Source organism: Vibrio sp. 10N.261.54.E10, from assembly GCF_002877735.2.
Classification (GTDB): Bacteria; Pseudomonadota; Gammaproteobacteria; order Enterobacterales; family Vibrionaceae; genus Vibrio; species Vibrio crassostreae_C.
The window spans coordinates 1,383,661-1,499,003 of sequence record NZ_MCXE02000002.1; the positions used below are offsets into that span (position 1 = coordinate 1,383,661).

Annotated in this window: 98 protein-coding genes and 5 pseudogenes (1 of these 103 running past the window's edge); 37 read left to right on the forward strand and 66 right to left on the reverse strand. The window is 44.9% G+C overall.

From position 1 onward, the window contains the following. The 11 genes from traC to BCU07_RS17480 all read right to left on the reverse strand — a co-directional run. Positions 1-413, reverse strand: partial view of a type IV secretion system protein TraC gene (traC, locus tag BCU07_RS17430; RefSeq protein WP_016800272.1) — the start only. The gene continues 2,131 nt to the left of window position 1, outside the view; only the first 413 of its 2,544 coding nucleotides appear in the window; its start codon is at positions 411-413; its stop codon lies off the left edge, out of view. A gap of 4 nt (positions 414-417) precedes the next feature. Next, positions 418-798, reverse strand: coding sequence for a type IV conjugative transfer system lipoprotein TraV (gene traV / locus BCU07_RS17435; RefSeq protein WP_016800273.1), 381 nt, complete (start codon positions 796-798; stop codon positions 418-420). 11 nt (positions 799-809) lie between these two features. Beyond that, complete coding sequence (locus tag BCU07_RS17440) at positions 810-2,222, reverse strand: TraB/VirB10 family protein (RefSeq protein WP_017061841.1); 1,413 nt, start codon at positions 2,220-2,222, stop codon at positions 810-812. Continuing rightward, positions 2,219-2,944 carry a type-F conjugative transfer system secretin TraK gene (traK, locus tag BCU07_RS17445; protein WP_016800276.1) on the reverse strand — a complete coding sequence of 242 codons (726 nt, stop codon included), beginning with the start codon at positions 2,942-2,944 and terminating at the stop codon, positions 2,219-2,221. The genes BCU07_RS17440 and traK overlap by 4 nt, the downstream gene beginning before the upstream one ends. Continuing rightward, positions 2,941-3,501, reverse strand: a complete 561-nt coding sequence (gene traE / locus BCU07_RS17450) for a type IV conjugative transfer system protein TraE (RefSeq protein ID WP_016800277.1) — start codon at positions 3,499-3,501, stop codon at positions 2,941-2,943. Before traE ends, traK begins: the two co-directional genes overlap by 4 nt. Continuing rightward, positions 3,501-3,806 (reverse strand): type IV conjugative transfer system protein TraL, encoded by a 306-nt coding sequence (gene traL / locus BCU07_RS17455; RefSeq protein ID WP_016800278.1) that lies wholly within the window; start codon positions 3,804-3,806, stop codon positions 3,501-3,503. The genes traE and traL overlap by 1 nt, the downstream gene beginning before the upstream one ends. Before the next feature lie 41 nt (positions 3,807-3,847). After that, positions 3,848-4,150 (reverse strand): type IV conjugative transfer system pilin TraA, encoded by a 303-nt coding sequence (locus BCU07_RS17460; RefSeq protein WP_102428342.1) that lies wholly within the window; start codon positions 4,148-4,150, stop codon positions 3,848-3,850. A gap of 174 nt (positions 4,151-4,324) precedes the next feature. Beyond that, positions 4,325-4,696 carry a hypothetical protein gene (locus BCU07_RS17465; protein ID WP_017061840.1) on the reverse strand — a complete coding sequence of 124 codons (372 nt, stop codon included), beginning with the start codon at positions 4,694-4,696 and terminating at the stop codon, positions 4,325-4,327. A gap of 716 nt (positions 4,697-5,412) precedes the next feature. Then, positions 5,413-6,987, reverse strand: coding sequence for an EAL domain-containing protein (locus BCU07_RS17470; RefSeq protein WP_102428341.1), 1,575 nt, complete (start codon positions 6,985-6,987; stop codon positions 5,413-5,415). Between the two features lie 178 nt (positions 6,988-7,165). Beyond that, on the reverse strand, positions 7,166-8,032 hold the full coding sequence (locus BCU07_RS17475; protein WP_241910051.1) for a hypothetical protein: 867 nt from the start codon (positions 8,030-8,032) through the stop codon (positions 7,166-7,168). 38 nt (positions 8,033-8,070) lie between these two features. Continuing rightward, positions 8,071-8,445, reverse strand: a complete 375-nt coding sequence (locus BCU07_RS17480) for a hypothetical protein (protein WP_241910050.1) — start codon at positions 8,443-8,445, stop codon at positions 8,071-8,073. A gap of 522 nt (positions 8,446-8,967) precedes the next feature. Here BCU07_RS17480 and BCU07_RS17485 point away from each other — a divergent pair. Together BCU07_RS17485 and BCU07_RS17490 are read left to right on the forward strand one after the other, a co-directional pair. Then, complete coding sequence (locus BCU07_RS17485) at positions 8,968-9,675, forward strand: KilA-N domain-containing protein (RefSeq protein ID WP_102428340.1); 708 nt, start codon at positions 8,968-8,970, stop codon at positions 9,673-9,675. 280 nt (positions 9,676-9,955) lie between these two features. Next, a pseudogene (locus BCU07_RS17490) lies at positions 9,956-10,090 on the forward strand (L-threonine 3-dehydrogenase); the annotation flags it as partial. 128 nt (positions 10,091-10,218) lie between these two features. On the opposite strand, the gene BCU07_RS17495 reads toward BCU07_RS17490, so the two are convergent. The 3 genes from BCU07_RS17495 to BCU07_RS17505 all read right to left on the reverse strand — a co-directional run bounded on the left by BCU07_RS17495 (position 10,219) and on the right by BCU07_RS17505 (position 14,523). Then, on the reverse strand, positions 10,219-11,445 hold the full coding sequence (locus tag BCU07_RS17495; protein WP_102428339.1) for a DUF819 domain-containing protein: 1,227 nt from the start codon (positions 11,443-11,445) through the stop codon (positions 10,219-10,221). 538 nt (positions 11,446-11,983) lie between these two features. Beyond that, a complete protein-coding gene (locus BCU07_RS17500) occupies positions 11,984-13,906 on the reverse strand; it encodes a monovalent cation:proton antiporter-2 (CPA2) family protein (protein ID WP_102428338.1) in 1,923 nt (640 codons plus the stop codon). Continuing rightward, positions 13,906-14,523: an NAD(P)H-dependent oxidoreductase gene (locus BCU07_RS17505; RefSeq protein WP_102428337.1), complete on the reverse strand. Its 618-nt coding sequence runs from the start codon at positions 14,521-14,523 to the stop codon at positions 13,906-13,908. The genes BCU07_RS17500 and BCU07_RS17505 overlap by 1 nt, the downstream gene beginning before the upstream one ends. Before the next feature lie 303 nt (positions 14,524-14,826). Here BCU07_RS17505 and BCU07_RS17510 point away from each other — a divergent pair, with 303 nt between their 5' ends. Then, the gene (locus BCU07_RS17510) at positions 14,827-15,903 is read left to right on the forward strand and encodes a threonine aldolase family protein (RefSeq protein WP_102332921.1); all 1,077 of its coding nucleotides are present in this window, start codon (positions 14,827-14,829) and stop codon (positions 15,901-15,903) included. A 102-nt stretch (positions 15,904-16,005) separates the two neighbouring features. On the opposite strand, the gene BCU07_RS17515 is transcribed toward BCU07_RS17510, so the two are convergent. After that, positions 16,006-16,131: a hypothetical protein gene (locus BCU07_RS17515; RefSeq protein ID WP_017060906.1), complete on the reverse strand. Its 126-nt coding sequence runs from the start codon at positions 16,129-16,131 to the stop codon at positions 16,006-16,008. A 247-nt stretch (positions 16,132-16,378) separates the two neighbouring features. On the opposite strand from BCU07_RS17515, the gene BCU07_RS17520 reads away from it, so the two are divergent. Further along, positions 16,379-16,813, forward strand: coding sequence for a YccF domain-containing protein (locus tag BCU07_RS17520; protein WP_004730224.1), 435 nt, complete (start codon positions 16,379-16,381; stop codon positions 16,811-16,813). Between the two features lie 104 nt (positions 16,814-16,917). Here the strand turns inward: BCU07_RS17520 and BCU07_RS17525 are convergent, their stop codons facing one another. The 3 genes from BCU07_RS17525 to BCU07_RS17535 form a co-directional block, all read right to left on the reverse strand. Continuing rightward, a complete protein-coding gene (locus BCU07_RS17525) occupies positions 16,918-17,841 on the reverse strand; it encodes a hypothetical protein (protein WP_029235256.1) in 924 nt (307 codons plus the stop codon). 195 nt (positions 17,842-18,036) lie between these two features. Further along, positions 18,037-19,185 carry an L-threonine dehydrogenase gene (yiaY, locus tag BCU07_RS17530; RefSeq protein WP_102428336.1) on the reverse strand — a complete coding sequence of 383 codons (1,149 nt, stop codon included), beginning with the start codon at positions 19,183-19,185 and terminating at the stop codon, positions 18,037-18,039. A gap of 260 nt (positions 19,186-19,445) precedes the next feature. Continuing rightward, on the reverse strand, positions 19,446-19,598 hold the full coding sequence (locus BCU07_RS17535; RefSeq protein ID WP_017060903.1) for a hypothetical protein: 153 nt from the start codon (positions 19,596-19,598) through the stop codon (positions 19,446-19,448). A 213-nt stretch (positions 19,599-19,811) separates the two neighbouring features. Here BCU07_RS17535 and yjjG point away from each other — a divergent pair, with 213 nt between their 5' ends. Together yjjG and yddG are read left to right on the forward strand one after the other, a co-directional pair. Next, positions 19,812-20,486, forward strand: coding sequence for a pyrimidine 5'-nucleotidase (gene yjjG, locus BCU07_RS17540; RefSeq protein WP_017060902.1), 675 nt, complete (start codon positions 19,812-19,814; stop codon positions 20,484-20,486). 194 nt (positions 20,487-20,680) lie between these two features. Next, positions 20,681-21,613: an aromatic amino acid DMT transporter YddG gene (gene yddG, locus BCU07_RS17545; protein WP_017060901.1), complete on the forward strand. Its 933-nt coding sequence runs from the start codon at positions 20,681-20,683 to the stop codon at positions 21,611-21,613. Positions 21,614-21,663: 50 nt separating this feature from the next. Here yddG and BCU07_RS17550 read toward each other — a convergent pair whose 3' ends face one another. Next, the gene (locus BCU07_RS17550) at positions 21,664-22,560 is read right to left on the reverse strand and encodes a cation diffusion facilitator family transporter (protein WP_102428335.1); all 897 of its coding nucleotides are present in this window, start codon (positions 22,558-22,560) and stop codon (positions 21,664-21,666) included. A gap of 287 nt (positions 22,561-22,847) precedes the next feature. On the opposite strand from BCU07_RS17550, the gene BCU07_RS17555 reads away from it, so the two are divergent. Beyond that, positions 22,848-23,198, forward strand: coding sequence for a hypothetical protein (locus BCU07_RS17555; RefSeq protein ID WP_081230662.1), 351 nt, complete (start codon positions 22,848-22,850; stop codon positions 23,196-23,198). A gap of 57 nt (positions 23,199-23,255) precedes the next feature. On the opposite strand, the gene BCU07_RS17560 is transcribed toward BCU07_RS17555, so the two are convergent. Next, a complete protein-coding gene (locus BCU07_RS17560; protein WP_102428334.1) occupies positions 23,256-24,134 on the reverse strand; it encodes a LysR family transcriptional regulator in 879 nt (292 codons plus the stop codon). 161 nt (positions 24,135-24,295) lie between these two features. Here BCU07_RS17560 and BCU07_RS17565 point away from each other — a divergent pair, with 161 nt between their 5' ends. The 3 genes from BCU07_RS17565 (at position 24,296) to BCU07_RS17575 (ending at position 27,765) form a co-directional block, all read left to right on the forward strand. Continuing rightward, the gene (locus tag BCU07_RS17565; RefSeq protein ID WP_102428333.1) at positions 24,296-24,895 is read left to right on the forward strand and encodes a class I SAM-dependent DNA methyltransferase; all 600 of its coding nucleotides are present in this window, start codon (positions 24,296-24,298) and stop codon (positions 24,893-24,895) included. A gap of 346 nt (positions 24,896-25,241) precedes the next feature. Continuing rightward, positions 25,242-26,807 carry a YjjI family glycine radical enzyme gene (locus BCU07_RS17570; RefSeq protein ID WP_102332917.1) on the forward strand — a complete coding sequence of 522 codons (1,566 nt, stop codon included), beginning with the start codon at positions 25,242-25,244 and terminating at the stop codon, positions 26,805-26,807. Between the two features lie 43 nt (positions 26,808-26,850). Continuing rightward, positions 26,851-27,765: a YjjW family glycine radical enzyme activase gene (locus BCU07_RS17575; RefSeq protein WP_017060896.1), complete on the forward strand. Its 915-nt coding sequence runs from the start codon at positions 26,851-26,853 to the stop codon at positions 27,763-27,765. Between the two features lie 75 nt (positions 27,766-27,840). Here BCU07_RS17575 and BCU07_RS17580 read toward each other — a convergent pair whose 3' ends face one another. The 5 genes from BCU07_RS17580 to yccS all read right to left on the reverse strand — a co-directional run bounded on the left by BCU07_RS17580 (position 27,841) and on the right by yccS (position 33,392). After that, positions 27,841-28,752: a LysR family transcriptional regulator gene (locus tag BCU07_RS17580; RefSeq protein ID WP_102332915.1), complete on the reverse strand. Its 912-nt coding sequence runs from the start codon at positions 28,750-28,752 to the stop codon at positions 27,841-27,843. Between the two features lie 75 nt (positions 28,753-28,827). Beyond that, positions 28,828-30,087, reverse strand: a complete 1,260-nt coding sequence (locus BCU07_RS17585) for a hydroxymethylglutaryl-CoA reductase (RefSeq protein WP_029235858.1) — start codon at positions 30,085-30,087, stop codon at positions 28,828-28,830. A gap of 161 nt (positions 30,088-30,248) precedes the next feature. After that, complete coding sequence (locus BCU07_RS17590) at positions 30,249-30,569, reverse strand: hypothetical protein (protein WP_102332914.1); 321 nt, start codon at positions 30,567-30,569, stop codon at positions 30,249-30,251. Positions 30,570-30,690: 121 nt separating this feature from the next. Then, complete coding sequence (locus BCU07_RS17595) at positions 30,691-30,876, reverse strand: hypothetical protein (protein WP_017064780.1); 186 nt, start codon at positions 30,874-30,876, stop codon at positions 30,691-30,693. 332 nt (positions 30,877-31,208) lie between these two features. Next, positions 31,209-33,392, reverse strand: a complete 2,184-nt coding sequence (gene yccS / locus BCU07_RS17600; protein ID WP_102332913.1) for a YccS family putative transporter — start codon at positions 33,390-33,392, stop codon at positions 31,209-31,211. 177 nt (positions 33,393-33,569) lie between these two features. On the opposite strand from yccS, the gene helD reads away from it, so the two are divergent. Next, entirely contained in the window at positions 33,570-35,645 is a 2,076-nt protein-coding gene (gene helD / locus BCU07_RS17605; protein WP_017067022.1) for a DNA helicase IV, read from the forward strand. Positions 35,646-35,732: 87 nt separating this feature from the next. After that, the gene (locus tag BCU07_RS17610) at positions 35,733-36,083 is read left to right on the forward strand and encodes a VOC family protein (protein WP_017060889.1); all 351 of its coding nucleotides are present in this window, start codon (positions 35,733-35,735) and stop codon (positions 36,081-36,083) included. A 117-nt stretch (positions 36,084-36,200) separates the two neighbouring features. Here the strand turns inward: BCU07_RS17610 and BCU07_RS17615 are convergent, their stop codons facing one another. Together BCU07_RS17615 and torT are read right to left on the reverse strand one after the other, a co-directional pair. After that, positions 36,201-36,656 (reverse strand): methylglyoxal synthase, encoded by a 456-nt coding sequence (locus BCU07_RS17615; RefSeq protein WP_017064778.1) that lies wholly within the window; start codon positions 36,654-36,656, stop codon positions 36,201-36,203. 60 nt (positions 36,657-36,716) lie between these two features. After that, a complete protein-coding gene (gene torT / locus BCU07_RS17620) occupies positions 36,717-37,664 on the reverse strand; it encodes a TMAO reductase system periplasmic protein TorT (RefSeq protein WP_240698627.1) in 948 nt (315 codons plus the stop codon). Here torT and BCU07_RS17625 point away from each other — a divergent pair. Next, positions 37,609-37,773 (forward strand): hypothetical protein, encoded by a 165-nt coding sequence (locus tag BCU07_RS17625; RefSeq protein ID WP_017060886.1) that lies wholly within the window; start codon positions 37,609-37,611, stop codon positions 37,771-37,773. The two genes, torT and BCU07_RS17625, sit on opposite strands and share 56 nt — an antisense overlap. A gap of 64 nt (positions 37,774-37,837) precedes the next feature. Further along, on the forward strand, positions 37,838-40,843 hold the full coding sequence (gene torS / locus BCU07_RS17630; RefSeq protein WP_017060885.1) for a TMAO reductase system sensor histidine kinase/response regulator TorS: 3,006 nt from the start codon (positions 37,838-37,840) through the stop codon (positions 40,841-40,843). Between the two features lie 135 nt (positions 40,844-40,978). Here torS and BCU07_RS17635 read toward each other — a convergent pair whose 3' ends face one another. The 3 genes from BCU07_RS17635 to BCU07_RS17645 are packed head-to-tail and all read right to left on the reverse strand — an operon-like array spanning position 40,979 to position 45,019. Next, entirely contained in the window at positions 40,979-42,559 is a 1,581-nt protein-coding gene (locus BCU07_RS17635) for a hydantoinase/oxoprolinase family protein (protein ID WP_102428332.1), read from the reverse strand. A gap of 4 nt (positions 42,560-42,563) precedes the next feature. After that, entirely contained in the window at positions 42,564-43,688 is a 1,125-nt protein-coding gene (locus BCU07_RS17640) for a DUF917 domain-containing protein (protein WP_017085484.1), read from the reverse strand. 5 nt (positions 43,689-43,693) lie between these two features. Further along, entirely contained in the window at positions 43,694-45,019 is a 1,326-nt protein-coding gene (locus BCU07_RS17645; protein WP_102428331.1) for a cytosine permease, read from the reverse strand. Positions 45,020-45,112: 93 nt separating this feature from the next. Here BCU07_RS17645 and BCU07_RS17650 point away from each other — a divergent pair, with 93 nt between their 5' ends. Then, on the forward strand, positions 45,113-46,051 hold the full coding sequence (locus BCU07_RS17650; protein WP_102428330.1) for a LysR family transcriptional regulator: 939 nt from the start codon (positions 45,113-45,115) through the stop codon (positions 46,049-46,051). Positions 46,052-46,152: 101 nt separating this feature from the next. On the opposite strand, the gene BCU07_RS17655 is transcribed toward BCU07_RS17650, so the two are convergent. From BCU07_RS17655 to BCU07_RS17665, 3 genes are all read right to left on the reverse strand, one after another. Further along, positions 46,153-48,507, reverse strand: coding sequence for a fatty acid cis/trans isomerase (locus BCU07_RS17655; protein WP_102428329.1), 2,355 nt, complete (start codon positions 48,505-48,507; stop codon positions 46,153-46,155). 229 nt (positions 48,508-48,736) lie between these two features. Next, positions 48,737-50,401, reverse strand: a complete 1,665-nt coding sequence (locus BCU07_RS17660; RefSeq protein ID WP_102428328.1) for a VRR-NUC domain-containing protein — start codon at positions 50,399-50,401, stop codon at positions 48,737-48,739. Positions 50,402-50,458: 57 nt separating this feature from the next. Next, entirely contained in the window at positions 50,459-51,697 is a 1,239-nt protein-coding gene (locus BCU07_RS17665; RefSeq protein WP_017067032.1) for an OFA family MFS transporter, read from the reverse strand. A 594-nt stretch (positions 51,698-52,291) separates the two neighbouring features. Here BCU07_RS17665 and BCU07_RS17670 point away from each other — a divergent pair. Next, positions 52,292-52,672, forward strand: coding sequence for a hypothetical protein (locus BCU07_RS17670; protein WP_017064770.1), 381 nt, complete (start codon positions 52,292-52,294; stop codon positions 52,670-52,672). A gap of 180 nt (positions 52,673-52,852) precedes the next feature. On the opposite strand, the gene BCU07_RS17675 is transcribed toward BCU07_RS17670, so the two are convergent. Next, positions 52,853-53,197, reverse strand: a complete 345-nt coding sequence (locus BCU07_RS17675; protein WP_017060876.1) for a YajD family HNH nuclease — start codon at positions 53,195-53,197, stop codon at positions 52,853-52,855. 284 nt (positions 53,198-53,481) lie between these two features. Between BCU07_RS17675 and yghU the strand changes: the two genes are divergently transcribed. Together yghU and BCU07_RS17685 are read left to right on the forward strand one after the other, a co-directional pair. Next, on the forward strand, positions 53,482-54,339 hold the full coding sequence (yghU, locus tag BCU07_RS17680; RefSeq protein WP_102428327.1) for a glutathione-dependent disulfide-bond oxidoreductase: 858 nt from the start codon (positions 53,482-53,484) through the stop codon (positions 54,337-54,339). A gap of 176 nt (positions 54,340-54,515) precedes the next feature. After that, positions 54,516-54,839 carry a DOPA 4,5-dioxygenase family protein gene (locus tag BCU07_RS17685; RefSeq protein ID WP_017079771.1) on the forward strand — a complete coding sequence of 108 codons (324 nt, stop codon included), beginning with the start codon at positions 54,516-54,518 and terminating at the stop codon, positions 54,837-54,839. Between the two features lie 165 nt (positions 54,840-55,004). Here the strand turns inward: BCU07_RS17685 and fruA are convergent, their stop codons facing one another. Genes fruA through fruB form a run of 3 tightly spaced genes read right to left on the reverse strand, consistent with a single transcriptional unit; the run spans position 55,005 to position 58,901 of the window. Then, positions 55,005-56,765 carry a PTS fructose transporter subunit IIBC gene (fruA, locus tag BCU07_RS17690; RefSeq protein ID WP_102428326.1) on the reverse strand — a complete coding sequence of 587 codons (1,761 nt, stop codon included), beginning with the start codon at positions 56,763-56,765 and terminating at the stop codon, positions 55,005-55,007. A gap of 15 nt (positions 56,766-56,780) precedes the next feature. Next, positions 56,781-57,758, reverse strand: a complete 978-nt coding sequence (gene pfkB, locus BCU07_RS17695) for a 1-phosphofructokinase (protein WP_017060871.1) — start codon at positions 57,756-57,758, stop codon at positions 56,781-56,783. A 9-nt stretch (positions 57,759-57,767) separates the two neighbouring features. Further along, complete coding sequence (gene fruB / locus BCU07_RS17700) at positions 57,768-58,901, reverse strand: fused PTS fructose transporter subunit IIA/HPr protein (RefSeq protein ID WP_017067036.1); 1,134 nt, start codon at positions 58,899-58,901, stop codon at positions 57,768-57,770. A gap of 385 nt (positions 58,902-59,286) precedes the next feature. Between fruB and cra the strand changes: the two genes are divergently transcribed. After that, positions 59,287-60,291 (forward strand): catabolite repressor/activator, encoded by a 1,005-nt coding sequence (gene cra, locus BCU07_RS17705; protein ID WP_102428344.1) that lies wholly within the window; start codon positions 59,287-59,289, stop codon positions 60,289-60,291. 84 nt (positions 60,292-60,375) lie between these two features. Here cra and BCU07_RS17710 read toward each other — a convergent pair whose 3' ends face one another. The 4 genes from BCU07_RS17710 to nirB all read right to left on the reverse strand — a co-directional run bounded on the left by BCU07_RS17710 (position 60,376) and on the right by nirB (position 66,933). Then, a complete protein-coding gene (locus tag BCU07_RS17710; RefSeq protein WP_102428325.1) occupies positions 60,376-62,166 on the reverse strand; it encodes a bifunctional protein-serine/threonine kinase/phosphatase in 1,791 nt (596 codons plus the stop codon). 168 nt (positions 62,167-62,334) lie between these two features. After that, complete coding sequence (locus BCU07_RS17715) at positions 62,335-63,804, reverse strand: NarK family nitrate/nitrite MFS transporter (RefSeq protein WP_017060867.1); 1,470 nt, start codon at positions 63,802-63,804, stop codon at positions 62,335-62,337. A gap of 143 nt (positions 63,805-63,947) precedes the next feature. Continuing rightward, entirely contained in the window at positions 63,948-64,292 is a 345-nt protein-coding gene (gene nirD, locus BCU07_RS17720; protein WP_012600889.1) for a nitrite reductase small subunit NirD, read from the reverse strand. A 58-nt stretch (positions 64,293-64,350) separates the two neighbouring features. Continuing rightward, entirely contained in the window at positions 64,351-66,933 is a 2,583-nt protein-coding gene (gene nirB, locus BCU07_RS17725) for a nitrite reductase large subunit NirB (protein WP_102428324.1), read from the reverse strand. 472 nt (positions 66,934-67,405) lie between these two features. Between nirB and BCU07_RS17730 the strand changes: the two genes are divergently transcribed. Further along, complete coding sequence (locus tag BCU07_RS17730; RefSeq protein WP_102428322.1) at positions 67,406-70,003, forward strand: molybdopterin oxidoreductase family protein; 2,598 nt, start codon at positions 67,406-67,408, stop codon at positions 70,001-70,003. 331 nt (positions 70,004-70,334) lie between these two features. After that, complete coding sequence (locus tag BCU07_RS17735) at positions 70,335-71,165, forward strand: hypothetical protein (protein WP_102428321.1); 831 nt, start codon at positions 70,335-70,337, stop codon at positions 71,163-71,165. 123 nt (positions 71,166-71,288) lie between these two features. Here the strand turns inward: BCU07_RS17735 and BCU07_RS17740 are convergent, their stop codons facing one another. The 4 genes from BCU07_RS17740 to BCU07_RS17755 form a co-directional block, all read right to left on the reverse strand. Beyond that, positions 71,289-71,579, reverse strand: a complete 291-nt coding sequence (locus BCU07_RS17740) for a type II toxin-antitoxin system RelE family toxin (RefSeq protein WP_053407936.1) — start codon at positions 71,577-71,579, stop codon at positions 71,289-71,291. Continuing rightward, the gene (locus BCU07_RS17745) at positions 71,569-71,817 is read right to left on the reverse strand and encodes a type II toxin-antitoxin system Phd/YefM family antitoxin (protein WP_004730320.1); all 249 of its coding nucleotides are present in this window, start codon (positions 71,815-71,817) and stop codon (positions 71,569-71,571) included. Before BCU07_RS17745 ends, BCU07_RS17740 begins: the two co-directional genes overlap by 11 nt. A 788-nt stretch (positions 71,818-72,605) precedes the next feature. Next, positions 72,606-73,004, reverse strand: coding sequence for a hypothetical protein (locus BCU07_RS17750; RefSeq protein WP_017064752.1), 399 nt, complete (start codon positions 73,002-73,004; stop codon positions 72,606-72,608). Positions 73,005-73,100: 96 nt separating this feature from the next. Beyond that, positions 73,101-74,672 (reverse strand): EAL domain-containing protein, encoded by a 1,572-nt coding sequence (locus BCU07_RS17755; protein WP_102428320.1) that lies wholly within the window; start codon positions 74,670-74,672, stop codon positions 73,101-73,103. A gap of 363 nt (positions 74,673-75,035) precedes the next feature. Between BCU07_RS17755 and BCU07_RS17760 the strand changes: the two genes are divergently transcribed. After that, entirely contained in the window at positions 75,036-75,446 is a 411-nt protein-coding gene (locus BCU07_RS17760) for a lysozyme inhibitor LprI family protein (protein WP_017067713.1), read from the forward strand. A gap of 174 nt (positions 75,447-75,620) precedes the next feature. Further along, positions 75,621-76,412, forward strand: a complete 792-nt coding sequence (locus tag BCU07_RS17765) for a carbon-nitrogen hydrolase family protein (RefSeq protein WP_102428319.1) — start codon at positions 75,621-75,623, stop codon at positions 76,410-76,412. An 86-nt stretch (positions 76,413-76,498) separates the two neighbouring features. Here the strand turns inward: BCU07_RS17765 and BCU07_RS17770 are convergent, their stop codons facing one another. The 8 genes from BCU07_RS17770 to BCU07_RS17805 all read right to left on the reverse strand — a co-directional run bounded on the left by BCU07_RS17770 (position 76,499) and on the right by BCU07_RS17805 (position 86,018). After that, entirely contained in the window at positions 76,499-78,958 is a 2,460-nt protein-coding gene (locus tag BCU07_RS17770; protein WP_102428318.1) for a CHASE3 domain-containing protein, read from the reverse strand. Positions 78,959-79,177: 219 nt separating this feature from the next. Continuing rightward, a complete protein-coding gene (locus BCU07_RS17775; RefSeq protein ID WP_048613455.1) occupies positions 79,178-80,179 on the reverse strand; it encodes a substrate-binding domain-containing protein in 1,002 nt (333 codons plus the stop codon). A 152-nt stretch (positions 80,180-80,331) separates the two neighbouring features. Further along, positions 80,332-81,276: a ribokinase gene (rbsK, locus tag BCU07_RS17780; protein ID WP_102428317.1), complete on the reverse strand. Its 945-nt coding sequence runs from the start codon at positions 81,274-81,276 to the stop codon at positions 80,332-80,334. Between the two features lie 191 nt (positions 81,277-81,467). Next, a complete protein-coding gene (gene rbsB / locus BCU07_RS17785; RefSeq protein WP_017060856.1) occupies positions 81,468-82,346 on the reverse strand; it encodes a ribose ABC transporter substrate-binding protein RbsB in 879 nt (292 codons plus the stop codon). A 149-nt stretch (positions 82,347-82,495) separates the two neighbouring features. Then, positions 82,496-83,482, reverse strand: coding sequence for a ribose ABC transporter permease (rbsC, locus tag BCU07_RS17790; RefSeq protein ID WP_017060855.1), 987 nt, complete (start codon positions 83,480-83,482; stop codon positions 82,496-82,498). Further along, positions 83,479-84,984: a ribose ABC transporter ATP-binding protein RbsA gene (gene rbsA, locus BCU07_RS17795; protein WP_009844906.1), complete on the reverse strand. Its 1,506-nt coding sequence runs from the start codon at positions 84,982-84,984 to the stop codon at positions 83,479-83,481. Before rbsA ends, rbsC begins: the two co-directional genes overlap by 4 nt. 99 nt (positions 84,985-85,083) lie before the next feature. Beyond that, positions 85,084-85,503, reverse strand: a complete 420-nt coding sequence (rbsD, locus tag BCU07_RS17800; protein WP_017060853.1) for a D-ribose pyranase — start codon at positions 85,501-85,503, stop codon at positions 85,084-85,086. A gap of 200 nt (positions 85,504-85,703) precedes the next feature. Next, complete coding sequence (locus BCU07_RS17805; protein WP_017060852.1) at positions 85,704-86,018, reverse strand: winged helix-turn-helix domain-containing protein; 315 nt, start codon at positions 86,016-86,018, stop codon at positions 85,704-85,706. A 94-nt stretch (positions 86,019-86,112) separates the two neighbouring features. Between BCU07_RS17805 and BCU07_RS17810 the strand changes: the two are divergent. Then, positions 86,113-86,616: pseudogene (locus BCU07_RS17810) on the forward strand (outer membrane beta-barrel protein); the annotation flags it as partial. Between the two features lie 115 nt (positions 86,617-86,731). On the opposite strand, the gene BCU07_RS17815 reads toward BCU07_RS17810, so the two are convergent. Continuing rightward, positions 86,732-87,775 carry an endonuclease/exonuclease/phosphatase family protein gene (locus BCU07_RS17815; RefSeq protein WP_102428316.1) on the reverse strand — a complete coding sequence of 348 codons (1,044 nt, stop codon included), beginning with the start codon at positions 87,773-87,775 and terminating at the stop codon, positions 86,732-86,734. A gap of 412 nt (positions 87,776-88,187) precedes the next feature. Here BCU07_RS17815 and BCU07_RS17820 point away from each other — a divergent pair, with 412 nt between their 5' ends. From BCU07_RS17820 to BCU07_RS17840, 5 genes are all read left to right on the forward strand, one after another. Next, the gene (locus BCU07_RS17820; RefSeq protein WP_102332890.1) at positions 88,188-90,083 is read left to right on the forward strand and encodes an extracellular solute-binding protein; all 1,896 of its coding nucleotides are present in this window, start codon (positions 88,188-88,190) and stop codon (positions 90,081-90,083) included. 12 nt (positions 90,084-90,095) lie between these two features. Further along, positions 90,096-91,184, forward strand: coding sequence for a microcin C ABC transporter permease YejB (locus BCU07_RS17825; protein ID WP_004730359.1), 1,089 nt, complete (start codon positions 90,096-90,098; stop codon positions 91,182-91,184). Between the two features lie 31 nt (positions 91,185-91,215). Beyond that, positions 91,216-92,238 carry an ABC transporter permease gene (locus BCU07_RS17830; RefSeq protein WP_017060847.1) on the forward strand — a complete coding sequence of 341 codons (1,023 nt, stop codon included), beginning with the start codon at positions 91,216-91,218 and terminating at the stop codon, positions 92,236-92,238. Positions 92,239-92,247: 9 nt separating this feature from the next. Next, on the forward strand, positions 92,248-93,870 hold the full coding sequence (gene yejF / locus BCU07_RS17835; protein WP_102428315.1) for a microcin C ABC transporter ATP-binding protein YejF: 1,623 nt from the start codon (positions 92,248-92,250) through the stop codon (positions 93,868-93,870). A gap of 117 nt (positions 93,871-93,987) precedes the next feature. Further along, the gene (locus tag BCU07_RS17840; protein WP_102428314.1) at positions 93,988-94,524 is read left to right on the forward strand and encodes an RNA-binding S4 domain-containing protein; all 537 of its coding nucleotides are present in this window, start codon (positions 93,988-93,990) and stop codon (positions 94,522-94,524) included. A gap of 136 nt (positions 94,525-94,660) precedes the next feature. Here the strand turns inward: BCU07_RS17840 and BCU07_RS17845 are convergent. Continuing rightward, positions 94,661-95,541 (reverse strand): annotated as a pseudogene (locus BCU07_RS17845) (LysR family transcriptional regulator). A gap of 106 nt (positions 95,542-95,647) precedes the next feature. Here BCU07_RS17845 and BCU07_RS17850 point away from each other — a divergent pair. Next, positions 95,648-96,610 (forward strand): annotated as a pseudogene (locus BCU07_RS17850) (nitrilase family protein). A gap of 158 nt (positions 96,611-96,768) precedes the next feature. Here the strand turns inward: BCU07_RS17850 and BCU07_RS17855 are convergent. From BCU07_RS17855 to BCU07_RS17900, 10 genes are all read right to left on the reverse strand, one after another. Further along, positions 96,769-97,212 carry a F0F1 ATP synthase subunit epsilon gene (locus BCU07_RS17855; RefSeq protein WP_004730391.1) on the reverse strand — a complete coding sequence of 148 codons (444 nt, stop codon included), beginning with the start codon at positions 97,210-97,212 and terminating at the stop codon, positions 96,769-96,771. 14 nt (positions 97,213-97,226) lie between these two features. Beyond that, the gene (gene atpD, locus BCU07_RS17860) at positions 97,227-98,612 is read right to left on the reverse strand and encodes a F0F1 ATP synthase subunit beta (protein WP_017060843.1); all 1,386 of its coding nucleotides are present in this window, start codon (positions 98,610-98,612) and stop codon (positions 97,227-97,229) included. A gap of 44 nt (positions 98,613-98,656) precedes the next feature. Continuing rightward, positions 98,657-99,526 carry a F0F1 ATP synthase subunit gamma gene (gene atpG / locus BCU07_RS17865; RefSeq protein WP_017064727.1) on the reverse strand — a complete coding sequence of 290 codons (870 nt, stop codon included), beginning with the start codon at positions 99,524-99,526 and terminating at the stop codon, positions 98,657-98,659. Positions 99,527-99,572: 46 nt separating this feature from the next. Further along, entirely contained in the window at positions 99,573-101,114 is a 1,542-nt protein-coding gene (atpA, locus tag BCU07_RS17870; protein WP_102332884.1) for a F0F1 ATP synthase subunit alpha, read from the reverse strand. Between the two features lie 9 nt (positions 101,115-101,123). Next, the gene (locus BCU07_RS17875) at positions 101,124-101,675 is read right to left on the reverse strand and encodes a F0F1 ATP synthase subunit delta (protein WP_102428313.1); all 552 of its coding nucleotides are present in this window, start codon (positions 101,673-101,675) and stop codon (positions 101,124-101,126) included. 11 nt (positions 101,676-101,686) lie between these two features. After that, complete coding sequence (locus BCU07_RS17880) at positions 101,687-102,157, reverse strand: F0F1 ATP synthase subunit B (RefSeq protein WP_017060839.1); 471 nt, start codon at positions 102,155-102,157, stop codon at positions 101,687-101,689. Between the two features lie 54 nt (positions 102,158-102,211). After that, complete coding sequence (gene atpE / locus BCU07_RS17885) at positions 102,212-102,448, reverse strand: F0F1 ATP synthase subunit C (protein WP_004730405.1); 237 nt, start codon at positions 102,446-102,448, stop codon at positions 102,212-102,214. A 47-nt stretch (positions 102,449-102,495) separates the two neighbouring features. Continuing rightward, the gene (gene atpB, locus BCU07_RS17890; RefSeq protein ID WP_102332883.1) at positions 102,496-103,266 is read right to left on the reverse strand and encodes a F0F1 ATP synthase subunit A; all 771 of its coding nucleotides are present in this window, start codon (positions 103,264-103,266) and stop codon (positions 102,496-102,498) included. A 1-nt stretch (position 103,267) separates the two neighbouring features. Further along, the gene (locus tag BCU07_RS17895) at positions 103,268-103,669 is read right to left on the reverse strand and encodes a hypothetical protein (RefSeq protein ID WP_017060837.1); all 402 of its coding nucleotides are present in this window, start codon (positions 103,667-103,669) and stop codon (positions 103,268-103,270) included. Between the two features lie 715 nt (positions 103,670-104,384). Next, positions 104,385-105,269 (reverse strand): LysR family transcriptional regulator, encoded by an 885-nt coding sequence (locus tag BCU07_RS17900; protein ID WP_017060836.1) that lies wholly within the window; start codon positions 105,267-105,269, stop codon positions 104,385-104,387. 157 nt (positions 105,270-105,426) lie between these two features. On the opposite strand from BCU07_RS17900, the gene BCU07_RS17905 reads away from it, so the two are divergent. The 7 genes and pseudogenes from BCU07_RS17905 to BCU07_RS17935 all read left to right on the forward strand — a co-directional run bounded on the left by BCU07_RS17905 (position 105,427) and on the right by BCU07_RS17935 (position 114,965). Beyond that, on the forward strand, positions 105,427-105,825 hold the full coding sequence (locus tag BCU07_RS17905) for a RidA family protein (RefSeq protein ID WP_017060835.1): 399 nt from the start codon (positions 105,427-105,429) through the stop codon (positions 105,823-105,825). Positions 105,826-106,012: 187 nt separating this feature from the next. Then, the gene (locus BCU07_RS17910) at positions 106,013-107,473 is read left to right on the forward strand and encodes an aldehyde dehydrogenase family protein (protein ID WP_017060834.1); all 1,461 of its coding nucleotides are present in this window, start codon (positions 106,013-106,015) and stop codon (positions 107,471-107,473) included. A 210-nt stretch (positions 107,474-107,683) separates the two neighbouring features. Next, positions 107,684-108,679, forward strand: coding sequence for a membrane dipeptidase (locus BCU07_RS17915; RefSeq protein ID WP_017060833.1), 996 nt, complete (start codon positions 107,684-107,686; stop codon positions 108,677-108,679). A 230-nt stretch (positions 108,680-108,909) separates the two neighbouring features. After that, entirely contained in the window at positions 108,910-110,505 is a 1,596-nt protein-coding gene (locus BCU07_RS17920) for a BCCT family transporter (RefSeq protein ID WP_048660322.1), read from the forward strand. A gap of 223 nt (positions 110,506-110,728) precedes the next feature. Beyond that, positions 110,729-112,542 (forward strand): annotated as a pseudogene (locus BCU07_RS17925) (hypothetical protein). Beyond that, complete coding sequence (locus tag BCU07_RS17930) at positions 112,539-113,276, forward strand: DUF3726 domain-containing protein (protein ID WP_102428311.1); 738 nt, start codon at positions 112,539-112,541, stop codon at positions 113,274-113,276. The pseudogene BCU07_RS17925 and the gene BCU07_RS17930 overlap by 4 nt, the downstream one beginning before the upstream one ends. A 396-nt stretch (positions 113,277-113,672) precedes the next feature. Beyond that, positions 113,673-114,965, forward strand: coding sequence for an alpha/beta fold hydrolase (locus BCU07_RS17935; RefSeq protein WP_017064721.1), 1,293 nt, complete (start codon positions 113,673-113,675; stop codon positions 114,963-114,965). 171 nt (positions 114,966-115,136) lie between these two features. On the opposite strand, the gene BCU07_RS17940 is transcribed toward BCU07_RS17935, so the two are convergent. Then, entirely contained in the window at positions 115,137-115,319 is a 183-nt protein-coding gene (locus BCU07_RS17940; RefSeq protein WP_004730424.1) for a hypothetical protein, read from the reverse strand. Positions 115,320-115,343 lie beyond the last annotated feature (24 nt).

Sequence of the window (115,343 nt, forward strand, 5' to 3'; positions counted from 1 at the left end):
TAATCTTTGATGTCAAAGTAATGCTTCTGACGATGAAAAAAGCCGTGGTGAGCCGCAAAGTTGGCGTAATCGGCTTCTTGTTTTGCTAATTCACTGCAAATACCCGCACGAGCGGATTTCAAGGCGGTATTTTGCTCAATCAAATGACTCACGTGGTTGTGGCCCATCATGGAAAAATGGTAATCCCATTTATGGCCAGGCGGTAAATCCATGATGAGACGGTTAAATGCCTCCACCATGTCGTCATTCGCCCCCGTTAAGACGCTCAATTTGAATCCAAATCCTACGCCCTTTTTGTTATGAAAGAGGCTGTGCTGCGCATCAAAAGTGCGGTAAGGCAGTTCAGAATGAAGGTGGTTATATTCACGTTTGGCTTCTTGATAAAAACCCTTTAAATCTTTTGAGACGCCCATGGCGTTAATCCTTCTTGATAGCCTGAACAGGGCGACCTGTCCAGGTAGACTCGTCTAACACAATGTAAATATCCATTGTGTCGAGGTAAGTGGTGGTGTCATCCGAAGTAAAGGGAAAAATCACCACCTTCCTAACCGTGTCTTGGGTTCGAATAGGATGGCCTTCACGGGTGCGTCTTGGCAGTAAGGCAAAAGGGTGGGAAGCCAGGACGTTAGCCTCGGCGACTTGTTGTGTTGTTGGGTGTGTCGAGATGTTGCGAATGTCATCCATGCTGGCGCAGCCGGGTATACCGCCGATTTTTTGGCAACTAAATTCATCTTGAAAGCCCGCAGAGCAACCTGCTAGTAGGCTAATAAGCAGCGCTGTGAAAAGTTTGATAGTCATAAAAGCCGACCTTAATTTAATTGTTGGTTAACTTCTGCCGCGAGAGGGTTGAGTGTGATGGTTTCTAAAAGGGTGTCTGGTTTTGCTTGCTCTTGCTCTTTTGTCTGATGATCAACATAGCGTTTGATCGCTTCCTCATCATCCAGAGGGAACCCTTTCGTAAAGACGATATTCACGATGCCCCCTGGATTGATTTCGATGAAGGGGTGATATAACTCGGCTAAGGCAATGTAGTAATCCGAAAGCTTACTCCCCACGTCCGAGGTGGCATTGCCCAATAAACTTAATCCCACATCCTTGCTGTTGAGGCTCGACGTTGAGCCAAGCGCTGAGGTTGAGGTGGTGCTGGCCAAGCCCGCCCCGGTCTCACCCAGTCCTGTTAAGATGCCTGAGATCCCCGCCATTTGGACGATTTTGCCGTTACGTAAAATCGAGGTGCCACGGATGCCATTGCGCCCAAAGTTAAAGACGGTGCCTTGAACGGGGATATCTAAAATTCGACCGTCCCGAATGCAGCTGAGGGTGTGAGTGCGCGCCACGCCGCGATTGGAAGAAAGGTCACCGTACACGCTCCCAATGATGGTGCAGTCTTTGAGGTGGCTCTTTTCTCCATTGGGCAACACGCCTTCATGCACGGTTTGAAACACGATGGGGGCGGTATCACTTTGGCCGAACGCCCCGGCATTGGCATCGGCGCCACCGGTGATTTTGGCGGTCACAAAGGTGCCTGACGGGACGTAATTGTCGACGGTTCGTTGGTACGCTGACTCTGAGGAGGCTGTCCAAAAAAAATCAAACGAGTCAAACGCTTGCCCTTGGTCATCAAACGAGGCCTTATCGGCTTTGCTGTATTGAAAGCTCTCTTTTTGCAGATCATTGGTGGCGTAAGAGGGCAAAGGTTTGGGAGGAAGTGGGCGCGAGCCAAACGGCGCAGGCTCTCCCATGACGGTGAGGTGACCGGCTTCCTTTGAGGATAGCGATTGGGTTGATGGCAAGGCGATGGTGCGCTGCGCTTCTTGATGTTGGCGTAATTCCTCGCGTAAGATCTCGTTCTCTTTCTTCATTTGCGAAATCGTATTTTCGTTGCTCGTCATCAAACGATCGACGTCTCGATTGAGGTTTTCCATCTTCTCTTTGACGTCTTCAATGTCTTGACCTTGTAAGGTCAAGGCTGAGCGGTTGTCTTTGTCGGTAAAATCATCAGTAATGATTTCCCCAAAATTGGGGGCTGACTCAACGACTTCTTTCGCAGTATCTAGCGAGGTTCGAGGTTGTTTAAAGGCTTTAAACGCAAAAAAAACTGCGACTAAGAGCGCAACGGCTAACAGGCTGAGTATTTGGTTGCGCTGCTTACTTTGGTCATTGGCGAGCACTCCATCCTCTAAGTCTGACTCTCTAAAAAGCCACTGTTTCAATCGTTTCATTCGCGACCTCCTGTGATGATGTACAGATGTGTAGATTCACCTGGGGGTAAGGTATAACGGTCAAGTGAGGCGCTCCGACTGGCGTAACTGTAAAATTGCGCTTCGGTCAGAGTGACGGTGTCATTGGATTGGTTTTTAACTTGATAAATAAGCCCTGAGAAGGGGCGGCCTACAAAAAGGGTCTGCGGAATAATGGCCAGTGGCGACGTGTCTTTGGGGAGGGTTTCGGGATCAATCGGATGGACACGAAACCCTGGGATAGGCGTCTTTGAACGCTGCCAATGTATCATTTGTTTGGTGAGTTGCCCCAAGGCCAAAGGGTATTCGAGATCTTTTTCAAAGACACTTTTCTCTGCAGTAGAGCGAAGCGGAATAAACTCATTCACCACCGCAGGGACGGCTTTAGGGTTGATAAAAAGCGAGAAATTTTGACCTTTCTCTGTGGTGACGTGCGCGGTAAAAGGCAAGGCGATGTTGAGTTTGACGGTAATAGAGCCCGATTGGTCTCGTTGATTGGCTTTAGCGAGACAAAACCCTCTAGGGCAATGAAGGTTTAATATCTTGTCGTCTTTCACTACTAAACGGTTGGTGTTGACCGAGGATAAGGGCAACACAATGGTATCATTTTGCTCAAAATAGTAGGTCTTTGCGTCAATCGTATGGGCGTGGCTCATGATGGGTAACAACAAACCAAAAAAAGCATAAATCAAGCGTATTTTCATAACGGTATCTCTTGGGCGATGGTGTGAAGTTCAATCAAGCCACTTGAGTAATCGGCTTGGAGTAGATACGTCACGGGCTCAGGGTCAAGTGTGCGCCCCGCGATGGTTTTGTTGAGCGTGCCTTTGACCCGTATTTTCATTTCATTCAGGTTGATAGACAGCGTGTCAACTTCAAAAAAACTGGTGACGTCGTTCTCGATGATAAATTCGGCTTCTCGCATCAACTTGTCTTGTAAGCCGCTCCAGTATTTAGGCGGCACGTAGGTAATGAGTAAGTTGAATTGACGTTTAACGTTAGAGGGCGTGACATTAAATTTTAGGTGTATCCACCAATCGGCCATCATAGAAAGATACGCTTCATCAACCGCATCGCTTGAGATCGTAAACGCTCGGTCGATATGAGGTGGCACGAAGGTGCGCTTTTCCGCTTGGTTTTGGCTTAATAAAGCAAAACTCAACCCAGCGGTTCCTAAGGCGGTGATCAACACCACCGCGGTGAGGACGTAATTGATAAAGCGAGCCGCTTTAAGCGCCTCGCCGTTATGTTCATTGAGCATCAGTAAATCCAATATTTTTTTGTGGCGGGGGGCGTGCGTTTAAAAATGGTTTTATTCGCTGTGTCATCCCCATACCAGTGGATGAAGTGAATGATGAATTTGGGGCCGTGTCGGACTTTTAAGCTGCGAATGGTGAGGAAAAAGCCGATACACACGGCGACCGCGACCAACCGATTGATGTTGAACAACATCAAAAACAACAAGATAGAAGGGAGTATTTCATCGATTGGAAATCCGACTATTTTGACGTCGGTTTGTAAGTAGTTTGGAAAAGCGAAGAGGGTTTGTTTGTCTTGATGATCCATGGTGAAATAGGGCGAATAGTTTCGCGCTCTCCTTATGTGGTTTATAAGCCTACAAACCCTTTACCAACTTCCCAGAACACCACGCCAACGAAAAAGCCGATGATGCCACCCACCCAGTTCTTTTGCATGATGCCCACGATGATGCCGCCAATCAGGCCTGCCACCAGAATGTAGAACTCGCCAGAAGACCCCGTCCCTACCGTGTTGGTCACGGTATCTTTACCACTGGCAAAAAGGTCATCGGCGTAAGCGGGTGACGCACAGGTAAAGTAGACGGCCAGTAGCGTACAAAAGTGACGCCAATACGTAAGAGGAAGGTTGAAGCGTGAGGTTTTATCTTTCATGTGGTTACCTTTAAATGTAAATAAAAGAGGCACGACATCGCACCGCTTTTATCAAAAGGGGTGTCGTGCATCTGGTGGGTTGAAAAATGGACGTTGTTAGTTCCCCATATTTTGGGGAATGCTTTGGGCCGCATGAGTGAAGGTGTTGCCGTTGAGCCCCATGGTTCTTCTCGATTACATTAAAGGCAACAAGGAAGCGTTTACAGACTTCAAACCGCGATTGCGACAGACGTGTTGTTTCCAATTTTGAGGGGTCATGATCGTGTTCTTGAGTTTACGATAATGTTTTTTGCGAGCATTTTTTGATGGTGGTGGTGTGAGTTGACGGACTGATTGGGTGTGTTTTTGAACCGAAACGAAATGAACGCCCTTCCAATAGAAAGGAAAGGGGAGGCGGTCAGTAAAAGGCAACAAAGCAGCAAATGCCATGTATTCACGCCCGACCGAGCCCAGTTCTTTGAAGCTGACAAAATCCCCTTGTTTAACAAAGCGGTCCAATAAATTCCCCGCCTCATTTTTACGACAATATCCGTATACAATTTGCATTATTCAAACTCCTTTTAAGGACATTGTTTTGCTCTTTTAAAAGAACAAAACAATGGGCTCTCTCTCAAGAGCCGTGCTACAAACTGGCTTGTGCATTCTTGTAGTAGAATGCGCACACCCAAAGGATGTGGTGTCTGGTATTCCCAAGTAACTCTGTTGAACCACTCAACCAGCGTGCTTAATTGAGTAGAAAAACAGCCTTGGACGTCGCCCCAGGTAAGGCTCCTGAACTTTTTAGGCATATTACGCAGGCCTGCGCCCATCTGCGGCGCTTTTTGCAATAGTGAAGGCAGCCACTCTTACGGTGATGCGGGTGTTGGTATGCAGATGGAATAAAAAGCCGACGAATGTGTTTTTCGACTTTGATCTCAAAGACTGCGATATCAACGTAGTCAGTATGAATCAACATCAATGGGGATGACAATGTTTGAAAGCATCAGCAACGCACAAGGGACTTGGTTTTCGACCTATCGTGAAAGAACGAGCCAAAAGGGTTTTCTGACGTACATGTTCTGATGTGTAAGGCGGGAACGGTTCGTTATCCCACAAGGGGAACTTGGTGGACCACTTTAAGTAAGTGATGCCACAAATGAGCAAAGAGTGTGGTTATCTTCTTTACTCCCGACGTGTTCGTTTTATGGACTCAGTTAGGCTAAACCACGAGTATTAGCAAGAGCATCTTTTCGTTGTTGACTAAGGTAAGCTCCGTGATGTTTTTAGCAGAGCGCCTCACTAACCCGCTCGTGAGTATAACCATAATCTAAAGCCCAGCGATGGAGATCTTCAATCGACATAGGTTTAGCGTAATAGTAACCTTGATGTTGAAAGACGCCTCTTAATAAAAGCCCGTTAGCTTCAAGCTTATTTTCAACCCCTTCCGCTACTAGATTCATTTCTAACTGCTTAGCCATTTTAATATACCCATCGAGAACAGCGGATTTTCCTTCATCAATGGAGCGTGTAAACATTTTGTCTATTTTGATAGTGTCAATATCGAAATAATGCAAATAGGAGTTTCCGCCATAACCGGTACCTGCATCATCAAGGCTTATTTTAAGTCCTAATGTTTTGAGTAAGGCGAGGCGCTGACTGGCAAACGCCAAATTTTCAATCGGTTGGCGTTCTGTCAATTCAAGCGTCAGTTTTGAGTAGTCGTGCTGAAACCGCTTTAAATAGTGGTAAAAATCGTCATTTTGTAGGTGCAGAGGAGTGATGTTGACACTGCAATAAAACTCAGCGTTTTGAATCATCAAAGACGATAAGTCGCGGTAAATGGTTGTAATGAGATTTTCTGTTGTTGGAATGATATCCCCACTTTGCTCTAGATAATGGATGAACTTGCTTGGTTCTATGACGCGGCCATCAGAGGGAAGCCATCGGAGTAAAGCTTCGACACCGAGCATTTTACCTGTTTGTGCGTCTACAATGGGTTGATAATAGGGGAAAAACTGGGCGTCTCGAACCGCTTTTTGAAGAGCAATTTCTTTTTTTGCGTGCCAATAGGAAACACATAACCAAAGAATGGTGAGTGAAATCATAAAGAGTAAAGTGGTGACAGGCCACAAGTTTTGCTTAAACTTCGAAAGCACTCGTGAGGCAGAGACGGAGGATTCAAAGGTAAGAGGAAGATAGTTTGAAGCAACTGAGTTCGAGTACAGGCGATCAGCATTGGGCAAACTGCCTATTTCAAGGATAGTGTAATTTTCTTTTGGTAAAGATAAACGAATAGAGCGTTGATGGTCTAAATCATTTTCAAGAAAAAGGTATTCCGTGCGTAATGGAAAGAGGAAGCCATATTGTCCATTCGAACCGTATAAATAGGGGGGATGTTTTGGGGTTGTGGAGAGAGAATAAATCGCTAAACGCCACATTTCCCCTTTTAATTGTGTACTGAGTAAGTTCTTAAAATTACGTTGTTCAAATTGCTCAACGCCGAAAGGAGAGCAATAGGTATAAGGTTTCTGCTTATCAAGATTAACGATGGGTATCGACATAAGTAGATGCGACACATAAAGCTTCTCTAACTGCTCTATAGTGTCAGTGGAGCATTCACCGCTAGCGACGCTGGCTTCAGAAAGAATGGGTTTTTCAAGCCCATATTTAATCGCAACAGAAACGATTTGATCGAGGTAGTCGACGTCATGCTTAATTTCATTATGAACTTGATAAAGACTGGTTGCTAATGAAGCCAATAAGCTAAACAACAGGGCCAATAACATAACACCAGTCTTATAGACCCATTGAGGGTGGGGACTGAATAAGCGGTCTAACCAAGGGTGTCTGGAGCGCATACTTAACTCTTTATAATTATAAATCCAACGAATTGTGTTGAGCTGTGAAATGTTATTATGCGGTTTAATTAACGTTAATTTCTATAAAACCTTTTAATCTGAAAGGGTAAGATCATAAAAGTGGAAAGCCGATCACTCTTTGTTAGGAAGTTTCAATTTTTAGGTTCTAAATCAAGCCTTAAAGAAAACACTGACCGTAATCTTGGGCCGCATTAAACATATGGCTTAAATGTAAGGCTTTCTTTGTTAAAGGGTCATATTTATGACAAGCAAAACAGCCCCTATCTTCTTTAGGATGCACTAAAGCAAACCATTGAGGGTTTTGGACATAGGTCTCCATTGTACTGTTTGATAATAACTTCGAACCCCCTATTTCATTTTTCCAAGAGGGAGGCACCTCTCCTTTATTTAAATCACTCTCGTTTGAGACTGTCCAAGATGTGCCCACAAGGAAGTAGTTAGACCAAACAGATTTACGTGATTGGTAATAATCTGACATTGCCTCGTTAAGCGCTTTTATATCTTTAGCTACTTCAGTTTTCGTTAAAACACCAACCCCATAGGGTGTTTCTCTACAGACTTGAGTAGGTTTACCAGGGAAGTAAGTATTCACTTTCTGAAAGGACATTGGGTTGAAAAATGTCCATTTACCTGATTTTTCAAAATTTGATAGGTTAGGAACATCAGCACAATCAGGAGCGTTTTCCTTGTGTTCAAATGTGGTCCAAATGAATTCAGGATGATTCCTTGTTTTTCGCACTACATGAATCCCGACCAAGCCCATTAGAACATTACTCCTTACTGCCCCGTCGATCTCAACATCTCTATGAATAGTGAAAAATTTTTCAGGGGTGTCGTTATTAGATATTAATTTCCATGAGGTTTTTACTTCAGTGGAGCCTGGGGATATTTCAAACGGTGTTTTCCCCCTATCAATATTGGCTACACATTGGCTATTGTTTAATCCGTGTTTGACGATGTCATCGTAGAATTTTTTATTGACACTTTGTTGATAGAAGACCGGATTGCCTTCTTGATCGTTCAATGGGAAATTAGAGCCGGCTTGAAGGATCTCACTTTGTACTAATCCTTGATCACCTTTATTGTCCCAACTATCGGGTATCTCTTTAAATATTCTGTCTTTCGCATCATATTCAAGAATAAATCCGGTGTCTTGTCACTGGTATAATAAGCAAAAGATTGCCATGCAAACTGCATAAAACTGCAATTAGTACCGGATTTACTAGTTTCTGTAGGCTCTTGAGGTAAGGAAGGGTAATCAATCCAAGAGGGGTCCCCAGTACAGCCGGAGGCTTCTAACTCTAACGATTTTTTATTACTAATCTTACTTTCGTAAGAGTCATTCGATTGTAAAGCTTCCCCTCTAATTTCTGTGGAATAACAATGTATTGGGGAGAGGAAAAACGAAGAAACTGTGATTTTCTTTAAATTATCCATGATAACCATTCTCATTCGCATTTATTTGAGTGGCCAAGCTACAATAGTTACAAATAAAACGAATCTAAATTAGTTAATAATTTAAGTGTGACTCTGGAACGGTGTGTTTTCTCTGGAATTTTTTTTGTCTCAATCCTGTCTACGTTCATGGGTGAGGCAAGCTGATTGTAAGAACCGTACTCTACACAATATGCAACGTTATTAAACGTTTGACACCGATCTCCCACATCGTTAATCTGTTACGGCACTGGCAAAATCCAGTGTCGGGATTGGACCCCCGTTTGAATTTCTCGGCACATAAGTGCCAGCATATTGCTGGCTTTTTTATGTGTGGCTTCAGCGCATCTAAATATAGGCAATTCGTTCAGGGATTGTACTAGCAATATTATGGTGGGCTGGGCGAGGCAGCTTTATGCTGGCCGTGTTCCGAGAGAGCGGTAGGTCCAACCTTGTTCAGTTCACCACCCATTGATTGGACCCTCTGAGTGGTGAAGGAATCTAATTTCTCTCTCGGAGGTCACCATGACCAATCTAACTATTCTTTCTAAAGACATCCACACACTCGATAATTTGTACTCGTTAAATGATTTGCATAAAGCAAGTGGTGGACATTCAAAACACAAGCCAGTTCAGTTTCTTCGCAACCATCAAACTCAAGAGTTGATTAATGAAATTGAACAAAGTGCTAATTCGCACTTTGCTGTAAACACCAAACGTGGCGGTAGTAATGCGGGGACTTGGGTATGCAAAGAATTGGTCTACTCATACGCAATGTGGGTTAGCCCCAAGTTCCATCTAAATGTCATTCGTGCGTTCGACAGTATGCCCACAGCTCCAGCTCTTCCAGCTCCAACCGTTCCGCAAGACCTCTCCTTAAACGACTTAATCTTTGAATTGGCCAAGGCGAAAAACGTAACAAGCCAAAATGTTCATGTGTACTACAATGCCGTATTCAACACCAATACTTGGTTCCAAGAGCATGGATTCGAACATGCGCTGGCAAAAAGAATACTAAAACAAGACTTGGCAAATGAGCTGCGCAGTCAAACTCCTGAACTACAATTGCTCAAGCAACAAGCTAGAGAGAGTGGTTTAGCATTAGTGGATGAAAGTGAATATCAAAGCTTCCAAGGCCGAATGCAAATGCAGCAAAAGCAAATCGAGAAATTGATAGATGATGTAATGGCGTTAAGTCGAAATCATAGTTCGCTAACAAGACATGTTTTGTGATAAGTATTACTAATATTTAGTAGCTCAATGGGAGAGTGAGGAGCTACTTGAAATCTACTATAACTAGACTTGATGAAATTTGTCATCCTTTCTTTCAATCTCCTGAGAAGCTACAAGAACATTTAGGACTGATAGCTAAAAGTAAAGGTGGAAGAAAATTAGGCTTGTTGGCATTGTTCTTGTCTTAGAGAGAAAAATGTGTCGCCATTCTGTCGCCATAAGTAATGTTATTTTTTTGTAAATTATTGTTTTTAAGATACTTTTATTCTCGTTGGATATAATGGCTTCACTAATCCAATCAGGCCTAGATCTAACACCAATCATTACTCACCACTACAAAGTGGACGACTTCCAGAAAGGCTTCGACATGATGCGCTCTGGTATGTCAGGTAAAGTAATTCTTGATTGGGAATAAGCTTTAGCTGAGTAACAAGATATTAGAAAGGCGACAGTTTTTACTGTCGCCTTTTTTACATCTCGGAACTCAAGAAAATGGGCGATATGATCAAGGTTCAGTTGCCCATTTTTTACAGCAATGAGTTGTTAACCCAATGCAGCAGCCTGCATGATTAGGCCACAGATGTAAGCGCCGTATGTACCGAGTGCGTAACCAAGTACAGCCATTAGAATACCTACTGGAGCTAATGCTGGGTGGAACGCTGCCGCTACGATAGGAGCCGATGCAGCACCGCCGACGTTAGCTTGGCTACCTACTGCCATGAAGAACAGTGGTGCACGGATTAGCTTTGCCATCACAATCATGATAATCGCGTGGATGGTTAACCAAGTGATACCGATGAAGAAGTAGCCTGGGTTATCCAAGATAGCTGTGATATCCATCTGCATACCAATAGTGGCAACTAGGATGTAGATGAATGCAGAGCCCACTTTAGATGCGCCACTGTGCTCAAGGCTGCGTGTTGATTTGAAGCATGAAGCAATGAGTGCAAACGTAGTCACCATTACGATTAACCAGAAGAATCCAGAAGTCAGGCTGTATTGCGCCAGTTCAGGAGCATTAGTTGAGATCCATGGTGCGATAATGTCGCTAAAGAAGTGTGCTAAGCCCGTAAGGCCAAACGCAATCGCAGTGATCTTCATGAGATCGGTTGTGGTTGTTGGGCGAGCGTTCTCTTCTTGGTATTTAGAAACTGTCTCTTTTAGCTCTTCGATAGATGATGTGTCTGCTTTTAACCATGCATCAATCTTCTTCTGGCGACCAGCCATGATAAGTAACACTGCCATCCAAATGTTCGCACAGATAACATCAACCGTAATCATTGCAGAGAAGAGTTGGTCATCAACCTCGAACACTTCTTTCATTGCTGCTTGGTTCGCACCGCCGCCAATCCAAGAACCAGCCACAGTTGTAAGGCCACGCCATACATCGCCAGATACTAGGTCAGGGTTAACTTGGTCGATAATCAGAATTGCCAAAGGGCCACCAATGATGATGCCGACAGTACCCGTTAGGAACATGATGACGGCTTTTGAGCCAAGACCGAAGATTTTGCGTAGATCAGCTGAGATGATCAGTAGAACGAGTGCGCTTGGTAATAGGTAACGACTTGCAACAAAGTACAGCTTTGAGTTTGATGCGTCGATGATGCCTAGGCTGTTCAATAGAGAAGGAACAAAGTAACAGAGCAATAGACCCGGAACGAACGAGTAGAATTTTTTCAGTGCGCTATTTTGGCTACTTTCCGTGATAAAAACACCGCCAAGAATAACAGCTAACATGCCCATTATTACAGCATCATTAGTAATCATTATTATATCTCCTTTAAGGTGAGCGCAAAGGTCTCACTTTTTTGAATTGCAGGACTATACCGATAAGCACGATTCGTTACAAATTGTAACGATAGACATACTTTGAAATATTTATGTTAATTTTTACGAGTAGAATTTGTAAGTGTGACGTCTCATTTATTTGGGTGGTGAATGCTTATGTGGCCGGTTGTAAGCTGGAGTTCGATATATGCAATGTAACTCAAACCATAGAAAATGGACGTTATGCATTAGCTATAGATTGAGTTGGTTAAACTTTCCGCACAATAGCCATTCGACTTGTATGGTTTATATGTCGAGGAATGTTTCAACAATGTAAAAATTGAATTCATTTTTACAGAGCGATGAGAAATTAAAAATAATGGCTAGATCACATAAATCCTAAAGATCGCCGAGTTTAGCACGCTCTACCTAGTTAGCCGGTGCCCTGTTCGAGCTGTAGGTAAAGGTATGGGCAAAGAAAAAGCGGCATGAGAGCCGCTTTATGAATTGGTATAGAGAATGGTTAGCTAGAACTTGCTTAGGACTCCTCTTCCTCAAAGCCGTCTGCATAACCTTTTGGCGGTGGTGTCCAGCCACGTTCGGAGCGAGAATGCTTGTCTGAACGGTCTTTTTTCATGTCTTCCTTCATCGCTTCTTCCAGGTGAATGAAGATCTGTCGGTAGTTATTGTCGTAGCGTGGATTTTCTTCGGCTTCAGACCAAGCTTGATAAAGCTTTTCAGATTTACGACTTTCGACACGTTGATACGTTGATTTTTGCTGTTCAACAAAAAATGGATGATGCCCAAGAGAACGCAAGGCTTGTGCGCCCATCTCAAGTGCTGAATGGTACGTTTCTGATTCCACAAAATCGGCGCCGGCTTCTCTTAAGCGATAGCTATGACCACGGTCAAATGCACGCGCCAAGATTTTAACTTTTGGATACGTGTGTTTTACGTACTTCACTAATTCGACGCTAGAATCTTGATTATCGATAGCAACAACAAGCATCGCGGCTTCTTCGATACCCGCGGTATGCAACAAGTCGTGACGAGTAGCATCACCAAAGTAAGATTTAATATTGATGGAGCGTAATAAGTCCACTTGGTTTGCTTGATGATCCAATACTACGGTATTGACGTCATTTGATACCAACAAGCGGTTTACGATCTGACCAAATCGGCCGATGCCTGCAATGATAACGGTACCTTTCTCTTCTATTTTGTCTTCTTCTCGATCGTTCGATTTTTGCTCGTAACGGGGCAGAATGACTTTATCAAACAGAATGAACAGACCAGGAGTTAAGAACATAGAGAGGGCAACAACCAGTGATAGTGTTTGAACAATATCCGCAGGTAATACATGGTTCTGTGCTGAGAAGCTGAGTAGTACAAAACCAAATTCCCCCGCTTGAGCCAAGCTCAATGTAAATAGCCAGCGGTCGCTGTTTTTGATTCTGAAGATTAAAGCCAGTGTAAACAACACCAAGGCTTTCAGCGCCATCACGCCAAGAGTTAAGCCAATGATGAGTGCGAAATCGTTAAATAGAACGCCAAAGTTGATACCTGCGCCTACCGTGATAAAGAACAATCCAAGCAATAACCCTTTAAACGGGTCGATGTTAGATTCCAGTTCGTGCCTGAACTCACTGTTGGCAAGTACCACACCTGCTAAGAAAGTACCTAGGGCAGGCGACAAACCAACAAGGCTCATTAGCGCGGCAATACCAATCACCAACATCAGTGCAGTTGCAGTGAAGATCTCGCGTAAGCCAGAGCTCGCAACAAAACGAAACAGTGGCCGACTTAGATAATGTCCACCGACGACCACAATCGCAATTGAAGCCGTAATAACAAGTCCGTATGCCCAACTTGGCAAACCTGCAACTAAACTGAGTTCATCATGGTGTGCAGCGGTTTGGGCGGCACTTTCTGCCAAAGCAACCAATTCAGGAAGAGCCAACAAAGGGATGAACGCCAGCATTGGGATAACGGCAATATCTTGGAACAAAAGTACCGAGAAAGCGTTTTTACCGCCTTCCGTTTTAGACAGGCCTTTCTCATTGAACGTTTGTAGAACAATGGCTGTCGATGAAAGCGCAAAGATCAAACCGATAGTTAAAGCAATCGTCCAAGGTTGACCAAAGAACTGTGCAATTCCCATCACGATAGCGGTCGTACCACCAACTTGAAGGCCACCAAGCCCCATCAATCGGTTTCTCATCGCCCATAGCATCTTAGGTTCAAGTTCAAGCCCGACTAAGAACAGCATCATCACTACACCGAACTCGGCAAAGTGCTGGATCGTTTTGGTCTCTTCACCTACCAGACCAATGATTGGGCCAATCACAACACCAGCAATGAGGTAACCCAATACAGAACCAAGGCCAAGTCTTTTGGCAATAGGCACGGCAATAACTGCTGCGACTAAGTAGATAAATGCTTGTAGAAAATATCCCGTCATTATTTAACCTCTGCCATTAGTTCTTCTACGTAGTGGTTGAGTTTTTCTGCTTTGCTGGCTTTCTTGATATTGATCTTGCCAGCAACTAACGCCTCTAACAGCACTTTATAGCTATCGACATGCTCTTGAATGCGGTTTTCTTCCAAAGCGGTACGCGAGCCAAATAACGCAAAGGGCGCGAGATAGTTCATCCCGCACAGAGAAGCGGTTTGTTCGATTGGGTGAAGCAGTTCTCGAATCGTGAAATGGTTGTAACCATCACTTTGGTAGGCATCTTTTTTACCTCCTGCAGTAATGCTACATAACAATTTCTTACCCTGTAGTTCATTGCCTTCGGCGCCGTAGGCGAAGCCGTATTCAAGAACAAGGTCTTGCCACTCTTTAAGAATTGCCGGTGTGGAGTACCAATACAAAGGGAACTGAAAAATGATGATGTCATGGTCTAACAGGCGTTTCTGTTCACGGTCGATGTTGATTTTAAATGTCGGATACTCGGCATAGAGATCGACACAGGTAACACCGTCAACGCGTTTGGCTTGTTCAAATAAGGGTTTGTTTGCTTCAGAACGATGTTGAGAAGGGTGAGCGAATAGCAGCAAGACTCGATTTTTCGACATATAGCCCTCTTTGTCCATTAACGAATAATATTTATTGGAATTATAGATATACAATAATAGAAGAATGGTTGAACAACAACGAATTAGCCCATACTTATCTATCTAGATGCGTGTGTTTTTAGGTACTTAATTATATAAAACATCCGTCAATTTGAGTATTTCTGGCACAAGCCGCCGATGACTGAGTAAAACTAATTATTCACGAATAGTAAAAGCGAATATGGGCATTTTATGTCACCGTTGGTGGGTAACGTAAATAATCCCATAACCCTACATAGAACGATAATGAATAAAGGAAAAACTATGAGCATGGACTTGCGTCAACAATGTGATTTGTTGCTTTCCGGTCACCTAGAACCGACTCCAGCACAAACATTCGCTCAGATGGCTGAATGGTGTGAGACACACAATGTGAGCCATGATAGCTACGGCGATGGTGAGTTTATCGAGAGCTTCGAAAACAAAGTCGCGGAACTGCTAGGTTATGAAGCGGCTGTATTTGTGATTACTGGCACCATGAATCAACCAACAGCATTAGAAATTGCGTGCCAAGAGAAAAGAAACCCACTAGTAGCGATGCATGAATCGAGTCATATTATGCGTCATGAACGCCAAGGGTATCAGCTCCAAAACCGATTCAACGTACTTCCCGTTGGCAACGTATTTCGCACTTGGAATGTTGATGACTTAAAGGCGTGGCCTGATGAGATTGCAGCCGCTCTATATGAATTACCCATGCGTGAAATCGGCGGCCAATTACCAGAATGGGATGAGCTTGAAGCGATCAAGCAGTACTGCAAAGAACAATCAATTCACCTTCATATGGATGGTGCGCGTTTGTGGGAATGCGGCGCCTATTACCAAAAGTCATACAGCGAGATTGCTCAGGGCTTCGATAGTGCTTATGTTTCGCTGTACAAAGGTCTCAATGGCCTTGGTGGTTCGTTATTGTTGGGCGATAAAGCCTTTGTAGCGAAAGCATCTGCGTGGATGAAGCGCCAAGGTGGCAATGTTTATCACCGAACGCCTTATGTGGTTTCAGCAGCAATGCAGTTTGATGAGCGATTAGAGTTGATGCCATCACTGTTTGAGCGAACAAAACAGATCTACCAAATCTTATTAGACTATCCTCAGTTCACTGTTAATCCGCAGCAACCGCAGGTCAACATGCTTCACCTATATTTACCCGTGAGCTATGAAGACGGCATTATTGTGAGAGATAACATAGCGAAGAAACACAAGATTTGGATAGGAAACCCAGCGATAAGCGAGTTGCCAAACCAATGTAAGATTGAATGGTATGTAGGGGATAACCTACTAAATTTGCCTGATCATGAGCTGATAGACATTCTAGATTTTATTAGCGAAGAGCTGATTTGATTAACGAAGAGCTGGCTGAAGAAGAACTGATCTAATTGGAACTGAAATGGATACAGGAAAGGGTTCTTATATCCATTTATATAGCTAGGATGTCCGGCTCTGTTACATATACTGGTTGATGTACACATCAACTAAGAACATGAACACTGGAACAGTGCTGAGAAGTCCGAAGAAGACGATTGGCACCCAGTTTTTCATTTTCTTTTTAGGTTGCTCAGTGTTATTCATAAATTCGGCCTTAAATTCGTTGTTGAGTCTGTTTAGCTTTTTGGTACTAAAAATCTAAGTGTATGGTATCAAATAAATGGGTTTAGCCCTATGTAGATTTAGAGAACCGTGGTGTATATCAATCACATAAAATGTAAGTGATTCATAAACGGTTCATAAAGGTTCAACAATAATGAACCTATTACAACAATCATTGCCTTACTCGGCATATTAAATAAATAGCATTCAAAGATTTGGAGAATACAGAATGAAAACAATAGGAAACATCATTTGGTTTCTGTTCGGTGGCGTATTTATGGGACTAGCTTGGTGGTTCTTCGGACTGCTCGCATTCCTAACCATCGTTGGTATTCCATGGGGTAGAGCATGTTTTGTTATGGGTAACTTCTCATTCTTCCCATTTGGTCAGGAAGCGATTTCGCGTGATGAGCTAACCAATGAAATGGACATCGGCACGAGCCCGCTAGGTGTGATTGGTAACGTTATTTGGTTCTTATTTGCGGGGATCTGGTTGGCGATTGGTCACATCATGTCAGCAGTAGCGTGTTTCATTACTATTATAGGTATTCCGTTTGCGATTCAGCACCTTAAGCTCGCGGTTATCTCATTGGCGCCAATCGGTAAAACCGTTGTCGACAAGCGTGAAGCAGAAGCGGCACGAGTAAGAAACTACAAGGGTTAAGACTACAGTTTAAGCCTTATATAGAACTGAAAAAGCACATCACATGATGTGCTTTTTTGTGCCTCGTTTTCTATCTAACGATGCCCCAATCTCACAAACACTCACTAGACATTGTTGAACAAGACTTCAAGCCTAAGGGTGATGTTGGCTTCTTCGGTGTGTTTCTCATGAGGTTCTCGTTCCCATTGATAACGAGGGATGAGTTCGTAGAACAGCCACTCTTTCCATACGTTTTGTCGGTAGGTAACCGAAACCTGAGCGTATTCGTAATGATTATGAGGCTCATCCGTTGCATTAATCGTGGCGCTATATTGAAGTGCTTGGTCTTGGGCAAGGTAGTGATACAAGGTTAGCCCTGTACCATAGTTCCAACCTTTAAGGTCGTCGTTATATCCTGCAAAGCTTGACCATCGAGCCAAGAAATCATCACTTAAAGAAAGATCAAAGTCGATGTCGGTGATCTCACCAGTCTCTTGTTTTTCTTGATATACACGTTGGGTCAGCCTGAATACTGCATCTGTGGTGAGCGGGTAGGTAAAACGATAGCGAGCCTCTATTCTTGGGCGTAATGTCGCTTTGATATTGAAACTACTGTAACCCTTGGCATAGGCGTCATAACGAAGGCCAAGTGCATTCTCTAACTCTTCAGAATCTTGTGGGAAGAAGTCTAAGAATTCTTCATCGCCAACAGACTCGTAGATTAGCTTAAGCCTTTTGCTGACAAAGGGTAAATGCAGGCGTGCGTTGAGCTTGGTGGAATAATCCACGTCACCGCCCTCAGAATAGATGAAATCATTATACCAACGTACAGAGGTTCCGGCTCTGGCGTCCTCGGTAATACGGTCATCCACAAAGAAGTTATCGAACCATATTGCGGGCTGACAAAACTTGCTGTTTAGGTAGTGGTAAGCTTTTTCGACGCGCGTGTCTTCTAACGGTTGGCTGTGACACTCATCCTGTTCCTCCGCGAAGGCAGAGTGGGAAACGAGCGATGCTAATAATGAGGAGTTAACTATCCAACGACTCAATGGAACCTGTTTGTCATTCTATGTATCAATAGTTTGACTATAACTAAGCAGTTATGACAATGCGACTTTTAAAGAGATTTATCTTAATCAGTGGCTATTCAAAACAGAGACTTGAATAACATATGGCAGGTAAAGAAAACGGGCTCAGTAGGTGAGCCCGTTTGTCGATAAGTTTATAAGTGACTTAATGGCAGATTACATTGCCGCTTCGAAAATCGCAGAGATTTCTTCGTGGGTCGCTTGTTTAGGATTAGTAAAACCACATGCGTCTTTCAGTGCGTTGTCAGACAGAGTAGGGATATCTTCTAGCTTCGCACCAAGTTGCGCGATACCTGTTGGGATGTTCACGTCATTTGCTAGTTGAACAATTGCTTCGATCGCAGCTTCTGCACCTTGCTCTGGTGACATACCTTCAACGTTAACGCCCATTGCTTTTGCAACATCACGTAGACGCTCAGGACAAACTTGCGCGTTGTAGCGTTGAACGTGTGGTAGCAAGATAGCATTACACACACCGTGTGGAAGATCGTAGAAGCCGCCTAGCTGATGCGCCATCGCATGAACATAACCTAGTGACGCGTTGTTGAACGCCATACCCGCCATGAACTGTGCGTAAGCCATTTGCTCACGAGCTTCAATGTCTTCGCCGTGCGTAACCGCTGTTCTTAGGTGTGCTTGCACAAGCTCGATTGCTTTGATTGCTACAGCGTCGGTAATTGGCGTTGCTGCGATTGAAACGTAAGCTTCGATTGCGTGCGTTAACGCATCCATACCAGTTGCAGCAGTTAATGATGCAGGTTTAGCAAGCATCAACTCAGGATCGTTTACTGAAATAAGCGGTGTTGTGTGCTTGTCAACGATCGCCATTTTAATGTGACGTTCCTCATCAGTGATGATGCAGAAGCGTGTCATTTCTGATGCTGTACCAGCCGTAGTGTTGATAGCGATAAGAGGCATCATTGGCTTTTCAGATTGGTCTACGCCTTCGTAGTCTGCAATCTTGCCGCCGTTAGAAGCAACCAGAGCAATGCCTTTTGCACAGTCGTGTGGAGAACCGCCACCTAGAGAAACAACGAAATCACAATCGTTGTCAGTCAGCAATTCAAGACCATCGTTAACGTTCGTGATGGTTGGGTTTGGTTGAGTGCCATCGAATACAACTGCGTCTACGCCTCGCTGGCTAAGAAGGTCTTGTACCTGCTTAACTACACCAATTTGATTCAAGATCTTATCAGTTACGATCAGACCTTTTTTAAAGCCTTGAGACTGAATACTATCAGCAGCATCCTTCAGACAGCCAGTACCCATGAAGTTGATTGTAGGGATGTAAAATGCAGTAGACATTGGAAAACTCCGTTAATTATGATTTTTAATTTCCTACATGTTGTCGGCATTCAAGTGGTCGACCATTGATCTGGAACAACTTTGAATTCGAACTACCACTTTGTGGCTAGTCGTTGTGATAGGGCTCATATAGCAATCGTTTTCATGGTTTTTGGCTGTGTTGATTGTCAGTAATAGATCGCGATAAATCGACTAAATTAGAGACAGTATGGAGCTCTATAACAATGAAAAATAAGGTTTTTCATTGAAAACTCTTCTAGTTAGGCTGGTGTCGACGTTTTATCTGAGTCATCGCTGCATTCAATTTCAGGTTCTTGTGACTCTTCAGAATCAAGCGTGTCTTCTGACTCCTCGTCATAGTATTTGACAAGAAAAGGGGTAAGCATGACAGACGATGGTAAAAAGTGCTTCATAGTACCTCCCGGTACCTAAGTGTATTTATTGTATGGTATTGGTTTAATATGTGGCAAAATTTGCGATACATCATGACTTGTGGCTTGTTTTCTATAAATTATTAGAACTATATTCAGGCTCACAAAATTGGTAGTAGAATGAACATCTGGTCTTTGAGCCAATGAACAACTAAAGATAAACGCAGCTCAACAGCGTGATTAATAGGAAATAAAATGAAGTACGACTGGATATTCTTTGATGCAGATGAAACCTTGTTCCATTTTGATGCTTATCAGGGAATGAAGCTGATGTTTTCTCGTTTTGGTGTGGACTTCAACGAACAGGATTATTCCTTTTATCAAGAAGTTAACCTACCACTATGGGTAGACTATCAAGATGGTCGCATTACGGCTGATCAACTGAAACACACGCGCTTCGAAAGCTGGGCTGAGAAATTAGAGACAACAACCGCTGCTTTAAACAGTGCATTCTTAACAGCGATGGCGGATATCTGCTCTTTATTACCGGGTGCACAAGAGTTGATGGAGTCTTTAAAAGGCAAAGTGAACATGGGCATCATCACTAACGGTTTTACAGAGCTGCAGTCAATTCGTTTAGAGCGTACAGGAATGACGGATTACTTTGAGCACGTGATAATTTCTGAAGAGGTTGGGGTAGCCAAACCGGATGCACAAATTTTTGAATATGCCCATAAGCTGATCGGGTTACCATCTAAGCAACGAGTATTGATGGTCGGAGATAACCCACATTCCGATATTCTAGGCGGATTAGATTTTGGTATTGAAACCTGTTGGTTAAATAGTCAAGAAAAGGCAACGCCAGCCGGAATTAACCCTCATTATCAGGTTAAGTCTCTGGCTGACCTGCAAGCTCTTTTACTAGCATAATTGCTAATTGCTAATTGCTAATTGCTAATTGCTAATTGCTTTTAGATTTTTGAGTGAATGATTGATAGCCGAGTACAGTTATGTGCTCGGCTACTTATTTTTACTTACTGCAACTTATCGATAGTGGCGTTTAAGCCTACCTTTGCTTTAAGCTCGCTTTGATTACCCCATTACAATAAAAATAAGGAAGAGGCGTGCTGAAATCTCATCGCCATAGCTGCTACGGCATTGCTGCCATTTTACTTTGGAGCTGCTTAATCGCGCTGTCTCGTAGCGTATCAGAACAACTGGGCCCAATTGGTGGCGCCGCCAGTCTTTATACAGTGAGCTCACTGTTGTTGGTCTGTGTTATGGGGTTACCTAAGCTGTCGCGGTTTTCTAAGTCATACCTGTTGATTGGTGGTGCTCTGTTCGTTTGTTATGAGATCTTCTTAGCTCTGGCTTTAGGGATGGCAAACAACCGACATCAAGCCTTGGAAATGGCCGTTATCAACTACTTATGGCCTGCATTGACGGTGTTGTTCGCGGTATTGCTCAGCGATAAAAAGATTAACTGGTTGGTTTACCCAAGTATTTTCTTAGCCTTCTTTGGTGTGGCTTGGAGTATCAGTGGCGATCAGGGGCTTTCTGTTGATCAAATCGCTGCCAATATTGCCACCAACCCTAAAACCTATTCAATGGCGTTTTTCGGCGCGATTATTTGGGCGGTCTACTGTAATTACACTCAGAAAGTGGCGAAAGGACAGAATGCGATCGTGCTGTTCTTTATCGCAACGGCAATCACCTTGTGGATCAAATACGCATTGAGTAACGAAACCGGCATGGTGATGACAACCAGTGCTGCGATTGACTTAGTGTTGGCAGGCGTGTGTATGGGCGCAGGTTACGCGCTTTGGAATACAGCGATACTTGGCGGCAATATGGTCTTCCTAGCGACCATGTCTTATTTCACGCCTATTTTTGCGACCTTACTGTCTTCTATGATTTTGGGTTTGTCACTGAGCATGACGTTTTGGCAAGGCGTTTGTATGGTGACGATTGGCTCTTTAGCTTGCTGGTGGGTAACCAGAGACAAAAAGCCGACGGTTACGGCGTCGGCTTCTAAAAAGGTTCAATCAGAGTCTTAGTTAACCAGAGGTTGATGGGTTAATTCTTGTTTTTTTTTAACTCTCGATTCTTAACTCGCGATATTGAGATTCAATTGGAGCTCATAAGGCATCTTCGATAAGCGTCGCTTAAGTTGGCGGCGCGTACGTTCAATATCATCAACCGCAATTGCATCTTGGTCATTGGTATGAATATCAACGTTGATTCTTAGCTCAGGACCAACCTTAGTCACGCCCATTAGCTCTAAATCTTGATCCGCTTCTTTGTCTACCGCGACAACGTTCTTATCTACCGCATCACAAATATCTTTGTTTGCCGACATCATAAGCAGTTCGCGCATCGCCTCACGTAACATGTCGAAAGGCACTTTGATGAAGTAGAAAGACATTAGCAACATCATCATTGGGTCGGCATACACTGCGTATTCTGCAAGCGGAGAAAAAGTAATTAACCAAGCCGCTACGAAACCCGCGGTTACCGCTACACTCAGTAGCGTATCCATTTGCCACTGTTTAGACTCAGCCTGAATCAGACCTGAAGAAATACGTTTACTCTTATTCGCGATGTACCACCAAGCGTAACCACAACCCAGTACGTTGAAAATACCAAACAGAGTTGCGATAGAAGCATCAACTTCACGGCCACCCGTCATTAGGGCACCAATCGCAGAGTAAAGTGAATAACCAACCACAAGAAGAATCACAACGGCTTTAATCGCAATCACAATCGGCTCGATGATAGCTCGACCAAACGGGAACTCAGTGTCCGAAGGGCGATTGATGTATTTCGAGGCAGCTAGTGACAATAAAGTTAACAGTAAGCTGATAAGAGAATAGACACCGTCAAATACTATGACCAGAGAGCCAACGAGAAGACCCAACACCAATCCGCCAATTGCGAAGCCTGATGCTAAAAGGGCTGAGAACAATAGTACTCGATTTTCGTTTTGGCTTTTCCTGTCACACATAATATTTTCCAGATGTTTTTGATAACTTCATTGTTCTAATAATGAGCTAACTTTACAAACTTTATCTGATGACGTTTATATGTATTATTTAAGTGAAATATATAAATGCTTTTAATTCAGTTGCTTAAGTTAAATTTAAGGTGTCAATAAAGTTGGCGTTGAGTGTTTTTTGGGATGGTGTGCAACTGAAATAGGATCGTTTATGATTAATAAAACACATCAGTCGCTGGGGTCTTATTGGTCTTCTAGATTTGACTGAGACTGCAATGAACAAGGAGAGAATCAATATGAAGTTTGACGATATCAGTGATAACGAGTTGTGGGCGATTGCTACCCCGATCATGGATAATCTGATGGATGGTTCAACTAAGGTTGATCATGAGCAGCACTGTCGAGACTTTACTCAAAGAATGAAAGACATTGTTACGCCAGAATATTTAAAAAAGGTATGTCACCATTATCAGCACAGTAATGGCTTTTTTGCTGAGCGTGAGCCAGTTGCGCTGTTTAGACGTTCAGATTCCATCGCCTTTGTGTGGAAACAAGCTTACACCATCGCTAAAGGTGAGTTTGTCGCTGAAATGGTATTGGTTGAAGAAGACGGACGCTATTTAGTGGATCACGTGATGGTCTTTTAGGAGTAGTGCTGTTTGTGGTTTTTCCCTTTGTTATCGACGATAAGCAATAAGCGCGAGCTAGAAATCAAACAAATAATCACTAAGCTGGTCGGCCAACCAATTCATTCCTGGGTGCTCTGCCATGCCAGCCGCGGTAAACATACAGTAGTCTTCTTGTGTTAAACCGTAGGTGTGTTTGATCACGGCAAGCTCTTGTTCACGCAGTAAATGGCGAATCAATGGCTCAGGCATTACGCCCCATGCTTCTTCACGTAGAATCGTATCCAACATAAAGTCGAAGCTAGAGAAGCCAATGTAACGACGCGAGAAGGGCTCAAGCTCAGGATTATCCTTTTCATTAAGATAAACCATGGTTGCTTGCATCGAATTTCTCAGTACTTCATCAGACACTCGTCGCATCGCACTCAAATCATGTCCTTTCTTACATACAGACATCATTCGAATCTTACCAAGCGGGTTGTAGATAATTCTTGGGTCATCGACGCGTTCGTAATCGACACCAAATGCGAAGTCGACTTGCTGAGTTTCAACTAGGTTAGCTAAGTCACCGCTCGATGCGAGAACGAAGTTGAATGAGGTAGAAGGGTACTTGTTATTTAAGGCGTGAGATAAGTCCTGCCACATTCCGTCGGGTAGGGAGTCATCTCGTGCAATCCAAATTTCCGCGTTAAATTCACCTGAAACATGCAAGCAGGTCTGTTTAATACGCGCTGCTGTCACCAACAAGCCTTCGCAATCTTTGTAAATGGCTTTGCCCGCTTCAGAAAGTTCAACGTGGTTTCCGCTGCGTACGAACAGCTCGACATCTAACTCTTTTTCCAAGGCTTTAATCGACATGCTGAGTTTGGTTCGGTTGCATTCTAGCTGGCGTGCAGCTTCAGACACTGATCCTAAATCAGCAACGGAACAAAAGGCTTGGACTTGAGAAAGGTTCATTTCATTTCCATATTGAGCGGGGGTCGGTGCATATTATCTGAATATTGTGCTGACTATCTTAGAAATAGTCCATCTTTGCATGATAACTCTATGACGAATTGACTAATTTGGTTTATTCTGGGGAAGTTCCGAACCTACAAGAAGTAAAGATGGAGGCCATGATGGCGAAACAATGGGACGAGTACGCCGTTGATTGGGATAAAGATCCCGCGACCGCAGTATTCGCACAGTCCGTATTTGACCAGTTAACACCGCTCGTTGATTTAAACGGAACCCGTGTCCTTGATTTTGGTTGTGGTACAGGACTACTCAGCCAGAAAATATCTCCTTTAGCAAAAGAGATCATCGCACTTGATATCTCTGAAGGGATGATTGAAGAGTTAGATAAGAAAGAGTTACCTAACGTTGAACCGGTAGTTGATATTTTATCGCGCGGACTTGCAGCGCAGCATCCAGCATTCAGAAACCAGTTTGACCTAGTGGTAGCCTCTTCGGTGTGTGGTTTTATCCCGAACCTACAAGACACAGTCAGTCTGATTTACACGCTGCTTGAAAACGACGGTACGTTTGTACACTGGGATTGGTACTTGGAAAGCGACAGTGAAGACTACGGTGTAAGCCAACAGCGCTCAGAAAATGTATTGAGTGCAGCGGGCTTTGCAGTAGTTGAAGTCTCTACACCGTTCTCGATTGACACTCCACAAGGAGAGTTAAAGGTATTAATGGGTGTTGGACGTAAACAAGCGCTTCCAGATCTGTAATCGTGTGTATGCCTTGAGCTAGCATTCAGAATGCTCATTTAAACTACTAAACCCACATTAACGACTCTAACGTCAGTTATGTGGGTTTTCTCTTTTTGGCGCTATCGTTTTAAACAGAACGAATTAGCGCTTTCTCACTTCTTCACTACTAACTCTGGTTTCTCTATTTCTCTATTTCTCTATTTCTCTGTTTCTCTGTTTCTCATCTCGCTCATAGAAAACTCAACACCGCTAATTTACAAATTATTTATTTCCATTTTGGAAATGTAGTCTTGCATACATTTCATTAGTGGAAATATAACGGTGAGATATAAAATAAGCCCATAACAACACTAAGGGTTTAATCATGAGCCACCAATCTGCGTCATCTACTTCTTCACCACTTTCAGAGCAACAACAACGCTTTAGCAATATCATTTCAGATGCCAACCTGTCACCAAAACAGAAGTCGAGCTATCTTGCCTTAGAAGCTGAAGCCAGCTTACCGTATATGCCGGTAAGCAAAGAAGTAGAGCAAGCCTTACAACAAGGTGTGCTGTGTGACATGTTTGAAGGGCACGCCCCATTTAAGCCGCGCTATGTACTTCCAGATTATTCTAAATACTTACATCAAGGCTCAGAGTATTTAGAGCTTAGCGCGGCAACCAACTTCGATGAAGCATTGAACATGCTTACCATCCTTTACCACCATGTTCCGTCTGTCACTTCAATTCCGGTTTACCTAGGTCAGTTGGATGATGTGTTGATGCCTTTCGTGGGCGACTTAACAGAAGAGCAGGTATACCAAAAGATTAAGCTGTTCTGGATCATGTTGGATCGCACACTGCCAGACGCCTTTATGCATGTGAATATCGGCCCGACAGACAACATTATCTGCCGTACGATTTTACGTGTAGACGCTGAATTGAAGCAGATCGCGCCAAACTTAACCTTTATGTACGACCCAGCCGTGACACCTGATGATCTACTTCGTCATGCGGCGAGCAACATCTGTGAATGCAGTAAACCACATATTGCAAACTATCCAGCGCATGCCGAGGCTTACGGCGATAAGCGTTTTGGTATTGTGAGCTGCTACAACTCTCTGCCGTTAGCGGGCGGTTCAAATACCTTGGTGCGTATGAACCTAAAGCAAGTGGCGTTGAAGTCTGAGGACAGTGCTGATTTCTTACAACAAGTACTGCCGAACTACAGTGGCATCATGGTTGAGTTGATGAACGCTCGTAGCCGCTTCTTGCATGAAGAGTCTAACTTCTTCGAAGGTTTCCTGACCAAAGAAGGCCTTATCGAAGAAGATCGCTTTGCGCCAATGTTTGGTATTTATGGCATGGCGGAAGCAGTCAACATCTTGATGGAGAAAGAGGGCCAAGCAGGGCGCTATGGTCACGATGAACAGGCAAATCAGCTTGGTCACCGTATCTCCGAAAAACTGGCTGAGATCGTTGAACGCTCTGACGTGAAGTATGGGTTAGAAGGTAAAGCTCTGCTGCATGCTCAAGGCGGTATTAGCTTAGATGAAGATGTGACGCCGGGTGTCCGTATTCCTTATGGTACCGAACCGGATCCAGTCTCTTACGTTCGTGCAACTGCTGGTCACCATAAGTTCTACACCTCGGGCATCAGTGACATTCTGACCATCGATGAAACAGTGAAATCTAACCCTGAAGCGATGTTCAACTTGTGTAAAGGTGCGATTCAAGCGGGTTACCGAGAGTTCACGGCTAATGTGGCATCAAACGATTTGGTTCGCGTGACGGGTTACATGATTAAGCTATCTGACATTGCCAAATATGACGAGCAAGGCTCACGCACCAATACCACCTTTTTAGGTGCCGAAGCTGCGAAGAACACGGGCATATTAGAGCGTAAACCACGCGTGGCGAGTTTAGAGATGTCGCCGACATACGAATAGCTTTAACGTGTGTTATGCGTTTCGAATACGAACAATGTGAATTATGAAAATTTCTGATCTAACAACTCAAATGGCTAGGGTTAAAAATAATAAGACAGAAAAACAAGCGAAGGTCAGCCGTGTGCTGACCTTTTCTTGTGTTGACGGCCCGGGAAACCGCTTGGTGCTGTTTCTTCAGGGCTGCAACTTTGACTGTATTACTTGCCACAACCCACACACAATTAATCACTGTAACCATTGTGGTGACTGCATTAGCGGCTGTCCGAGCAGTGCTCTGAGTCTTATTGATGGCAAAGTGAAGTGGGACCCAGCAGCCTGTACGAATTGCGATCAGTGCATTGATGTCTGCGATCATAAGTCGAGCCCGAAAATTACCACAATGACGGTCTCAGAGGTTCTGGAGCTTGTCAGGCATAATCAGTTTTTCTTGAGTGGCATTACCGTTTCTGGCGGTGAAGCGACCATGCAGTTGCCGTTTATCATAGAGCTGTTTCAAGCGATTAAACGTGATTCACAGTTAGCGCATCTCACGTGTTTTATTGATAGTAATGGTTCGCTGTCACTTCAAGGGTGGGACAAGGTGTTGCCTTATCTTGATGGCGCGATGATTGACCTAAAATCATGGCAATCGGAAACACATCAATGGTTAGTGGGTAGAGGTAATCATAGGGTGTTTGAAACCATTAACTACTTAGCAGATAAAGGAAAACTGCACGAAGTTAGGTTGCTACATATCCCAAATAAAAGCGATCTTGAGGACGAAATTGAACAAGTGGGGCGTTACTTGAAGACTCTACCAAGTGATATTCGAATTCGGCTGAATGCGTTTCAGCATCATGGTGTCATTGGCGACGCGTTAGATTGGCCGAAATGCACCGAAAAACAGATGCAGAGCTTTCACGATAAGCTCTACACCATAGTTCAAAGACCGATGCAAACTCCTGAGGTTTATACCTAGTCTTTAGATTTCTTAGGCGGTCAATCAGGCTTCTAAGAACGTTAACTTTCTAAAGATATTAAGTCTCTAAAAATATTAAGCTTCTAAAAACAGGTCACACAACCACTTGATCGCTTGATCATTCATGTTGGGCTTGTTCCATACCAAGCTATACGCCACCTTACCGTAATCAAAAGGCAAGGGCTTGCTCACTAAGCCCTGAGCTTGCTTAGCACGCTCAGCCCACTGTTTAGAGCAAGTGAACAGGAAAGGCGTGTGGTGACACAACACAGCCGCAGCGCCGAAGTCCGCGACCGATATTGCCATCTCTCTTGGTTGGTGGCATTGAACCAAGTTTTGTTCAAAGTAAGGCTGAGACAGTTCGTTATCTAAAATCCCAATGTGCTTGTAATCTAAGTAGCCTTCTACCGTCAGTTCTTGCTGAGCGAGAGGGTGGTGTGCGCCCATCAAACAAACCATTTCATCTGGAAGAATTGTTTCCCAAACCAGCTCTTTGTTATCGGTCGGCGGCTGAGATATATCATGAGGCAACAAGATCAAATTGACCTTGCCACTGAGTAAAGCATCGAAGCCGAGCTGTTGTTTCGAATAGATGTTGAGCTTCGCGTTTGGCGCGAGCTCAGTGGTAATTTTACTGATCTTTGAGGCAAATACTTCGAAAGTACTTTCACGCATCGAAAGTGAAAAACTGCCTTGGTATTCTTGAGGGGTAAAACTCTTCTGATGAAGCAGTCCGTTCATGCTTGAAAGAATCGCGTGAACAGTCGGAGCTATCTGCAAAGCAAATGGCGTCGGGATCAGCTTGGTGCCATCTCGATAGAACAGTTCGTCATTAAGTATGTCACGTAGTTGAGACAAGGTTTTGCTCACACTCGAAGGGCTTACACAGAGTTGTTCTGAGGTTTGAGTAACGCTGTGGGTGTTCAGCATAATATGAAGCGCAGTGAGGTGCTTAAGGCTCACTCTAGATAAGTGTAAGTAATCCATTTATGACTCATACATTGAGAATGGCTTGATATTTGGCGCAACACACAAAACAACAAGCCAATCTGACAAAGGTTATTAACGAGCTAGTTTATGGTGCGCTCGTGAAAAGTGGCCAGCACAAAACGCACCGACAATCGATAGTTCACCCGCTAAACACAGTGCAGCACAAACTTCAGCTAGGGCTTGTGATTTACCGTTACCATGCAGCCCAAGTAAATCTAAACAGGCTTTTTGACTTGGCAAGCCAGTACCACCGCCGACAGTCCCCACCATTAGGTTAGGCAGTGTCACGCTAGCGTATAAACCGCCTTCTTTGTTGAGTTCCATACGCGTCATACCAATCGCTGACTCAGCGACACAGGCCGCGTCTTGGCCACAAGCGATATAGAGTGCCGCCAACGCATTCGCATAATGGGCATTGATACCGATAGTACCACTCAAAGCGCCACCGACTGTGGTCATTTGGCCAAACTGGACCATCTTCTCTGGTGTCGTGTGTAGGTACTTCGCGACAAGCTCTGCAGGGATATTAACCTCAGCAGTTACCTTTTTGCCACGAACGCTGCGCAAGGTTTGGGTATTGGCTTTCTTATCGCCTGACAAGTTGCCATCAAGGAAAGCATGGTCAGGCTTAACTGGCGTATTTTCGATGATGTACTCAAACACGGCATTGGTTGCGATGGTCACCATATTCTGACCAGAAGCGTCTCCGGTTAGAAATTCGAACACCAAGTAAACATGGTTACCTTCGATGTTGATATTAATGTCGGTCAGCTTGCCGTGTGATGTTGTTGATTCTGCCAAGATCTTGAACTGGTCATACTGAGTCACAGCCCAAGCCACAAACTGTCCGGCTTCAACTAATCCTTGAAATGCAAAGCCAGGAGTACGTGTTACGCCTTCATTGAGCAACATAGCACTTGCGCCACCACAAGCCGTAATCAGCTTAGAACCACGGTTATAAGACGCGACAAGCGCAGCTTCTGTGGTCGCGAGTGGTACGAGGTAATCGCCCGTAGCAAATAGGCCATTGACTCTTAAAGGGCCAGATATTCCCACAGGGACTTTAACGGTGCCAATAAAGTGCTCAATGTTTTTCTCATAAGCTTGGAACTGACTTTGTGTATGAGGGTCGAGCAGTTCTTGCTGTGAATCTGCATTATCGAGCGCTGTCCAGCGACGTGTGAGATTCTTTTCTGTCAGGTAGGGGCTAGGTGTCAGCTTATTTACTGGCTTTTCAAAATGAGGCTGAAGCTTTTTTTCTAATTCGTCTGCGGAGATGTCGCCTCCTAAAATAGAAACATAGTCACGGCGATGCAGATTTAGTTTTGGCATAAATAGTATGAAGTAAAGTTTGTGCAGCAAATTGGTTTGCGCTGATTCTACCGAGTAATAAACCAGAAACAAGCGCCTGATATAATGAGTTACAGTTTGTGTGGTTGTTGAAGCAAAAAGCAGCGAAGTTTCGCGAAATATAGGCTGTATTTGAGCGAAATTTAGATATGAATGTCGAGAAGGCTACCGATGACTTCGTTTTGACGATCAACCACACTTGCACCAACGCGGTTATAACTTGCGCTTTGTGTCAGTTTAATCAAGGAATCGGTTGAAGATGAAGCAGGTTCAGGTTCTTTGTCTTTAAAGGAAATGGCTTGTTCAGGCTCTATTTGATTAAAGCTGAGATCGCTAGCTTCGAAAGTGTCGTCGGATTCTAGAGCGTGTTTGGAGGCTTGGTTGAGCTCGATTGCGGCTTCTTCAGCCATGTTGGTGGATTGCTGAATAATGGCGTAACCAGATTGAATACCAGATATCGACATATCAGAACCTTTTATTGACGTATGGAATGAGTCTAGGCGGACGATATTTTGAGCGCAATGATGAACAGATGAAATTTACGGTAAAAATGTGAACTTAAGCTAAAATAGTGATGTCTGTCTATTAACTGAACAGGTCATTTAGCGCGTTTAACTCTTCATCAGTAAGCAAAGAAGGCTTCTCTGTTTCGAGGTTGCCGTCGATCTCACCCTGAAGTGCTTTTAATTGTTGTGGGCTAAGAAGCTGTATTTGCTGCTTAAATGCTTCAAATTGCTGTGTATTCATAGTGTGACCTTTGTTCAAATTCATATGCTCTTTAGAGCATAGCCTACTGATTCAGGAAATCAAACAAGATTAAGTGAATTTTAAATGATGTTTGAAGTTTCTTGAAACTAAGACAACTATAAATTCCTGTGGTCGTTTTTTGTCCGAGAAATGTTAGGAAAAGTTAAGGCTTGGTCAATCAAAGTCAGAAAATTCCTACAATGTAAAAACGCCTTCAACCCTTGTGGCACAAGGGTAGGTAAGTAATTTCTCTACCCAATTAGGGGTATGGGTAAAGCAATGTATAAATATTTGTGATGATCAAAAGATAAGCAATTGGCGTTATCTTTTTGTTTTTACGGTATTTTGTTTGTTGCTCAAGAAGCTTCTGTTTCAAACGACTTGTCGATCTTAACCTTAACTGCAAACTTGGTCGCTAAGGTATGCAGTTCTGGAAGCATGCGATAGATCAAATGGAGCTGTTGTAGAACCATTTTGACAGAATTCTCATCTTCTTCTCGCCATTCACTCAAACGTTTATCCAGCTCCGGGTCATAAGCGTTTTTCACTTCACAATGCTCTTTATGAGAATAGAGCTGATCATTTAGAGCGTCGAGATGCTGGTGGATTACTCTGTGCGCATCTAGCACCAGTTTGTGTGTCGCTTCATCATCAATACGCGTTCTGTGAGCACCCAGAGCCGAGATATAGCTAAGCAGAGCATGATTGAGTGTTAAGAATCGGAAGCTCTCATCTTCAGAGGTACGGTACTTACCCGGTTCAACCAACATGCTACTGATCGCGGCAGTCAGGTTTGCGTCATTATTATGAGCGCTACGACGAGCGATACGATAGTTTAGGCTATCTTTCTTACCGACACGGTATTGGCCGATGATCTGAGCGAGATAGTTCTTGTTGGAATCGAGCGCATCCGCCATCACTTTGTGCAGTCGCTTCGATTGCCAATCAGGCAACACATAAATGACAGCAAGCACGGCGAGAGCACAACCAATAAAGGTATCCGCTAACCTTGGCAATACTACCGCGTAGCCTTCACCTAATTGGTTAAAGCAGAAGAGCACAAGCAGTGTGATAAAGCCGGTCGCAAACCCGTAGTTATTGATTCGAAACGCAAAGAACATCACGCCACTGATCACAATGAACACTAATTGGCTCTCTTGCGACGGGAAGAAAGTCAGTAACGGTACTCCGATCAATAAGCCTGCGACCGTGCCAATGACACGTGCCGTCAGTTTTTGACGGGTTGCACTGTAGTTTGGCTGACACACAAACAGCGTTGTCAGTAGAATCCAGTAACCTCTTTCAATATCAAACCCTTGGATAATCCCATAGCCCAGCGTCAGAGTGATCGCCATACGAATCGCGTGGCGGAATAGCATAGAATCGGTGTGCAAGTTAGCTTTGATCTTGTGCCACATTGCCGTCAAAGTATGAGGGTTGGTATCGTCCAATACACCTTCTTCAATCTTCTCTGCATCTGGGTTGCTGATATTCGAGAGCTGTTTTTCAACGGTTGCTAGGTTATTGAATAAGTAATCCAACTGATTCAGCAGTGATTTCCATTCAGGGTTGTTCTGTTGGTGCAGGTGATTGAGCGATGACATCAGCTCATCAAGTGCCAATACAGACTTGTCACCATGCTGGTATTCAGCGCCAACTTTCAATGAGCTCGCCACTTCTTTACAAGCTGTTGCCTGCGCTTCCAGTAGATACTTAAATCGAAACAACACGTCAGAGCGTTCAAAGTGTTTTGCTAGCTCTTGATAACGATAGTGGCTAGAGCTTACGCGTTCATGAATATCTTGTGCGATGAAGTAGGTGTTAAGAAATCGGTCACTAGGGCCGTCAATGTGTCCGCGCTTAGAGCGATTAAGCAGCGTCGCTTTACACATGTTGAGTGCGTTAACGGTACTCGCGTTGAGTTTGGCTTCAATGATTCGGTGTGGCTGGGGAATCAAGTCAGAAACGGGGTAGAAGAGTTCCGCTTTTGAATCGATGTAGTTACCGATTTGATCGAATACCGTGGCTAAGTTTTGCTGCACGGGTTGCATTGGCCACACTATCTGCCAAATCATCGACATGAAGTAGTACCAAGCGGCGCCAGTTAACAGTAGAAGCGGTTGAAACCAAAGGTTGGTGCTCTCGTGTGCACCAAGCATGGTATAGATGGCAACCAAGAGAGAACCAAACGCGATACTCGCGTATTTAGGGCCAATTGCCCCGAGAATGATAAAAGAGAAGGTTGAAACAAAAAGCCCGATCGCGAACAGCCAAGGCGTATCGAAGAGAAGCTCAATAGAGAAAGCCGCAACGGCGAAACAGATAAAGGTCAGCGTGAGTGCTTTCAAGCGCCCGGTAAAGCTGTCATCACTTTCCGCAAGAGCCGCAGCAATAACGCCTAAGATCAAAGGCGTGATCAGTGTGTTTTGTCCATAATACCAAGCAGGCACCACCACGCCGAGCAGAGTGATGAGAATTAATACGCTGTAATTTATGGTTTTATTCGCCCAATAGAGGCGTAATTTGGCTGAAAAGTCCACAGTCGCTCACTTGACACACTAAAAACCATAATCCTAACAGAAATCAAGCACAAGAATTTGATACTTATCCATAATTGCCCGTAGGTGGTCATGAAAGCGTCGATAAGATATGAGATATTATTAATTCTCATTGCATCATGATATAAATTCAATATTCCCAATTAAGAGCACACTCCAATGCAGCTAAGCGCTAACAAGACTGCACAGTTTTTTATTCAAAATGAATATCATCAGGTTGAACTTGATGGTCCACGCTTGCTGTTATCTTCAGTAGGCAGTGAAGAGCGTATCCCATTTACTATTTGGAGTGGCAAGATCGCGATAAAGCGCGGATTGTTCTGGGGATCGCTACAATTTTTTGCTAATCAACAAGATGGAACACAGCGCAGTTGGTTAGTACAAGGCTTACCTTGGGATCAATGCCGTCAATTTGCACGCGCGTCAGTTAGTGCTTATCAGAAGTGGCACGACACTCAATGTGAACAATTGGCTGAACACGTACCTCAGTGGGAAGCTGAATTAACACGTCTTGAGCAATTACCAGCCTTTCTACCGCATTCTAAGGTCAACACTTGGGTTGATATGGTCAACTCAGGCTTAGAGAGTATGACAATGACGCTAGAAGAGGCCGCACAACGCATGCCAAACCGCATCGCAAGAATGCAGCCATGGTTATCTGAAACGGAAATCAAGCAAGCTGAAAGAAACCAGCAATGGCTAGAGACCGAGCGAAAAAACTGGGAAGTGTTGTTTGCGCAATGTGAGTCGTCACCACTGAACTTATCGCAGCAATATGCGGTGTTGATGAATGATGATCACAACCTTATTTTAGCGGGTGCAGGCTCGGGTAAAACCAGTGTTCTAACGGCTCGCGTCGCGTATTTACTGCAAAGCCATCAAGCTCAAGCTGAAGAGTTGCTATTGCTCGCTTTTGGTCGTGAAGCGGCAGAAGAGATGAAGCAACGTCTCGACAGCAAAATTGGTTTATCAGCAGAGAAGGTGCAAGTCAGCACTTTCCACCAGTTGGGTTTAAAGATACTGAATCAAGTTGAACCCGAACGTGTGGTTATTTCTCCTTTAGCGCTCGATGACAACCAACGCCAAGCATGGTGCATTGATTGGTTGAAGAAGCACTGGATGACACCGACCAACTTTAAACGTTGGCAAAAGCATTTGTCTAAATGGCCAATCGCTTATTTAACCGGTGACGATGAGCTTGGTAGCCACGTTTCAAACCTCAAATTGATCGGTTGGCTTGAAAAGCAGCTAGAACAGTTGAATGCGTCGGGTTTAACCAAAAAAGAAGTACAGCAACAGCTGATTGATCACCGAGACTATGCGCGCCTCAACAGCGAGCTTTCACTGTGTTGGCCATGTGTAACCGCGTGGCAAAAGGAGTTGAAAGAACAGAATCATATCGACTTCTCAATCATGATCAGCCGAGCGACTCAGTATGTCGAGAAGGGCAAGTTTATCTCACCTTGGAAGTTCATCATGATCGATGAATACCAAGATATCTCACCTGATCGTCTTGCCTTGGTTGAAGCACTGTGTAATCAGTCTAAAGCCGAGCATCAAGCCTCTATTTTTGCAGTAGGCGATGACTGGCAGTCGATTTACCAGTTTGCAGGTGCGGATGTGGATTTGACCACGGGCTTTAAGGATCGTTTTGAAAGCTCGACCATTCATCACCTAGATACGACTTACCGCTTTAACAATCAGTTAGGTGCGGTGGCTAATCGCTTTGTACAAGAAAACCCAATTCAGATTCCGAAAGAACTGAACAGCTTCAAGCAACAGAAGCAGAAGGCGGTGTACAGTGCGCCAAGTAAAGAAGTTGAGAAGATTCTTGATCAACTGAACCGTCAATCCAAAGGCAAAACCAATAAATCGGTGCTGCTACTTGGACGTAATCATTACCACAAGCCAGAGTTGTTGGAAGACTGGAAGAAGATCTTCACTTCCATTGATATCAAGTTCATGACTTGCCACGGCAGTAAAGGTAAAGAGGCGGACTTTGTCATTATTCTTTGTGTTGACGAAGGACAGTTCCCGACCAAGAAGAAACAGCTGCATATTGATGGCGCATTGACTGAATCATCAGACGCGTTCCCTTATGCTGAAGAGCGTCGTTTATTCTATGTAGCAATGACGCGGGCAAAAGAGAAAGTATGGATCACGCACAGTGGCGACGGCTCTGGCTTTGTGCAGGAGCTGCATGGTTCTGATTACCCAGTTGTTCGTAAAAAGTGATGTTACTTGACTTGATTGTCTAAGATTAGATCTTCAATCCCTGCCCTAATATCACAAGTCAGACGCATAAAGCATAAGGAATTTGCTATGGAACACGGCTCTATTAACTACATTGAATTTGCTGCGAAAGACATCTCAGCAACTAAGGCGTTTTTCAGCCAAGTGTTTGGTTGGAGCTTTGAAGACTATGGCCCTGAGTATTCTGCTTTTGAAGGCAAAGGCTTAATGGGCGGCTTCTATTTGGCGGATCTGGCGTCGAATACGGATAATGGCGCGGCACTGATGGTTTTCTATAGCCAAGATCTTGAGCAAACTGAGCGCGATGTAATTGATGCTGGTGGTCAGATAAACCGTGAGATCTTTAGCTTTCCCGGTGGCAGACGTTTCCATTTCAGAGAGCCAAGTGGCAACGAGATGGCAGTGTGGAGTGATAAGTAGAGACTCACTACACTGTTTATGATTGAACTGTTTAATGTCTGAAACGAGACATAAAAAAGCCTGCGATAAAATGCAGGCTTTTTAGTCTGTTCAGTAGAGATCACATTTAACGTGCGATTACGTGCGCTCTGCTAGATACGCTTCGTAGTCTGGGATTTCGATGATTACTTCTTCTTCAAGCAATGAAGAGTTAAACAGGAAGTTAGCGGTAGCGCGGTTAGTTGCCACAGGAATGTTCCAAACACTTGCGATACGAAGCAGTGCTTTTACGTCTGGGTCGTGTGGTACAGCATTAAGCGGATCCCAGAAGAAAATCAGCATATCGATTTTGCCTTCAGAGATAAGCGCGCCAAGTTGTTGGTCGCCGCCCATTGGGCCGCTGATCATGCTCTTGATTGCTAAGCCTGTCTCTTTACTGAGTAGAGAACCAGTCGTGCCCGTTGCGTAAAGGAAGTGCTTTTGTAGTTTTTCTTTGTTCTCTTTGACCCATCTTAGTAGCTCAGGTTTGAAGTGGTCATGAGCGACCAAAGCGATATGCTTGTGTGTTGGCATAGTGCGCGTTGTTTTTTGCATGAATGTTCCCTAAATTGTTGTTTCGTTTTTATTGTTTTGAGTTCTTCAGCCAATATAGCACTATGGATTCACACTGAATACCGGACGAAACTCAGAAGGTGACAATGAGTCGGCGATAATTTGATCTTTGAGAGTTGCAGGTGTCAGCGCTTCGATAATCGGTGCGCTGTGTTGCTCGTAAGGTTGACCGCGTAAGTAACTCGTGGCTTGTTTTACCGACAAGCGACCTTGCTCAACCATTTTATCTGTTGGCGCAAAAAGTACCTTGTTACGGAGTAAACCACGGTAGGTTCCGTGACTTAGGTAACTTGAGATTAACCCAATATCTTCGGTTTTATCGGCCGCTCGTAGCTCACTGATCGCTGCTTCAATCGCGACGGCACTTCCGACTATATATTGGATATCAGGTTCTTCTATCACCTGCTGTACTAGATTTCTTTGAAGTTCTTTATCGTTATCTGCCCAATAGCTGATCGCAATTTTGATATCACTCGACTTGATCGCATCATAAAACCCCAGTGCTACAGGCTTAGTGCCGCCACTCGCTTGTGGGCCAAGTAACAGGGCGATAGGTGTTTCGCCGGATCCTTTCGGGTGTCGTTTCGACAAAAAATCTCCGACTTGGTATCCCATTTGGTACCAATCGACACCGACCGTACCTTTTAATACCTTCTGTTGTTCTTCATTGACGGTTAACTCATTTACCGTAGCAAACACAGGCGTCGAGCCAACCCAATCGCTGAGATTGTCATGATACGCATCGGGTGAAACCGTACCTAAAATAATGGCATCGGCTCCCCATTGCGTGCAAAGCACCAGTTGCGAGGCTTGTTTGGCCACGTTGGGGTAACCGCCAGCTTCCAATACTCTTAGCTCAACTTGCTGCTTTTCTGCTTCAGAGATCATTCCATAGTTTACCGACAACCAATAAGAGTCTTTGAGGTGCGGATAAATGGCACAGATTTTCTCTTTTTGTGATGTGGCATTGGCGGGCTTTATTGGGCTCAAAGGCTCACTAGCACCTGCGACAGTAGTTACTGAGGCCAGTAGTGAGAGAAGAATTATTGAAGCGAAAGGTCTAGATAGCATGAATTGCCGTTTTGTTGGTTTTAGATAAGAAACACTGCAAAATATAGCGTATTCTGCATGGGTAAAGAAGAACGTTTTAAGGTTTAGAGTTTATGTTGTTAGCTTCAGCGAGTATTGGACGCAAGCTGCTGGCCTCATTCTTAGTGATGGCACTGTTGGTTCTATTGTCTGCATTGATCGGTGTTTCTGGTTTTAGCTTTGTAGCCAAAACGGAAAGAAACGTCGTTGATTCGGCGCTTCCTGCCATGATCGAAGCTCGTCAGGTTTCTGAGTTGAGTAACCGTATTATTTCGTCAGTACAAACACTTTCTAATGCGAGAAACGAGGCCGAAAGAAAAGAGGCTGGCACCGTACTGTTTGACCAACTTGAGTCGCTTCTTCAACATATCAAAGAGCTTGGTGTCGACAGTTTCGATTCTCAGCTCCTCAATAAACTCGAAAACAATGTTCAAAGCGTTATTAACACACTGGCTGAGTTGGGTGTGTCGGTTGAGCGTAAGCTTTGGTTAAGCAAAGAGTTGTCGTCTCGTGTCGAAGAGATGCGCCTATTGGCCGAAGAGCTAGAGCAGTTGACGCGAACCCAAGTTTTGAACACGGCTACCATTGCGGTTGCTAACGTCACGCATATCTATGACCTGCTAGAAACCAAAGAAACGGATAAAGCCTACCAAGCCTTAGATGCGCTTGTAGAGGTTGACCTTGATTTGTCTGAGCGCCTACACGAATTGCATTTGCTGGCGTTCAAAATGCTTAACCAAATTGAAGAAACGCAAACCGTTACCAACGTAGAGCGTATTCATCAAATCCAATCAGAATTTGAATCCAACCTAAGAATCATGGCGCGCCGCGTTAAAGCGGTCGAAGATCCTACTCGTTCAGCGCAGATGTCTCAGCTTCTAGAAGAGCTCAGAAAACGCCAAGTCGTGTTCGATATTTCATTAGAACAATATGAGAACACCAAAAAGTCAGAGTTTCTGATGCAAAATACGTTGGAGCTGTTCTCTCAGCTGAATACAACGGTTAACCAACTGGTTGATGATTCAAACCGCAGTACCAAAAAAGCGGTTGATGAGCTGACCAGCACGTTGAATTTGGCTCAATGGTCACTGTCTGTGATTTCGGTTATTGGTTTGGTTATCGTTGCATTTATCGTGTGGCGAGTGGTGTATATCTCGGTTGTTAAACGTCTTACTGAATACTCATCGGCCTTGATGTCTATCGCACAAGGTCGCCTGAATATTGATATCTCGGTAAAGGGTAATGATGAGCTGGCTCATATGGGCGAGGCGATCATCACTGCCAGAAACACCGCGCAGGCGCTACAAGTGGTTGCGGTGGGTGAAGCAAAGGCGAAACGCGAACTTGAAGAGCACAAAGAACACTTAGAAGAGTTGGTCACAGACCGAACCTACCAGCTGCAAAAGACCAATGAGAAGCTGAACATCGAGGTAGGGAACCACGCTAAGGCTCGTAACGCCGCAGAACAAGCAAGCCGCGCAAAATCCGCTTTCCTTGCGACGATGAGTCATGAAATACGAACGCCGATGAACGGTGTATTAGGTACTGCAAGATTGCTCAAAGATACCGGGTTAGACCCGCTGCAATCCGGCTATGCAGACATCATTAACCGCAGCGGTAAGAACCTACTCGCGATTTTGAATGACGTGTTGGATTACTCAAAGATTGAAGCAGGGCATTTAGAAATCCGCACTGCTTCGTTTGATCTTCATCAGATGGTTCAAGATACCTACCAATTGATGGAAGGGCGTGCCGCTGAGAAGAAGCTGAACTTTGATTTCCATATTGAAAGTGATGTGCAACGCTATTGGCGTGGTGACGTAACGCGAATCAGCCAAATCTTGAATAATTTGGTCGGTAACGCGATTAAGTTTACGGAAAGTGGCTCGGTCGATATCTTTATCAGCTTAGATATCGAAGATGAAAATCGAGTGATGTTTGAAGTGTCAGATACAGGTGTCGGTATTGATGCTAGCGAACAAGCTTGTCTGTTTGATGCCTTTACCCAAACCGATAGCGGTCGCAACAAAACCGGCGGCACAGGGCTTGGATTAGCGATCAGTAAAAGCATCATGTTGGCAATGAACGGGGATATTGGCGTTCATTCTGAAGAAGGCGAGGGTAGCCAGTTTTGGTTCTCACTGCCACTTGAAGCCGGTGAGAAGATAGAAACGAAAGTACCGGTCATTGAAGCGTGTATTCGAGCTAAAGTACTTCTGATTGAAGATAACCCCGTAAACTGCATCGTTGCTGAAGGCTTCTTGCATAACTTGGGGCACGAGGTTGTGATTGCGACAACCGGACAAGAAGCGAGAGCCATATTCAGTGAGCAAGAGTTCGATATTGCGCTGGTGGACATTAACTTACCCGACTGCGATGGCGTCGAGTTAATTCAACAACTCAAAGACGATGCGCTTCAGCATAAAAGTGAAGAAGACGTAATTCGAAAAGTACCCCCAATGATCGCAGTATCGGCTCATGTGTTTAACGAAGAAGTGGAAAGCTATTTGTCGTCTGGCTTTGATGGATTCTTACCTAAGCCGTTAGAGAAGGAAGCATTATCGGAATTGATTGTTGAGCAGTTGGACGGTCACACGCTGTTGCTGCCTCAGCCGGATCCGTCAGATGCTGTTTGCTGTCAGCTAAACTCTAAACCTCAGGAAACCGAGCTAGACTTATCAGCATTGGCATTTGCAAGCTCGACACAACGAGCAAACCAAGACGCGGAACATAATCAAGGAGAACCGATTGTGCAGATGATTAACCCTAAGATTATCAAAGACGACTTGGCCATTCTCGGTCGAGAAAAAATAGTGCAGATTGTTGGGTTGTTTGACCAAAGCAGCCAAGTCACTCTCGATGAACTGATTGTGGCAAGTGCCGCTGACAACGCTCGTGAAATTAAGTCTTTAGCTCATAAACTGAAAGGGTCTGCCGGCAGCCTAGGATTATCTGCACTGTTTGCTTTATGCCAGAGCATTGAAGCGAGCGAGGATCCATTACTTCAATATCGCGATAATGCAGACTCATTACCTGAATTGGTGAAAGACTCGTTAGCAGCGCTCCGAGAGCAACTATAGAGTGGCTATTGGGCGGAAAGCCCCAAAATAAGAACAGAAAACAAAAAGCAGGCTATTTCTCCGTTTTAATATGAAGAAGTGACCTGCTTTTTTATTGTCGAATAAGAATCTAAGTAAGGCTTTCAAGGAACGGCTCTAAGCCATCTTGATATGTCCAGCAGCTTTGATCTTAACGTGAACCATATTGCCTTGTAGGTAGCTTAATGGAATCTCACTGCGTTCTATGATCGCGACATTATCGCGGCATGCGCCAGCTTCAATCGCCAGTTGTTTTGATTGTACTTCCAAGCGCTTTAAGGTTTCTTCACGAGAAGCGGGATCAATCGGGACAATCTTATCGAATTGACCTGATATTTCACCCAGCGCAACACCAATTGCATTCGCTACTTCAAAGTGCTCAGGACGAACCACTTGGCTCACACCTTCAAAATGATCTGGGAATAGGGCACTACCACCACCAACCATGATTACGGGTACACTCGCTGCAGAGGTCTTCATCTTATCGATGCCTTCTTCAACATCCGTGACCATTTGTTGGTAAACCTTGCTTGCTTGTTCGGCCGAAACACCAATCTCATCACTCAATTGATGCTCTGTTTGCCACTGCATTTGTCCTGTTTTGAGTGCAATATCGGTGAGCGTAAGTTCATCACCGCCAAAACTACGCGCCGTTTGCGTTAAGGTATGGCCAACACTTTCAGGGCCAAGCTCTATACGCTCATGTTCAAAGCGAACCTTGGTACCACCACCAATGGCTAACGCCAAAATATCAGGCATACGGAAGTTGGTTCTCACTTCGCCGATTTCTACCGCGAGGCTCGACTCTCTTGGGTAACCGTGAGTCAGCACGCCGATATCAGACGTAGTACCGCCCACATCGACCACAATCGCGTCTTTTAACTTAGTTAGGTGACTCGCTCCACGAATTGAGTTTGTTGGCCCACAAGCCACAGTGAGAATCGGGTACATCAATGCGAACTGCTGCGACATCAGTGTACCGTCGTTCTGACCGAAATAGGGTGTGGTGTGGATTTCATGATTGATGAGTGCATTGCAAAAGCCGTCAACGAATCGTTTTGCAGTCCCCTGCAGAGCCGCATTGAGGATAGTGGCGTTCTCACGCTCTAAAAGCCCTAAGCTGCCCACTTTATGGGATAACGATAGGTTCACGCCCGGAAGTTCTTGTTGAATCCACTCTGCTGCTTGAAGCTCCTGGTCGCCGTTGACGGGAGAGAACACTCCGCAGATAGCAACGGAATCCACATGGCCTTTCATTTTCTGGCAAAGCTCGCGGATCTCAGATTCTTGAATGTCGGCGATCAACTGGCCGTCGTATTCATAGCCGCCATGCGCTTGGTAGAAGTGTTCACCAAGCAGGTTTTGCCAAGCTTCGCTCCAACCACAGAGTGGCGGAACACTATCGCCACTTGGAAGCGCTAAACGGATCATCCCGACTCTATCTAAGCCTTTTCGTTCAACGATTGCGTTGGTGCATTGAGTCGTCCCAAGCATCGCATGTTTCACTTGCTGGCCATCAATGTTTGCTTGGTTTAATAGCGCAGAAATCGCGTTATCAATGCCGGTTGAAATGTCATGTGTGGTTGCGGTTTTTACTTTGGCAATCACATTCAAGTCTGCGTCGAGCAGTACACCGTCGGTATTGGTGCCACCTACGTCAATACCAAGGCGGCAGTAATCAAGCGTAATGTTTGTCATGCTACTACCTCTTCAATGCAGACTTTAATTGTTCAATGGTTTGATACTCGACTGTGTAGCCAAAGTAACCCGGGCCCGCGACTTCAATACCTTTGTCAGTGCGCCATTTTGGGTCGCAAGGGTAGGCGATAAGGTCAATGCGCTGCCCGTAACGAAGTTGTTCGGTTGTGATTGGCTTGCCGGTTTCATGATCCAAGATCGAAATAAGATCCGGTGTTGATGCCAGCAGATTATCTTGGTTCATGTCTGCGCGGCTTGTGCCTTTGTGCGCGAGAAGTAATTCGTTTTGGAACTGCACAAACACGTTATCGACGCCGGTATCTTCAAACTGAGCCAGCTTTTCAATCACGACACCGCCTGTTGCAAAGCCGCCATCGGTTTCTCTTTGAATATCTACAATCTTGCCACTGATGATGGTATGACCGCCGACAATGTCTAAGACGGCCTGTGTGCCACTCTGATTGTTGTCGTTCGCCATTCTAATCGCTTCACCAATTTTCATCGCTTGGGTCAGTGTTGCGGGCAGTGCGCTGCGTTTTAGGTTCTTACCGTTCATTGGGTAATCGCACATTGCTGCAGAGCCACCCATCTGTTCGGTAATTGGCCTCGCAAATTTTTCCGACCAAATTCCGTCTATCGGATAAAGCGTGACGACATTGCCACGCTCATCGGCCAATGTGTTTGGTGCAGAAGGGAGACCATCAAGAAAGAAGGTCACCATCTGAGCTTCTGGGAACGCACGTCCCATCGCATCACAATCGATCACAGGAATGTTCTTTTGTGCTGCAACGAGAATTGGAATCAATGAATTGAAGCCGCCTACTTCGATAGGAAACGTTGCCGCCACTTCAGTGCCGAGCGCTTTTTCCATCGCTTCGAAAGCAATCAACATTTGATCTTTCGAATTGAGTTTCTCTACTGCGACGGTTGGTGCGCCAATCATTGAAGAGGGTACTGTCATCCAATCGTCTTGTACGTCTTCTAAAGGAATCATGCGTACAGGGTGCTTTGCCGTTGCAATGGCTACTTTCGCCATCAAGGCACCGCTGTATGGGTCACCGCCGCCGCCAGTACCTAATACCGTCGCACCAAGCGCGATATCATCAATCATTTGTTCAGTAATAATCACAACTACTATTCCTTATCACTTGAAGGAGAAAGCTTCATTAGGGCGAGGTAAATCACACCAGCGGCAAGAATGCCGTCTAACGCCGAGATACTGGTGAACGAAAACAGGTTGAAAAACTCTGGCGCGGTACAAGCGCTGAATGCAGTACCAAATGCCCAAGAAGCCAAGCCTCTAAACATCCAAGCTGGAACTTGCTGGATGTTCTCAAAGCTCATTTTTGTCGAATCTAAAACATAATATTGAACGATGTAGACACCTGCCGCAGGCGCAATGGTTACACTGAGGAGCATTAAGAAATCAGTAAATTTGTTCACCATGCCGAGCTGAGCAATGCCAATACCGACGATGGTCATGATCACAACCAGAACAGGGCGCGGAATCTTCGGTAGAACCATCGACATGCATAAGCCGCCAGAGGTCAGGTTGCTACTGTTGGTGGTCCACTGTGCGAACACCAGTACGATAATGGCCGCCATGCCTAAACCTAGGGTGAAGAAGACTTCTACTAGGTCGTCGGTGCCTGTCATTTTGGTTAGGATCAACGCGATAAGAATGATGGCACTGTTACCGACTAGGAAACCGATACCCGCTCCTAGAATCGCATCACGACGTGTTTTGGCGTAGCGAGCAATATCAGGCGCGGCAACCGCAGCCAAAATCCAGATAGACATAACAAAAGAGATGGCTTGGCCAAGCGTCAAAGGGTCTTCAATCGATGGCGCTGCGCCACCTTGATAATCAGCAGCTATAAACAAACCGATGGTAATGAGTGTCACCATCAAAGGCACTGAATAGGTACTGAGTTTGCCTAAAGCACGAACGCCATAGATAGCCGTCATCATCATTAACACACTGCCGCCAATAAGAGCGGTGAGGTGTGAAATTATGATGTCGTATTTCGCCAGTGCATCGACCATGATGAAAGCGAAGAAATCAGCCTGGAATGCGAACCAGCCGACTAATGAGATGCCGTTGATGAAGCCAAGAATTTTACCGCCGTTACGACCAAACACCGCGCTGCTCACCAGCGGGGTAGAGACACCAGCTTGAAAGCCAATGTTGGCACAAAGCATCGCGATGACCGCCAATAAGCCTGAACCAATAAACGTGGCAAGCAGAGCATCTTCAAAACCAATACCGCTGCTTAGGATCGAGCCGAGAAACAGTCCCGAAATATCGATGCCGATAGCCAACCAAATAAGGCTGATAACCCACCAAGATCGTTTGGCCTTCTCGGGAACGGGTTCCAATTCGAAGTCATCTATCTTTTTGTGGCTGTGTGTTGCTTCGGGTTTATTCACGTAAGCTTCTGCCGCCATAGTGCCATCCATGCATTGTTATTCCATAAGTGTGAATAAAGCATACTGATGTATTTATTGTTAATAAATGAATATAATCAGATGTAAACATAACAAAAAACAAATGTGAGTGGCAAAGTGAATTCAAACAATAAGTTAGATAAAAGAGATCTACGAAGATTAGAGCTTTTTTGTGAAATTGTTGAGCAAGGAGGTATCAATCAGGTGGTCGCAAGCACCGGGATTAGCCAGCCTGTGCTCAGTAATCAGCTTATTGCCTTGGAAAAAAGCTTAGAATTAACATTATGCCAACGTGGAAGAAGGGGTTTTAAGCTGACTCACGAAGGTGAGCAAGTGTATAAATATGCGAACCAATTAAAATCGACTTTAACCGACTTCGCTTACAAGTTACGAGGTGTACAGACTGAACTCTCTGGGCACGTGCGAATTGGATGTTTGGATAACACCGTCACTTTGCCCTATAACCCCCTTCCAAAAGCGATCGAGACGTTTTACCAACGCAGTAACAGTGTAGAGGTGAGTGTAGATGTGGGCGATTTCACCCAGTTGAATGAGAAGTTAGCAAAGAACCAGATTGATATGATGATAGTGGTTCTAGGGTCACATCAAAAATCAGCGTTTCAACATAAATACCCACTGTTTGAAGAGCACAGTTATCTGTATGCGCGCAAAGATCTGGCCGAGAAGATCATGGACAGGGATTTCTCATTGAATGGCTGTCGTATCAATATGGGCGGCTATGCCAAAGACGAGATGTTCCGATTACTAAATATTGAGCAGTACGATTCCGTAAAGCCTTTTGATGGTTGGCATGTTGAATCGGGCGTGATTCTAACCTTGGCGGGTACACACCTGAGTTTCTTGCCTTCTCACTTAATCGACCGTGGCCATTATGACCAAGCCTTAATTCCGCTTCAGCCCGAGAAGTGGAGCCTTAAGAGTCAGTTTTATGTGGTGTTGAAGCAACCTGTAGATTCCCTTTCTCCCGCCGCGCGTGCGTTTTTTGATGAGCTACACCAACCGGAAACATCGGATTCAATCTAGAGAACTCGTCGCTTCTCAATAGCACTTAAGATACTTTCCCATATACAAAAAATCCTCTGCCAAGACAGAGGATTTTTGCTTTTATGCTTTATGAGTGAAAACTAACGGTTCTCGAAGCGGTTGTAATCCAACAAGCCAAACTCGATCGGTTGGTCTTGTTGATACCAACGATGCACGCGATCACTGAATGGCCAGAACTCGCTAGAACTGCGTCGTACCGCAAACTTGTCTAGCAGCGCCACGTATTCCTCTTCTGTGTTTAAGTTTTGCAGCGCTTTAACCAGAGCAGGAATCTCGCTCTCGGTTAATGACAGGTAAGCCGCAGGGTAGCTTCCCACAACGCCTCTTACGAGGGTTAGGTCATCATTGGCGTAATCTCGGTTACCTTCTTCATTAAACAAGCTTGAAATGTTGCTGTGCGCATTATTGTGAATCATGGTGAACAACTGTTCTTCGCCGTTTTTGCCTTCAATCATGATCATCACTAATTGAGGCACATGACGCAGGCCTTCTCCCTTAATCAAATTCACTTGATTAAGCAGTGCTTCATTCTTTCTACCAAAACCTGTTTCAACAATCTTAAAGCGATTATCGAGAACAGGTGCGAGCTTATCTTTGATCATATTAAGCAGTTCACGCTTCGGATCGGCCGTTTTGTAAACCACGCTGGTCGGCTGATCAAAAGGTGCAATGTTTCGCTGCAAGTAGTCACTCAGTTGTGTGCTTTGGTTCTGGTACCAACTAGAGTGTTCAATGTGGCGAACGTCTTTAGGAAGAAGGGTTAAGAAGTTACTCTCACCTTCAAGGCGCAAGAAGTCCATGAACATGCGTGTAATCAGTTGGTGGCCAAAGTTACCGTAAACATCGAAGCCTGCAACGAGAAGATAGTGAATACGCTCTAGAAGAGCATAATCAAGAATCCATGCAGTCTTAGGTTGAGTGCCAACTAACCCTTGTACAACAGAGGCGCTATCGAAGTGCCTAAAGACGGTGAGAGCAGCATTTGGGTTGATGCCGTCGCCATCCCAAATGATGCTAGTGTCTAGGTTTACGCCACTCTCGAACCATTGGTTGGTGAAGTCTGATTTCGCGTTTAGGTATCGCGCTTGTTGCTTCGCGTATCTTACCCAGTTGGTCACAGGTACGGTGTTACTTTTCAGCTCGCTAGGCAGCTTTAAGTTTTTCTTTTGGCTCGCATAGAAGGCGTTAATTTCCGGAACATCGGCTTTCTCTGGGTCGATGAAGAAAACCCAAAAACGGTCGTTAATTACGTTCAAGGCAAGTTGACCACGACACACCGGCCCTTTGATATAGGCCATGATGGTGTTTTGCGCGTTATCTAACATGAAGTTGAAGCGCGAGTTTACTGGCAGCGCTTCAAATGATGTCATTGGGTTAGCAGAAACATCGATGTCGTAACTAGGAAGTTGTTTTACTGCGTAATTGACGTCGACAAACCAGGTATTCCACTTTTGTAGACGCTCTTTATTAAGTGCGAAAGGCATATGCGTTTTGTCGACGATGGTGCCTTGCTCTGGAATCAGACGGTAGTAAACACGGTCTACTTTTGGATCGTCATAAGGGCGACGAGTCGTGATGCGCTGTACCGCTTCACCTGGTGGTGTTGCAGAGCGAACAACAGTGAAGAAGCGTGTTGGCTGAGCTAAATCAGAAAAATAGACATGAGATAAAAACAGGTGCTCGTAGATGTAACGTGCTGAAAGTTGACTCTTATTGTCACTCTTGTTTAAAAAGCTTTCGTAGACATTAACGAGCTCTTGTTCTGCATCAGTCAATGGAATGTGGTCGTTCATTAACGCGCCATTTTCCAACCAACTCATTAAAGTCGCGTATTCGGTTTTGTCTAAGTTTGGCATCCCATAAGGCATTCCCCAAGTTGGGTAATCTCTCTCGTATTGAGCGTATTCTTCAATGGTTGGGCACTGTTGGTCGCGATCGATTGAAAAGTCGAAACCTTCAAGCTGGGTTTGATCGGGCAGAGGGTGATTCTCTTTCTGGATCAACATACGAGAAACAAGACCAGCATCGAGGTTAGCCGTTGAGTTTTGCATGCGCTCATTGAGGACAGGATGAAAATCCGCATCGCGCCACTCTTGCGTGGTTAAAGCATCTTCAAACAAGCGAGTAGGGGCTGATGCCGTTAAGCGGGTGCCTTGATAAACGAGTGCCTTGCTCGCGCCTCGGTCTATACCTTCCACTGAAGACATTTTGAGTTGGCAAGGGGCGTCATAACAAGCGTGACAAACCACGCATCGGTTATCAATGATGGGCTTTACTTCGTCAATGAAGTGCTGCGCTTGAGCTGAAAGAATAGGTGCTTGGCGATCGCGTACTTGTTGTTCACCAAACAGTTCGTCGAAGTTTAAACCCGCGTAGACGGCACAACCTGAGAAGACGCTAACAAAAGCTAAAATGAAGAGTTTTTTCAAATTCATACGTATTTAAATATTAGGCATTTTCTATAATTATATCGAAAATGATTGAAAATGCTCATGTTCTAACAATTTTGTAGACAAGATCTTGATGGGACGAGTGACTTGTCGATGCGCGTCACTCGCTAGTGCTCAGAAATTGGTGTTTAGACTTAGCTAGATTTAAGTCCCAAGAGCTAAAAGCTAGCAGTTAAGAGTTAAGAGTTAAGAGTTAAGAGTTAAGAGCTAAGACTCATTGATTGACGTAACAAACAGAGAAGGGGACAGACAATCGCTCAAACTCTTTGATCCAGCGCCACTGGTTGTCTTGCAGTTTATCGCCAGGGCCTTTGACTTCAATCCAATGAAACTCATCGCCCTTGAACGCAATCAAATCCGGCATCCCAGTTCTAAATAGCTTTAAGTCACTCAATATCACTTTGAAGAGGTCTACAACCAAGGCATTTGGAATTGAAGCCATGCCGTGTTCGATGAGTGCTTTAGGAAAATAATTCCAATGAACAAAGGGGTTCGCGATACCTTGCTTTTCATCGTAAGTATTGAGCAAATGGTTCAGCCCATGTTTGGATATCGTCTGAAACACGGCTTCAATCTGTTCGGCTCGCTTGTCTACGAAATCTGAATGGTACAGATCCAATGGTCGATGTTGGTAACGATTGATAAAGGCGCCTTCAACGTCTGCGAAAATGACATCCCAGAAAGCCAAACCAAACAAGCCACACAGAAAACTGTTTTCTGAAAAGTAGACGTCCCAACCTTGGTTCTCAAAATGCTGCTTTACCGCAAGCTCGACTCGAGTTTGGCTGAGGTCTAATTCCAGTTTTAACTCTTTGCAGCTCGGCTTTATGGTTCGTGAAACTTTGTGCCCCTGTTTCCGTAGCAGCCGGTCTTCAAGCTTAATAGCGATTTCCAACTCTGACACATCCGATGGAGTAGCTTTCATTTGCGTGACAATGTCACACATTAAGTCTAGCGTACCTTGCTTATCATAGATGCGTGCAAGTCGTTCTCTGCTCGGAGGAAGTGTAGATTGTCTGAACCAAAAGATAGCTTGGTCGTTTAGATTAAGCCTTTCAAGATCGCGAGCAATATCATTGATCAAACGCGATCGTTTTCTGGCAATACTTCTGTGTTCTGATTCTTCAGGAATCGCATTTAAAAGCAGTTCCAGAAACTCGCCATCTTTGCGGTCACCTTCTGAATACAAGCGTTGAATATCGCGCATCTGGATTAATTGATTGAGCTGATCCCTAGAGGTGAAGAAGCGGTGTTGCTTGCTTAATGGGTAGTTCTCAAAGGTGTTTAGCCCAAGGTCGCTTAACACGAACTGACTTAAGTCTTGATAGGTGTTGGCAAAGAACAGCAACAGTAATACATCAATCACTTGAGATTCGATGACGTAAATACAGTCGAAAGAGAGGTTTTGAAATTGATCAAAAGGTTGCTGATCAAGCCGTAACAACAGCTCGTCTTTCTTGGCATTTCTATGGCTCTTAAGGGCGGGGAATACACTCAACAGCTCTGGTTTGGTGAGCAAGTGAAACCCGAGCTCGACCTCACTAATGGCGAGGTCATGCTGTTCTTCGGGATGACTCAACCCAATGAAGCCTGAGCTGTTTAGCTCTTGCAGTACGGTCTTTAGATCTGGGATCTCAACATAGTTGAGTTTATCGCTGCGAAACCAACGGCCTTTACGAGAAAGCAAACGAACCATTAGGCATTGGCTTGAAACAGAAAGACGTTTGTATGCGGACAACCAACGACATTCATCATCACTCAGAAGATCGGGGTAGAGCGTTTGAGCGTGTTCAACCAGTCGATTGAAGTTGTCGAGATAATAAGTGGGGGAGAGCTGAAGAGTGGTTTCGGTCGTCAATGGAGAAGTCGCTTGATACAAAAAGAGCCTAACCCTAAGGTTAAGCTCTTCAGTAACAAATTCAATCTTTTCTGTTGATTAAGCTTGTGATGCTTTTAGTTCAGCAACTTTAGCTTCAGAGATTGGTTTAGTGATGATTGCTAGAACAATACACACTGCCATCATAACTGCAGAGATTGTGTAAGCTAGGCCGTAACCTTCGCCGTTTGACATTGAGAAGCCAACAACTGCTGCACCGATAGCGCCGCCGATACCCCATGCCGTGTAAAGCACGCCGTAGTTAGTACCGTAGTTTTTCAGGCCGTAGAACTCAGCAGTTAGTGTTGGGAATACTGCTAGAAGCGTACCGTAACCAACCGCTGCGATAGCCGTACCAATGATTAGCGTGAATTCAGAGTTGAACGTAGCGAATAGAGCCATGTTCGCGCCTTGAAGGATGAACGCTAGAAGTAGAGTACGTACGCCACCGATTTTATCTGCAAGCATACCCGCAGCAACACGGCCGCCTGAGTTGAATACTGCAAGGATAGACGCTAGGTAAACTGCGTTTGGCAGGTTAGCTTGAACGCTAGCAATTGTAGTGATGTTACCGATGATCATTAGACCAACAGATGCAGCGAATGCGTACATGATCCATAGAGAGTAGAACTGAGGAGTCTTCAGCATTACTTTCCAAGTTAGGTCTTCAGTCTTCTTAACCGCTTTAGGAGCTTGGCCTGCTTTTACTTTAGGCTCAGCTGGCGTGTAATCCGCTGGTGGGTTGTTGATTGTTGCTGCTAGAGGTACTGCGATTGCAAGTACACCAACACCAAGAATCATAAAGCTAGTTTGGATACCCATGCTGTCGATTAGCGCAGAAGTTACTGGTGCTAGGTAAATAGCCGCAAGACCGAAGCCTGCTGCGATAAGACCGTTAACCATACCTTTCTTAGAAGAGTGGAACCACTTCATTGCTGATGGAGACAGACATGCGTAACCGAAGCCGATACCTGCACCTGTTATAATACCGAACGTGATGTTCAGCATCATAGGCGTTGTAGCGAAACCAGAAGCAATCATACCTAGGCCTGTAAGCGCTGTACCTAGGATAAGGATCTTACGTGGACCCATACGGTCTTGTAGGATGCCCGCAACAAGAAGACAAACAGAGAATGTGATAGTTGCAATAGCGTAAGGTGAAGATGCTTCAGCAGCACTCCAACCAGCTTCAGTTACTAGCGCTTTGTTAAATACACTCCAAGCATACAGGATGCCAAGACAAAGGTTGATACAGAAGCCTGCTAGCAGGATACGTGTTGCTTTATCAATCTTGCTCATTTTTATTCTCAGTTTTGTCATCGGTTAGTGGAGAGCCACTTAACTAAAGACGGGTTATTGTGATTGTTTCTTCAAAATTAGTTTGCGTTTATCAACAGATAGCGCAAAAGAGCGCGGATTATAACCAATTAAAATGTGATTGGAATCTCTTTTTCCATTTTTGGTAAATTAAATTCAATTTGTTAATAAGTTGTTTTTCATTGGTTTTTGAAATGTTTTTAACACCTCTCTATTTTGTTCTTTTTCGCTCTGTCTTCTTATTATTTCAGGGATTTTGAGGTGATGGTTTTTGAATAGACGCGTATTGCGTGCGGATATCACAGAGTTACAAATAATTTTAATTAATTTCCAAGGTTAAATTTGTGTAACAAAATAAATCGTAACAGCGCTTTGCTCATATGAGACAAGGAGTAACGGAGTTTTATTAAAAACAGAATGTTAAGCAATTGTTAAGGGTGATTTTTGTTAGTACTTTTGCTTACATTTTGTTCGATTGGAGGGGTTGTGTTGTCCGTAAAAAGTGGGAAAATAGTATGCAAACTGAGATTCCAAATTTGAAAGGATGCGTTTCCAACTTATGGTGAGGCGAGTATTATGAAACTGTTTTTAATTTTATTGATGTCAATTTCTGGTGGTGTAGCGGCAGCTGACCATATTCACTCTTTCCTATTCGGCTTCTATGTTGCGGCTCTAGCAGTTGGTAGTTGCTACTGGCTTGCATTCCGCAGTACGCGTTTCCCACAGTTGGCATTAGTGCTATTGATGTGTGGCTTTTTTGCGAAAATTGCAGTGACTGTTATCGGTGTTTCTTGGGGTATCTCGAACGATATCATTCAATCGCCGTTCATTTTCTCATTGTCATACCTGTTCTTCTTAGTGGTTGTGTCTTACGTTTGGTTTGCATACCGCGATAAATTGACGCTAAAACAACGCGCTAAGAAGGTAGAAGAGTCTCGCAAGCAAGCGGCTGCATAATTCGATTTGATTCTTAAAAAGCCTTCTTCGGAAGGCTTTTTTGATCCTGCCTACCTGAACTCTATTATTTGGTTATGACGGCAGATAAAAGAAACCCCAGTATGGTGACATACTGGGGTTACTTGTTATGTATCTATTATCTAGTAGTTACCATCTACCAAAGACTACTCTGAAGGTGTGTTATTTCTTCATCATCTTAGCGAGATCGGCGAACGGGTTGTGTGTCGCTGACTGATGATCATCTAAACTCGCTTTTGCATCCACACCATAACGCTCATGGTCAGTGTATTTTGAATGCTCATGATCGTGACAGTACAGGCACAGTAGCTCCCAGTTGCTGCCATCTTCAGGGTTGTTTGTATGGTCGTGATCCACGTGGTGAACGGTAAGCTCTCGGAGGTTTGAGTAAACAAATTCGCGCGCACATTTACCACAAACCCAAGGGTACAGTTTTAGTGCTTTTTCGCGGTAGCCTTTCTCTTGGCGAGCATACGCTGCACTCGAACCTGTGAAATCAGAAGACATTGCCAAATCCTTATCAATTGTAATACCCCGATTTTATCACAGCTTTCTTGAAGCTGTCGGTATGTCGTTCGTAAAATCATTGCTAAATGATGCAGTGGACTTATCGATATTAGATTGAAGTTTGAATACAGACTTACCTTCTACACACTAACGCTTAAGCGGGTTATGTCTTTCTGGAATAAGCCATGCTTAACAGTTTGAAAATAAATCGTATTCAGGGGTTTTAACCGCAGGCATGTGACCTAATATCAGTTTGTGAGACCCTATATTAATAAGGAAATATCATGTCAGAACAATACACTCCGCCAAAAGTTTGGGTTAACGATACTGCTGGTGGTAACAAGTGGGCAAACATCAATAGTCCTGAATCTGGAGCTCGCTTTGATAAAGAGCTTCCTGTTGGTGACCATGCTTTTCAATTGTATTCTCTTGGCACACCTAACGGTCAAAAAGTCACTATCTTGCTGGAAGAGTTGTTAGCGGCGGGTGTTAAAGAAGCTGAATATGATGCGTACTTGATCAACATCGGTGAGGCTGATCAGTTCTCTTCTGGCTTTGTTGGCGTGAATCCAAACTCCAAAATACCAGCACTTGTCGACAAGTCTGGTGACGAAGACGTGAATGTATTCGAATCGGCATCTATCTTGATGCATCTAGCAGAAAAATTTGGTCACTTCTTACCAAAAGAAGGGGCAGCAAGAACGCAAACCATTAACTGGTTGTTCTGGGCACAAGGCTCGGCACCATTCCTAGGCGGTGGTTTCGGCCACTTCTACGCTTACGCGGATGAAAAGCAAGAGTACCCAATTAACCGCTTCGCAATGGAAGCTAAGCGTCAACTAGATGTGTTAGACAAACAGCTCGCAAATAACACATTTGTGGCGGGTGACGAGTTAAGCATCGCTGATATCGCGATTTGGCCTTGGTATGGCAACCTTGTGCTAGGCAAAATTTACGATGCGGCCGAGTTTCTACAAGTTGAGTCTTACACTAATGTCGTTCGTTGGGCGAAGCAACTTGAAGCGCGCGAAGGTTTCCAACGAGGGCGAGTTGTTAACCGTTCATTTGGCGAAGAGTGGGAGCAAGTACCAGAACGCCATTCCGCAGAAGACATCGACCGTGTTTTAAAACTACGCCCGTAGTGATTTAAAGAAATAGTCAATATCACTAGAGTTTGTTTTCGATTCGTTCGAGTAACAAACTCTAGTTTTCCCATTTCAAATTGATCCTTCCGAAAGCAAGCTCACCTATTTAGGTTTGGCTATTAAAGGCGGTTTAGGTATAAACTTGCGACATCATAATTCTAAAGGATGGTGCCATGTACCACGGTCATATCTATTTCCCTCTGCGATTTGCAGAGCAAGCAGAAACACTGCGTCAGAAAATCCTCTCAGAGCGCAAAGATGTGTTAGAAACTTTCCCATTAATACAGCGTTTGGTTGGTCCACATAAGATGCCAATGTTTGAGATTCACTTTGCGAACAAAGAGTCGGGCATTGTTGAATGGCTTGAGCAAGAACGCGGTGATATGTCGGTGCTTATTCACCCTGTAACTGGCGGTGAAGAAACTTTGGATCACACAGTACGAGCGATCTGGCTTGGTCGTGAATTGGGTGTCTTTGAAGAAACGCTTACTAGCTAATCAAATATACCAATATTGCACTTAACTCATTCCGACCGGAAAATACATGAACAATAAAAAGGCTCCTCAAATGAGGAGCCTTTGTTTTAAGGAGCCGTTTTACCAAGAAACCGGTTATCAAGAGCCTCTGGTTATCGGGCTGAACCGTTAACCAGAGTAGGGGGATTAAGCCTCTGCCGTTACTTTAGAGCCGCTCATCTTTTTAAGTGCTGCGTAGCCAAAGCCTGTTACTAGCGTACCTGCTGCAATCGCTACTAGGTACATAAGTACTGGAGAGATAGCGCCAGGAATCAGTAGTACGAATAGACCGCCGTGTGGAGCCATTAGCTGTGCACCAAACATCATTGATAGAGCACCTGTTAGTGCACCACCTGCCATACAAGCTGGGATAACACGCATTGGATCTTTCGCTGCGAATGGGATTGCACCTTCAGAGATGAAACATAGGCCAAGAACGAATGATGCTTTACCTGCTTCACGCTCGCCTGCTTCAAACTTGTCTTTCACTAGGAAAGTCGCAAGGCCCATACCTAGAGCTGGAACCATACCTGCTGCCATGATAGCCGCCATTGGTGCGTAAGTTTGCGAAGCCAGTAGACCAACACCGAATGTGTAAGCGGCTTTGTTTACCGGACCACCAAGGTCGAAACACATCATTGCGCCTAGAATCACACCTAGAAGAATCGCATTAGACGTACCCATGTTGTTTAGGAAAGTTGTCATCGCGCTCATCACGCCAGAAACAGGACCACCTACGATGTAAACCATCACAAGACCAGTGAACAAACTCGCGATAAACGGAATGATCAGGATAGGCTTGAGGGCTTCCATGGACTGTGGAAGTTGAACCTTGTCGGCAATGAATTTCGCTGCGTAACCTGCAATGAAACCTGCCGCGATACCACCTAGGAAACCTGCGCCCGTTGAGCTAGCCAGCATACCGCCAATTAGACCTGGAGCCAGACCCGGACGGTCGGCAATCGAGAATGCAATGAAACCAGCAAGAACAGGAATCATCAGTGCGAATGCAGAACCACCACCGATAGTCATCAGTGCTGCTGCCAGTGTGCCTTCTTCTTTAAACGCTTCGATACCGAATACGAAAGAGAGTGCGATGATCAAACCACCCGCAACAACCACAGGAAGCATGTGAGATACACCTGTCATCAGGTGCTTGTACACGCCTTTCTTCTCGTCAGCAGGCGCTGAATTTGAAGACGCTGTGTGTTGGTATGGTTTAGCTTCTGCGAATGCTTTTTCCATCTCTTGCTTTGTTTTCTTCAAAGCAGGGCTTGTTGTAGTTTTGTACAGCGCTTTGCCGTTAAAACGATCCAGAGGAACGTCGATGTCTGCTGCGATGATAACTAGATCAGCGTCTGCGATTTCTTGGTCTGTCAGTTGGTTTTTCGCACCTACAGAGCCGCGAGTTTCCACTTTGATTTGGTGACCTAGGCGTTTGCCTTCTGCTTCAAGCGCTTCAGCTGCCATAAAGGTATGTGCAACACCCGTTGGGCAAGCCGTAATCGCTACGATCTTCTTGCTGCCTGTGCTTGCTGTTGTAGAAGAGTTTGGAGAGGTACCGGTCACTTCAACAGTGCTTTCAGCTTGAGAAGCGTCTAATACTGTTGCTTCTGCTACCGCTTTCTCTAGAAACGCTTTTGCATCTGCAGTGCATTCAGAGATAGCCGCTTGGTACACTTTCTTACCAACAAAACGTGCTTTATCAACATTTTTGTTAGCTGCGATAACTACAACGTCGCTGCTGTCGATAGCGTCTTGCGATACAGTTGAATCAGGTAACACGCTTGATTGACATTCAATAGCAGCGTTCCAACCTAGTGCTTTTGTCGCTTGCTCTAACAAGCCCGCGGCGATGATGCTGTTTGCTACGCCACTTGGGCAAGCTGTGATAATGGTAATATTCATAATAAACCTTTTGTCCTATTTGCTTGTGTCTAACTGGCTAGTTGGAGCACTAAGCGCCTGTAATTGGATATTTTGTAGTACTGAATCCAGCTCTTGTTGGCTGGTGATGCCCACGCCTACCTGTGAAACTGCTAGAGCAGATAGGGCGGTTGCGAATTTAATAAGTTCTGGTTTTGGCATCTGTTGCATTTGACCCCAACATAGACCAGCAACCAATGTGTCACCTGCGCCTACCGTGCTTACTACTTGCATGCGCGGTGGTTGAGCATGTAACCATTCACCTTGGTTAAGCCACATCACGCCTTCAGCGCCAAGTGATACCACGATATTCTCGATGCCTTTTTCACTTAGGGCTTGGCCCGCGTGTTGGCATTGGTCACGAGTTGTCAGCTCTGCATTGAACAGCTGAGACAGCTCTTCATCGTTTGGTTTGATTAACCATGGTTGTGCATTGATACCGGCTTTAAGTGCGTCACGGCTGCTATCAAATAGCACCTTCTTACCTAAATCGTGTAAGCGTTGAACCCAAGAAGCGCAAAGCTCAGGAGAGATACCTTGTGGCAAGCTGCCTGCAATGACGAAATAATCGTGCGTTTCAGCAAGTTCTAATAGGGTTTCTTCGAACGCTTTAATCGCGTCAGCATCAACAGGAACACCTGGGAAGTTGATGTCGCTTACTTGGCCTGAATTCTCTACCAATTTCACGTTAATGCGAGTTGCGCCATCAACACGGATGAAGCGGTCAGTTGCGCCCATCTCTTCAAACAGTTGGCAGAACGCTTCTTCGTTATTGCGACCAAGGAAACCTGTTACGGTCACTTTCGCGCCAAGCTCTGAAAGAACTTTTGCGACGTTTACGCCTTTGCCCGCTGCATGCAGAGAGCCTTTGTTTACTAGGCTAACTGAACCTACATTTAGTGCGTCGATAGCGCCTGTCAGGTCTAGAGCAGGGTTAAGCGTTACGGTAACGGCTTTGATTTGTTTATCAGACATATCGACTCCTTAACCTTCGCCAAGGCCTGAAGCGATAGCTTTACCAATCGATTCAAGTGCTTGTGCTGCATCTTCACCTTCAGCAACAAACTGAAGCTGGTGGCCGTGTTTAACGCCAAGCGCGATGACTTTCATCAAGCTCTTCGCGTTCACTTCTTTTCCGTCGCCATCTAGGTTTGAAACGCGGATCGTTGATTCAAACTTCTTCGCTTCAGCAACTAGCATTGCACCCGGACGAGCGTGTAGGCCGTGTGCGTTTTTGATTTTGAATACTGCGCAGTTGTCGTCGTCTTGAGACGCTGTAGAAACCGCTTCACCTTTCAGAAGGCCAATCACTTGCGCTGCGTCAGCGGCTAGCAGTTGTTGCTGTTTACCTTCGAAAACCATCTTGCTTAGGTTTGCCAGAATAGATTGGTGCGCGCTGTTACAAGCAGCAAATGCGACCAATGCTTTAACTGGTGTACCTTCGTATTCACAATGGTTGGCTGTTGAAACGAAAGATACGCCAGTGCGAGTTACACCTTTGTCGCTGCCCAACAACCACAGGCCTTGGCCTAGGTGAGTTGGTGTTTTCGTTACCAGGTCAGCAACGAATGCGTTGTCTGTGCAACCTGTGTTTTTAAGTAGGCCGCCCGCAACTGCAGACATTTGAACCATGTCGCTCGCAGGGAATAGTAGCTGAACTAAAGAAGCGTCTAGGTCTGCTTCTAGCTGAACTTCGCCGTTAAGTAGGGCGATGATTTCGTCTTCTGATTTCGCTTGCTTTAATTTCTCTTCAACGCCGTCAGCCGCTAGCACTTTCGTTAGCTGCTTAAGAATGCCTAAATGCTCGTCAGATTTCGCTGCAATACCAATTGCTACGTAAACACGGTTGCCGTCTGCCCAATCAATACCTTCAGGGAAGTGGTGTACCGCAACGCCTGTCTCTTTTACTAGGCCACGCGTATCCGTCGTTCCGTGAGGAATCGCGATGCCGTTACCTAGGAACGTAGAGTTCTGGTTTTCACGGTTCAGCATTCCTTCAACGTAACCAGAGTCAACTAAACCTTTAGCTGTCAGGTCGCCAGCAATGTTTTGGATTGCTTTGAATTTGTCTTCGGCAGTTTGGCCTAGAGTGATGTCAGATTTTGATAATTTAAGCATGGTGCCTCTTTAGCGTATCGCTTGAGAATTTGTGTATCGCTACGATTCAGTCTAGAGCAAGGTTTATGGAGCTTAACTCGTTGCTTAACTATTTGTTTTACTTTGGCTGAATCGGTTCAGCATTCAGTGTAAAAAAATTCAGCAAAGCCGATTTTGGTTTTCAAAATAGTTTTGCTGCGTGTCGTAATTTCAGTTTCGTTAACAACAAGAAGCTGAATCACGACAAATGACGCTCAATCCATTCAAAAAGATGATTGAAGTCACTTTTCAGATTTTGCTGAATCCTTTCAGCTTTTATACTGAATCGATTCAGCATATAATTCAACTAATCCAAGGATCAGAAGATTGGTTATATGATCCTACGCACAAAATACAGGTCACCCATATGACACTAGATGAGATTGCCAAACTAGCCGGTGTGTCGAAAACCACAGCCAGCTATGTGATTAATGGCAAGGCGCAGAAATACAGAATCAGTGAAAAGACACAGCAGAAAGTCATGGCAGTGGTGGAAGAGTATAACTACCGACCAGACCATGCTGCTTCGTCGCTGCGCGCTGGTAATAGCCGTTCATTTGGTTTGATTATTCCCGATCTGGAAAACAGCAGTTACGCGCGTTTAGCAAAATTGATAGAGCAGAACTCACGTAAAGTGGGTTATCAAATTTTGATTGGTTGCTCAGATGATGACGCCGAAACCGAACGTAAAGTTGCGGAAGCGCTTGTTAGCCGTCGTATCGATGCCTTGCTGGTGGCGAGCTCAATGCCAGACGCCAATGAGTTCTACTTGAAACTGCAAAACTCAGGCACGCCAGTCATCGCGATAGATCGTCCTTTAGATGATGAGCACTTTGCCTGTGTGATCAGTGAAGATTTCGAGGCTGCATTTGAACTGACGCACTCGATTCTTGATGACAGCATTCATAGTGTTGGTTTGATTGGTGCACTGCCTGATCTGAACATTTCACGTGAACGTCAGTTGGGTTTTGAAGCGGCGAATAAAGCACATACTCAACAAACAAGGCTAACAGACAACAAGCCGATGGTTGTCGGTTATGGCGAGCACTTTGACCGAGAATCAGGACGTGAGATTTTTGAGGGTTGGATTGCCAAAGGCACAGTGCCCGATGCCATTGTCACTATGTCTTATACCTTACTAGAAGGTGTGTTGGATGTGATGGTTGAAAAGCCAGAACTGATCAGCCAAGTAAAGCTGGCAACCTTTGGTGATAATCGTTTATTGGATTTCTTACCTTTTAAAGTCCACTCACTGCCACAGCAATTCGAAGTGATTGCAGACAGCGCCTTTGCTTTGGCTTTGAACGCGTCTGCTAAACGTTACCAAGCGGGTATTGAGCTAGTGCCAAGAAGCTTAGTAAAACGAGGCTAGCTCGAATTTTACGCTTGGCTAGAAGCCTCGCGTTTAGCTCGAACTTGGTTTTAACTCGAACCTGTAATTAACTCGAACTTGGTTTTAACTAGCACTGAGTAATAAGCCCATTTCTACAATGGCAACAATGCCGAGCAACAAAGCCAACACTTTCCAAAACTGGATTGGGTTTCGGTTTATCAAAGGTTGCTTGGCTTTGCTTTTCACCAAGCTTTGGTTTGGTGTGTAAAGGTCTGCTACAAAATCCCCCAACACTTGATGACGTTCGCTTGGTGATTCCGCGCAGGCTTTTTGTAATACCAAATCCACCCAGCTTGGTAAGTCAGCTCGTTTCTGTGTGATGGGTTGGTATTCCCATTGATGGTGACGAGATTGCTTAAGCGATTGTGCGGTCATTTCAGAGTAGGGTAATTCACCGGTTAGCATCTCATAGCCGATTACAGCGATAGAGAACAGATCAGAGCTGGTGGTCGCGCTGTTGTGCTTGATGGTCTCGGGTGCAATGTAATTGACCGCGCCTAATGGTGTGTCGTCTTTGTCGGTGAGCTCTCCCTCTTCAAGGCCTCTCACTAATACCGCACCAAGGTCGATGATTTTTACCTCACCATCACGTTGAATCATGATGTTCTCGGGCTTTAAGTCTCGGTGCACCATATCTGCACGTTGCAATACTCGAATGCCTTGAGTGATCTTTTCTAGTATGTCACGTACTTCATTGAGTGACGGTTTTGGATTGTCGTACATCCATTGTCTTAGGGTGATGCCTTCTACCCATTCGCAGATTTGATATAAGAATTGCGAGTTCTCTGGCGTCGGGTAAACCTTCATTACTCTCTTATTTTTCAGCAAGATCCCCGCCCATTGTTCATTAAAGAAAGCTCGAAGTTGCGAAGGGCTATCGTGATATTGAACGGAAGGGACTTTCAGCACGAACTCGGTTTGTGTATCTTTCTGTATTACACGATACACATGGCTTCTTGACCCTGCATACAACACCTCAAGTACCATGAAGTTGTCGATACTTTGCCCGAGCTTTAAAGGGGGTGGGATAGCACGTTTAGCCAGCTTCTCATGGAACTCAATCAGCGAAGGTTTAGGCAGATGGCTGACTTGCACAATCAAGCAGCTCACGTTGTCCGAGCTATTGTGGCTTAAAGCCGTGTTACAGATGGTTTGTGCCGCGTATTCGAAATCCGCTCCGGGTTTGTCGATGTGTTCCTTGAAGGTGTTGGGAGAGACAAACTCGTGCACGCCATCAGATGTCAGGATAAAGCAGTCGTTTTTCTTTATAGGTAGGGTTTGATAGTCAACGTTGAGTTGGTTGTCCATGCCTAAGGCGCGTGTTAGATAATGCTTTTGCCCCATATTCTTACGGGTGTGGTCGCGGGTCAGTTGGCGTAATTCTCCATCTCTGAGTAAGTAAATGCGACTGTCGCCAACGTGGAAGATATGTGCGGTGTTCGATTTTAATATCACGCTGCTGAACGTCGAAACGAGGGCATTGTGGTTCACTTGTTGTGCGGGATGGATATTAGAAACAGACGTATTGAAGAGCCAAGAATTGAGGGACGTTAAGACCTTTTGCGCCGAACGTTGAATGCTCCAGCTTTGGGGGGTTGCGTAATAGTCGTCGATAAACTGCATCACGCTGGTGTGACTGGCTTTCTGGCCGTGTTCACTACAACTTGCTCCGTCTGCAATGCAGGCAACACTGCCTTTCAACTCTTGCTCTGCGCGAGTTTTAGGGTGTTTTACAATGATGGCATCTTGGTTTTCATCACGTACGCCTTGATTCGAATAACCACCAAACTTAAGCGTTAACTGGTTGTTGGATTCTGGCGTGATGACTTGCCCTTGGCTGAATGAAATTGTCATAACTTGTCTTCTTCTTAACTGCTCTTCTTCCCGCTTCCTTGACAGAACATCCTAGGAAGAACAAAAGCCCTAGTGAACTTAGAGCCTTTGAACGAAGCACCTAGCATTGATGTATCCGCTAAGGTGCCTCTCCCGATTCAATAATATCAATGCTTCTTAGTACAGACCCTAGCTTGAAACATTAATCAGCGTGACACTGCCGTCGTCGTTTACTTCGGCGATTTGACCGTTAGGCTCTTCCATGAACAGCAGAGTCACAAAGCCAAGTACCGCTGTTGCAGCAATCACTAAGAAGAAGGTTTGGTAGCTCACGAATGACAACACAGTTAGGTAAACTACCGCACCCACGTTGCCGTAAGCACCCGTCATACCAGCAATTTGACCTGTCATACGACGCTTGATTAGAGGAACCGTTGCGAATACCGCACCTTCACCCGCTTGCACGAAGAAAGAACACGCCATCGCCGCGACAACTGCTAGCCATACAGGCCATGTGCTGTCGACTTGACCCATTGCGAAGTAACCCACCGCAAGGCCAATCGTTAGAATAAGCAGTGTTGGTTTACGACCGAATTTATCTGAAATCCAACCACCACCTGGGCGAGACATTAGGTTCATAAAGGCATAAGCCGATGCAACCATACCTGCAAGAACCGGTGTTAATTCAAAGGTTTCAGAGAAGAACAGTGGCAGCATAGAAACCACAGCCAGTTCAGAACCAAATGTCGCGAAGTACAATACGTTAAGTACCGCCACTTGCTTGAATTTGTATTGGTGAATCTCTGGTACTTCTTCTTTAAATACGTTCTTGTTTACTTTCCAAACTTGCGACACTTCGTACACGTAAAGCGCAGCCAAACCTGCATACACAGAGTAAACCGCCATGTCAGATAACATGTTGATGTTGCTTGGTGATAGCTTCCAAGTCAGTAGCGCTAAAGCGGCATACATAGGGATCTTCATAATAAGTAGGAAGAAAAAGTCACCCTTTGATGTCACTTCCATCGCTGTTACTTGAGCAGGCTTGAAGTAAGTTGAACCTTTTGGTGTATCTGACACGTTTTTGTAGAAGATAAACGAGAACGCTAAGCTCATTACGCCAGTAATACCAACCGCATAACGCCAGCCGTCTTCACCACCAAACGCTAGAGCGAGAGTTGGAAGTGTGAACGCTGCTGCTGCTGAACCGAAGTTACCCCAGCCGCCGTAAATACCTTCTGCAGTACCCAGTTCGTTGTGTGGGAACCATTCAGACACAAGACGAATACCGACAACGAAACCTGCACCAATGAAGCCCAGTAGGAAACGAGCGATTGCTGCTTGAATGAAAGAGTCTGCCAGAGCAAACATGAAACAAGGGATAGAACAGACCGCGAGTAGCGAAGAGTAAACCAACCTTGGGCCGTATCTATCGGTTAGCATGCCTATTGCGACACGTGCCGGAATGGTCAATGCAACGTTGAGGATCAGGAGGGTTTTGATCTCTTCAGTAGAAAGACCAAGCGTAGTTTTTACCATTTGCAGTAATGGGGCAAAGTTGAACCACACAACAAAGGTAATGAAAAAGGCCATCCAGCTTAGGTGTAAGACCTTCATCTTACCCGTAAATGAAAGCAGCGAAAATTTAGTGTTATCCATGGTTTAAATCCTTTAAATCTGGAAAATTACCCGGTTTGTGCACCTGCGTTACTTCCGAACTTAGAACGCTTTTAATGTGCATAAACCCTGTGCCGAAATTGCGCACGCTAATAAGCGTTTGCATGATGGTGTCGGCGGTTTAGTTAACTGGCGATAGCAAGTGGTGCGAGAACTTGAACTTGTTCTCCTTGCTTGCGAACTTCAAATTTCACGAGCTTGAGCTCAGGCTGTTCAAGACATTCGCCAGTTTCTAAGTGGTAATGCTGCTTGTATAAGGGTGAGGCCACGTAAGGTTCTCCACTTAATGAACCAATTATACCACGTGACATCACATTCGCCTTGCCGATAGGGTCGTAATTAGAGAGCCCATAAAGCGTGTCGCTGCGCTTGCAGTAAAAAATAGCCACTTGGTTATCGTCTACTTTGGCGCAAATTCCCCCGTTTGGGGTTAGATCGCTGGTGCTGCATACGGTTGTCCAATTTTCCATGATTTTCTCCTAGTCTAAAATTGAGTTTTTATTTTTTTATTGATGAACCTGATGAAATTTATGAAACCTCAGTCACTTCGATTTGGTCTGCTTTAGCGAGCTTTTCATCGCGTTTTGAATTCGAAGCATCACTCAAGCTCGGCTTAGGAAAACGCTGCTCTCGCTCTTTGATGAAAGAGAGGCTAGTGTCCATTTCTTCACTGTTGATGTAGTGCTGGAAGCGCTTCATCTTCTCAGGGTTTTCAATGGTGGTTTTCCATTCACACTGGTACTTCTCGATGTTGAGTGCGATGTCCGCTTCGAGTTCTTCAGCTACGTTGAGCTTGTCTTCAATCACGACTTGCTTGAGGTATTCAATGCCGCCTTCGAGGTTCTCCATCCATACCGATGTACGCTGTAAGCGGTCTGCGGTACGTGTGTAGAACATCAAAACGCGGTCGATGTATTTAAGGAGTGTGGTTTCGTCTAAATCAGTGGCGAATAGGTCTGCATGACGAGGACGCATACCGCCGTTACCACAGATGTAGAGGTTCCAACCTTTGTCGGTGGCGATAACACCAATGTCTTTCGATTGGGCTTCTGCACATTCACGAGTACAGCCTGAAACCGCAAACTTGATCTTGTGTGGTGAACGCAGGCCTTTGTAGCGGTTCTCAAGTCGAATCGCTAAGCCAACACTATCGTCGACACCGTATCGACACCAAGTGCTACCGACACAAGATTTCACGGTACGAACCGATTTACCGTAGGCGTGGCCCGTTTCAAAACCTGCATCAATCAGCTTTTTCCAGATGATAGGCAGTTCGTTAAGCTGTGCGCCAAACAAGTCGACACGCTGACCGCCCGTGATTTTGGTGTAGAGGTCGAACTCTTTAGCAACTTCGCCAAGCACGATCAATTTATCTGGAGTGATTTCACCGCCAGCAATACGCGGAACCACCGAGTAAGTGCCGTCTTTTTGCATGTTGCCAAGGTAGATGTCGTTGGTGTCTTGCAGCTCGATATGTTGATCTTCAAGGATGTAATCGTTCCAGTACGAAGCCAGTATCGAACCGACAGCCGGTTTACATACAGTACAACCCAATCCGTTGCCGTGAGAATCTAACAGCTCGTCGAAGGTCTTGATTTTGTTGACGCGGATGATGTCGGTAAGCTCTTGACGAGAATAAGCAAAGTGCTCACAGATATCGTTAGAGACTTCCACACCTAAGTTACTTAGTTCGCTATCGAGAACCTGTTTCGCAAGGGCAGAACAACCGCCACAACCTGTTGAAGCATTAGTGGTTTCTTTCAGTGCAGCCATCGTGGTGCAGCCAGCAGAAACCGCGTCTTTAATATCGCCTTTAGTCACATCAAAACATGAACAGATCACAGCGCTATCAGGCAGAGCTTCAACACCCATTGCCGAGCCAGAATCATCGGCCACGTTAGGTAAAATCAATACCGATGGGTTTTCAGGAAGGGGCATATCATTTTGCTTGATTTGCAGTAGCGAACCGTAGGCTTCTGCATCACCCACTAACACAGCACCAACAATCTTTGTGCCGTCAGCCGAGATGATCAGGCGCTTATAAACTTGTTCTATTTCATCGTTGTAGGTATACGATTGAGCACCTTCTGTCTTGCCGTGCACTTCACCAATACTGGCAACATCGACGCCAAGCAGTTTGAGCTTGGTGCTCATGTCGGCGCCAGTGAACGCAGCGTCGTCAGGACCGTCAGAGACAATATGCGAAGCCGCGACTTTCGCCATGGAATAACCGGGCGCCACTAAGCCGAAGATCTTGTTATCCCAAAGGGCACATTCTCCAATGGCGTAAACGTTGTCGATATTGGTTTGACAGTGATTGTTGATCACAATACCGCCACGCTCGCCAATCTCGACATCAGAGCTGCGAGCTAGAGCATCTTGAGGGCGAATACCGGCAGAGAATACGATCATATCGGTTTCTAAATGGGTGCCATCGGCGAAGTTCATACGGTAGCGAGCGTTTTCTCCGTCGACTATTTCAGAGGTCGCTTTCTCGGTGTGAACCTGCACCCCAAGGTCTTCAATCTTTCTGCGCAGTAGCGCACCGCCACCGTCATCTAATTGTACGGCCATTAGGCGAGGCGCGAATTCAACCACATGAGTTTCCAAACCAAGGTTTTTGACGGCGTTTGCGGCTTCTAAGCCAAGCAGACCACCACCAATCACCACGCCAGATTTGCTGCCTTTGCTTGAAAGCTCGATGGCGTCTAAGTCTTCGATGGTGCGATAAACGTGACAGTGTTCTTGGTCGTTACCGGGAATAGGGGGAACAAAAGGGAAAGAGCCCGTCGCCAAGATTAGCTTGTCGTAACTTTCAACGTGACCACTTTCAGTGATGACTTGTTGATTGGCGGTGTCTAGCTTGGCAACCTTCTGGTTCAACAAGTAGTTCACGCCGTTGCTTTGGTAATACTCTTCACTGGTCAATGACAGGTCATCAGCGCTTTTACCATTAAAGTAAGCCGTTAGCTGAACACGGTCGTAGGCCAGCCTTGGCTCTTCACTAAAAGTAATCACATCAAACTCATCACTCTCTGATTGCAGGATGTTGTCGATAAATTTGTGTCCAACCATGCCGTTACCAACAACGACGATTTTCTTCTTGCTCATAATCCATTCCTTATTCTCGGCGTCACCATCACTAGCATCTAATTTCTAGTCGTTAGCAGATGAATACCGGGTTGAGATTCCACTCAATTCATAATCATCAAGAAAAACAAAAATGTTTTTTCTAAGTCTTGGTTTTTAGTGGAGCAAGGAGGATGCCAGATTACGGTTCGTTCATTTAAATAAAAATTAACTTATAATTTTCAGTGGTTTAAAAAATAGAGGTGGCACGCAATTACCCCTAAAGTGGTATGTAAAATTTTTGTTAGATTTATATAAATGAGCGTTTGTGGTGCAACTTTCAGCAAGATGGTGCAAAAATTAAGTTTCTATCTTGGTTAAGTTCTAATTGGTTCATTGCTGATATTTGTGTTTTTATTAAGTTGTTGTTTTTAGGTGAAATTATTTGCTATTCATCAGCTGCTATTAAGTGGCGTGTTATTTGCTTATTTTTAGTTATTACAATTATGGATAATTGAGTGAGAAACGGATGACCGATTCAAACAGCGGCTGGATAAAATCGACCTGTGCTTATTGTGGTGTAGGGTGTGGAATAGAAGCGAGACCGACATCGTTAGGAAAACTAGAAGTGCGTGGTGATAAAGATCATCCATCAAACTATGGAAAGCTATGCACTAAAGGGATTGCGCTCGGCGACACCGTCACGCCTTTAGGTCGTCTTACACAGCCTGCTCATATTCAGAATGAGCAAAAACAAGAGCTAGATTGGAACAGTGCCACTCAGTTGGTCGCAGACAAATTTAATCAAACCATCGAAGAATTTGGGGCCGATTCGGTTGCGTTCTATGTGTCTGGTCAGCTGCTTACCGAAGACTATTACGTTGCCAATAAACTGATGAAAGGCTTCATTGGTAGTGGCAACATCGACAGTAACTCTAGGCTATGTATGGCTTCAACTGTGGTCGGGCATAAGCGTGCATTTGGCGCAGACACCGTACCGGTATGCTACGAAGATCTCGAGCAAGCCGATCTAGTCGTGATTACAGGCTCAAACCTAGCATGGTGTCACCCGGTACTTTTCCAAAGATTAAGAGCCGCGAAACAAGCCAACCCCGCATTGAAAGTTATCGTCATCGACCCGCGTTATACCGACACTTGTGAAATTGCAGATATTCACTTGGCATTGGAATCTGGCTCAGACGTGGCGCTGTTTAACGGCTTATTGGGCTATCTCGACGATAACGACAAGCTAGATGCAGACTACATAGAAAACCACACCCAAGGCTTTACTGAATCGATTCGATCTGCGACTCACTACCGTTATACAGAGTCAGGTTATACCGAATCAGGCTGGGGCGACAAAAGTGTTCCTGAACTTACAGGGTTAACAGAGCAGCAGCTAAAACAGTTCTACAGTTTGTTTGCATCGAACGAGAAGGTGCTGACCATTTACTCCCAAGGCGTGAACCAATCGACACAAGGGTGCGATAAGGTAAACGCCATTATTAACTGCCATTTAGCCACCGGGAAAATTGGCAAGCCGGGCATGGGGCCATTCTCTGTAACGGGCCAGCCGAACGCAATGGGTGGCCGAGAAGTGGGCGGTTTAGCCAATACCTTAGCGGCGCACTTTGAATTTGGTGATCCGCAATCACACCAAACCGTCAGCGAGTTCTGGCAAACCGATAGCTTAGCCACACATGCGGGTTTAAAAGCGATTGACCTGTTTGATGCCATGAATGAAGGCAAAATCAAAGCCGTGTGGATCATGGCAACCAACCCAGTTGTGAGCCTGCCTGATAGCGAAAAAATCAAAACTGCATTAGAGAAGTGCCCATTTGTGGTGGTGTCGGACTGCATTGCCGATACTGAAACCACTCGCTTGGCCGATGTAGTGCTACCCGCGCAAGGGTGGAGCGAAAAGTCGGGCACCGTGACTAACTCTGAACGCCGAATTTCACGCCAGCGCCGCGTGTTACCAAGCCCAGGGGAAGCCAAACCCGATTGGTGGATTCTAAAAGAAGTCGCACAAAAAATGGGATTCAAAGAGCAATTTGAGTTCCGCCACGAAGGTGAGATCTTCAAAGAGTATTGCGAGATGACAGCGCTCGGCAATGAATCAGGCAAAGCACGTGACTTGTGCTTAATTGGACTCACGCAACTGGATGAGAAAGGCTATGGCGAACTCACTCCACAGCAATGGCCAGTGTTAGAGTATCAACCAGAGATCATTGAGCAACGCATGTTCACCAATGGCGAGTTCTTTACTGAATCAGGCAAAGCGCAGTTTATTGCAGTTGAGCACGACAAACCGATTGCCGATACCAGCCTTGAATTCCCGCTTATCATGAACACAGGTCGAATCAGAGACCAATGGCACACCATGAGCCGCACAGGTTTGGCGGCAGGCTTAGGTGAACACACCCCAGAACCGTTTGTCGCCATCCACCCAGATACCGTTTCAGAACTGAACTTGGATGAATTTGGGCTAGATGCTTTCAACCACGCGACTATTAACCCTGTGGTGAAAGTGCGCAGCGCACAAGGGGAGTGCCAAGCGCGCTTAGTGGTGACCAAAGAGATGCGCCGTGAACAAGTCTTCATGCCTATCCACTGGAACGCACCCACCGCCAAAGACAGCAAACCATGCGAACTAATCTTGCCTCATACCGATGCCGCATCAGGTCAACCAGAATTCAAACATACCCCAGTGATGGTTGAACCGTGTGGCTATCGCAGCGAAGCCGCACTGGTCAGTGACAAGGTGATGGATTGCAGCGGCTTTGATTATTGGGTTCGCCAAAGAGTGGAGGGCGGTTTTCTGTATCGAATATCTTCCTCTAAGAACCCAATGGAGTTGGTGATTCAGCTTGCTAATACCCTCGATGCCTTGCCAGAACCTAACGCGGAGGCGATCAAATCACTCCATTATCATGGCAATAAATCATTCAAGAACTACGGCTCTGCCAAGCTGGGTCAGTCTGGCGTAAAGCAAGCCTTCGTGGTGAACAGTAAGCTAGACCATCAAAGCATCGACTGGCTGGTGGAATGCCTAACCCGAGAAGCCGATGAAGAGTTCGAAGCCGAGTTTTTGAGCACCATGGCGAAGTAGTTACTACCTCCCACTCATCATACCTATAGCAAAAACGCCGACAATCATGTCGGCGCTTTTTTTGTTTGAGAATACAACTTCCAAGATACAACCTTCATAGCCTGAACTGCGGTTTACTCACATATTGGGGAGTTTTCTGCATTTTGCCGGAACTATATGGAAAATTTCTGCTTTTCGTCATGTTTGATACAAAGATAAGTAGGTAAGATGATGTTATTAAATGAGTTATTAGACTAAGTGCAGCGAGTCTTGGAAACTAGACAGAATTGTTTCAGGGACAAAATGCAGAATTATTCTGTCTAATATAGCTGTTATAAGAATTTGGTGGGTTATGTACTATCTGAAGAAAAATGTAATTGGAAACGTTCCGGTTGTAGAAATTAAAGAAGCGGAATACTTGGAGATAATTCACTCAAATAGAGTATTAAGATGCGGTTTATCGATAGAAGAAAAATTTGAAATAATGAATTCAAACCTAAAAGAATTTGAATTGGACGTTTGTAATGAAACTATGCTCAATGATGCATTTAGGTCTATGGATTACAATGGCGTATTTAATTTTCGTATTCTAATTGAGCGTAGGCTGGCAAACCTATTAACGTCTACCAAAACATATGTAGATCAAATTCCTTCTGCGGCTAGAGATTCGTTTCATAATCAACCTGAGATATTAAAAGATGCAAAGAAGTACTTTAATGAAATGTATGATGCATCTTTTGAATATCGATTTATGGAAATGATACGTAACCATGTCCAGCACAATGGTATAGCTATCCATACTCTAGAGCACGCATCAGAGCTCACGGAACGAGGAGTACAGAATAAAGTAATGGTATTTTCCACTCAGGAACAACTTGCTCAGAATTCGAAAAATAAGAAAGCAACCTTAAAAGAAACACCCGAGTCAGTTGATCTTTTGCAAGCAAGTAAGGTGTATGTTTCTAGGCTAACTGATGTTCACCACAGGATTCGCAGTTTGACTGCTGCTAATGTCACATCCGCTAGGAAGGTGTTTGAGTCGGCTATAGCCCGTTATGAAAGTGCAGGTGGTGACTGTTTAGGCTTGACGGTATTTACTGAAGATACACATCATGAACCTATTCAAATCGCACTAGAATTCGATGATGTCCGCCTAATGTTACTTGATAGAAACAAGTTGTAAGTATGGCGTCTACATTCTTATAACAAGGTATTTAAACGGAACTAAAACAGTGGGTTACGTTCCGCTTCGCTTCACAGTATAACCCACAATTTTAGTCCGCTTAATGCGGCGTTGATACCGCAATCAATCATCTAACCTTTTCATAGCGTTACGGTAAACATCGCTACGTTCGCGTTTTCCGACTGCTAAGACGGTTACAATGATGACATCGTCTTCAACTTTGTAGACGAGACGGTAGCCCGATTGGCGCAGCTTAATCTTATACATGTTGTCAGCTCCAGAGAGTTTTGAAGCCGGAACATGCGGGTTATCTAAACGCTCGATTAGCTTTTTCTTAAATTGTTGTTGAAGCGTTGAGCCAAGCTTTTTCCACTCTTTGAGTGCACTCTTTTTAAAGTCGAGTTTATAGGTCATCAATATTTACCGAAATACTCTCTTCAGATTCACGCTCTTTCGCAATAGTTAGTAGTTCAAGATCTTCGAGTCTGTCCATCATCATTTCGTACGCTTCGGCTGGTACGCAATAAAATGCTGGCTCATTTCGGTTCAGTACAGCAACAGGTTCACCGTAAGCACTAGTTGCAACTTTCATAGGGTTAGCTTTCAACTCAGTAATGCTTGCAGCAACATCGGCTAAAATTCTAGTGGTCATGTAATAGGTCTCTTAAGTGGTCTTTGTTTTGGTCATTTTAGCCTCAACCAAGAGGTATAACAAGTTGCTTAAGAATAATTCGCAACGCGTGGCATTTTTACTATGCGTTGGTTTATGTGTTTAAGGTATTATGCGGAGGCTAAGGTATTGGTTTGCTCACACCTTAGCAAGGCGTAAAGTGTCGATATCTTGGGATAATAGTTCTAGATATCTAATTCAGAATAGCTGCGTAAACCTTAATTTAGAGGCTCTTGAACCATGGTATTACTTATAGTTTGGTTGGCTATTTGGGTTTCTTCAGTCAAGCCACTTGCTTCTGTCGCCCGACGAACATACCGCATTAGAGTACAAAGTAGTTCGAATGGTTGGAAAAGTATTTTGTTTTCTATATTGGCTCACCTTACCTTTGTTCAACTATTTAGCTTTCCTGTAGATAGTTGGTTTTACTGGGTACTTCCAGTACTAAATGTTTTGTTTGTTATGCACATGCTCTTGCTCTTGGATTTGGTTCTAGATCGTTATAGTGTGGTTGATACTTCACGTTTTACCCATCGTTCAATTGCACCTTTTTTGGTGTCATGTAGTGCATTTATTGCAATGCTTTTCTACTCAGCTTATCTCAATGATGCAATACTGAGGGGAGTATGTATTGCTGCTCTCTCAATAGGTTTGACAGGGTTTCTAGTAACTTATAGAAATGTAAAATAGGGTCATACAGCTAACAGAGTATTTTAGGTTGATAAGAATCAACCCAACCAAACAGGGCGCCAATAACGGCGCCCTTTGTGTTAGTTGGACACGCTGTAAGTGTCGTAATTGCGAAGTAAGAAGATTGCGATACAGGCTGCGAGCATTGGCCAAGAGGCGAAGAACAGTAGGTTGTTGAACGGGTCCATGTATTTTCCAAAAGAGGAAAAGGTTGAGCCTGCATGAAGGACTAAAATGGCTCCGTAGGTGTACTTTTTCCACATGCCTACAACGAATGCGCCTAAAAATCCGAGCTGCGCGACACCCAGAGCCATCATCGCATTGTTCGAGATGTCGATGCCGTAAAAGCCAGACAGTACTTTTGTCGCGTGCTCAGGGACAAGGATCTTATCTAAGCCCCAGAACAAGAAGACGATAAAAATGCCGATTCTCAGCAGTAGTAGGCTAGTCGCCAGTTTGGTTTGAAGTGTCTTTTCCATGATATCCCTTGTGATGCATTCAATGATGCGATGGTTTAAATGTTCATCAAAGGAGACCCATAGCCTTCGCATTTTCTTTCGTTGTTTTTTAGTGCCTTATGTAACAAGGAATGTCTGGTTGGTTTGTTCCTCAACGTTATCGGACTCAAAATGCTGCTGCCTGAGTAAGCTGACAGTCAGGTTTATCGGCATCGGCTTATAAAAATAGAAGCCTTGGATATAGTCGACACCAAGCTTAGATAAGATTTTTACTTGTGACTCATACTCGACACCTTCGACGATCACTTGCATCCCTAAGGTGCGTGATAGTTGAAGCATGGACTCTAGCAAAGGGAGACCAAAGCTGGATTCGTCGGATATGTTTTTCACGAACACGCGATCAATCTTGAGAATGCTGAACGGGAACTGTCTTACGAAATCTAACCCTGCGTAGCCTGTACCAAAATCATCAATCGCAACTCTTACGCCCATGTTCGATAGTTTGGTTAGGTTGTCTCTAATTTTGACCATGTCGGCATCAGAACATTCACCATCTTCGGTTACTTCAAAAACTACCTGTTTGAGAATCTCAGGGTGTCTTTTAAAGATGCTGATCACTTTGTTAGAGAAGTTACTGTTAGACACTACGTTGCGGCTGATGTTGACGCTGATGTACTTTGAGTCGAACACATCTTGATTGCTTTTCAACGTCATTAATACTTTGCGTAGCACGAAGTAGGTGAGCTCCTCAATTAAGCCTAAGCTTTCAGCAAGCGGGATGAAAATAGCCGGGGAGACGTTACCTTCAATTGGGTCGTTCCATCGCAATAATGACTCACAGCCGACGATCTCGTTGGTGTTTTGGTTAACGATAGGCTGCATGTGAACATGAAGGTGCTGGTTTTTTAGCGCACTTGAAAGCGAATATTCTAAGCTGCGTTGGCTCTGCTTTTTATGCTTGATGGAAAGGAGAATAATGGTCGTGATTCCGGCCATCAAAAAGCCAAACCATAAATAACTCAACATGAAGTGAAGATAAAACTGATACCCAATGTATGAGGTGATGGTTAATGGGTAGGTGTTCGATTGTATCCGCACCTTGGCGATTGATGAGTCAATATCGATAGGGTGGATATCTCTTTTGATCACTTCAACTTTGGCCTGTATTCCATGGTTGCTGAGGCTTGTTTCAACAAGGTCATAGATGAAGTGTGGCGGAATCATCAGGCTCACTCCGGCATCTTCTTTGTTCGAGAAAATGAGCATGATGGACTGAACTTGCGTGATGGCCGAGTTGGAATACGACAGGGTTGTTAAATTCGGGTCGTCATTGAGTCGCTGCCTGATGGTGCTGTATAGGCGAAATGAAACGTCACCATCGGTGGTTGAACAGTAAAATCGGTTCTGTTTATTGAATACCGCTGCTTCTTTTACCCAATCGGCTTCAAAAACGTTTTGTCGAAGCTGTCTAACGATCGCGTCGCAAGACTGTTCAGGTCTAACTTCAGATAAAAAACGGTCGAACCTTGATTGGATCCTTTCTAACCTAGTTTCGACTAACCTTGATGTGTCTTCGGTTAATGTTTGGTAGTGATACGGTGTAAAAGGAATGAGCATTGCCATGGAAAAAAAGAAAGAGATGGCAAAGTAAAATGAAGTCTTGGCAATGTTTTGGTACTTGATATCCATAGTTGGAGAAGCGTTACCGATTTATGTGAGCATTCGATTTAATTTATAAAGTTAGCGTTTAGGTAGCAATATAAATAATTAATAGTGTGAATGCAGGCACGAATTATTGATATAAATAATATGTTTTCTAGTTTTACCAGCAAAATCTGAGCGTTATCTCGTTTATTTGAGTTGGCGAGGCGTCATTTTTGATGATTCATGCGGATAACAAATGCTTATATCCTGATAAATTTTATTGTTATTTGCTCTGGCTGAATGAGCTGAATGAGCTGAATGAGCTGAATGAGCTAAATATTGAGCCACGTTTAAATAAATAAAGTCACGACACGATTCGTTTTGGTGGTGGCAGCATAAAGGATGATTATGACAAAACTGATATCGGCACTCATAGCGGTGTGCTTCTCATTCTCTGCGTTGGCCTACGAAGGTGTTGTTGATTGCGAGAATGCGATGAATACCATCGAGATCAATCACTGTGCGGCAATTGAGTTGGAATCTGCACAAGCGGAACTGGATAAATACCTTGCAGCCAGCTTTGAGCACAATGCTTATGATGCTGAGCTGGTGGCGTCAATTAAGAAGGCTCAGGAGAGCTGGCAGGCGTACATGACAGCACATTGTGATTCTGTGTACACCCAATGGCGTGAAGGTTCTATTCGAGGGGTTATGGCGCTTTCCTGCAAGATGACGTTAACCAAGCAGCGCACGCATGAGGTGTGGGTGAATTTCTTAACCTATATGGACAGCACGCCTCCCGTTTTACCAGAGCCTTAATTAGCGCCGTAGGCAGGTTTAAAATACGTACAGGACTGTGCACCTGCTTCAACCTTTGGCGGGCGAATAAGAAAGCGATAGGGGATTGGCCTACTCTGTCGTTCTTAGTTCTTAGTTCTTAGTCTCCAGCTTGAAGCATTACAGCTTTAAGTATTACCTAGTAAGGAATCGATTTTGAATAATGTCAGTATCACGCTTATTCAGCTTGAAGTTGAATACAAAAACAAACAAAAGAATATAGATTCGGTCTCTGATCTTTTGCAAGCGGAGCCGTTAGTCGGTGATATTACTTTACTGCCTGAACTGTTCACGACTGGGTATATTTTTAACGAGGCTGAAGAAATTCACGAATTGGCTGAAGACTTCGCCGACAGCAGTACTATTGATTCATTAACGCAGCTTGCAGCGAAGCATGACACCTTGATTGTTGCAGGCATTGCCGAGAAAGATAGTGGCCAATATTACAACAGCGTCGTGGTTGTGGATGCTTCCGGTTTACGACACAAATATAGAAAAATCAGTCAAACCAAATTCGATAAGCAGTATTTCTCGAGAGGGGAGAAGCGCCTCACGTTTGAGCACAAAGGCTTAAAGTTTGGTGTCGCGATTTGCTTCGATATTTGGTTCCCGGAGATCATGAGAGAGTATCAGTCGGTCGACGTTATTCTCCATCCCGCGAATTTTGGTTGTCATCATAGCTTTGCTATTGCTCATGCAAGGGCTTTAGAAGAGGGGTGTCATGTCGTGACTTGTAATCGAGTTGGACAGGATGTGGTTGATGCGTTTACCGCGACTTATTGTGGTGGAAGCAGAGTCTACTCACCAAAAGGAGAGTTAATGACTCAGCTCAACGAAAGGCAATCGGTAGAAACCGTGAGTATTCAAGATCTCTCGATTGCGCCGCAATATAATGGTATTGATGTCGAAGATGAGATCCAGCAAATAACCGCCCTGTTAAACCGTTAAATCGCTAGAACAGAGACTAGCGCGGTATAAGATCGAAAAACGCAAGGTGATTAAGCCTTGCGTTTTAGCTTGGGAACGAAGCGTTCTTAAGCTTGATCGTTCATTTGATTCAGATGCTTGACTGAATGGGCGTTTTTCATCCGCTGAGCTTGATGGATATTGACCATAAGGCGATTGAGCAGTTTTTGCAGTCGTTCAATATCCGGCAATTGTTGATTTTTGGCTTCGACTTCTAGCTCCAATGCCTGCTTAGAAAGCATGTTAAGACCTAAGTTTAGCGACATGCCTTTAATGGAGTGCAGGGTGCGACAAAGTGGCTCTAATTCTTTCGCTAAATAGTATTCAATGACGCGATCAACTGACTGTTCGAACTCAATAATGGTCGAGTCTATGAGTAAGCTGAACCCTTCCGTGTCATCTTTCAGTATTTGTATCACTTCTGAATGGCTGATCTCTTCTTCCGTTAACCTTAACGTTTCAATAGGCTTACGATGAAGCTCGACAATGTTTTCATTCTCACTCGAACCTTCGGCTGCTGTTTGTTTCGGTAATCGACTTGAGAACTGTTGTAGGGCGTCGAAGAAACTCTCTTGCTGCAGAGGCTTGGTCAGAATATGGTCGACACCCGCCTGAATAAAGTTGTCATGCGCCTCACGGAATACATCGGCCGTGTAAGCGAATATCAAGGTATCGAGTTTCAGTTTTTCACGAATGTAATTTGTTGTCTCGACCCCGTTCATTTCAGGCATATGATTGTCCATCAAGATAAGGTCATATTGAGTTGTTTTGAGGCGTTCAATCGCCAATTTCCCGTTTTCCGCATGCTCAACATGATGGCCGAGTTTTTCACAAAAGCCTTGTGCAACAATGGCATTAATACGGTTATCTTCCACCAACAGGATACTTAACGAGTCAAAGCTGAGAGTTTCTGCATCGACTGTATGGGTCGCGATGTCTTTCGCTTTGCTTTCTTGCCATGTGATAGGCAGAGAGACTTGGAATTTTGTACCAAGCCCGACAGCACTGGTTAATGTGATTTCTCCATTCATGAGGTTGACTAGGTTCTTGACGATTGCGAGGCCAAGCCCTGTTCCGCCAAACTTCCTTGTTGTCGAAGTGTCGGCTTGTTCGAATGAATTGAATACCTGCTCGTGCTTATCTTTCGGGATACCAACCCCGGTGTCTGTCACGGTGAGGATCAACTGGTTGTTGGGGCGATTGAGGTCAGCTTGTATGGACACATGACCTTCTTTGGTGAATTTTGTCGCATTACCGCCCAAGTTGAACATGATTTGGCGCAGCCTTGCACAGTCTCCGAAGAGTTGGATGTTTTTCGGTATGTTATTTTCGATTAACAGGCGAATGCCTTTTTCATCGGCTAAGGGTTTTAGTGCGCTACATACAGGCTGCATGACTTGAACAAAGTTAAAGGGAGCCACATCTAACTCAAGCTTGTTTTCTTCGACTTTTGAGAAGTCCAGAATGTCGTTGAGTATCGTCATCAAGTGGTGACCAGATTCGAGAATGATGTTGATGTTCTCTTTTGTTTCGGGTTCTTGGGTTTGGCTTGCAATGATCTGAGATATTCCAAGAACACCGTTCATTGGTGTTCTGATTTCGTGGCTCATGGTAGACAGAAAATCGCCCTTAGCTTTTACTGCGGCTTCAGCTTTGGTTCGTTCAGCGATTAGCTCCTGATTTTTCGCTCGCATTTCATTGTCGTTTTTTACCAGGTTTGTTGCCATTGTTTGAAAGCTATGGCTGAGGTGAGCTACTTCGTCTTGAGCGTTAATGTTTGAGGAAAGTTTGAGGGTCGATGCCCCTTCTTTTAAATGGCCAGCAGCAACTTGGTTTGCGGCTGCGAGCAGTATGTCTATTCTTCGTTTAATACGGTTTGATGACCACGCCGCCACAAGCAATGAGATAAATGCTGAAAACAGGGTACCGACAACCAGTACGTAAGTGGTTTGGTTGGCCGAGTTAACGGACTTATCGACTCTGACTCTGATAAGTTGCTGTTCAATATCGATAAATTGAGCGATCTCTTTACGGATCTTATCGATCAGTTGTTTTCCGGTCTGTTGTTGAGTGAGGTAGACGACACTTTGCATTTTCGCTTCGCCTTTATTGACGAGGTTGCGTTGCATGATCTCTTTCTCGCCCGACTCCTTTAGCCATGTCTTATGAGTATCATCGATTCTTTTGAGGCGTTCAACTTGAGGGGGGTTGTCACTCACTTGAGTTGATAGGCTTTGCATTTTTTGACGCCAAACATCCAGTGCCAGATGATAGGGCTCTAAAAATACGGGATCGCCCGTGATTAGGTAGCCACGTTGTCCGGTTTCCATATCCACAATTAGGTTGAGCAGCTCTTGAGCTCGGGCTATGGCTTTGTGAGTGTGAACAACCCAATGGTTATCTTTCACAATAGATTGGGTGTTTTCATACACAGAGAAAGAGACGATGACCATCAAAGTGATAGGAATTAAAAAGCTGACTAATAGCTTTTTTTGTAGGGATATATTGTCAAACCAACCCGCGATCATACAACTACGCTCTCCATGCCGTTGTTATTTAATATTAGTGTAGATGAATTAGTCGTTAATTGCGTGAATAGTTGCTGAGTGCGCAAATGCATATTTTAGCATGTAAGTTTCGCATATTGACGGCATTTTAGGGGCGATTAAGCGGCGTTATTATGTTTCAAAGACAAAAAAGCTAGCTCAATAAGCTAGCTTTCAACGGTGTGATGAGTGTGGCGAGTACTAAAGCGCTTTTACGCTGCTTCGTTCAACAAGAGTAGGTTCAAGTTCAACGACTTGCGGATAAGCATCTGGAGTTTGTAATCTGCTCAAAAGCGTATCCACTGCGGCTTTACCTAAACGATGTTTTGGCTGGTGGACAGTGCTTAACGCGGGTGTCATGTACTTCGACAGGTGGATGTCATCGTAGCCAATGATAGACAGATCATTCGGAATCGATGTGCCATCTTGCGCCGCAGCGTGAATCACGCCCATCGCCATCATATCGTTACTGACGAACAAGGCAGACGGCATTTCGCCACGAGTTTTCAATGTCTGATAAGAGTCAAAACCACCGTCACATTCAAAGTTGGATTCAACAATCCACTTAGGGTTGATCTCTAAATTGGCTTCTTCCATTGCTTGCTTGAAGCCTTGATAACGAGACGAAGCTTGATTACGGTGCAGTGGGCCAGTGATACAACCAATTTGAGAATGACCGTTATCTATCAAGTGCTTAGTTGCCATGTAGCCACCTTGGTGCGAGTTGTCTTGGATCTTATCGCTCGCAAACAACATAGGGCCCCAATCCATGACTACAACAGGCAGTTCTGGGTAGCGCTCGAATACATCGATATGTTCGCCTTCAAGGGTAGAACACATTAGCATCAGGCCATCGACTCGCTTTTGCAGCAAGGTATCGATAGAGGATTTCATGCGTTCGCTATCGCCTTCGGTGTTACACAAGATAAGGTTGTAGCCTTTTTCGTAGCAACGACGTTCCACACCTTTTACCACTTCGCCAAAGAATGGGTTGGTGGATGTGGTCACTAGCATTCCCAAGGTTTTGGTTTGCTTCATTTTCAAGCTGCGAGCCAATGCAGAAGGCGCATAGTTGAGTTCTTTAGCCGCACTGTTAACACGCTCAGCAATCTCTTCACTGACAAAGCGTGATTTGTTGATCACGTGGCTCACGGTAGAAGTCGAAACCTTTGCGAGCCGTGCGATGTCTTTCATTGTTGCCATAAAAAATCCTTGTGGGAATAACCTTCCACGTTGGGCGATATTCTGCCTGAAAACAGGGGCTTATTCTTGTTATTTGTTGTTACCGAATTTGAAGGCTAACATCCGTTAACCACGGTTTAGCTCAGAAGTTAGGCCTTCAAATAGGTATCAAACTAAGCAGACAGTTGCTCTGCCAAAAACGCATCGGTTTCAGCACGGCTTGGAATCGACGTTTGAGCACCAAAGCGTGTCACAGAGATAGCAGCTGCAGCATGAGCAAATTTAATCGCACGCTCAAGTGGCATATCTTCAAGCAAGCCTGTCACCAACGCGCCGTTAAAGGTGTCACCTGCGGCAGTTGTATCTGTTGCTTCAACACGGAAACCTGCGATTAATTCACCTTCGCTGGCTTCATTGCCTTGACCGCGATGACTCACCCACACGCCTTTCGCGCCTAGCGTGATCATTACCGTTTCTATGCCTTTAGCATGCAGAGCCAACGCAGCCTGATGAGCAGACGCGTTGTCCGTCACGGTAATGCCTGTCAGCACTTCTGCTTCAGTTTCGTTCGGTGTAATCACGTCAACACAAGCAAGCAGTGAATCCGATAATGGACGAGCAGGAGCCGGGTTTAGAATGACTTGCGTGCCACTCTCTTTTGCTACTTTCGCAGCGTACTCAATACCTTCAATTGGCGTTTCAAGTTGAGTTAGCAGGTATTTGGCTCCGCGAATCTTCTCTAGATGTGGTTCGATTTGGTCGCAAGTCAGCTTGTCATTAGCTTCTGCAGAAAGACAGATGCTGTTTTCACCCGTTGCGGATACTTGGATCATCGCAATGCCAGTTGGCGTGTTGTCTGCCACGATAACACCGTCGATGTTGATGCCGTCTTTAGCGAAGTCTTGACGAATGTTGATGCCGAATGGGTCGTCACCGACACAGGCGATGAAGCCGATATCTGCGTTTAATCGCGCAGAAGCGACTGCTTGGTTTGCGCCTTTACCGCCAGGGATGACCTGATAGTTACCGCCAATCAAGGTTTCACCCGGACGAGGGAACGAAGGAACTTGCAGTACGTGGTCAGCGTTAACGCTACCTAAAACAATCAGTTGAGTCATGATACGAGCCTTATGATATATCGTATTTGAAAATGCATGGGTCTTTCTCATGGTGTTAAGTGCGCTCTCTTTTGTGAGCGGAATGAGAAACAGCGATGCACTGTCGGGGTTTGCTTTTGTTTGAGTCAGCGAGCCAATCAAAGCAGGGAGATAGGGAACTCCCTGCTTTATATCGCGTTACCTCGTAACGATTACTTAGCGATGATTTTTAGAGGTACTGGTACGTACTCGTCTACTGTTTCGCCTTTCAGTACTTTGTCTGCCATTTCGATACCTAGAGAACCGATTAGGTCAGGTTGTTGTGCAACTGTAGCGCCTAGTAGGCCGCGGTTAACAGCAGCGATGCCGTCGTCTGTGCCATCAAAGCCAACGATCATCACTTCTTTACCTGACGCTTGAACTGCGCGAAGTGCACCTAGTGCCATTTCATCGTTTTGAGCAAATACTGCTTGTACATCTGGGTTAGCAGCAAGCAAGTTTTCCATTACGTTCAGACCTTTAGTACGGTCGAAATCAGCAGGTTGGCTTGCAAGAAGCTCAAGGTCGCTGCCGTTTACTGCATTCATGAAGCCTTCACCACGTTCACGAGCTGCAGAAGTACCAGCAATACCTTCAAGTTGGATTACTTTCGCTTTTTCGCCCACTTTTTCCATGATGAAGTGACCTGCCATTTCACCACCGATTACGTTATCAGAAGCGATGTGGCTTACTACGTCACCACGGCTTGCACCACGGTCTAGTGTTAGTACTGGGATGTTTGAACGGTTAGCCATGCGAATTGCGTTAGACACGGCGTCTGAATCTGTTGGGTTGATCAGGATTGCCTTAACACCACGAATGGTTAGATCTTCAATGTTCGACAGCTCTTTGCTTGGGTCGTTTTGAGAATCCAGAACGATAAGCTTGTAGCCTAGCTCTTCAGCTTTCGCTTCTGCGCCATCTTTCATGGTTACAAAGAATGGGTTGTTCAATGTAGACAGAACGATTGCCATTGTATCTTGCGCCTGTGCAGACACAGATACTGTTGTAGAAAGAAGAGCAGCAGAAATAAGAGTCGCTAATTTTTTCATGGTGTAAGTCCTTTGTGTAGGGGGAGCTAAGAGGTGAGTCCTAGCTCGTTGTTACATTATTTATAGATTCTAATATTTTAAGGTAAAACAAACTGTTACTTTTATTAAACTAGAGTGTTACTTGTATTAACCTAGAGTGTGAATAGGTTTTATTTGTTTTTGTTGTCGACCAATACTGCCAGAAGAATAACCACTGCTTTTGCAATCATCTGGTAGTAAGAAGATACGTCTAGTAGGTTTAGGGCGTTGTTTAGGAAGCCGATAATCAGAGCACCAATCAATGTGCCCATGATACGGCCACGACCGCCAGCTAAGCTTGTCCCGCCAAGAACTACGGCTGCGATAGCGTCTAGCTCATAACCCATACCTGCGGTTGGTTGAGCAGATGACAAACGCGATGCCACGATGATGCCTGCCACTGCAGCTAGCAGACCACAGATTGCGTAAACACCGATTTTTACTTTGTCTACGTCGATGCCTGATAGGCGAGTTGCTGATTCGTTGCCACCCAGTGCGTAAACGTAGCGACCAAAGCGTGTGTGGTTAAGTAGGTACCATACTGCTGCGAATACCACGACCATGATCCATACTGGAACCGGTACACCCATTGCGTAGCCAGTACCGAACCAAGCGAATGCGTCTGCTGTGTCTGTGAAGCCTGTTGAAATAGGACGACCATCTGTGTAAACCATGGTTACGCCGCGAAGTAGTGTCATGGTGACAAGCGTTGCGATGAAGGCTTGAACCTTACCCTTAGCGATAATCACACCACTAATCGCACCTAATGCTGCACCTGCTACAAGAGCGGTTGGTACTGCGATCATCACAGGGATTTCCATGCCAATCATGCTGGCTGCGAACGCACCACAAAGCGCCAGTACAGAACCAACACTCAAGTCGATACCCGCGGTTAAGATAACCAGCGTCATACCTACAGCGATAATTGCGTTAACCGAGGTTTGGCGCAGAATGTTTAGGATGTTGTCGACAGTAAAGAAGTTCGGGTTTAAGAAAGAAACGACAACAATCAGGAAGAGCAAAGCAATCAATGACTTTTGATCAATCAGCCACTCTTTGCTGATTAACGGTTTTTTCTTTGGAGCTTCAGTTGTTTTGCTCATGGTTTTAGTACTCATGCTGCGTCCTCGTTGATCTTTTTACCGACCGCACACGCCAGTAATAATTCTTGGTTTGCTTCTTTAGCATCAAATTCACCGCTTACACGGCCTTCATGCATCACCATGATGCGGTCACTCATTCCTAACACTTCTGGCATTTCAGATGAGACTAAAATGATGCTCATGCCGTCGGCTTTAAATTTATTAATGAGTTGGTAAATTTCTTTCTTCGCACCGACATCGACACCACGCGTTGGCTCGTCGAGAATCAGTACTTTTGGTTTGGTCATCAAGCCTTTAGCGATAGCTACTTTCTGTTGGTTACCACCAGAAAGGTTGCCGATGATTTGCTCGCGAGTCGGGGTCTTGATGTTGAATAACTTGATGAAGTCATCAACCGCGATTACTTCGTCTTTATGTTGGATTTGGCCACTCTTAGTCAGTAGATCCAGTGAACACAGAGACATGTTCTCTTTCACTGAAAGCCCGAGCACTAAGCCATCGCCCTTACGGTCTTCAGAGATGTAAGCAATGCCATTGGCCAAGCCGTCTTTCGGGCTTACAGGGTTGATGGTTTTGTTTTCTAGGTTGATGACGCCGCGTTCACTTGGAAGGGCACCGTAAATCACTTTCATCAGTTCAGTTCGGCCAGCACCCATTAGGCCAGATACACCCAGGATTTCACCGCGTTTTAGCGTAAAGCTCACATCGTGAACACCAGAACCCGTCAGGCCAATCACTTCAAGACAAGTTTCACCATGGCTCTGGCCGATACGTGGATATTGTTCGTCTAACTTACGACCAACCATCATTTCGATTAGGCCATCTTCGTCGGTGTCTTTTACTTCACACTGACCAATGAACTTACCGTCACGCAGCACGGTGATGTCATCACAAATCTCGAAGATCTCTTTCAAACGGTGAGAGATGTAAACAATGCCACAGCCTTCATCGCGCAATTCGTTAATCACCTTAAACAGAGATTCAGTTTCGGTATCGGTTAGCGCATCGGTTGGTTCATCCATGATGATGACTTTAGATTCAAACGATAGGGCTTTCGCAATCTCTACCATTTGCTGCTCACCAAGGCTCAACTGACCTAGAGGCGTTTTCGAGCTGTGTTTCACGTTAAGGCGTTTAAGTAGCTTGTCTGCTTCTTGGTACATCTCGTTCCACAAGATACGACCCATGGTGCCCGTGATTTCACGACCTAAGAAGATGTTCTCGGCGATGGTCAATTCAGGGATTAGATTCAGCTCTTGGTGAATGATGCTAATGCCTGCTTGTTGAGAATCACGTGGCCCTTTAAATGCAGCAGGTTTTCCTTGGTAGGCAATAGTGCCGCCGTCCAAGTGGTAGATGCCTGTCAGCACTTTCATAAGCGTTGATTTACCCGCACCGTTTTCACCCATTAACGCCATTACGCGTCCTGGATAAACGTTGAGGCTTGCCTTATCCAGTGCTTTCACACCAGGGAAGGCTTTCTCAATTGAGCTAAGTTCTAAAATGGCTTGAGTCATGTCGGTTCCTTTACTCGGGGCCAGTTGTATTTGATTGTTCTGTCTATGTATTGTTTTGGTTCAGTGATGTCACTGAGCTGTCGTTGCGTTTTGCTTGAGCTAAAAGGTTACGCCAGCTTGGAAAATAACATTTGCGTATGGTGTGCACTCACCGGTGCGAATTACCGCGCGGCTTTCATGCGTACGCTGTTTGAATTCTTCATGAGTGATGTAAGTAATAGAAAGCGATTTGCCACAACGCGCTTCTTCTGTCTTGATTAAATCAATCAGCGCAGCGTGGTGCTCTGGGCTTACTTTCGCAAACTCTTCTGCAATCACAACACCTTCGATTTGAGATTCATCCAGCATGGTTTTTACCGTTTGCTGAAAGCTTGGGACACCGTGAGTTAAAGCAAGATCAATACGAGTTACGTGGTCTGGAATTGGTAAGCCCGCGTCACAAATCGTGATTTCATCTGTGTGGCCAAGAGTCGCCACTAGGTAAGAGAGTTCAGAGTTTATTAGAGTACTTTTTTTCATATCACGACCTATCGAAAAATAACGCTTGATGGGTTGAGAACAACTCAAGAAAAGCCATCGAAACGTTTCGATAGTGATAATAGTGTCTGATTTATCATTTGCACGTTTGATTGTTTTAGAGTGTGATAATGATCATCGAAACGTTTCGATGGGGCGTTTTTTGGTGATCTTAGTCACCGCCATTGATTGCATAAATCCTTTTACGTGGGTTCAATCGATAGCGCATATCCGAACTTACTAATGGTAATGATCTGGACGTTGGATGCTCTTAATCGCGCGAACACATTGCGTAGGTTATAGACTACGTTTGCAAGAACATGTGGTGACGAGAGTTGTCCGTCCCAACACACATCAACAATATGCTCTCTTGAAATCGGTCTTCCCACATTTTCCAATAACAAGCAGAGCACTGCTAATAGGCGAGGGCGCAAAGTGATTTTGTTTCCTTGCTGGTTGGTAATCGTTCGAGCGTCGATATCAATGATTAAGCCGTTGAAGTCTATTGTGTGGTTCATCGTGTTTTCTGTTCGTCTTATTCTAAATTGTGGAGATTGAGCAAATTGGCCTGCTGTTGGAGCGGGTAATTATTTAAGTGTGCTAATGGTCGAAGTGGGCGGGTTAACTGACACGATCAGTGAGCCTATTACTTTTAAAGCCGAAGACAATACTTACCGATTAATTGCTGGTTACAAATTTAACCGCATTGTTTCGGTTGAAGCTCAATACACAGATTTTGGTGATATAGCCCTGAAAACGAAATCTGGTAATAAGGTTTTCACTTGGACACCTTAAATCTTTTCGGTAACGGCGAACCTCGGTTACACGTTTGATAATGGCATTCGTCCATTTGGCACTATCGGTCTGTCGACTATTGATCTAGACATGAAGCTTGCTGATGGCTCTCGCCCTTCAGGAGATGGTTTTGATGATTCGGGAGATGGCATCCGTATGGGTGTTGGTGTTGGATATACGCCACCTACAATGTCTTCGTTGAGCTTTCGCTTAGCGTACGAAGCCGATGCTTTTGATATCGAAGATTACGAAAACGGACACAAGACAGAAGATACTGTTGTTCTGGATTCTTTCTACTTAGGCGCAATGTACACATTCTAAGTTTCATACTTTGCTAAACGGTAAATCGGTTTCTAAATGGGGCGTCGGTTAGCTCAACCCGTTTAGCTAAAGTGGAAGGCCGCAGTTTTTGACTGCGGCTTTTTTATGTTTAACTCTAGGCTTCACGAATATGAGCGGTAACAGACACGATGGCATGGTCGGTACTGAATTGGTCGTGTTCAAAACTAGGATTAATCAGGTGATGGTCTAACACTGTGTAGATAGAGATCTCCATTAAGCTTGAAGAGTTCTGACAATCAAACTCGTTCGACATCAAAATGTAGTCCAGTACAGATCCAGAAGCGCCGTAGTAATGGGTTGGCTTTCGCTGTTCAAGCAAGTCTTCTTCATGCAGTTGATGGTAAAGATCCCAGCTGTCTTTCAAGCGAAAGTGGGATAGCCAATGCTTGCTGTTTTCGTCTCGGTTGATTGAGTAATTCAACAGCCCTTTAAACTCATCATTAAACAGTGGCTTATTAAAGTCACCCATCAACACAACAGGTTGCTCGGTTTGGTAGCGTTGGTTGGTGATGTATTGATGCAGCATCTGAGCTTCTAGACCGCGTTGGACACTTGATAGCCAAGAGCCAAGCCGTTCTTGGTGAAAACGAGTGAGCGTGTCACTTTGTGGTTTTGCACCTTGCTGAGCGTTGTTCGTATCGACAGATTCTGCTTTTGGTTCTGTCGGACGTTGTGATTTGAAGTGCACCACATAACAGTCGGTTGAACCTAAATGGGGTAACGTAATCGTCGCGTGAACAGGTGTTCTGTTGAATGAGAATTTGTCGCCAAGGTTGAATGCTGTCAGTAACGTCGAATCTGGCGTAACAGGCTGAACGTTTTCAATAGGGTAACGGGAAGCAATACCAACGACAGGTGAGGTGTATAGGTAATCATCTTCAACGTGTGCGCTATCGACCACTGCAAAGTATGGATAACCTAGGTCGTTCATCAATTGCTCTAAAGACTGCGGGCTAAATATCTCTTGGAAGCCAATCACATCGCAATCTAATGAACGAATCGCTTCAGCCATCCAATGTTGCTTCTTCTGCCATTCTTCGAAGCTGTAGATGTTCTCAAAATCATAATAAGCATTCGGTGGCTCGAGATAGTTCAGAAGGTTGAACGTTGCGAATGTTATTTGGTTTGGTTTGTTCAAAGTGTCATTCCATTTAGACCTAGGCAGCAAGGATACTCCAGTAAAAGTATAGTTTGTTGATTATTTAGAGCCTAAATTTCACTTTAGAAGCCAACCAAAGGAATCTTAGCCGTTGAGGCTTGTGTCATTCAGGCTAGAGCAATCTTAGTGCTTCTGCCTTCCCCCGTGCTTTCCAACGCCACCAAGCTAATCAACTCAATCAAAGGAACCAAAGCAATCAAAGCTCACTGCATCCAATAACTTCGAGTGGTGACGAGTAATTTGTAAATAAACCGTCAGAGATAGAGTGCTGATGGTTTTATTAGTTATTACATGATGTTAGTTTTGAACCTATACTTGATTTAACGGCATGCATTCAAAGCCGATAAATCAACTTGAATATAGAATTCATGACATTTGAAGGGAGAGTCAAATGGGAACAGTTTTTCGACGCAAAGCTTCGCAACGCACTCAGTTTTTCAGGTTTAATTTGAAGTCATGTGCAATCATGTTGCCGCTTATTGCTTTACAACCCTCCGTTACTTACGCTTCTGAAACCCAATCAACTCCTGCTGTCACCGTTATTGAAACCACACAACTGGTTGGTTTTGGTGAAGCAAAATATCCAGCCGATTTCACTCACTTCGATTACGTTAATCCTGATGCGCCAAAGCAGGGCAAAGTGACCTATGGCAGCATAGGTACGTACGATAGCTTTAATCGATTCGGTTCCCGCGGCGTTGCTGCAAGTTATACCGGAGAGATTTACGATACCTTGATGTTTTCTCCGAGTGACGAGATTGATGCGTACTATCCATTGATCGCTTCAAAGGTTCGCTACTCCAGTGATTTCACTTGGATGGAAATCGACATCAACCCAAATGCTAAATTCCAAGATGGCGAGCCTATCACTGCGCATGATGTTGCCTTTACTTTTGACAAGTTCTCAACCGAGGGCGTGCCTCAGTATCGTGTGTATTACAAAGATATTAAGTCAGTAAAAGCGGTCTCTGATTTGGTTGTTCGTATTGAAATGAACATTCCAAACCGCGAAAAACTGTTCAGCTTTGCGCAAAGCACTCGTGTATTACCGAAACATTTCTGGAAAGACAGAAAGCTGTCTGAACCTCTAAGTGAGCCACCAGTCGGTAGTGGTCCTTATAAGATCATCAGTTATAAATCAGGCCAAAGTGTTACCTATGGTCTAGATGAAAACTACTGGGCAGCTGACCTACCGGTTAACGTTGGTCGTAATAACTTCAAGCAAGTGCAATACGATTACTACCGTGACGACACGGTAATGTTGGAAGCCTTTAAAGCTGGGGAGTTCGATCTTCGAACCGAGAACTCGGCTAAGTTCTGGGCCAACTCTTATACGGGCGCGAACTTCGATAAAGGCTACATCATTAAAGAAGAGATTAACCACGAGAAGCCTGAAACGACTCAAGGTTTCGTCTTTAATATCCAATCTCCTGTGTTCTCGGATCCTAAAGTGCGTGAAGCGTTAACCTACGCGATGGACTTTGAGTGGATGAACAAGAACATGTTCTATGGTCAGTACAAGCGTACTCGTAGCTACTTCCAAAATACCGACTACGAAGCGAAAGGCTTACCAAGCGAAGCTGAAGTCGAGTTGTTGTCTCAATACAAAGATCAGATTCCACCGCGAGTTTTCACCGAAGAATTCCAACCACCCGTCACCGATGGTAGCGGTCGTATTCGTAGCCAAATGCGTACCGCTTTCAAATTGTTGAAAGAAGCGGGTTGGGTGCTGAAAGACAAAGTCATGACCAACGAAAAGACTGGCAAGCCGATGTCATTTGAGTTGTTGATTTACAGCCCAACCACGGAACGTATCGCAACGCCGGTTCAAAAGAACCTTAAGCGCATGGGTATTGAGATGAAGATCCGTACCATCGATACCACTCAATACATCAAGCGCTTGCGTGATCGTGATTTCGACATGGTTTCGTCGTCATTTTCCGCAAACCCTTATCCTAGCCCGAACTTAATGATCGTTTGGAACTCTAACTATATTGATTCTACTTACAATACTGCAGGTGTTATCGATCCAGTGGTTGACGCGTTAACAGAAGAAATTGCGCGTAACCAACAGCACCCTGAAAAGCTTCTTACACTAGGTCGTTCACTTGACCGTGTATTGCAGTGGAATTTCTACAACATCCCGCAATGGCACGTTGGCGAATATCGCGTAGCAATGTGGGACAAGTTTGAGCGTCCAGATGTATTGCCTAAATACGATTTAGGTATCGATACATGGTGGATTTCAGAAGAGAAGGCGGCTTTGCTTCCTGAAAAACGTCGCTAGGAGTTAGTTAGCATGGCCGCGTATATATTTCGACGTTTATTGTTGGTGATCCCCACGCTGTGGGCGATCATCACCATCAACTTTTTCATCATCCAGATTGCGCCGGGAGGTCCGGTAGAACAAGCTGTTGCTCAATTAGAAGGGCATAACTCTGGCATTATGGAGCGCTTTTCTGGTGGTGGACAAGAAGTTGATTTGAGCGAAAGTGACCAAGCATCTGCCAGTGGCTATAAAGGCTCACGCGGGCTTGATCCTGAAGTGGTTGAAGAGATCAAAAAGCAGTTTGGTTTTGATAAGCCGATTCACGTTCGCTACTTCGACATGTTGAAAAACTACGCGACCTTTAATTTCGGTGAAAGCCTGTTTAAGGGCGGCAACGTTATTGATTTGATCATCGAGCGACTGCCCGTCTCCATCTCCTTGGGATTGTGGAGTACCTTAATCATCTACGTGATCTCGATACCTTTAGGCATCATGAAGGCGATACATCACGGCTCTCGCTTTGATATTTGGTCGAGCGCGGTGGTGATTGTCGGCTACGCGGTGCCGGGCTTCTTGTTTGCGATTATTCTGATTATCTTGTTTGCAAGCGGTAACTACTTCAGTTGGTTCCCATTGCGAGGGCTTGTGTCGAGTAACTTCGACCAGCTCAACTGGTATCAGCAAATTGGCGACTACTTCTGGCACTTGGCGTTGCCCATTTTCGCCATGGTTATCGGTGGATTCGCCACGCTCAGCATGCTGACCAAAAACTCCTTCCTTGATGAAATCAATAAGCAATATGTAGTGACTGCGAGAGCGAAAGGCTTGGACGAGAGCAGTATTCTTTATAAGCACGTTTTCCGTAACGCCATGCTGATCATTATTGCGGGTTTCCCAAGCGCATTTATTAGTATTTTCTTCACGGGTTCTATGTTGATTGAAGTGATGTTTTCACTCGAAGGCATTGGCTTGCTTGGCTTTGAATCAACCATTCAACGTGACTATCCCGTGGTGTTCAGCTCTCTCTATATCATGACCTTGCTTGGCTTGGTGCTGAGCATTATCTCCGACCTGACTTATACCTGGGTTGATCCTCGAATTGATTTTGAAGCGCGTTAATGGCGAACGAATAACAAGGTATTGATAATAAATGTTTAACAACCCTTTAGCTGAAGCTCGTTGGTTACGTTTTAAAGCAAACAAGCGTGGTTTTATCTCCCTTTGGATATTTACCATCTTGTTTGGCTTGAGCCTGTTCGCTGAGATCATTGCCAATGATAAACCACTCTTGGTTTCTTATGATAATCAGTGGTTTGTGCCTGTTATCAATGAATATGCCGAGACGGAGTTTGGTGGTGAGTTTGAAACCGAGGCCGACTACAAAGACCCGTATGTTATCGAGCTCATTGAAGACAACGGTTACATCGTGTGGCCAATCATTCCGTTTAGCTACGACACAATAAACTTCGATATTTCAGGTGCGGTGCCATCGGAGCCCGATTCGGTGAACTGGTTAGGGACTGATGATAAGGGGCGAGATGTATTAGCTCGTATCATTTATGGCTTCCGTATTTCCGTTCTATTTGGTTTTATTCTGACCATTGTATCGAGCGTGATTGGTGTCGTGGTTGGCGCAACACAAGGCTACTACGGTGGCTGGGTTGATCTATTCGGACAACGCTTCATTGAAGTCTGGTCTGGTATGCCGACCCTGTTCTTGCTGATTATTTTGTCGAGTTTTATTGAGCCGAATTTCTGGTGGTTGCTCGGGATTATGGTGCTGTTTAGTTGGATGAGTTTAGTCGGCATCGTGCGAGCGGAATTTTTACGCTGCCGAAACTTCGATTATGTGCGAGCCGCGCAAGCCATGGGTGTTGATGACAAACGTATTATGCTTCGTCACATGTTACCTAACGCGATGGTTGCATCGTTAACCATGATGCCGTTTATTCTTTCAGGCTCGGTGACCACACTGACTTCGTTAGACTTCTTGGGCTTTGGTCTTCCTGCGGGTTCGCCTTCGTTAGGCGAGTTGTTGGCGCAAGGTAAAGCTAACTTACAAGCGCCTTGGCTTGGCATTTCTGCCTTCGTCGTGCTTTCACTGATGCTTACGTTACTGGTCTTCGTTGGTGAAGCGGTGCGTGATGCTTTCGACCCGCATCAACAGAAGTAAGGATAGGTTATGAATTCAAATACAACGCCTGCTTCTCCGGTTTTGACCATAGATAAACTGTCTGTCGGTTTCGGGCGAAAAAACTCGATAGAGCAAGTGACACAAGATGTCTCTTTAGAAATATACAAAGGTGAGACATTAGCGCTGGTGGGTGAGAGTGGTTCCGGAAAATCGGTCACGGCTAACTCGATTTTAAAGCTGTTACCAAAAGGCTCGTCTCATTACTTAAACGGTAAGATCAATTTCTCTGGCACCGATATTCTGAGTTGTTCTGAAAGACAGCTACGTGGGATTCGTGGTGGTCGTATTGGAATGATCTTCCAAGAGCCTATGGTTTCCCTAAATCCGCTTCATCGAATTGGAAAACAGCTTGTTGAAACCTTAGCAATTCATCGTGGTATGCGAACCAACAAAGCACAAGCCTTGGCGATAGAGTGGCTTTCAAAGGTTGGCATTCGCTATCCTGAGCAAAAGATTTCAGCCTATCCGCACGAGCTATCTGGTGGAGAACGCCAGCGCGTGATGATCGCGATGGCACTGATCAATGAACCAGAGCTGCTTATTGCTGATGAGCCGACAACGGCTTTGGATGTATCGGTGCAAGCGCAGATCCTCGACCTTCTAAAAGACCTGCAGCAAGAGCTGGGTATGGCAATGCTTTTCATTACTCATGACTTGAGTATCGTTCGTAAGATTGCCGACAGAGTAGCAGTAATGAAAGATGGTCGCTTGGTCGAAAGTAACGACTGTCATACCCTGTTTAACGCGCCTGCTCACCCTTACACTCAAAAACTTATTAACTCTGATCCGAAAGGTTTGCCCGTTCCTGTGTCACCCGAAAGCAAACCGCTACTCGATGTAAATCAACTTCGTGTTTGGTTCCCGATCACGGGCGGTTTATTCAAGCGCACCATTTCTCATGTTAAAGCTGTGACCGACATGGAGTTCACTTTGAAGAAAGGGCACTCAATCGGTTTGGTTGGCGAAAGTGGTTCTGGTAAATCGACGACCGGTATGGCGATACTTAAGCTGGTAGATAGTGAAGGGTCAATCACTTACTCGAGTGAACAGCTTCAAGGTTTAGATCGAAAACAGATGCTTCCGTTTAGAAGCCGTATGCAAGTAGTCTTTCAAGACCCGTTTTCTGCGCTAAACCCGAGAATGTCGGTCGCTCAGGTGATTGGCGAAGGTTTGTTAGTGCATCAACAATTGGATGAGCACGAACTCGACCAACGCATCTGTGACGTAATGAAAGAGGTTGACCTCGATCCTGAAACGCGTCACCGTTACCCAAATGAGTTTTCTGGCGGTCAAAGGCAGCGTATTGCGATTGCTCGTGCTTTGATTTTAAAGCCAGAGTTTATCCTGCTCGATGAACCAACATCGTCATTGGACAGAACCGTTCAAGCTCAAGTATTGGATTTGCTGAAGTCACTTCAAGAAAAGTATGGCCTGACCTATTTGTTTATCAGTCATGATCTGAATGTCGTGAAATCCTTGTGTCATTACACCATCGTCATGAAAGCTGGCGAGGTAATAGAGAAGGGCGACACTGAGACTTTGTTTGGTAATCCGCAGCATGAATATACCAAGCAGTTGGTGAGTCTTTCGAATGTTGGTGGTGTTTTATAACGCAGAGGGTTTGTTTAAAACAAATGGGCTCTGGTTGAATTCAACATGGTCATTTCGTTGTTTTAAGATTACACTGCGCCCAATATTTCAGAAGTACATATTTAGGTAGAGGTCACCATGGACCAAGAACATTACGAAGACGCTGATTACGAAGGCCAAGAGCTGGTCGAAGAAGGCGAAGAGATTGAAATTGAAGCAATTGGTATTGATGTTTCATCACAGCCAATCGAGCTCTACAAAGTGTTTAAAATTGCTAACCTAGTGAGTGGTGGCGGTGAAGCTAAGCACATCATCTCTGAAGGCTACGTAGCGGTAAATGGTGAGCTAGAAACCCGTAAGCGTCGTAAAATGTACGATGGCGACTTCTTTGAATTCAACCAAGAATACTATGTAGTGGTGTGTGATCAGCCAGTACAAGAAGAATCAGAAAAGCCGAAAAAGAAAGAAACGCCTAAAAAAGAGAACAAGGCGAAGAAAGGTCAGTCTAAAAAGGATTCTAAGAAGAAGGAATCTAAGAAAAGCAAAGCAGAAATGCTAAGCGCAAAGGCTGAACCAAAGAAAGAGAAAAAAGAGAAGAAACCGAAAAAGAAAGCGGATACGCCAAAGCCAACACGTGATGACAAAAGCGGCCGTAATTCGATTGAGTTCTTCTAAGTTATAGCTCTAACCTACTGATCTAAAGCTATTCTTTCAAAACGCAATCAACCTTAGACTTAGGTTTACGTTAAGAAAATATCAAAAGGCTCACTATTTAGTGAGCCTTTTTTGTTGGTGAAATTTAGCTTCTGGTCTAATTTCCTTTTTGATGAGCCACAAACTCTACAAACCTATCCCTGAGTGGGTTGTCACTCTCTCCATTCCAGATTAACCCGACAGGCCAAGTCGCGTGTTCACCTTCTAACGCAATGAATTCACATCGGTGTTACTAATGTACTGCGCACTGCTGGGTACGATGGTGAAACCGATATTGGCCGAAACCAAGGCAAGCAGGGTGAGGATATCATCGGCTTCTTGTGTCTTAGATAAGTCGATTTTATTGGCAAGACAATATTGTTGAATCTGTCTGTCTAATCCGGGGCCACGGTGCTGAGCCAATTTTAGATAAGGCCATTTCGATAACTCAAAGAGAACCTGATCGTTACCTGGCGCTTGCTTGAGAATATCTTTGTGAACCGCAATCACAAGCGAATCATTGAAAAGCGTTAGGCTCTTTAAATCCGAGGAGTCGGGTATTCGATTGAAGCTGATATCGAGTTCATGGCTCAATAGCTCGTCGGTCTGCTGCTTAGAAGGTGTGTCATTTAAGGTGATGTGAACGTCTGGGTACTGTTGTTTATAGGCGGCAATCAGTTTAGGTGCTTCGTGATAATTAGATACGCCAAAACCAATGTTCAAATGCCCCTGAGTTCCATTCACTACGGAGCCTGAAAGCTGCTCAAACGCTTGCATTGAATGAACCAAACGTTGGGCTTCGGGTAGTAAGGTTTTACCTGCGTGTGTCAGTTCTGCGCCGTTCCTGCCGCGAGAAAACAGACTCGCTCCTATATTGGATTCCAGTCGTTGAATCTTTTTGGTCAGTGCCGACTGAGTAATGTAGAGCTGCTCTGATGCCATACGATAATTGCCCGACTTAGCCAACTGACAAAACGCCTTCAGTAAATCAAATTCCATTCCGAATGCTCATTGAACTAAGAATATCTTTCATTATATGGAATTGAATCGATTTTTTATACTGAGTTCATACCAAATCAGATAAAGCGAAATTTGAGGACGAATAATGAAAAGAGACATCAAAGTAGCGTCGGTTCAGTTTAACCATCATGCAGGCGATAAGGCGTATAACTTGTCGGTGATAGGTCAATACGTTCAACAAGCTGCGAAGAGTGGTGTGGAGATCATCAGTTTCCCAGAGATGTGCATCACTGGCTACTGGCATGTGTCTGCTTTGTCGCGAGACGAGATAGAAGCGCTAGCGGAACCTGTGCCGAGTGGTGAATCGACTCAAAATCTGATTGCACTGGCAACACAGTTTGGCATCAGTGTTGGGGCTGGTTTGATAGAGCAGGGTGTGGATGGCGAGTTATACAACACTTATGTGTTCGTGATGCCCAATGGAGAAGTTCAGAAACACCGTAAACTGCACACCTTTGTGAGCCCACATATGAGCAGCGGCGACCAATACACGGTGTTCGATACGCCCCATGGTTGTAAAGTCGGTATCTTGATTTGTTGGGATAACAACTTGGTCGAGAACGTACGAATTACTGCATAGAAAGGCGCCGATATTTTGATTGCGCCACACCAAACGGGCGGTTGTCATTCACGAAGCCCGAATGCGATGAAGCGAATTGACCCTGAATTATGGTTTAACCGAGATGAAAACCCAGAGGCGATTCGTGCTGAAATGCAGGGCAAGAATGGCCGCGAGTGGTTAATGCGTTGGTTGCCTGCAAGAGCGCACGACAACGGTATGTTTGTGGTGTTTAGTAATGGTGTCGGCGTTGATATGGATGAAGTAAGAACAGGCAATGCGATGATCCTCAGCCCTTATGGTGAAATCATTGCTGAGACCGATAGTGTTGATAACGACATGGTGATTGCAGAGCTAAAAGCAGAAGAGTTAGACATGTGTACTGGTAGACGCTGGATTCGTGGCCGTAAGCCAGAGTTATATCATTCACTCACACAACCTCTTGGTCATGAACTTGATCCGCACCAAGCGCGTTTTTCAGAGAAGTAATGGTGTAAACGTTGTTGAAAAGGATGTACTAGGGACGGTTGAAAGGGAGGGGAAGCTGGAAAGGAGAGAAGGGTTCCTGATGTAGTCTACCCACTTAAACTGTTTTTTAAGTGGGTAGACTATTTACACATCAAGCACTAAGCATCTAAGTTCTATTCTCAGTGTCGAGTGCGAGAAGACGTCAGTTCTGATGCACGAAGTTGAGCAACGGCTTTTGCTAGTTCAAGCTGAGCTTGTGCAAAGTTGATGTCTACATTGCCCTTATTGATATTTTCTAGAGCTGCATATTTCGCTTCTTCTGCGCGAGCGCGGTCAATATCTTGGCCGTGCAAGGCAGTATCGGCTAACACCGTCACCACATCCGGCTGAACTTCCAGCATCCCACCAGAAACATAAAGCACTTGCCCCTCTGACTTAGGGTCTGTGACAAACACGGTCACGCCTGGCTTTATTTTACTGAGAAGCGGGGAGTGACCCGGGCGGATCCCCAGCTCACCATCAGCGCCAGAAACGGCTAGGGCATACGCTGGACCTGAAAACAGCGTACCTTCCGCACTTACAATATTAAGTTGAAATGTATTATCTGTAATTCCGATAGCCATGGTGCACCTGCCTCTTAGAGTGATTTTGCTTTGTTAAGCACTTCGTCGATAGAGCCACAGTACAAGAACGCTTGCTCTGGGATATCGTCATATTCACCGCTCAATAGACCTTTAAAGCCTCTTAGTGTTTCGCTTAGCGGTACAAAGACACCTTTCTGACCGGTAAACACTTCGGCTACGTGGTAAGGCTGCGTTAAGAAACGTTCAATCTTACGAGCGCGAGATACGGTCTGTTTGTCTTCAGTAGACAGCTCATCCATACCAAGAATCGCGATGATGTCTTTTAGCTCTTTGTAGCGTTGCAGCGTTGTTTGTACTTTTTGTGCAATGTCGTAGTGCTCTTGGCCTACGATCAGCGGATCTAACTGACGTGACGTTGAATCTAACGGGTCAATCGCAGGGTATAGACCCAGTGCCGCGATGTTACGAGACAGTACAACGGTCGCATCTAAGTGAGCAAAGGTTGTTGCTGGCGATGGGTCAGTCAAGTCATCCGCAGGTACGTATACTGCTTGGATAGAGGTGATAGAGCCTTGTTTTGTTGACGTGATACGCTCTTGAAGTACGCCCATCTCTTCAGCCAGTGTTGGTTGGTAACCTACTGCTGAAGGCATACGACCTAGCAGAGCTGATACTTCTGTTCCCGCAAGCGTGTAACGGTAAATGTTATCAATGAACAACAGTACGTCACGACCTTCATCACGGAAGCGCTCAGCCATAGTTAGGCCTGTAAGTGCTACACGTAGACGGTTTCCCGGTGGCTCGTTCATTTGACCGTAAACCATGGCTACTTTGTCTAGTACACCTGCTTCTTTCATCTCGTAGTAGAAGTCGTTACCTTCACGAGTACGTTCACCTACACCGGTAAACACAGAAAGACCTGAGTGGGCTTTGGCGATGTTGTTGATAAGCTCCATCATGTTGACGGTTTTACCTACACCAGCACCACCGAACAGACCAATTTTACCACCCTTAGCGAATGGACAGATAAGGTCGATAACCTTAACGCCTGTTTCTAGAAGCTCAGTGCTGTTTGCTTGTTCTTCATAAGAAGGGGCTTCACGGTGAATCTCGTAGTTTTCTTTCTGACCGATTTCACCACACTCATCGATAGGTTGACCAAGCACGTTCATGATACGGCCTAGCGTTTCTTCGCCGACAGGAACCGTGATTGGAGAGCCTGTGTTTTCAACCGTTAGGCCACGACGTAAGCCATCTGACGTACCCATTGCAATACAACGAACGATATTGCTACCCAGTTGTTGTTGTACTTCCAATACTAACGAGCTTGCTTCGTCGCTAGTCACTTTCAATGCATCATAAACGCGTGGGCTGTTGCCGCCGCTGAACTCGACGTCAACCACCGCGCCGATTACTTTAACTATTTTTCCAACACTCATTCTTAAATCCTCAAATTCTGTTCTTGACCCAGTCTTTTCTAGCCCTAGACAGCTTGGGCACCTGAGACTATTTCACTCAGCTCTTGGGTAATGGCAGCCTGACGCGCCTTGTTGTAGACCAACTGCAAGTCATCAATGAGTTGGCCTGCGTTATCAGTCGCCGCTTTCATAGCGACCATTCGGGCTGCTTGCTCACAGGCAATGCTCTCAACAATGCCTTGATACACTTGCGATTCGATGTATCGATGTAACAGTTCTGAGAGTATGTCTTTGGGTGCTTGCTCATAGATGTAGTCCCAACGACGCGCTTTTTTAGGCTCACCACCTTCCTCAGAATCCGAAGGGTGGGGGAGCAACTGCAAGGTCGTTGGCGCTTGAACCATGGTGTTGACGAACTGGTTGTAAACGAGATACAAGCTATCGATTTTACCTTCGTCGTAATGCCCGAGCATCGCATTCACCGTACCTAAGATGTCTTCTAACTTAGGTGTATCGCCAAGACCTGACGTTTGTGCAATAACGTTGCCGCCGCGTTGGAAGAACGAGATAGCCTTAGATCCCACTAAGGTTGTTTCTACCTCGACTCCCTTGGTGCGCCATTGCTCCATTTCTTCTAACACTTTCTTGAACAAGTTTGAGTTCAAGCCACCACACAAGCCGCGATCGGACGAGATAATGATGTAAGCGACACGCTTAGGTTCACGCTGTTGCAGGTAAGGGTGCTGGTACTCCAGGGAACCCGATGCAACATGAGAGATAACTTTTCGCATGTTCTCGGCGTAGGGGCGAGTTAGCGTCATGTTGTCTTGAACCTTGCGCATCTTACTTGCTGCAACCATTTCCATTGCGCTAGTGATTTTCTGAGTGTTACTAACACTGGCTATCTTGGTGCGAATTTCTTTAGTACTTGCCATAATCTGCTCCTATTTGTTTTGATTTCCAGCTAACAAACCGGAGCACTTACCAAGCTTTCATCCCAACAAAACCTTCTAGGATCTCTTTAAGAGCACCGTCGATTTCGTCATTGTAATCGCCTGTCGCGTTGATTTTTTCGAACAACGCAGGGTTCTGACCTTTGGCATAAGCAATCAGCTCTTCTTCAAAACGGGCAATGTTGTTTAGCTCAACACCGACCAAGTAGCCTTTCTCTGCTGCGTAGATAACCGTTGCTTGCTCAGCGACTGACATTGGAGAGTATTGTTTTTGCTTCATTAATTCGGTAACACGCTCACCATGGTCTAGCTGTTTGCGCGTCATCTCATCTAAGTCAGAAGAGAACTGAGCAAAGGCCGCCAGCTCGCGATATTGAGCTAATGAAGTACGGATACCACCAGACAGTTTCTTGATGATCTTGCATTGCGCCGCACCACCCACACGAGATACCGAGATACCTGGGTCTACTGCAGGACGTAAGCCTGAGTTAAACAATTGGGTTTGAAGGAAAACCTGACCATCGGTGATTGAGATTACGTTGGTTGGTACAAACGCTGATACGTCACCCGCTTGAGTTTCAATGATCGGAAGCGCCGTTAATGAGCCAGTTTGACCTTTCACTTCACCGTTAGTGAACTTCTCTACATACTCTGCATTCACTCGTGCTGCACGTTCTAGAAGGCGTGAGTGAAGGTAGAATACGTCGCCAGGGAAGGCTTCACGACCCGGTGGGCGTTTCAATAGCAACGAGATTTGACGGTAAGCAACGGCTTGTTTTGATAGGTCATCATAGATGATCAGTGCATCTTCACCGCGGTCACGGAAGTATTCACCCATGGTGCAACCCGCATAAGGGGCTAGGTATTGAAGCGCTGCAGACTCTGATGCTGATGCCACGACTACGATGGTGTTTTTAAGCGCATCGTGGTCTTCGAGTTTACGAACCACGTTAGCGATAGTGGAGGCTTTTTGGCCAATCGCTACATACACACATTTGATGCCAGAATCTTTCTGATTGATGATCGCATCGATAGCTAACGCTGTTTTACCCGTCTGACGGTCACCGATGATAAGTTCACGTTGACCACGACCGATTGGCACCATGGTATCAACCGCTTTATAGCCAGTTTGAATTGGCTGATCAACAGACTTACGTTCGATTACACCGGGTGCAATCACTTCTACAGGGTCGAGTCGGTCACAACTTATTGGGCCTTTGCCATCGATTGGCTCGCCTAATGTGTTCACAACACGGCCAAGAAGACCGTTACCGACGGGGACTTCCAAGATACGACCTGTACCTTTCACTTTCATACCTTCAGATAGGTCAGTGTAGGGGCCCATAACCACCGCACCTACTGAGTGCGTATCGAGGTTAAGTGCGAGTGCATATTTGCCACCTGGTAGCTCAATCATCTCGCCTTGCATAACATCAGCAAGGCCATTGATTGTGATGATGCCATCACGAACCGATACGATAGTGCCTTCATTGCGAGCCTCGGTGCTCACATTAAATTTCGAGATGCGTTCTTTGATTAGATCGCTGATTTCATTTGAATTTAATTGCATAATTGTTACCTATCTCGCGTGAAGTTGATGAGCCAATCGGTCAATTGATGTGTTTAAAGAACCATCGATAACGGTTTCACCCGCCTTGATGACCATTCCACCTACTAACGTGTCATCAATAACCTGCTTCATTTCAACCTGACGCTCTAATTTCTTCTCAAGTGCAGCTGTTAGTGACGTAATTTGATCTTGTGTCAGCATTTCTGAACTGGTGACAGTGACAGGCACTACACGTTCATGTTCGTCCTTTAGCTCGCAGTACAATTCAAACAGGTCTCTTACAACAGAAAGGCGGCCGTTCTCGGCCAAGACTCGAATAAGATTAATGACGTGGTCATCAACGAGTCCTTGGCAAATATGAATGATGAGGTTTGCCAGCTCTTCTGTTTGGTGTGTAGAAGCACCTTCTGCTGAAGAAATCTGACTAGCGATCGTTTCTTCTTCCGCGACAGCCACAAGAATGGACAGCATTGAGTGCCACTCTTGTAACTGGTTTTCACCTAAAGCAAATTCAAACGATGCTTTGGCGTAGGGATGAGCAATATTGGTGTAATCTGACATATTGCCTCTCCTTAGAGTTCGCTAATCATTTGGTCAACTAGCGCTCGGTTCGTTGCGGAATCTAGGTTTTTGCTAATCAGTTTCTGTGCACTTTGAATTACTGCGTCTGCCATATCTGCCTGAAGTTCACGGCGTATCTTTTGGCGTTCGCCTTCTAGCTCAGCTCTACCTTGTTCTAAGATGCGTGCCTTTTCTTGCTCGGCTTCTTGTTGCGCTAAGCTGATGATTTCATTGCGGCGTTTTCGGCCCTGTTCAACCAGTTCAGTCACATCTTTTCTTGCATCTTCGATGAGTTGCGCGCCATTTGATTTTGCTAGTTCTAGCTCTTTCGCAGCGTTCTCTGAGTGGCGTAAACCATCAGCGATTTCTTTTTGGCGCTCGTCTAACATCGCGGTGAGAGGGGGCCATACATATTTCATGCAGAGCCAAACAAAAATCACGAATGAGATTGCTTGTCCAAACATGCTTGCATTTAAGTTCATACCTTCCTCACTAAATCTTGATTATTTACAAATCGATCTTTCAAAGCGGTTTGATTAAGCCACGGCGAAGATGATGTATAGACCGATACCAACACCGATCATCGGTACTGCATCCACAAGACCCATCATGATGAAGAATTGAGTACGAAGCATTGGAGTAAGGTCTGGTTGACGCGCAACACCTTCAAGGTATTTACCTGCTAAGTTACCAATACCAGATGCTGCACCTGCTGCACCTAAACCGATCAGTAATGCACCTGCTACATATAAAACTGCGCTTACGATATCCATTTGTATCTCCGATAAATAATTTGTTAGTTAAATTTTTTAGTTATTAATTAGTGGTGTTCTTCTGTTGCCATACCTAAATAAACAACGGTCAGTACCATAAATATAAATGCTTGCAAGAATACGATTAATATGTGGAATAGTGCCCAAGGAACACTCAGTGCCCATTGCATCCACCATGGCATTAATGCGATCAGAATAAATATCATCTCACCTGCATACATGTTTCCAAATAATCGTAAGCCTAGTGATATAGGTTTTGAAATTAATGTTATTAATTCAAGAACTAAGTTAACAGGGTATAAAAGAGGGTTATCAAATGGCTGCGTAGTAAGCTCTTTGATAAAGCCTTTCAATCCTTTATTTTTAAATGTATAAGTCAACAGTAAGATAAATACACCGAGTGCCATCGACATTGGAATATTTACGTCCGCCGTTGGTAGATCTCTAAAGTGTTCTAGACCCATTGCACGACTTAATGCTGGTATGAAATCTATTGGAAATAAATCGACCGCGTTCATTAACAACACCCAAACAAAAGTGGTTAATGCCAGTGGCCCTATTAATTTATCCTCCGCTTGAAAAATCTCTTTTACTAGGTTGTTTACAAAATCAAATATCAGTTCGATAAAACATTGAAATCGACCTGGAACACCGCTGGTGCCCTTAGTCACTACGTATCGAAAAGCTCCAATAAACAGTAAACCCGTAATCCAAGATACCAACATCGAGTCGATGTTGAACGCCCAGAAACCATCACCTGTAGTTAAGAAGGTTAAGTGATGCTCTATGTATTCGTGAGCGGTAGTTACTTGATCCATACTACACGTACTCCGATCTTGTAGAGGCAGTAATAAATGGTGTTAAGAAGTACCCAACCATAGTGAGAATATATGCGTACAATATTACTGGGTTATCCAATTTGAAAAACTGGAACGCCAAAATAAACATTAAGAACGTATAAGTTATTTTCACGACACGACTCATTTGCATTAAGTCACGTAAACTATAATTAGGATTCTTGCGCACCTTTAGGCTTGCATATATAAAACCAAACAGCGGAGGTAGCATCGCAATTCCGATACCCAAAGCCGACGATTCCATATCTACTTTATTACCAAAAAACACTTCATATAAAACTACACCGACGGCCAATACTACTTGGCAGAGAACAACTCTTTTAGCAGCAACAAGAATGTCACCACTTATCCCATTAAGCCTCATAATAAAACCTTATATTTAACAGTGTAAGCTCATATAAAACACAGTTTGAATATGTCTTGCTACTCGCATTTACTTGTTAATAAAACTTTGCTTGTTAACAAAGAGATAATCTTGCTGGTTTTATATCTCCTGACGAAATAGAACGATATAAACTAGTTCGCTCTCGTTTCGACAAAATATAAACTACGCCTAAAATTATGTGATCAAAACGACAAATATTGATATCAATAATTCCATTTTTGAAATGAATGTTTTTCATTTATGAAAGTAATAGTTCTATCACTTTATTCATGAATATTTAAGATGCTTTATCCTTGTGAAAAAGAGGGTCTTTTAGAAGGGAGTAGCGAGCTAAATTTTCAACTTATGATCTTATCAATTACGACTATTCAAACACTTAGGTTCATTTACAAGCTGAGTTGTGAAGTGTGATTTTGGTAGGGGTTAAGCTTGTTTGAGGCAATGATGGAAGATCTGGTTTTTCTGGTAAATTAAACGTACGTCGCTCCTTATCAATAAGCGAATATTTTTTATATTGTCGTCAGCTTGTCACTATTTGCGTGCGCGAGAGTGAAAATTCAGCGCCTAAATGTTGATGATATAGGAGTGAAATGGGGGACTGGGTGTGCGAGAAGCATGGTGCGGAGAAGAACACCGAGTTTTGAGGAAGTAAATGGCAGCAGAGCGCTGCCTAATTTACTTAATCTAGGCTCTCTTATGACTCTTCATAACTGAGGTATTGAATACATAAGTCATGGAAAGCCTGTGCTTGTGGCGAGATCGTACGATCAGACAGTCTGAAAATGCCGATTTGTCGTTGCAAGGGTGGGTCAATTAGCGGAATCCACACCAAGCGGGTTTCATTGGTTGGGAAAGCCAGCTTAGGTAGCGTGGTCACGCCTATCCCGAGCTCTAACACCGAAAAAAGCGAGGTAATGTTCTCGACAGAGTACAGGGCTTGTTCGCTGAGCATGCGCGCAGGTGTTGGGTCCAGTAGGGTGCAAGTCCCGTTACGAATGAAGGGCTGCTTTAACAAGGTTTGCCATTCGATTCCTTCCCGTTGAGAGGCGATAGGGTTATCTTTGAGGCACACCACACCGATAGGATCAGAAAGCAAAGGCGTGAAGTCGATGCTCTCTTCTTCTAAATGGGAGCTATTACCGAGGGCAACATCCACCTCGCCAGAGAGTAATCTTGCTTCTACCCCTGCCGCATTATCATCAATCAAACTCACTTCTACATTCGGGTACTGCTCACAAAATGCCCCTAAAACACTAGGGATGAGTTTTGCGGCCACCGAAGGCACGCTCGCTATTCGAACTCTTCCTTGTTGTCCTGCTGCCGCTGCGCGTAAGTCATTGTCTAATGCTTTGTAAACGTTCAGAAATTGAATGATCTTGGGCAAACATATTTCTCCAAAAGGCGTCAGTGTCGATTTGTTGCCTGTTTCAAACAGAGGTTGGCCGAGTATTTTTTCCAACTCTTTTATCGAAGTCGAAAGTGCCGCTTGCGATCGATTTGCACGGTGAGATGCCGCTCTAAATCCACCTTCTTCGACCACCAAAACGAAATGTTTTAACTGTTGTAGCTTAATACTCATGACTCCGATCCTTCTCTAGCCCTTGCTATACCTTACTTTTCGCAAGGTGATAGATTTTATTTATCAAATGCACAAAATTTACCGTTAGATTTATCAGGCGTCAAGGTGCAGTATTTAACCATCTTGAAACATAGTTGTTACAAAGTTGGATAAAATCGTGAACGCACAAACTAAAAAACACCCAGTAAAAACCTCTCTTTTTGCTTCAAAAGCACCACTAGAGTGGGCAATCGTTAATAACGGCACTCTATACACTGCGCAGATTCCAATCGATGAAACGGGCGCAGTAGTAGAAGGCGGTATTGAAGCGCAAACGCGTCAGACTTTTAACAACCTTGTTCATACCTTGGAGTGTGCAGGCGAATCGATGGATTCTGTGCTGCAGGTTCTGATTTACGTGACTGACCGTGAATACCTGAAAACGGTAAACAGCGTATACGGAGAATACTTCAACGCACCTTATCCAAATCGTGCAGCAGTCGTTGTTGCAGGGCTAGCTAGAGAAGAGATGTTGGTTGAGTTCGTGGTTTATGCATCGGCGTCTCAACCTGAATAAATGGACTGTGAACTGAGGCAATTTGCCAATCAAAGCTGTTTGTCTACGCAGATCTTTACTAATACAAGCGAATAGTTTTACGTCTAGATACAAAATTAATACTTATTCTCTATATGAATTAACAATTTATTAATTAATCCGATGGTTGCCAGACTCAACCGCAACCTAACGTTACAAGGACAGAATGATGACTCACTTACAGAATGTTCAAGCAGAAAACGCACTTTACATTGGCGGCGAATGGCAAGCGGGTGTAAGCACCGTAGCGAACATTAACCCATCAGATATTTCTGAAAATATTGGCAACTTTGCACAAGCAAGTGCTGAACAAGTTCAACAAGCGATTTCAGCGGCGAAACACGCTCAACCAGAGTGGGAAAAAACGCCGATTGAACGCAAGCAAGCGGTGCTTCAAGCGATTGGTGATGAGCTGATTGCCCGTTGTGATGAGCTGGGCACTTTGCTATCTCGTGAAGAAGGTAAGCCTTTTGCTGAAGGTCGCGGTGAGATTTACCGTGCAGGTCAGTTCTTCCAATACTTTGCGGCTGAAGTGCTTCGCCAAATTGGTGACAACGCAGATTCTGTACGCCCGGGTGTTTCTGTTGAAGTGACTCGCGAAGCGGTGGGCGTTATCGGCATTATCTCTCCTTGGAACTTCCCGACAGCAACAGCAGCTTGGAAAATTGCTCCAGCATTGGCTTTCGGTAACAGCGTTATTTGGAAACCAGCAAACCTAACACCAGCAAGTGCGGTCGCGCTTACAGAGATCATCCACCGCCAAGGTATCCCTGCAGGTACGTTTAACCTTGTACTGGGTAGCGGTTCAACAGTAGGTGATGCACTGATCAACTCTAAAGAAGTGAACGGTGTGAGCTTTACCGGTTCTGTTGATACGGGTCGTAAAGTGGCAGCGGCTACAGCGCCAAACTTCGTTCGATGCCAACTAGAAATGGGCAGTAAGAACGCACTTGTTATTGCTGACGATGCTGATATCCAAACTGCGGTTGATGCAACGATTGCAGGTTCTTTCTCTGGCGCAGGCCAAAAATGTACCGCGTCTTCTCGCCTTGTGGTTATGGATAGCATTCACGACCAATACGTTGAAGCACTGATTAAACGTATGAGCGAGCTGAAAGTGGGTCACGCACTGGAAGAGGGTGTGTTCATGGGCCCTGTCGTTGATGGCAACCAACTTGAAGCAAACCTAGGTTGGGTTGAGAAAGCACGTCAAAGCGGCGGTGAGCTGGCATTTGGTGGCGAACGCTTGAGTATGAAGCACGAAGGTTTCTACATGTCTCCAACGCTGTTCTTGAACACTAAGAACGATTGGGAAGTGAACCAAGAAGAAGTGTTCGCACCAATGGCAAGTGTGATTCGTGTCGCTGACCTAGAAGAAGCGATTGCGACAACCAACGACACTCGCTTCGGTCTAACAGGCGGCATCATTACTCAGAGCCTACGTACTAGCGCAATGTTCAAGCAACAAGCGCAGACCGGTTGTGTGATGGTCAACCTACCAACAGCAGGCACGGATTACCACGTACCGTTTGGTGGTCGTAAAGAGTCTAGCTTCGGTCCTCGTGAGCAAGGTCAATACGCGAAAGAGTTCTACACAGTGGTTAAGACGGCTTACCAGCGTCCTTACTAATCCACTTTCTATATAAGAATTGGATAGCTGAGGATATTAAGTGCCTAGCTATCCAGCTATCGAATTGGCCTGATTCACAGAGTCAGGCCAACATCCCAACCAAAGCAGCAAACGAAATTAGACAAGTGATTTAACCCATTTTTGAAAACATGTTATTTGAGCGTGTTTTCAAAACCGAGCTAGAACACTGAGCTTTCAATAGGAGTGGTTATGTACCAGCAACGGATTGTTATAGATGGATTGCAATACTGCAATTGGAACAGAGAATATTTCCAAACACTAAAGGCGAGCGGCATTACAGCAGTTCACGCTACCGCGGTTTACCACGAGACGGCTCGTGAAACCTTATCTCGCTTTGCAGAATGGAATTTAAGATTCGAGCAGAACGCAGACCTTATCATGCCGATTCACTCAATGGCTGATGTCGAGACTGCAAAAGCGACTGGCAAAGTCGGCATTTTCCTTGGTGCTCAAAACTGTTCTCCAATCGACGATGAGATCGGTCTTATCGAAGTGATGCGTAAGCAAGGTCTTTTGATCATGCAACTGACGTACAACAACCAGAGCTTATTGGCGACGGGTTGCTACGAGAAGAACGACACAGGTATTACTCGCTTTGGTAAACAAGCCATCGAAGAGATGAACCGAGTGGGCATGATCATCGATATGTCTCACAGTGCCGAGCGCTCAACACTTGAAGCGATTGACTTGTCTTCTCGTCCTATTTGTATCAGTCACGCGAACCCGACGTTCGCTCATGATGCATTACGAAACAAATCAAACGATGTGATTAAAGCCCTAACCGCACGCGGTGGCTTAATCGGATTCAGCTTATACCCATTCCACCTACCAAATGGCAGCCAATGTACATTGGAAGACTTTTGCCAGATGGTTGCGACTACCGCTGACATGGTCGGCGTAGAGCACCTTGGTATTGGCAGTGACCTATGCTTAAACCAACCTCAAGCCGTTCTTGAGTGGATGAGAAATGGTCGTTGGTCTAAAGCTATGGACTACGGTGAAGGCTCTGCGAACAACTCAGGTTGGCCAGATGCGTTGCCTTGGTTCTGTGGTAGTGCGGGTATGGAAAATATTTATAACGGATTGATGCGTCATGGTTTCAGCGAGTCTGAAGCTGGGCAAGTCTTGGGAGAAAACTGGTTTAACTTCTTGAAAGATGGCCTAGAGCCTCAAACCAAGGGTTAACGATTTCTCGCAAGCCATCATCGAATTAGCAGCCTTCTAACAAACGTTCAATTAGCAAGTGCTGCTTAAACCAATTTCACTATTCAAAAGGAACAACGGTCTATTTCGCAACGCGATAACCCAAACATGGATTAGCCTGCCCAACACAAAAAACAATAGGGCAGGTGTTAAATACACCCTTGTAGTCATCATTCAAATGACAGCTGCAAAGAAACCTCTGGAGTCAGAGTATGTCTGATTTAACCAATAGCGTGAAATCTTCAAGCTTAAATGCGGGTCAAGCACACACAACAAGCAACACAAACGGGTCTGAGTCTACATCAGATAAATTAGGTCTATCCAACCCAGCACTTTGGTACAGCGGCGGCTTTATCGCTCTGTTCGTGGCACTTGCTCTATTTGATGGCGAGCTGTTATCAAGCCTAGTAAACGCTGGCTTTGCATGGTCTGTTAAAGTATTCGGTCCTTACTGGCAAATGCTTCTTCTTCTGACTTTTCTTATTGGTCTTGGCCTTGCGGCAGGGCGAACAGGCAAGGTTATCCTAGGCGGCATCGCTAAACCTGAAATGGATGGTTTCCGTTGGATGGCGATCATCTTCTGTACGCTACTGGCAGGCGGCGGCGTATTTTGGGCAGCAGCAGAGCCTATTGCTCACTACGTTAGCCCACCACCATTGTACGGCGCACAAGAAAACGCACAGCAAGGCGCGGTGAATGCGTTATCGCAATCCTTCATGCACTGGGGTTTCTTAGCATGGGCTATCGTCGGCAGCTTAACGTCTATCGTGGTTATGCACCTTCACTACGACAAAGGCTTGCCGCTTAAACCTCGTATTTTGCTTTACCCAGTATTGGGTGAGCGTGCACTGAAAGGCCACACAGGCGCATTGATTGATGCATGTTGTATTGTCGCAGTAGCGGCGGGCACTATCGGTCCTATCGGCTTCTTAGGCTTGCAAGTCAGCTACGCACTGAACGCACTGTTTGATATTCCAGATGGTTTCACAACACAGCTAATCATCATTCTGTTCGCAATCGTTTTATACACATTATCGGCATTAAGTGGTCTTAACCGCGGGATGCAAATGCTAAGCCGGTACAACGTAATTTTGGCAATGGCATTGATGGTCTACATCCTGATCTTTGGTCCAACGAACTTTATCTTCAATGGCTACATTCAAGGTGTAGGCAGCATGATTGATAACTTCATCCCAATGGCGACTTACCGTGGTGACGAAGGTTGGTTGAGCTGGTGGACAGTATTCTTCTGGGGCTGGTTTCTAGGTTACGGCCCAATGATGGCAATCTTCATCGCTCGTATCTCACGCGGTCGTAGTATTCGCCAATTGGTATCAACCATTAGCCTTATCGCACCGTTTGTTACTTGCTTCTGGTTCACGATTGTTGGTGGCTCTGGTCTTGCTTTCGAAATCGCAGATCCGGGTAGCGTAAGTAAGGCATTTGAAGGCTTTAACTTACCAGGCGCACTACTAGCTGTGACTCAGCAATTACCAATGCCAATGCTGATATCTATTTTGTTCTTGATCTTAACAACGATCTTCATCGTAACGACTGGTGACTCAATGACTTACACCATCAGTGTAGTTATCAGTGGTGAGACAGAACCCAATGCAATTATTCGTACCTTCTGGGGTGTGATGATGGGGGTAACAGCGTTAATTCTGATTTCCCTAGGTTCTGGCGGTATTTCAGCGCTGCAATCCTTCATTGTTATCACCGCGGTACCGGTTTCCTTAATCTTGCTGCCATCACTTTGGAACGCGCCTCAAATCGCAATCAAGATGGCAAAAGAGCAGGGGCTGTAATAATAAGGCTCTGTAAGAAACTGATTAAATAAGAACAAATCAGCCTTTGAAAGAAGGCTGATGCAAAATTCCGAAAGGAACAAAAAACCGTACTGGTGAAGATACATCGGGCGGCACGTATTTAGGTCAATCGATCTAGTCAGGACAAAATAATAAGGGGCGAGCTCGCTTGCCCCAAATAACGTGAAAGCTAACCAACACACTGTAAAAACGAATGCTTCAAATGATGGCAACGATCGGTTCTGAATGGCTAGCAAAATCCTATAACTATAAGGTGGTGAGCAAATGGATGCACATCGTTCTACCTACACTGAATCAGCACTGCGTGACGCGACTGTCGTCATGGCACCGGAAAGGCTAGGTGCAATGCACCAAACACGTATCAGCTTCGTTAGAACTCTGATTCGTAAAATGGCTCAGCAAGAATGGAAAGTGACGAAACATGAGTGGCAATTAGACGCTCAAGGTTTTGGTCATGTTATCTATAAGCTTGCGACGCCAAACCATGTTTATCATTTGGTTGTTTTCTGCGATGAGATTGCAGATGACGAACGAAATGACCGTGTAATTGCTGAAAAGTGGGACGTAACGTTTGCGCTTGTTCTTGGTGATGTTGATGTCGCCCTACTTGAAAGACTTCGTGCGAACGTACCGCTTCAAGAAGCAGGCCGTAATCCAAATAACGTGCTTGTGTTGGCGCGTGCAAACAAAAGTGTACGTGTGTTTGAACACATCGTGAGTCACTTGGCTAAAGGTGTTCAACCAACGCCAAAAGAGCTGGCTGAAGTGGGTTACATCCTGCGAACGACAGCGGTATACGGTAATGGCAAATTTGGCATTGCTGACTTTAAAATCTTAGAGAAAAATGAAGATTTTAATCAGTCGTTTAGTGCGCAAATGTGTGCGGTTTATATGCTGCGTGAGTTCAGCCTAGATTGGGTTCATTACCTAGCCGAGCAACAGGGCGGTGAACAAGCGATTACCTTGCATAGAGGATTACAGCGTTACCTTGGTGTTGGTAATGCGACTGGTTTAGGCATGGCGCCATACCTTATTAACCACCCGAGTATTGTCGATCAGTGGATGACAACACGTGAGCATGCATTGGCTGACGTGTTAGCTAGTCACACGGATACAGCACTGATTGAACCGTTACGCGCTTTGATGAACAAAGCTGTGTGTCATTTAGAACAAGTCGTTACCATCAATGAAAACCAGCAAGAGTTGAACAAAGTAGCGGTTGATGAATTAAAACACGCAGAGCAATCGCTAGAAGTGTTTGTCAGCCAATGTGATACGTGGGCGCAGTTAGTTGAACAATCTAAGCACATGAGTATGGAAGCCCAAGAAATCCTTATCTCATGCTTGATGGAATTGTACCCAGAATTAGTGGACGCCCATCAAGAGCAAATGAATAGCAGCGAAACACTGTCGCTTCCAAGTGGTAAAAAGATTCAAGACCTTTTGGTTGTGTTAGAAGAAAAGTACCGTTGGGCTATCACGACCGACTTTACTAAAGCCGAAAACAACTACTGGTTCTGGTATCGCTCTCAGGACAAAGAAGAGCCAAGGCTCGGTGTTCGAGGAGAAGAAATTGGTGAAGAGCGTGAGCTGCCATTAGATATTGGTCGTCAAGCTTACCGTCTGTACCACTCCTTATTACAGTTCACACCAGAGCTTTCTCTAGCAGAGTTCTTGGTAAAACAACCGCAACATCGTGCGATAGCACGTCGTGTATGGACGCTTGGCAACAAAGCGATGGGCGACATTCAAATGAACGTGCTTCATAAAGAGTCGCTGCCGATGCATCTGTTACGTTGCAAGCTAGCTATGTTTGGGGCTACTAAGTTTGATCCTCGCTCAGATCGTTGGGTTCGTGTGACCTTCTTCCAAGGCGCACCGCTGCTTGACGAAATTCATCAAGACGAGTGGGTGTTCCCAGTCTTACCAAGTGAAGCGCCGAGTGAAGCGGAGCTTGCTGGCTCTCATAACGTTCCTACACATATCAACGCTCAACATGGAGGTAAATCGTTATGATCGTTTCTCACAATGAACTGGTAGCGGCCGTTAATAAAGCCTTTCTGGGTATGCGTCGTACATGTGGTGAAGCCGATGTGATAGCGAACATGGTGGCAGATTTACAAATGGTTGGCTTGGATGGTGTTCGTCATTTTAACAATGCGAGCAACTTTATGGGGCTAGAAGACGATTGCCCTGTAGACATCCAAGTGACAAGCGACAACACAGTTGAAGTGGACCTGCACAAGGCGAGCTTAGCGTGTCATCTTCCTGTGGTGATGGATTACGCCATTGAAAAAATGGTCGGTAAAAAGACGCTGAAAATCGAGCTAAACAACTGCCATAACCGTTGGTTAGCGTACCGTGAGCTTGTAAAACTGGCAGCGAAAGGCATCGCATGTACCGCACGTTGGGATAATGGCTCAAATCCTAAGAGCACCTTGTATGTGCTTAACCGTGGTTGCGTTGCACCAGAACTGTTTTTATCAGATTTGCCTCTGGCATCGGACGATCATATCCACAATATGACCATCGAGCTTTCCGTCCAGGATTTCGATATCGAACGTTTGTCAGATGGCTACCAAACACACATTGAATCGGAAGCGCTTTTTAAAACTCAAGAGAAGGCGTGGAACGAGGGCATTGAAGTTGACGATGGAGAGTGGGGCGCGTTGAAAGAAACGGCGACGGCTATCCTTGTTGAAAACAGCCAACGTTCAATTCAAGGTGCAGGTGAGCTCGAGGCTTCTTAGCTTTGTTTTATAGAGCTATAAGTTACAGAAGCTCAGTTTATAGATCTTTGGCTTATAGAAACTAAACCTATAAAGCCTGAGCTTGTTCAACCTAAAAACCTCATTTACAACAGATAAAACCAAAGAGCTTAACGTATCCTCACCTCGTTAAGCTCTTTTTATTTGTGTCCCACTTTTGTTCTTCTTCTCAATAGATCACATCTTAAACTCTCTGTTTTGACACAAGTTGTTACGCGTATAAAGCTAATTTGGCGATTTAATGAAGTACCTTCACATTCAGGTTCAACAAACGGTTTCATTTACAAGCTAGTATGCTTATCTTGCTAACTACGGTGCCAAAGGGTGCCATTTTTATTCGTACCAATGACTTTAGAATCAGATAAAAAGGAATGAAGCGTGCAAGCTAACTTTATTGATGGAACCACCCTGTACCGTCAGCACTCTTTCGAGTTGCCACTTGATTATCAAGCCAAAGATGGACAACAGATCCAAGTCTTCGCACGTGAGCTGGTTGATCTCGCTAAAGATGAGCAAGAGCTGCCGTGGTTGATCTACTTTCAAGGCGGCCCAGGTTTTCCTTCTCCACGGGTGAGTGGTCAATCGGGTTGGTTAAAGCGTGCATTACAAAACTACCGTGTTCTGCTTCTAGACCAACGTGGTACTGGCAACAGCACGGTTATCAGCCATGAAACTTTGGCGCATTTGTCTCCAGAACAACAAGTCGAATACTTAACGCATTTCAGAGCGGATAACATCGTTCGTGACGCTGAAGCGATTCGTGAACAGTTTGGTATTAAGCAATGGTCGACGATTGGTCAAAGCTTTGGTGGCTTCTGTACACTGAGCTATTTGTCACTGTTCCCACAGAGCTTGCAGCGTTGTTATGTGACGGGCGGCATTCCTTCTATTGAACGAGAAGCTGACGATGTTTATCGTGCGACTTACAAGCGTGTAGAAGACAAAAACAGAGCTTTCTTTGCTCAGTTCCCACAAGCACAAGCTATGTGTCGCGAGATCTCTGATTACCTGCTCAACAACGATGTGAGACTGCCAAACGGTCAGGTGTTCACAGTTGAACAGTTCCAGCTAATAGGTATTAATCTTGGTGGCGGCGAAGCAAACCTTCCAATGTATTTCACACTGGAGAGTGCGTTTGTTGAAGTGAACGGTAACAGACAGCTGAGCTACAGCTTCCTAAATCAAATGCAGCAAGAGCAGGGTTACTTAACTAACCCAATTTACGCAATCTTGCATGAATCGATTTACTGTCAAGGTACAGCGTCTAACTGGTCTGCACATCGTGTTCGTGAGCAGTACCCACACTTCAACTACCAATCGGGCAGTGAGTTCTGGTTTACTGGTGAAATGGTGTACCCATGGATGTTCGACCAACTTGAAACGCTGAAGCCACTGCGTGAAGCCGCGAACATGTTGGCTGAAAAGTCGGACTGGGGCACTTTGTACAACGCAGAGCAGTTGAGCAAGAATACAGTGCCAATGGCGTGTGCCGTTTACGCCGATGACATGTACGTTGAGTTGGATTACAGCCGTGAAACATTGGCGAACATTCCTAACTCGAAAGCGTGGATCACCAATGAATATGAACACAATGGCTTGCGAGTAGACGGCGAAAGGATTGTCGATAAATTGATGACGATGGTTGAAGCGTTAGAAAATCTGCCAAAGTAATCAAGCTATTTGCACTAGAAACAAGATGCGTTAGAAGCTTTCTACTTTAGAAACTATCTACGTTAGAAATACGATACGCCAGAAACAAGAAAACGCTGCACCCATGCAGCGTTTTTTTATGTCATCGAACTATTCGATTTAAGGAACTAGGAGGGGTAGCCCTTGAAGCCATTAAGGTTGGATGACGATATCTTGATTTTCAGTGGTCGATAAGCTGGCGCGGTTCTGTTCGATAAGCTGAGCCGCATAAGAGGGAGTTACAGCTTGAATTTCGCCTTTTGAACGAATCGTTAATGCTTCCCACGCATGATCACGGTATTTGCCTGTCTGTGTATATTCAATAAGTACTCTCATGATTCTTCCATCCGATGTGTGGTT

Coding starts and splice junctions, on each gene's coding strand:
- BCU07_RS17635 (WP_102428332.1), bottom strand. CDS start 42,559: ATGACAAACATTACGCTTGATTACTGCCGCCTTGGTATTGACGTAGGT.
- yghU (WP_102428327.1), top strand. CDS start 53,482: ATGTCAGAACAATACACTCCGCCAAAAGTTTGGGTTAACGATACTGCT.
- BCU07_RS17570 (WP_102332917.1), top strand. CDS start 25,242: ATGAGCCACCAATCTGCGTCATCTACTTCTTCACCACTTTCAGAGCAA.
- BCU07_RS17825 (WP_004730359.1), top strand. CDS start 90,096: ATGGCCGCGTATATATTTCGACGTTTATTGTTGGTGATCCCCACGCTG.
- BCU07_RS17500 (WP_102428338.1), bottom strand. CDS start 13,906: ATGACGGGATATTTTCTACAAGCATTTATCTACTTAGTCGCAGCAGTT.
- fruB (WP_017067036.1), bottom strand. CDS start 58,901: ATGCTTAAATTATCAAAATCTGACATCACTCTAGGCCAAACTGCCGAA.
- BCU07_RS17670 (WP_017064770.1), top strand. CDS start 52,292: ATGAAACTGTTTTTAATTTTATTGATGTCAATTTCTGGTGGTGTAGCG.
- nirD (WP_012600889.1), bottom strand. CDS start 64,292: ATGGAAAATTGGACAACCGTATGCAGCACCAGCGATCTAACCCCAAAC.
- BCU07_RS17760 (WP_017067713.1), top strand. CDS start 75,036: ATGACAAAACTGATATCGGCACTCATAGCGGTGTGCTTCTCATTCTCT.
- atpB (WP_102332883.1), bottom strand. CDS start 103,266: ATGGATCAAGTAACTACCGCTCACGAATACATAGAGCATCACTTAACC.
- BCU07_RS17895 (WP_017060837.1), bottom strand. CDS start 103,669: ATGAGGCTTAATGGGATAAGTGGTGACATTCTTGTTGCTGCTAAAAGA.
- BCU07_RS17565 (WP_102428333.1), top strand. CDS start 24,296: ATGGCGAAACAATGGGACGAGTACGCCGTTGATTGGGATAAAGATCCC.
- BCU07_RS17550 (WP_102428335.1), bottom strand. CDS start 22,560: ATGTGTGACAGGAAAAGCCAAAACGAAAATCGAGTACTATTGTTCTCA.
- BCU07_RS17460 (WP_102428342.1), bottom strand. CDS start 4,150: ATGAAAGATAAAACCTCACGCTTCAACCTTCCTCTTACGTATTGGCGT.
- BCU07_RS17805 (WP_017060852.1), bottom strand. CDS start 86,018: ATGAACCACACAATAGACTTCAACGGCTTAATCATTGATATCGACGCT.
- rbsC (WP_017060855.1), bottom strand. CDS start 83,482: ATGAGTACTAAAACCATGAGCAAAACAACTGAAGCTCCAAAGAAAAAA.
- BCU07_RS17715 (WP_017060867.1), bottom strand. CDS start 63,804: ATGGATAACACTAAATTTTCGCTGCTTTCATTTACGGGTAAGATGAAG.
- BCU07_RS17495 (WP_102428339.1), bottom strand. CDS start 11,445: ATGATTACTAATGATGCTGTAATAATGGGCATGTTAGCTGTTATTCTT.
- BCU07_RS17665 (WP_017067032.1), bottom strand. CDS start 51,697: ATGAGCAAGATTGATAAAGCAACACGTATCCTGCTAGCAGGCTTCTGT.
- BCU07_RS17710 (WP_102428325.1), bottom strand. CDS start 62,166: ATGACAATTTCATTCAGCCAAGGGCAAGTCATCACGCCAGAATCCAAC.
- yejF (WP_102428315.1), top strand. CDS start 92,248: ATGAATTCAAATACAACGCCTGCTTCTCCGGTTTTGACCATAGATAAA.
- BCU07_RS17535 (WP_017060903.1), bottom strand. CDS start 19,598: ATGAAGCACTTTTTACCATCGTCTGTCATGCTTACCCCTTTTCTTGTC.
- BCU07_RS17590 (WP_102332914.1), bottom strand. CDS start 30,569: ATGTCGATATCTGGTATTCAATCTGGTTACGCCATTATTCAGCAATCC.
- BCU07_RS17580 (WP_102332915.1), bottom strand. CDS start 28,752: ATGGATTACTTACACTTATCTAGAGTGAGCCTTAAGCACCTCACTGCG.
- fruA (WP_102428326.1), bottom strand. CDS start 56,765: ATGAATATTACCATTATCACAGCTTGCCCAAGTGGCGTAGCAAACAGC.
- BCU07_RS17740 (WP_053407936.1), bottom strand. CDS start 71,579: ATGACCTATAAACTCGACTTTAAAAAGAGTGCACTCAAAGAGTGGAAA.
- traK (WP_016800276.1), bottom strand. CDS start 2,944: ATGAAAATACGCTTGATTTATGCTTTTTTTGGTTTGTTGTTACCCATC.
- BCU07_RS17520 (WP_004730224.1), top strand. CDS start 16,379: ATGAAAACAATAGGAAACATCATTTGGTTTCTGTTCGGTGGCGTATTT.
- BCU07_RS17515 (WP_017060906.1), bottom strand. CDS start 16,131: ATGAATAACACTGAGCAACCTAAAAAGAAAATGAAAAACTGGGTGCCA.
- yiaY (WP_102428336.1), bottom strand. CDS start 19,185: ATGTCTACTGCATTTTACATCCCTACAATCAACTTCATGGGTACTGGC.
- BCU07_RS17745 (WP_004730320.1), bottom strand. CDS start 71,817: ATGACCACTAGAATTTTAGCCGATGTTGCTGCAAGCATTACTGAGTTG.
- BCU07_RS17775 (WP_048613455.1), bottom strand. CDS start 80,179: ATGGCAACAATGAAAGACATCGCACGGCTCGCAAAGGTTTCGACTTCT.
- cra (WP_102428344.1), top strand. CDS start 59,287: ATGACACTAGATGAGATTGCCAAACTAGCCGGTGTGTCGAAAACCACA.
- rbsA (WP_009844906.1), bottom strand. CDS start 84,984: ATGACTCAAGCCATTTTAGAACTTAGCTCAATTGAGAAAGCCTTCCCT.
- pfkB (WP_017060871.1), bottom strand. CDS start 57,758: ATGTCTGATAAACAAATCAAAGCCGTTACCGTAACGCTTAACCCTGCT.
- BCU07_RS17685 (WP_017079771.1), top strand. CDS start 54,516: ATGTACCACGGTCATATCTATTTCCCTCTGCGATTTGCAGAGCAAGCA.
- yjjG (WP_017060902.1), top strand. CDS start 19,812: ATGAAGTACGACTGGATATTCTTTGATGCAGATGAAACCTTGTTCCAT.
- BCU07_RS17585 (WP_029235858.1), bottom strand. CDS start 30,087: ATGCCAAAACTAAATCTGCATCGCCGTGACTATGTTTCTATTTTAGGA.
- BCU07_RS17575 (WP_017060896.1), top strand. CDS start 26,851: ATGAAAATTTCTGATCTAACAACTCAAATGGCTAGGGTTAAAAATAAT.
- BCU07_RS17560 (WP_102428334.1), bottom strand. CDS start 24,134: ATGAACCTTTCTCAAGTCCAAGCCTTTTGTTCCGTTGCTGATTTAGGA.
- BCU07_RS17940 (WP_004730424.1), bottom strand. CDS start 115,319: ATGAGAGTACTTATTGAATATACACAGACAGGCAAATACCGTGATCAT.
- BCU07_RS17510 (WP_102332921.1), top strand. CDS start 14,827: ATGAGCATGGACTTGCGTCAACAATGTGATTTGTTGCTTTCCGGTCAC.
- traL (WP_016800278.1), bottom strand. CDS start 3,806: ATGGATCATCAAGACAAACAAACCCTCTTCGCTTTTCCAAACTACTTA.
- BCU07_RS17595 (WP_017064780.1), bottom strand. CDS start 30,876: ATGAATTTGAACAAAGGTCACACTATGAATACACAGCAATTTGAAGCA.
- BCU07_RS17880 (WP_017060839.1), bottom strand. CDS start 102,157: ATGAACTTAAATGCAAGCATGTTTGGACAAGCAATCTCATTCGTGATT.
- BCU07_RS17505 (WP_102428337.1), bottom strand. CDS start 14,523: ATGTCGAAAAATCGAGTCTTGCTGCTATTCGCTCACCCTTCTCAACAT.
- BCU07_RS17485 (WP_102428340.1), top strand. CDS start 8,968: ATGACCAATCTAACTATTCTTTCTAAAGACATCCACACACTCGATAAT.
- BCU07_RS17615 (WP_017064778.1), bottom strand. CDS start 36,656: ATGCAAAAAACAACGCGCACTATGCCAACACACAAGCATATCGCTTTG.
- BCU07_RS17480 (WP_241910050.1), bottom strand. CDS start 8,445: ATGGATAATTTAAAGAAAATCACAGTTTCTTCGTTTTTCCTCTCCCCA.
- BCU07_RS17920 (WP_048660322.1), top strand. CDS start 108,910: ATGTCTGATTTAACCAATAGCGTGAAATCTTCAAGCTTAAATGCGGGT.
- traE (WP_016800277.1), bottom strand. CDS start 3,501: ATGCTCAATGAACATAACGGCGAGGCGCTTAAAGCGGCTCGCTTTATC.
- BCU07_RS17750 (WP_017064752.1), bottom strand. CDS start 73,004: ATGGAAAAGACACTTCAAACCAAACTGGCGACTAGCCTACTACTGCTG.
- rbsB (WP_017060856.1), bottom strand. CDS start 82,346: ATGAAAAAATTAGCGACTCTTATTTCTGCTGCTCTTCTTTCTACAACA.
- BCU07_RS17440 (WP_017061841.1), bottom strand. CDS start 2,222: ATGAAACGATTGAAACAGTGGCTTTTTAGAGAGTCAGACTTAGAGGAT.
- BCU07_RS17930 (WP_102428311.1), top strand. CDS start 112,539: ATGATCGTTTCTCACAATGAACTGGTAGCGGCCGTTAATAAAGCCTTT.
- BCU07_RS17875 (WP_102428313.1), bottom strand. CDS start 101,675: ATGTCAGATTACACCAATATTGCTCATCCCTACGCCAAAGCATCGTTT.
- atpA (WP_102332884.1), bottom strand. CDS start 101,114: ATGCAATTAAATTCAAATGAAATCAGCGATCTAATCAAAGAACGCATC.
- BCU07_RS17820 (WP_102332890.1), top strand. CDS start 88,188: ATGGGAACAGTTTTTCGACGCAAAGCTTCGCAACGCACTCAGTTTTTC.
- rbsK (WP_102428317.1), bottom strand. CDS start 81,276: ATGACTCAACTGATTGTTTTAGGTAGCGTTAACGCTGACCACGTACTG.
- BCU07_RS17840 (WP_102428314.1), top strand. CDS start 93,988: ATGGACCAAGAACATTACGAAGACGCTGATTACGAAGGCCAAGAGCTG.
- BCU07_RS17655 (WP_102428329.1), bottom strand. CDS start 48,507: ATGAATTTGAAAAAACTCTTCATTTTAGCTTTTGTTAGCGTCTTCTCA.
- BCU07_RS17915 (WP_017060833.1), top strand. CDS start 107,684: ATGTACCAGCAACGGATTGTTATAGATGGATTGCAATACTGCAATTGG.
- BCU07_RS17855 (WP_004730391.1), bottom strand. CDS start 97,212: ATGGCTATCGGAATTACAGATAATACATTTCAACTTAATATTGTAAGT.
- BCU07_RS17645 (WP_102428331.1), bottom strand. CDS start 45,019: ATGGATGGCACTATGGCGGCAGAAGCTTACGTGAATAAACCCGAAGCA.
- rbsD (WP_017060853.1), bottom strand. CDS start 85,503: ATGAAAAAAAGTACTCTAATAAACTCTGAACTCTCTTACCTAGTGGCG.
- BCU07_RS17625 (WP_017060886.1), top strand. CDS start 37,609: ATGGCACAGATTTTCTCTTTTTGTGATGTGGCATTGGCGGGCTTTATT.
- BCU07_RS17755 (WP_102428320.1), bottom strand. CDS start 74,672: ATGGATATCAAGTACCAAAACATTGCCAAGACTTCATTTTACTTTGCC.
- BCU07_RS17675 (WP_017060876.1), bottom strand. CDS start 53,197: ATGTCTTCTGATTTCACAGGTTCGAGTGCAGCGTATGCTCGCCAAGAG.
- torS (WP_017060885.1), top strand. CDS start 37,838: ATGTTGTTAGCTTCAGCGAGTATTGGACGCAAGCTGCTGGCCTCATTC.
- traV (WP_016800273.1), bottom strand. CDS start 798: ATGACTATCAAACTTTTCACAGCGCTGCTTATTAGCCTACTAGCAGGT.
- BCU07_RS17610 (WP_017060889.1), top strand. CDS start 35,733: ATGGAACACGGCTCTATTAACTACATTGAATTTGCTGCGAAAGACATC.
- nirB (WP_102428324.1), bottom strand. CDS start 66,933: ATGAGCAAGAAGAAAATCGTCGTTGTTGGTAACGGCATGGTTGGACAC.
- BCU07_RS17470 (WP_102428341.1), bottom strand. CDS start 6,987: ATGCGCTCCAGACACCCTTGGTTAGACCGCTTATTCAGTCCCCACCCT.
- BCU07_RS17910 (WP_017060834.1), top strand. CDS start 106,013: ATGACTCACTTACAGAATGTTCAAGCAGAAAACGCACTTTACATTGGC.
- BCU07_RS17770 (WP_102428318.1), bottom strand. CDS start 78,958: ATGATCGCGGGTTGGTTTGACAATATATCCCTACAAAAAAAGCTATTA.
- atpD (WP_017060843.1), bottom strand. CDS start 98,612: ATGAGTGTTGGAAAAATAGTTAAAGTAATCGGCGCGGTGGTTGACGTC.
- BCU07_RS17830 (WP_017060847.1), top strand. CDS start 91,216: ATGTTTAACAACCCTTTAGCTGAAGCTCGTTGGTTACGTTTTAAAGCA.
- atpG (WP_017064727.1), bottom strand. CDS start 99,526: ATGGCAAGTACTAAAGAAATTCGCACCAAGATAGCCAGTGTTAGTAAC.
- atpE (WP_004730405.1), bottom strand. CDS start 102,448: ATGGATATCGTAAGCGCAGTTTTATATGTAGCAGGTGCATTACTGATC.
- helD (WP_017067022.1), top strand. CDS start 33,570: ATGCAGCTAAGCGCTAACAAGACTGCACAGTTTTTTATTCAAAATGAA.
- BCU07_RS17900 (WP_017060836.1), bottom strand. CDS start 105,269: ATGAGTATTAAGCTACAACAGTTAAAACATTTCGTTTTGGTGGTCGAA.
- BCU07_RS17735 (WP_102428321.1), top strand. CDS start 70,335: ATGTACTATCTGAAGAAAAATGTAATTGGAAACGTTCCGGTTGTAGAA.
- BCU07_RS17465 (WP_017061840.1), bottom strand. CDS start 4,696: ATGCAAATTGTATACGGATATTGTCGTAAAAATGAGGCGGGGAATTTA.
- BCU07_RS17555 (WP_081230662.1), top strand. CDS start 22,848: ATGAAGTTTGACGATATCAGTGATAACGAGTTGTGGGCGATTGCTACC.